110 protein-coding genes, 1 tRNA gene and 4 pseudogenes (1 of these 115 cut by a window edge) are annotated in these 115,343 nt (G+C 35.7%); 44 read left to right on the top strand and 71 right to left on the bottom strand.

Features of this window, described 5'->3' with window-relative positions; translation table 11 throughout:
• The 13 genes from AC3VI6_RS07120 to AC3VI6_RS07180 all read right to left on the bottom strand — a co-directional run.
• A protein-coding gene (locus AC3VI6_RS07120; protein ID WP_497705677.1) for a TlpA family protein disulfide reductase crosses the window boundary here: on the bottom strand, positions 1 to 540 show its 5' portion. Its footprint begins 468 nt before the window's first position; 540 of the gene's 1,008 nt are visible here — the first part of the coding sequence; the start codon lies at positions 538 to 540; its stop codon lies off the left edge, out of view.
• Between the two features lie 174 nt (positions 541 to 714).
• Entirely contained in the window at positions 715 to 2,250 is a 1,536-nt protein-coding gene (locus tag AC3VI6_RS07125) for a YifB family Mg chelatase-like AAA ATPase (protein WP_497705678.1), read from the bottom strand.
• Between the two features lie 59 nt (positions 2,251 to 2,309).
• Positions 2,310 to 2,894 carry a DUF4126 domain-containing protein gene (locus AC3VI6_RS07130; protein ID WP_298996722.1) on the bottom strand — a complete coding sequence of 195 codons (585 nt, stop codon included), beginning with the start codon at positions 2,892 to 2,894 and terminating at the stop codon, positions 2,310 to 2,312.
• A 75-nt stretch (positions 2,895 to 2,969) separates the two neighbouring features.
• Positions 2,970 to 4,937, bottom strand: a complete 1,968-nt coding sequence (locus tag AC3VI6_RS07135) for a protein-disulfide reductase DsbD family protein (RefSeq protein ID WP_497705679.1) — start codon at positions 4,935 to 4,937, stop codon at positions 2,970 to 2,972.
• Positions 4,938 to 4,960: 23 nt separating this feature from the next.
• Positions 4,961 to 6,274, bottom strand: a complete 1,314-nt coding sequence (tilS, locus tag AC3VI6_RS07140; RefSeq protein WP_497705680.1) for a tRNA lysidine(34) synthetase TilS — start codon at positions 6,272 to 6,274, stop codon at positions 4,961 to 4,963.
• Between the two features lie 16 nt (positions 6,275 to 6,290).
• A complete protein-coding gene (locus AC3VI6_RS07145) occupies positions 6,291 to 7,115 on the bottom strand; it encodes an alpha/beta hydrolase (RefSeq protein ID WP_497705681.1) in 825 nt (274 codons plus the stop codon).
• Positions 7,115 to 7,624, bottom strand: coding sequence for a hypothetical protein (locus AC3VI6_RS07150; protein ID WP_497705682.1), 510 nt, complete (start codon positions 7,622 to 7,624; stop codon positions 7,115 to 7,117). Before AC3VI6_RS07150 ends, AC3VI6_RS07145 begins: the two co-directional genes overlap by 1 nt.
• Before the next feature lie 66 nt (positions 7,625 to 7,690).
• Positions 7,691 to 9,016 (bottom strand): aminodeoxychorismate synthase component I, encoded by a 1,326-nt coding sequence (pabB, locus tag AC3VI6_RS07155; protein WP_497705683.1) that lies wholly within the window; start codon positions 9,014 to 9,016, stop codon positions 7,691 to 7,693.
• Positions 9,017 to 9,082: 66 nt separating this feature from the next.
• Positions 9,083 to 11,521: a sodium-translocating pyrophosphatase gene (locus AC3VI6_RS07160; protein ID WP_497705684.1), complete on the bottom strand. Its 2,439-nt coding sequence runs from the start codon at positions 11,519 to 11,521 to the stop codon at positions 9,083 to 9,085.
• Between the two features lie 118 nt (positions 11,522 to 11,639).
• A complete protein-coding gene (locus tag AC3VI6_RS07165) occupies positions 11,640 to 12,167 on the bottom strand; it encodes an inorganic diphosphatase (RefSeq protein WP_274633416.1) in 528 nt (175 codons plus the stop codon).
• 102 nt (positions 12,168 to 12,269) lie between these two features.
• On the bottom strand, positions 12,270 to 13,430 hold the full coding sequence (locus AC3VI6_RS07170; protein ID WP_497705685.1) for a DUF5686 family C-terminal domain-containing protein: 1,161 nt from the start codon (positions 13,428 to 13,430) through the stop codon (positions 12,270 to 12,272).
• On the bottom strand, positions 13,390 to 14,775 hold the full coding sequence (locus AC3VI6_RS07175; protein ID WP_497705686.1) for a carboxypeptidase-like regulatory domain-containing protein: 1,386 nt from the start codon (positions 14,773 to 14,775) through the stop codon (positions 13,390 to 13,392). Before AC3VI6_RS07175 ends, AC3VI6_RS07170 begins: the two co-directional genes overlap by 41 nt.
• Before the next feature lie 75 nt (positions 14,776 to 14,850).
• Positions 14,851 to 15,831 carry a pyruvate dehydrogenase complex E1 component subunit beta gene (locus AC3VI6_RS07180; protein WP_497705687.1) on the bottom strand — a complete coding sequence of 327 codons (981 nt, stop codon included), beginning with the start codon at positions 15,829 to 15,831 and terminating at the stop codon, positions 14,851 to 14,853.
• Between the two features lie 212 nt (positions 15,832 to 16,043).
• Between AC3VI6_RS07180 and AC3VI6_RS07185 the strand changes: the two genes are divergently transcribed.
• The 9 genes and pseudogenes from AC3VI6_RS07185 to gldA all read left to right on the top strand — a co-directional run bounded on the left by AC3VI6_RS07185 (position 16,044) and on the right by gldA (position 23,529).
• Positions 16,044 to 16,784, top strand: coding sequence for an electron transfer flavoprotein subunit beta/FixA family protein (locus tag AC3VI6_RS07185; RefSeq protein WP_497705688.1), 741 nt, complete (start codon positions 16,044 to 16,046; stop codon positions 16,782 to 16,784).
• A gap of 126 nt (positions 16,785 to 16,910) precedes the next feature.
• A pseudogene (locus AC3VI6_RS07190) lies at positions 16,911 to 17,865 on the top strand (electron transfer flavoprotein subunit alpha/FixB family protein).
• Between the two features lie 147 nt (positions 17,866 to 18,012).
• Positions 18,013 to 18,630, top strand: coding sequence for a bifunctional nuclease family protein (locus AC3VI6_RS07195; RefSeq protein ID WP_497705689.1), 618 nt, complete (start codon positions 18,013 to 18,015; stop codon positions 18,628 to 18,630).
• A 15-nt stretch (positions 18,631 to 18,645) separates the two neighbouring features.
• Positions 18,646 to 20,391 carry a NupC/NupG family nucleoside CNT transporter gene (locus AC3VI6_RS07200; protein ID WP_497705690.1) on the top strand — a complete coding sequence of 582 codons (1,746 nt, stop codon included), beginning with the start codon at positions 18,646 to 18,648 and terminating at the stop codon, positions 20,389 to 20,391.
• 35 nt (positions 20,392 to 20,426) lie between these two features.
• Positions 20,427 to 20,786 carry a four helix bundle protein gene (locus tag AC3VI6_RS07205; RefSeq protein WP_435254157.1) on the top strand — a complete coding sequence of 120 codons (360 nt, stop codon included), beginning with the start codon at positions 20,427 to 20,429 and terminating at the stop codon, positions 20,784 to 20,786.
• A 183-nt stretch (positions 20,787 to 20,969) separates the two neighbouring features.
• On the top strand, positions 20,970 to 21,794 hold the full coding sequence (locus AC3VI6_RS07210; RefSeq protein WP_497705691.1) for a thymidylate synthase: 825 nt from the start codon (positions 20,970 to 20,972) through the stop codon (positions 21,792 to 21,794).
• Positions 21,795 to 21,858: 64 nt separating this feature from the next.
• Positions 21,859 to 22,044, top strand: a complete 186-nt coding sequence (locus AC3VI6_RS07215; protein WP_435254159.1) for a hypothetical protein — start codon at positions 21,859 to 21,861, stop codon at positions 22,042 to 22,044.
• Between the two features lie 18 nt (positions 22,045 to 22,062).
• Positions 22,063 to 22,554, top strand: a complete 492-nt coding sequence (locus AC3VI6_RS07220; RefSeq protein WP_497705692.1) for a dihydrofolate reductase — start codon at positions 22,063 to 22,065, stop codon at positions 22,552 to 22,554.
• A gap of 67 nt (positions 22,555 to 22,621) precedes the next feature.
• Positions 22,622 to 23,529 (top strand): annotated as a pseudogene (gene gldA, locus AC3VI6_RS07225) (gliding motility-associated ABC transporter ATP-binding subunit GldA).
• Here the strand turns inward: gldA and AC3VI6_RS07230 are convergent.
• Positions 23,507 to 23,863 (bottom strand): hypothetical protein, encoded by a 357-nt coding sequence (locus tag AC3VI6_RS07230; RefSeq protein WP_497705693.1) that lies wholly within the window; start codon positions 23,861 to 23,863, stop codon positions 23,507 to 23,509. The pseudogene gldA and the gene AC3VI6_RS07230 overlap by 23 nt on opposite strands.
• A 4-nt stretch (positions 23,864 to 23,867) precedes the next feature.
• Positions 23,868 to 28,241 carry a DNA polymerase III subunit alpha gene (dnaE, locus tag AC3VI6_RS07235; RefSeq protein WP_497705694.1) on the bottom strand — a complete coding sequence of 1,458 codons (4,374 nt, stop codon included), beginning with the start codon at positions 28,239 to 28,241 and terminating at the stop codon, positions 23,868 to 23,870.
• Between the two features lie 238 nt (positions 28,242 to 28,479).
• On the opposite strand from dnaE, the gene AC3VI6_RS07240 reads away from it, so the two are divergent.
• From AC3VI6_RS07240 to rimM, 3 genes are all read left to right on the top strand, one after another.
• A complete protein-coding gene (locus AC3VI6_RS07240; protein ID WP_274633403.1) occupies positions 28,480 to 28,671 on the top strand; it encodes a cold-shock protein in 192 nt (63 codons plus the stop codon).
• Between the two features lie 172 nt (positions 28,672 to 28,843).
• A complete protein-coding gene (locus AC3VI6_RS07245; protein ID WP_408034655.1) occupies positions 28,844 to 29,347 on the top strand; it encodes a 30S ribosomal protein S16 in 504 nt (167 codons plus the stop codon).
• A gap of 17 nt (positions 29,348 to 29,364) precedes the next feature.
• Complete coding sequence (gene rimM, locus AC3VI6_RS07250; protein ID WP_497706579.1) at positions 29,365 to 29,892, top strand: ribosome maturation factor RimM; 528 nt, start codon at positions 29,365 to 29,367, stop codon at positions 29,890 to 29,892.
• A gap of 62 nt (positions 29,893 to 29,954) precedes the next feature.
• Here rimM and AC3VI6_RS07255 read toward each other — a convergent pair whose 3' ends face one another.
• From AC3VI6_RS07255 to AC3VI6_RS07265, 3 genes are all read right to left on the bottom strand, one after another.
• Positions 29,955 to 30,335: a hypothetical protein gene (locus AC3VI6_RS07255; protein WP_497705695.1), complete on the bottom strand. Its 381-nt coding sequence runs from the start codon at positions 30,333 to 30,335 to the stop codon at positions 29,955 to 29,957.
• Between the two features lie 25 nt (positions 30,336 to 30,360).
• A complete protein-coding gene (locus tag AC3VI6_RS07260; protein WP_497705696.1) occupies positions 30,361 to 30,594 on the bottom strand; it encodes a hypothetical protein in 234 nt (77 codons plus the stop codon).
• Between the two features lie 297 nt (positions 30,595 to 30,891).
• Positions 30,892 to 31,395, bottom strand: coding sequence for a GNAT family N-acetyltransferase (locus tag AC3VI6_RS07265; protein ID WP_497705697.1), 504 nt, complete (start codon positions 31,393 to 31,395; stop codon positions 30,892 to 30,894).
• A gap of 51 nt (positions 31,396 to 31,446) precedes the next feature.
• On the opposite strand from AC3VI6_RS07265, the gene AC3VI6_RS07270 reads away from it, so the two are divergent.
• Positions 31,447 to 32,037 carry a PhnA domain-containing protein gene (locus AC3VI6_RS07270; RefSeq protein ID WP_497705698.1) on the top strand — a complete coding sequence of 197 codons (591 nt, stop codon included), beginning with the start codon at positions 31,447 to 31,449 and terminating at the stop codon, positions 32,035 to 32,037.
• Between the two features lie 38 nt (positions 32,038 to 32,075).
• Here the strand turns inward: AC3VI6_RS07270 and AC3VI6_RS07275 are convergent, their stop codons facing one another.
• Positions 32,076 to 33,131: a nucleoid-associated protein gene (locus tag AC3VI6_RS07275; protein ID WP_497705699.1), complete on the bottom strand. Its 1,056-nt coding sequence runs from the start codon at positions 33,129 to 33,131 to the stop codon at positions 32,076 to 32,078.
• A 33-nt stretch (positions 33,132 to 33,164) separates the two neighbouring features.
• Positions 33,165 to 33,764 carry a ribonuclease HII gene (gene rnhB, locus AC3VI6_RS07280; RefSeq protein WP_497705700.1) on the bottom strand — a complete coding sequence of 200 codons (600 nt, stop codon included), beginning with the start codon at positions 33,762 to 33,764 and terminating at the stop codon, positions 33,165 to 33,167.
• A 70-nt stretch (positions 33,765 to 33,834) separates the two neighbouring features.
• On the opposite strand from rnhB, the gene AC3VI6_RS07285 reads away from it, so the two are divergent.
• Positions 33,835 to 35,796, top strand: coding sequence for a putative porin (locus AC3VI6_RS07285; protein WP_497705701.1), 1,962 nt, complete (start codon positions 33,835 to 33,837; stop codon positions 35,794 to 35,796).
• 4 nt (positions 35,797 to 35,800) lie between these two features.
• Positions 35,801 to 36,049 (top strand): hypothetical protein, encoded by a 249-nt coding sequence (locus tag AC3VI6_RS07290; protein WP_497705702.1) that lies wholly within the window; start codon positions 35,801 to 35,803, stop codon positions 36,047 to 36,049.
• Here AC3VI6_RS07290 and AC3VI6_RS07295 read toward each other — a convergent pair.
• The 3 genes from AC3VI6_RS07295 to AC3VI6_RS07305 form a co-directional block, all read right to left on the bottom strand.
• Positions 36,006 to 36,458, bottom strand: a complete 453-nt coding sequence (locus tag AC3VI6_RS07295) for a GNAT family N-acetyltransferase (protein ID WP_274633393.1) — start codon at positions 36,456 to 36,458, stop codon at positions 36,006 to 36,008. The genes AC3VI6_RS07290 and AC3VI6_RS07295 overlap by 44 nt on opposite strands.
• 38 nt (positions 36,459 to 36,496) lie before the next feature.
• Positions 36,497 to 37,987 (bottom strand): Na+/H+ antiporter NhaC, encoded by a 1,491-nt coding sequence (gene nhaC, locus AC3VI6_RS07300; protein WP_497705703.1) that lies wholly within the window; start codon positions 37,985 to 37,987, stop codon positions 36,497 to 36,499.
• Positions 37,988 to 38,181: 194 nt separating this feature from the next.
• Entirely contained in the window at positions 38,182 to 39,381 is a 1,200-nt protein-coding gene (locus AC3VI6_RS07305) for an aminotransferase class I/II-fold pyridoxal phosphate-dependent enzyme (protein ID WP_497705704.1), read from the bottom strand.
• 220 nt (positions 39,382 to 39,601) lie between these two features.
• On the opposite strand from AC3VI6_RS07305, the gene AC3VI6_RS07310 reads away from it, so the two are divergent.
• Entirely contained in the window at positions 39,602 to 40,060 is a 459-nt protein-coding gene (locus tag AC3VI6_RS07310) for an Lrp/AsnC family transcriptional regulator (protein ID WP_274633390.1), read from the top strand.
• On the opposite strand, the pseudogene AC3VI6_RS07315 reads toward AC3VI6_RS07310, so the two are convergent.
• Positions 40,055 to 41,157, bottom strand: a pseudogene (locus AC3VI6_RS07315) (DUF4407 domain-containing protein). The gene AC3VI6_RS07310 and the pseudogene AC3VI6_RS07315 sit on opposite strands and share 6 nt — an antisense overlap.
• Before the next feature lie 145 nt (positions 41,158 to 41,302).
• Here AC3VI6_RS07315 and AC3VI6_RS07320 point away from each other — a divergent pair.
• Entirely contained in the window at positions 41,303 to 41,866 is a 564-nt protein-coding gene (locus tag AC3VI6_RS07320; protein WP_497705705.1) for a hypothetical protein, read from the top strand.
• Entirely contained in the window at positions 41,866 to 42,522 is a 657-nt protein-coding gene (locus AC3VI6_RS07325; RefSeq protein WP_497705706.1) for a DUF2490 domain-containing protein, read from the top strand. The genes AC3VI6_RS07320 and AC3VI6_RS07325 overlap by 1 nt, the downstream gene beginning before the upstream one ends.
• A 37-nt stretch (positions 42,523 to 42,559) precedes the next feature.
• On the opposite strand, the gene AC3VI6_RS07330 is transcribed toward AC3VI6_RS07325, so the two are convergent.
• On the bottom strand, positions 42,560 to 43,948 hold the full coding sequence (locus tag AC3VI6_RS07330) for a dipeptidase (RefSeq protein WP_497705707.1): 1,389 nt from the start codon (positions 43,946 to 43,948) through the stop codon (positions 42,560 to 42,562).
• Positions 43,949 to 44,123: 175 nt separating this feature from the next.
• Here AC3VI6_RS07330 and AC3VI6_RS07335 point away from each other — a divergent pair.
• The 15 genes from AC3VI6_RS07335 to AC3VI6_RS07405 all read left to right on the top strand — a co-directional run bounded on the left by AC3VI6_RS07335 (position 44,124) and on the right by AC3VI6_RS07405 (position 61,558).
• Positions 44,124 to 44,205 (top strand) — tRNA-Leu (locus AC3VI6_RS07335).
• Positions 44,206 to 44,587: 382 nt separating this feature from the next.
• On the top strand, positions 44,588 to 46,375 hold the full coding sequence (locus AC3VI6_RS07340) for a ParB/RepB/Spo0J family partition protein (protein WP_121666353.1): 1,788 nt from the start codon (positions 44,588 to 44,590) through the stop codon (positions 46,373 to 46,375).
• 261 nt (positions 46,376 to 46,636) lie between these two features.
• A complete protein-coding gene (locus AC3VI6_RS07345) occupies positions 46,637 to 46,798 on the top strand; it encodes a hypothetical protein (protein ID WP_153267898.1) in 162 nt (53 codons plus the stop codon).
• A 16-nt stretch (positions 46,799 to 46,814) separates the two neighbouring features.
• Positions 46,815 to 47,651: a DUF932 domain-containing protein gene (locus AC3VI6_RS07350; RefSeq protein ID WP_153267899.1), complete on the top strand. Its 837-nt coding sequence runs from the start codon at positions 46,815 to 46,817 to the stop codon at positions 47,649 to 47,651.
• Positions 47,652 to 48,624: 973 nt separating this feature from the next.
• Entirely contained in the window at positions 48,625 to 48,969 is a 345-nt protein-coding gene (locus tag AC3VI6_RS07355; protein WP_092205827.1) for a single-stranded DNA-binding protein, read from the top strand.
• 78 nt (positions 48,970 to 49,047) lie between these two features.
• Positions 49,048 to 49,428 carry a DUF6876 family protein gene (locus tag AC3VI6_RS07360; RefSeq protein WP_117157994.1) on the top strand — a complete coding sequence of 127 codons (381 nt, stop codon included), beginning with the start codon at positions 49,048 to 49,050 and terminating at the stop codon, positions 49,426 to 49,428.
• A gap of 12 nt (positions 49,429 to 49,440) precedes the next feature.
• On the top strand, positions 49,441 to 49,638 hold the full coding sequence (locus AC3VI6_RS07365; protein WP_153267900.1) for a hypothetical protein: 198 nt from the start codon (positions 49,441 to 49,443) through the stop codon (positions 49,636 to 49,638).
• 432 nt (positions 49,639 to 50,070) lie between these two features.
• Positions 50,071 to 50,451, top strand: a complete 381-nt coding sequence (locus AC3VI6_RS07370) for a BfmA/BtgA family mobilization protein (RefSeq protein ID WP_153267901.1) — start codon at positions 50,071 to 50,073, stop codon at positions 50,449 to 50,451.
• An 11-nt stretch (positions 50,452 to 50,462) separates the two neighbouring features.
• Positions 50,463 to 51,494: a MobB family relaxase gene (gene mobB, locus AC3VI6_RS07375; protein WP_153267902.1), complete on the top strand. Its 1,032-nt coding sequence runs from the start codon at positions 50,463 to 50,465 to the stop codon at positions 51,492 to 51,494.
• Between the two features lie 3 nt (positions 51,495 to 51,497).
• Entirely contained in the window at positions 51,498 to 53,078 is a 1,581-nt protein-coding gene (locus AC3VI6_RS07380; RefSeq protein WP_153267903.1) for a type IV secretory system conjugative DNA transfer family protein, read from the top strand.
• Between the two features lie 123 nt (positions 53,079 to 53,201).
• Entirely contained in the window at positions 53,202 to 55,184 is a 1,983-nt protein-coding gene (locus AC3VI6_RS07385; RefSeq protein ID WP_153267904.1) for a DNA methyltransferase, read from the top strand.
• A complete protein-coding gene (locus AC3VI6_RS07390) occupies positions 55,181 to 57,754 on the top strand; it encodes a DEAD/DEAH box helicase (RefSeq protein WP_228122676.1) in 2,574 nt (857 codons plus the stop codon). Before AC3VI6_RS07385 ends, AC3VI6_RS07390 begins: the two co-directional genes overlap by 4 nt.
• Before the next feature lie 44 nt (positions 57,755 to 57,798).
• On the top strand, positions 57,799 to 58,059 hold the full coding sequence (locus tag AC3VI6_RS07395) for a winged helix-turn-helix transcriptional regulator (RefSeq protein ID WP_153267905.1): 261 nt from the start codon (positions 57,799 to 57,801) through the stop codon (positions 58,057 to 58,059).
• Between the two features lie 73 nt (positions 58,060 to 58,132).
• Entirely contained in the window at positions 58,133 to 59,296 is a 1,164-nt protein-coding gene (locus tag AC3VI6_RS07400; RefSeq protein WP_153267906.1) for a hypothetical protein, read from the top strand.
• A gap of 3 nt (positions 59,297 to 59,299) precedes the next feature.
• On the top strand, positions 59,300 to 61,558 hold the full coding sequence (locus tag AC3VI6_RS07405) for a type I phosphoribosyltransferase (protein ID WP_497705708.1): 2,259 nt from the start codon (positions 59,300 to 59,302) through the stop codon (positions 61,556 to 61,558).
• A gap of 39 nt (positions 61,559 to 61,597) precedes the next feature.
• Here the strand turns inward: AC3VI6_RS07405 and AC3VI6_RS07410 are convergent, their stop codons facing one another.
• The 8 genes from AC3VI6_RS07410 to AC3VI6_RS07445 form a co-directional block, all read right to left on the bottom strand.
• On the bottom strand, positions 61,598 to 61,960 hold the full coding sequence (locus tag AC3VI6_RS07410) for a hypothetical protein (protein ID WP_153267908.1): 363 nt from the start codon (positions 61,958 to 61,960) through the stop codon (positions 61,598 to 61,600).
• 7 nt (positions 61,961 to 61,967) lie between these two features.
• Positions 61,968 to 62,828 carry a DUF4138 domain-containing protein gene (locus tag AC3VI6_RS07415; protein ID WP_153267909.1) on the bottom strand — a complete coding sequence of 287 codons (861 nt, stop codon included), beginning with the start codon at positions 62,826 to 62,828 and terminating at the stop codon, positions 61,968 to 61,970.
• The gene (traM, locus tag AC3VI6_RS07420; RefSeq protein WP_153267910.1) at positions 62,825 to 63,754 is read right to left on the bottom strand and encodes a conjugative transposon protein TraM; all 930 of its coding nucleotides are present in this window, start codon (positions 63,752 to 63,754) and stop codon (positions 62,825 to 62,827) included. Before traM ends, AC3VI6_RS07415 begins: the two co-directional genes overlap by 4 nt.
• Before the next feature lie 52 nt (positions 63,755 to 63,806).
• A complete protein-coding gene (locus tag AC3VI6_RS07425) occupies positions 63,807 to 64,421 on the bottom strand; it encodes a conjugal transfer protein TraK (RefSeq protein ID WP_153267911.1) in 615 nt (204 codons plus the stop codon).
• 11 nt (positions 64,422 to 64,432) lie between these two features.
• The gene (locus AC3VI6_RS07430) at positions 64,433 to 65,275 is read right to left on the bottom strand and encodes a hypothetical protein (protein ID WP_153267912.1); all 843 of its coding nucleotides are present in this window, start codon (positions 65,273 to 65,275) and stop codon (positions 64,433 to 64,435) included.
• 2 nt (positions 65,276 to 65,277) lie between these two features.
• Positions 65,278 to 65,859, bottom strand: coding sequence for a conjugal transfer protein (locus AC3VI6_RS07435; RefSeq protein ID WP_153267913.1), 582 nt, complete (start codon positions 65,857 to 65,859; stop codon positions 65,278 to 65,280).
• A 10-nt stretch (positions 65,860 to 65,869) separates the two neighbouring features.
• Entirely contained in the window at positions 65,870 to 68,266 is a 2,397-nt protein-coding gene (locus AC3VI6_RS07440; RefSeq protein WP_497705709.1) for a TraG family conjugative transposon ATPase, read from the bottom strand.
• A 270-nt stretch (positions 68,267 to 68,536) separates the two neighbouring features.
• Positions 68,537 to 68,824, bottom strand: coding sequence for a hypothetical protein (locus AC3VI6_RS07445; protein WP_153267915.1), 288 nt, complete (start codon positions 68,822 to 68,824; stop codon positions 68,537 to 68,539).
• A gap of 189 nt (positions 68,825 to 69,013) precedes the next feature.
• Here AC3VI6_RS07445 and AC3VI6_RS07450 point away from each other — a divergent pair, with 189 nt between their 5' ends.
• Entirely contained in the window at positions 69,014 to 69,661 is a 648-nt protein-coding gene (locus AC3VI6_RS07450; protein ID WP_153267916.1) for an N-acetylmuramoyl-L-alanine amidase family protein, read from the top strand.
• A gap of 97 nt (positions 69,662 to 69,758) precedes the next feature.
• Here AC3VI6_RS07450 and AC3VI6_RS07455 read toward each other — a convergent pair whose 3' ends face one another.
• The 4 genes from AC3VI6_RS07455 to AC3VI6_RS07470 all read right to left on the bottom strand — a co-directional run bounded on the left by AC3VI6_RS07455 (position 69,759) and on the right by AC3VI6_RS07470 (position 72,941).
• Complete coding sequence (locus AC3VI6_RS07455) at positions 69,759 to 70,784, bottom strand: CBASS cGAMP-activated phospholipase (RefSeq protein ID WP_153267917.1); 1,026 nt, start codon at positions 70,782 to 70,784, stop codon at positions 69,759 to 69,761.
• Complete coding sequence (locus tag AC3VI6_RS07460; protein WP_153267918.1) at positions 70,765 to 71,253, bottom strand: type II CBASS E2 protein; 489 nt, start codon at positions 71,251 to 71,253, stop codon at positions 70,765 to 70,767. Before AC3VI6_RS07460 ends, AC3VI6_RS07455 begins: the two co-directional genes overlap by 20 nt.
• On the bottom strand, positions 71,250 to 72,488 hold the full coding sequence (locus tag AC3VI6_RS07465) for a nucleotidyltransferase domain-containing protein (protein ID WP_153267919.1): 1,239 nt from the start codon (positions 72,486 to 72,488) through the stop codon (positions 71,250 to 71,252). The genes AC3VI6_RS07460 and AC3VI6_RS07465 overlap by 4 nt, the downstream gene beginning before the upstream one ends.
• A gap of 327 nt (positions 72,489 to 72,815) precedes the next feature.
• Positions 72,816 to 72,941, bottom strand: coding sequence for a hypothetical protein (locus AC3VI6_RS07470; protein ID WP_255473292.1), 126 nt, complete (start codon positions 72,939 to 72,941; stop codon positions 72,816 to 72,818).
• Between the two features lie 146 nt (positions 72,942 to 73,087).
• Here AC3VI6_RS07470 and AC3VI6_RS07475 point away from each other — a divergent pair, with 146 nt between their 5' ends.
• The 3 genes from AC3VI6_RS07475 to AC3VI6_RS07485 are packed head-to-tail and all read left to right on the top strand — an operon-like array spanning position 73,088 to position 74,883.
• Positions 73,088 to 73,777 (top strand): RNA polymerase sigma factor, encoded by a 690-nt coding sequence (locus AC3VI6_RS07475; RefSeq protein ID WP_153267920.1) that lies wholly within the window; start codon positions 73,088 to 73,090, stop codon positions 73,775 to 73,777.
• Positions 73,764 to 74,108: a hypothetical protein gene (locus AC3VI6_RS07480; protein ID WP_153267921.1), complete on the top strand. Its 345-nt coding sequence runs from the start codon at positions 73,764 to 73,766 to the stop codon at positions 74,106 to 74,108. Before AC3VI6_RS07475 ends, AC3VI6_RS07480 begins: the two co-directional genes overlap by 14 nt.
• Positions 74,095 to 74,883, top strand: a complete 789-nt coding sequence (locus AC3VI6_RS07485) for an ImmA/IrrE family metallo-endopeptidase (protein WP_228122678.1) — start codon at positions 74,095 to 74,097, stop codon at positions 74,881 to 74,883. The genes AC3VI6_RS07480 and AC3VI6_RS07485 overlap by 14 nt, the downstream gene beginning before the upstream one ends.
• Positions 74,884 to 74,926: 43 nt before the next feature.
• On the opposite strand, the gene AC3VI6_RS07490 is transcribed toward AC3VI6_RS07485, so the two are convergent.
• From AC3VI6_RS07490 to AC3VI6_RS07615, 26 genes and pseudogenes are all read right to left on the bottom strand, one after another.
• Positions 74,927 to 75,976, bottom strand: coding sequence for a nucleotidyl transferase AbiEii/AbiGii toxin family protein (locus tag AC3VI6_RS07490; protein WP_153267923.1), 1,050 nt, complete (start codon positions 75,974 to 75,976; stop codon positions 74,927 to 74,929).
• Between the two features lie 24 nt (positions 75,977 to 76,000).
• The gene (locus AC3VI6_RS07495; RefSeq protein ID WP_497705710.1) at positions 76,001 to 76,831 is read right to left on the bottom strand and encodes a DUF6577 family protein; all 831 of its coding nucleotides are present in this window, start codon (positions 76,829 to 76,831) and stop codon (positions 76,001 to 76,003) included.
• Positions 76,800 to 77,462 carry a P-loop NTPase family protein gene (locus AC3VI6_RS07500; protein ID WP_085767712.1) on the bottom strand — a complete coding sequence of 221 codons (663 nt, stop codon included), beginning with the start codon at positions 77,460 to 77,462 and terminating at the stop codon, positions 76,800 to 76,802. The genes AC3VI6_RS07495 and AC3VI6_RS07500 overlap by 32 nt, the downstream gene beginning before the upstream one ends.
• On the bottom strand, positions 77,446 to 78,198 hold the full coding sequence (locus AC3VI6_RS07505) for a hypothetical protein (protein WP_497705711.1): 753 nt from the start codon (positions 78,196 to 78,198) through the stop codon (positions 77,446 to 77,448). Before AC3VI6_RS07505 ends, AC3VI6_RS07500 begins: the two co-directional genes overlap by 17 nt.
• Before the next feature lie 3 nt (positions 78,199 to 78,201).
• A complete protein-coding gene (locus AC3VI6_RS07510; protein WP_121847545.1) occupies positions 78,202 to 78,486 on the bottom strand; it encodes a helix-turn-helix domain-containing protein in 285 nt (94 codons plus the stop codon).
• A 277-nt stretch (positions 78,487 to 78,763) separates the two neighbouring features.
• A complete protein-coding gene (locus AC3VI6_RS07515) occupies positions 78,764 to 79,615 on the bottom strand; it encodes an RteC domain-containing protein (RefSeq protein WP_497705712.1) in 852 nt (283 codons plus the stop codon).
• Between the two features lie 183 nt (positions 79,616 to 79,798).
• Positions 79,799 to 80,986 carry a DUF3570 domain-containing protein gene (locus AC3VI6_RS07520; RefSeq protein WP_497705713.1) on the bottom strand — a complete coding sequence of 396 codons (1,188 nt, stop codon included), beginning with the start codon at positions 80,984 to 80,986 and terminating at the stop codon, positions 79,799 to 79,801.
• A 101-nt stretch (positions 80,987 to 81,087) separates the two neighbouring features.
• Entirely contained in the window at positions 81,088 to 81,294 is a 207-nt protein-coding gene (locus tag AC3VI6_RS07525; protein ID WP_497705714.1) for a DUF4266 domain-containing protein, read from the bottom strand.
• A complete protein-coding gene (locus tag AC3VI6_RS07530; protein WP_497705715.1) occupies positions 81,251 to 82,207 on the bottom strand; it encodes an FAD:protein FMN transferase in 957 nt (318 codons plus the stop codon). The genes AC3VI6_RS07525 and AC3VI6_RS07530 overlap by 44 nt, the downstream gene beginning before the upstream one ends.
• Positions 82,204 to 82,599, bottom strand: a complete 396-nt coding sequence (locus tag AC3VI6_RS07535) for a thioredoxin family protein (RefSeq protein ID WP_497705716.1) — start codon at positions 82,597 to 82,599, stop codon at positions 82,204 to 82,206. The genes AC3VI6_RS07530 and AC3VI6_RS07535 overlap by 4 nt, the downstream gene beginning before the upstream one ends.
• Positions 82,600 to 82,605: 6 nt before the next feature.
• Positions 82,606 to 83,028 carry a DoxX family protein gene (locus AC3VI6_RS07540; RefSeq protein WP_497705717.1) on the bottom strand — a complete coding sequence of 141 codons (423 nt, stop codon included), beginning with the start codon at positions 83,026 to 83,028 and terminating at the stop codon, positions 82,606 to 82,608.
• Positions 83,029 to 83,100: 72 nt separating this feature from the next.
• Entirely contained in the window at positions 83,101 to 83,655 is a 555-nt protein-coding gene (locus AC3VI6_RS07545; protein ID WP_497705718.1) for a Crp/Fnr family transcriptional regulator, read from the bottom strand.
• A gap of 85 nt (positions 83,656 to 83,740) precedes the next feature.
• A pseudogene (locus AC3VI6_RS07550) lies at positions 83,741 to 83,947 on the bottom strand (helix-turn-helix domain-containing protein); the annotation flags it as partial.
• Between the two features lie 209 nt (positions 83,948 to 84,156).
• Positions 84,157 to 84,588, bottom strand: a complete 432-nt coding sequence (locus tag AC3VI6_RS07555) for an SRPBCC domain-containing protein (protein ID WP_497705719.1) — start codon at positions 84,586 to 84,588, stop codon at positions 84,157 to 84,159.
• 133 nt (positions 84,589 to 84,721) lie between these two features.
• A complete protein-coding gene (locus tag AC3VI6_RS07560) occupies positions 84,722 to 85,300 on the bottom strand; it encodes a Crp/Fnr family transcriptional regulator (protein WP_497705720.1) in 579 nt (192 codons plus the stop codon).
• Positions 85,301 to 85,421: 121 nt separating this feature from the next.
• Entirely contained in the window at positions 85,422 to 86,264 is an 843-nt protein-coding gene (locus tag AC3VI6_RS07565) for a DUF7079 family protein (protein ID WP_497705721.1), read from the bottom strand.
• The gene (locus AC3VI6_RS07570; RefSeq protein ID WP_497705722.1) at positions 86,210 to 86,725 is read right to left on the bottom strand and encodes a hypothetical protein; all 516 of its coding nucleotides are present in this window, start codon (positions 86,723 to 86,725) and stop codon (positions 86,210 to 86,212) included. The genes AC3VI6_RS07565 and AC3VI6_RS07570 overlap by 55 nt, the downstream gene beginning before the upstream one ends.
• Before the next feature lie 160 nt (positions 86,726 to 86,885).
• The gene (locus AC3VI6_RS07575) at positions 86,886 to 87,443 is read right to left on the bottom strand and encodes a DUF6985 domain-containing protein (RefSeq protein ID WP_497705723.1); all 558 of its coding nucleotides are present in this window, start codon (positions 87,441 to 87,443) and stop codon (positions 86,886 to 86,888) included.
• 70 nt (positions 87,444 to 87,513) lie between these two features.
• Entirely contained in the window at positions 87,514 to 88,098 is a 585-nt protein-coding gene (locus AC3VI6_RS07580) for an NAD(P)H-dependent oxidoreductase (RefSeq protein WP_497705724.1), read from the bottom strand.
• A 58-nt stretch (positions 88,099 to 88,156) separates the two neighbouring features.
• Complete coding sequence (locus AC3VI6_RS07585) at positions 88,157 to 89,068, bottom strand: PorP/SprF family type IX secretion system membrane protein (RefSeq protein WP_163517001.1); 912 nt, start codon at positions 89,066 to 89,068, stop codon at positions 88,157 to 88,159.
• A gap of 2 nt (positions 89,069 to 89,070) precedes the next feature.
• Entirely contained in the window at positions 89,071 to 94,497 is a 5,427-nt protein-coding gene (locus AC3VI6_RS07590; protein ID WP_497706580.1) for a T9SS type B sorting domain-containing protein, read from the bottom strand.
• Entirely contained in the window at positions 94,491 to 95,045 is a 555-nt protein-coding gene (locus tag AC3VI6_RS07595; RefSeq protein ID WP_497705725.1) for a hypothetical protein, read from the bottom strand. Before AC3VI6_RS07595 ends, AC3VI6_RS07590 begins: the two co-directional genes overlap by 7 nt.
• Positions 95,046 to 95,048: 3 nt before the next feature.
• Positions 95,049 to 95,336 (bottom strand): hypothetical protein, encoded by a 288-nt coding sequence (locus tag AC3VI6_RS07600; RefSeq protein WP_497705726.1) that lies wholly within the window; start codon positions 95,334 to 95,336, stop codon positions 95,049 to 95,051.
• 91 nt (positions 95,337 to 95,427) lie between these two features.
• Positions 95,428 to 96,030 carry a hypothetical protein gene (locus AC3VI6_RS07605; RefSeq protein WP_497705727.1) on the bottom strand — a complete coding sequence of 201 codons (603 nt, stop codon included), beginning with the start codon at positions 96,028 to 96,030 and terminating at the stop codon, positions 95,428 to 95,430.
• Positions 96,031 to 96,187: 157 nt separating this feature from the next.
• Entirely contained in the window at positions 96,188 to 97,336 is a 1,149-nt protein-coding gene (locus AC3VI6_RS07610) for a hypothetical protein (protein WP_497705728.1), read from the bottom strand.
• Between the two features lie 537 nt (positions 97,337 to 97,873).
• Entirely contained in the window at positions 97,874 to 98,098 is a 225-nt protein-coding gene (locus AC3VI6_RS07615; protein ID WP_497705729.1) for a hypothetical protein, read from the bottom strand.
• Positions 98,099 to 98,530: 432 nt separating this feature from the next.
• On the opposite strand from AC3VI6_RS07615, the gene AC3VI6_RS07620 reads away from it, so the two are divergent.
• Positions 98,531 to 100,222, top strand: coding sequence for a helix-turn-helix transcriptional regulator (locus AC3VI6_RS07620; RefSeq protein WP_497705730.1), 1,692 nt, complete (start codon positions 98,531 to 98,533; stop codon positions 100,220 to 100,222).
• A gap of 114 nt (positions 100,223 to 100,336) precedes the next feature.
• On the opposite strand, the gene AC3VI6_RS07625 is transcribed toward AC3VI6_RS07620, so the two are convergent.
• The 8 genes from AC3VI6_RS07625 to AC3VI6_RS07660 all read right to left on the bottom strand — a co-directional run bounded on the left by AC3VI6_RS07625 (position 100,337) and on the right by AC3VI6_RS07660 (position 105,836).
• On the bottom strand, positions 100,337 to 100,780 hold the full coding sequence (locus AC3VI6_RS07625) for a hypothetical protein (protein WP_520436158.1): 444 nt from the start codon (positions 100,778 to 100,780) through the stop codon (positions 100,337 to 100,339).
• Between the two features lie 105 nt (positions 100,781 to 100,885).
• Positions 100,886 to 101,602, bottom strand: coding sequence for a DUF6892 domain-containing protein (locus AC3VI6_RS07630; protein WP_497705731.1), 717 nt, complete (start codon positions 101,600 to 101,602; stop codon positions 100,886 to 100,888).
• Entirely contained in the window at positions 101,593 to 101,790 is a 198-nt protein-coding gene (locus tag AC3VI6_RS07635; RefSeq protein WP_497705732.1) for a DUF7738 domain-containing protein, read from the bottom strand. The genes AC3VI6_RS07630 and AC3VI6_RS07635 overlap by 10 nt, the downstream gene beginning before the upstream one ends.
• A gap of 47 nt (positions 101,791 to 101,837) precedes the next feature.
• Positions 101,838 to 102,227, bottom strand: a complete 390-nt coding sequence (locus AC3VI6_RS07640; protein WP_497705733.1) for a hypothetical protein — start codon at positions 102,225 to 102,227, stop codon at positions 101,838 to 101,840.
• An 8-nt stretch (positions 102,228 to 102,235) separates the two neighbouring features.
• Positions 102,236 to 102,844, bottom strand: coding sequence for an SIMPL domain-containing protein (locus AC3VI6_RS07645; RefSeq protein WP_497705734.1), 609 nt, complete (start codon positions 102,842 to 102,844; stop codon positions 102,236 to 102,238).
• A 10-nt stretch (positions 102,845 to 102,854) separates the two neighbouring features.
• Complete coding sequence (locus AC3VI6_RS07650) at positions 102,855 to 103,181, bottom strand: DUF4870 domain-containing protein (protein WP_497705735.1); 327 nt, start codon at positions 103,179 to 103,181, stop codon at positions 102,855 to 102,857.
• A gap of 319 nt (positions 103,182 to 103,500) precedes the next feature.
• Positions 103,501 to 104,301 (bottom strand): zinc-ribbon domain-containing protein, encoded by an 801-nt coding sequence (locus AC3VI6_RS07655; RefSeq protein ID WP_497705736.1) that lies wholly within the window; start codon positions 104,299 to 104,301, stop codon positions 103,501 to 103,503.
• 320 nt (positions 104,302 to 104,621) lie between these two features.
• Positions 104,622 to 105,836: a phage integrase SAM-like domain-containing protein gene (locus tag AC3VI6_RS07660; RefSeq protein ID WP_497705737.1), complete on the bottom strand. Its 1,215-nt coding sequence runs from the start codon at positions 105,834 to 105,836 to the stop codon at positions 104,622 to 104,624.
• A 451-nt stretch (positions 105,837 to 106,287) separates the two neighbouring features.
• Between AC3VI6_RS07660 and cls the strand changes: the two genes are divergently transcribed.
• The 6 genes from cls to AC3VI6_RS07690 all read left to right on the top strand — a co-directional run bounded on the left by cls (position 106,288) and on the right by AC3VI6_RS07690 (position 115,330).
• Positions 106,288 to 107,730 (top strand): cardiolipin synthase, encoded by a 1,443-nt coding sequence (gene cls / locus AC3VI6_RS07665; protein WP_497705738.1) that lies wholly within the window; start codon positions 106,288 to 106,290, stop codon positions 107,728 to 107,730.
• 255 nt (positions 107,731 to 107,985) lie between these two features.
• Positions 107,986 to 109,026, top strand: a complete 1,041-nt coding sequence (locus tag AC3VI6_RS07670) for an META domain-containing protein (RefSeq protein ID WP_497705739.1) — start codon at positions 107,986 to 107,988, stop codon at positions 109,024 to 109,026.
• Between the two features lie 119 nt (positions 109,027 to 109,145).
• Positions 109,146 to 109,634 carry a GbsR/MarR family transcriptional regulator gene (locus AC3VI6_RS07675; protein WP_497705740.1) on the top strand — a complete coding sequence of 163 codons (489 nt, stop codon included), beginning with the start codon at positions 109,146 to 109,148 and terminating at the stop codon, positions 109,632 to 109,634.
• Between the two features lie 11 nt (positions 109,635 to 109,645).
• Positions 109,646 to 110,773 carry an efflux RND transporter periplasmic adaptor subunit gene (locus AC3VI6_RS07680; RefSeq protein WP_497705741.1) on the top strand — a complete coding sequence of 376 codons (1,128 nt, stop codon included), beginning with the start codon at positions 109,646 to 109,648 and terminating at the stop codon, positions 110,771 to 110,773.
• Between the two features lie 19 nt (positions 110,774 to 110,792).
• Positions 110,793 to 113,930: an efflux RND transporter permease subunit gene (locus AC3VI6_RS07685; protein ID WP_497705742.1), complete on the top strand. Its 3,138-nt coding sequence runs from the start codon at positions 110,793 to 110,795 to the stop codon at positions 113,928 to 113,930.
• Between the two features lie 2 nt (positions 113,931 to 113,932).
• A complete protein-coding gene (locus tag AC3VI6_RS07690; RefSeq protein WP_497705743.1) occupies positions 113,933 to 115,330 on the top strand; it encodes an efflux transporter outer membrane subunit in 1,398 nt (465 codons plus the stop codon).
• The last annotated feature ends 13 nt before the right edge of the window (positions 115,331 to 115,343 follow it).

The following is a 115,343-nucleotide window of genomic DNA, read 5'->3' on the forward strand; positions in this document are numbered from 1 at the left end:
AGTTAAGTATTTTTCTAAACCAGTAATACTTTGTTTTTGGTTTGCAGCAAATGTAGAATCTAAAGCAGCTTCATCAACTCTTTTGTTAAATCCATCAACAAATTCAGAAACTTTAGCTCTAAAGTCTAATTCTGGTAAATCCATTAACTCTTTATCTCCAAATAATTTTTCTTGCTCCATAGAAGATTTAGCGATGAAAGCACTTTCTTTAGAGCCTTCTCCTGTAAAAGTGATAGTTTCATCAAACTCATTCGCATCAAGAGTCATGTTAATATCAGCTCCGTTTTTTAAGTATAAAGTAGCGTATTCTTTCCCATCAAAAAGTCTGTAAAAGCCATCTTTTACATTCATAGTATCTTTAAACATACCATTTTCATCAACTTTTATTACTCTGTTGAATTTAAATTGAGGGTTAGATATTACAACAGAATCTGAATTTTTATTTGTTATTTTTCCAGAAAAAGTAACATAATCTTTTGATTCTTTGCTACATGCAACGATAGATAGCGCTAAAAGCGATGAATAGATAAATTTTTTCATTTATAAAAATTTTTTATAGTAGTCTGTAAATTTATAAATATTATTCAAAGAACAAGTGTTAAAAAACTATTAATCGTTTACACAATGTTCTTTTTTACCAGTATTAACGAGGTTTTTTTGAGTAAAGCATTGCTAATTGCCTGTTGCCTTACAATATATTTCTTTTTTCTTAGGTTAATTTAACCAACCTTCTCTGTCTAAACTACGATACTGAATAGCTTCAGTAATATGTTCTGATTGAATATCTTTTGAATTTGCCAAATCGGCAATGGTACGAGATACTTTTAAAATTCGGTCATAGGCTCGAGCAGAAAGATTTAATTTTTCCATCGCTATTTTTAAAAGATGTTTACTTTCTTCAGAAATTTTACAGAATTTACGTATTTGCTTTACACTCATTTGAGCATTGTAATGAATGTTCTCAAAATCTTTAAATCGTTCTGTTTGTAGCTCTCTAGCTTTGGTAACACGTTTTCTAATATCTACGCTACTTTCTCCTTTGCGTTCTTCAGAGAGTTTTTCAAAAGGAACAGGAGTTACTTCAATATGAATATCGATTCTGTCTAATAGCGGACCCGATATTTTGCTTAAATAACGTTGCATTTCAGCAGGAGAGGAGGTAATAGGAGCGTCTGAGTTATTAAAATATCCTGACGGACTAGGATTCATACTTGCGACTAACATAAAACTACTAGGGTAATTCACAGTAAAACGAGCCCTTGAAATAGTAACTTCTCTATCTTCTAAAGGTTGACGCATGACTTCTAATACTGTTCGTTTAAACTCAGGAAGCTCATCTAAAAATAATACACCGTTGTGGGCTAATGAAATTTCACCCGGTTGCGGATATTGTCCGCCACCAACTAATGCAACGTCCGAAATTGTATGATGAGGGCTACGAAAGGGGCGTTGATACATTAAGCCAGTATTCTTTACTTTTCCAACAACGGAATGTATTTTAGTGGTTTCTAAGGCTTCATGTAAGGTCATTGGAGGTAAAATTGATGGAAGCCGTTTGGCTAACATTGTTTTTCCTGCACCTGGAGGGCCAATTAATATAATGTTATGTCCGCCAGCAGCAGCAATTTCCATACAGCGTTTAATAGATTCTTGACCTTTAACATCTGAAAAATCAAATTCAGGAAAATCCATGTGTTTATAAAACTCAGCGCGGGTGTCAACGGTTGTAGGTTCAATTAGTTTACTACCATCAAAATGATTGATAACTTCCATAATATTATCAGCTCCCAAAACATTTAAGTCATTAACAATGGCTGCTTCTTTTGCATTTTCTTTAGGAAGGATTAAGTGTTTAAATCCTTCTTCACGGGCTTTAATAGCAATGGGCAATGCACCCTTTATGGGGTGTAAACTTCCATCTAAAGAAAGTTCTCCCATAATTATATAATCTTCTATGTTTTGAGATTGTATTTGATTAGAGGCTGCTAAAATCCCAACAGCTAAGGTTAAATCATAAGCAGCACCTTCTTTTCGAATATCGGCAGGAGCCATATTTATTATGATTTTCTTACCAGGAAGTTTATAGTTGTTATTGGCTAAAGCAGCTGAAATTCTGTACGAACTTTCACTTACGGCTTTATCGGGTAATCCTACCAAATGATAACCTATTCCTTTATCAATATTTACTTCAACAGTAATTGTAGTAGCTTCTATACCAAAAACAGCGCTTCCATAAACTTTTACTAGCATATTTTTCCTCTTTCTGTTAAAGATATAAAAAATATGTTAAGCTATTACGTTTGATTTAGTTATGCTTGTTCTTCGTCTTTTTTCAATGAAGGAAAAACAAACCTGTATAACTTTCGCATGCTTAAGAATATAAAAACAACAAAAACGATAGCGAGTATAGGCAAGAAGATAGAAAAAGCAGACATTACCACCGAGGTGCCTGTTTCTACTGTTGAAATTATAGGATTTGCAACGCCAGCTGTTGTAGCTGTTGAAGTTAAACGAGCAGAAGCTGTAGTTCCTTTTATTGCCGTTGCTGTTCCTCCACCAGCAATAATTGCCAGTGCCCAAGTAATTACGGGAGATAAATCGGCAACAGTTGAAACCATTACAGCTGTACCCGCAATGGCAGCTAACGGAATGGCTATAGTATCGAGTACGTTGTCAAACCAAGGAATGTAATAAGCAAATATTTCCAATAAAGTTGCGACTCCTAATGCGATAATAGCAGGAGAACTTGCAACCCACATCCAGTTCTCGTTTAAAGGGATAGCTTGGTAATAACCAGCTAAACTTAAAGCAAACAAAGGCAGGAAAACTCGAAATCCGACCGAAGCGGCAAGCCCGATCCCTAAAAAGATACTGATGATTGTTTCTGGACTCATCTTTTTTTTAATGTAAGATATAAAAAAAGCCCCTTTTAAAAAAGAGGCTTTTAAAATATTATGATAATACTATTATTAGTTGTTGTTGAAACGGTCTAAACCAGTTTTTAACCAATTGTAATATGTTGTGTGGTCTGTATACTGTTGAGGTGAGTTTAATACTTCTAACTCAGGACTCATTAATACATAGAATGGTTGAGAAGCAGTTTTAAAGTTTGCTGCTTGTAAGGTAGCCCACTTATCACCATAGGTTCTAATTCTTTTTACTTTACCGTTAGATTTGATAAAATCGAATTGCTCTTCTTCTGGTAACATTCTTTGGTGATCATCTACGTATAAAGAAATTAATACATAATCATCATTGATTAAAGAATAGATGTTTGGTTGACTCCAAATATTTTCTTCCATTTTACGACAGTTAACACAAGCCCATCCTGTAAAATCTAATAATACTGGTTTATTTACAGATTTAGCGTAAGCAATACCTTCGTCAAAATCTTTAAAACAGTTTAAGTTAAGAGGACAGTGGTTGTCTTTTTCATAAATACTATGGAATTTAGGAGGAGCAAATCCACTTAATAATTCATTTTGATTCCAAGCTGGTTTTTCCATAACTCCAGGAGCTAAGTAGACAGATAAAGCTAATGCACCTATACCTACTAAGACTCTGAAAAGGGTCATTTTTCCATACTTTTTCCCAATAAATCCGAATAAGTAAAGAGCTAATAAGAATGCAATTAAAGCCCAAATTCCGATAAAAATTTCTCTTTTTAATAATCCCCAGTGACCAACTAAGTCTGCATTTGATAAGAATTTGAAAGCGAAAGCTAATTCAATAAACCCTAAAACAACTTTAACTGTATTTAACCATCCACCAGACTTTGGTAAAGTATTTAACCAGTCAGGGAACGTTGCAAATAAAGCAAAAGGTAATGCTAAAGCTAAACCAAATCCTACCATACCTACAGATAATTGTGTAGCACCACCACTTAACGATCCTGCTAATAAAGAACCTAAAATTGGTCCAGTACAAGAGAACGATACAATTGCTAATGTTAACGCCATGAAGAATATTCCAATAAATCCTCCAATGTTAGAAGCACTATCTGCCTTATTACTCCAAGAGCTTGGTAATGTTAATTCGTAGAATCCGAAGAAAGAACCTGCAAAGAATATTAGAACAACAAAGAAGAATAAGTTTAACCAAATATTGGTAGAGATGTTATTTAAAATCTCTGGATCTAAAGTGTCTAAGAAATGGAAAGGAAGACTTATTAATCCGTAGATTAATACGATAAAGAATCCGTATAAAATTGCACTACCAATACCTTTACCTCTTTTCTCTGTACGTTTTGTAAAGAAAGATACGGTTAAAGGAACCATTGGGAATACACATGGAGTTAAAAACGCCAATAATCCACCAACAAAACCTAATAAGAAAATATTTAATAAACTGTTGTCTCCACCTTCTTCACCATCAGCACTAGCTTCTGTAGAACTTTTTAATAAAACAGTATTTTTTAAATCTAAATTTAATGATTGCGATAATTCTTTACTTTTATCATCTACCTCAGCAACGGTTTGTTCTACCTCTTCTCCTGTTAAAGAGAATGTGAAGTCTTCATCAAAAGGTAAACAGTATTCTTTACAAACTTGAGCATCAAGATTTAAAGTTACCTTTGTTAATGTAGGGTCAGAAACAGTAATTCGTTGTACTAATTTACCTTCTTCAACGAAAAAGATCTCGTCTTTTCCCCAGATTTCACTAAACTGTGTTTCAGTTTCACTTTCTTTAGCTTTACCGTTTAGGGTGTATCCAGTTTGTCCTTCTGCAGGAGAAATTGTCATAGGTAAAGAAGCATCTTCTGGGTTATACTGAGAGTATAAGTGCCAGTCTTCAGCTATTAATACGTCAAAAATAAGGTCGTACTCGGTGTCAGAGATTTTCTCTACCTTAGGAGTAACAACTACGGGGTTATCATCAGATTGAGAATAAACCGCTAAACCTATGAATAATAAAAATAGAGTAAAGAATTTTTTCATTCTATGTAGTTTGATGGGGTTAATTAAATACTAATTTGTAATAGTTTGGTCGTTTTTTCTGTTGGTAAAAAGCGTCTGTCTTGTCGTTTTCCTATAATCCAAATAATCTCATTTTTACTAGAACAGAGGAGCCAAATTTTATTTTTATTTATAATTGATATTTTCTCGTCTTTAAAATACTTACTTATTTTTTTCTTTCCTAGCATTCCTGTAGGATAAAAAAAATCGCCGGAATTCCACCGTCTAAGTTTTAGGGGGTAACTAAGGAGTTCATTATCAACATAAATACTTTTTTGATTAGTATCTGTTTTTTCTTGAACCCTTTTCAGTAGCAGCTTAATTGGAGCTGTAATTTCTTTGTTTTCCTCCCTAATAGTGTAAACCTCCTCTTTAACAGAAGATTTTTCACTAGTGCGTAAAAGTAATAAAAAATCTCTGTCTTTCAACAAAGTATAATTTTTTGTTAAAATTTGCTTTCCAGATTGCGCATAAATAAGGTTGTGAACATCGTTCCATTCCCTGAATTCATAAGGCTTTAGTAGCTGATAGAGGTAAGCTTTAGGGTTGGATAACTTTAACAGTTTTTCAATGTTGATTTTTAACAAATCACCCTCTTTTGAAATGATTTCGTAGGTAATGTCCTCTATTTTATCATCAATAATTTGTTGAGATTCTTTTAAATGATCAATTGTTTTGTTGAAGTTTTTTAAAACACTAGCATTCAGTTCTTTTAATATAGGTGTAACTTGATGCCGTATTTTATTTCGAAGATATTTGGTTTCCGAATTACTTTCATCCTCACGCCATTCAATATTATTTTGTTTAGCGTAGTTTAAAATTTTTTCGCGAGAAAAAACAAGCAACGGACGAACAATGTTTCCATTAATAGGAGGGATGCCTGTTAGTCCTTCTAACCCTGTGCCTCTAGTAAGGTTGATTAAAAAAGTTTCTAAATTATCATCAGCATGATGAGCTGTAAGTAAATGTTCGAAAGAATATTCTTTACTTAATTTATCAAACCAATTATAGCGGAGTTCTCTCGCAGCTAATTGTGTTGATAGTTTATTACTGTCAGCATATTCATTCGTGTTAAAACGGGTTACATAGGTGTTAATCCCTAGTTTTTTTCCTAAGTTTTTAACAAATTCTTCATCTTTATCACTTTCTTTTCCTCTTAGTTGAAAGTTGAAATGTGCTAAGGAAATGTCAAAGTTAAGTTGATGTAATAAATGTGTTAGTACTACGCTGTCAACTCCACCAGAAATAGCAATGAGCAGTTTTTTACTTTTTAAAAAAGGAAAATGTTCGTCAATATGTTTAGCTAATTCTTGGAGCATAAAAAACAGTAGGTAACTATTGTAATTGAGTGTTTAACCAGTTTACTACGTCTTGCAGCATTTCTTCTTTACACAAGTCATTTTGTAACTCATGATATCCGCCTTCGTATAATTTTAAGCTAGCTTTCGAGCTATTGTTGGCAAAAGCTTCTGTTCCTTTATAATCAATAATTTTATCACCTGTACCGTGTAGTAATAACATAGGTGTTTTTAAGGAACTAGCATTTCCAATAGCCCATTCACCAGCATCAATAAAAGATAACGAGAAATTAGGACTCACTTTATCATGCACCAATGGGTCATCAATATACTTTTGAACTTCAACAGGATCGCGAGATACATCATTTACATCTAATTCATTGCCTAAAGTTATTGAAGGAGCAATTTTTTGCATAATTTTTCCTAGTGATAGTTTCCAAGCGGGCGGCTCAAAAGCTAATCGTAAAAACGGACTTGTAGCTATAGTTCCTTGTAGATTATGTTCTTTTCTAAGGGTGTAGTTAATTACAGTATTTCCCCCCATAGAATGTCCATATAAAAAGATAGGTTTGTCACCAAAAACCTCTTTAGCTTTTTCAATAAGTTTGGTTACACTTTCTAAGACATACTCAAATCCTGGATTGTGACCTCTTTTTCCAGTTGTTTTTCCATGTCCGAAGTGATCAAAAGCAATTACACCAAAATTGTTATCAGTTAGTTTTTTTGCGACATGTTCATACCTTCCAGAATGTTCTCCCATTCCGTGAACAATAACAACTACAGCTTTAACGGTTTCAGGTTGCCAATACTGACCAAAAAACGTTGCCTTTTGAAAATCGAATGTAAACGTATGATGTGTCATTAGTCTCTGGTAATGTTTCCGTCTTCTAAAATATTAAAAATAATAGTAGAAGGAGAATCAGAAATATATTCAACTAATTCAATATTATTTTTGTTAAGAGTAGAGGTGGTTTTTAACATTCCTTCCGCAATTTCATCATAAGCCAATACTTGACTATTAATTATATTAAATTGTTTATCGTAAGTTACCAACATAGAGATTAACTCAGTATTATTTGGATAGAAATAATATACCACTGATTGAAAATTTTCTGATAATTCTGGAAGATATGAAACACCAATTTTACTTTCTTCAGTTAATTGATCATCAAAAATTGAAGGTAATTTTAAAAGCTCTTGTTGAGATTTGGTTAATAGTTTTCCTTCTGCATGATTGCTAAAGTTTGTACTGTCAACTAAAGGAACCGTTTTAGTAGGATACTCATTTAAAAATGAATATTTGTTTGATTTACAAGAAGCAGCTGTAACAATAACAGCGATAAAAAGAAAAATTTTAAAGGTGTTTTTCATCTCTTTATTTTTTTAATAGATTTTTGATTGCAAAATACAAGTTACGAGTATTTGCTATAAATATAGTTAACTTTTGTTAGTATGCGTTAAAACATACTTCATAGCCTTGGCTTTGAGTAAACATTCTTCATACTCTTTTTCTGGAGTAGACTTTGCAGTAATGGCACCACCTACTGAATAGGAAACGTATTTGTTTTCTGAATTGTATAAAATACTTCGGATAACTACGTTAAAATCGAAGTCGCCATTTGGAGTAAAATAGCCGACGGTTCCAGAGTATAGGCCACGTTTAGTTTCTTCTAATTCTTCAATAATTTTCATGGCTGAAATTTTTGGAGCTCCGGTCATACTGCCCATGGGGAAGGTGTCTTTAATTACATCAACAGGGTGAGTATTATTGTCAATTTCAGAAACTACCGTAGAAATCATTTGATATACTTGTTTAAAAGAATACACTTTGCACAATTCTTCTACTTGAACACTTCCTTTTTTTGCGGTTCTAGATAAGTCGTTGCGAACTAAATCAACAATCATGATGTTTTCAGAGCGCTCTTTCTCGTCTCGTGCTAAATCAAATGCGATTTTTTCATCTTCAATTGGGTTAATCAAACGTTTTGCTGTCCCCTTTATAGGTTGAGAAATAATTTTAGTTCCTTTTTTTCTTACATATCTTTCAGGAGTGGCTGATAGCAAATAATGATTGTCATTTCTAAAAAAAGTAGCAAAAGGCGGTTCTGATATAGCATTTAAATGGGTGTATACCTCATACGGATTGATTTCTGCATTTTCAGCATAAAATTCCTGACAAAAATTAGCTTCGTAAATATCGCCTCGGTGAATATGTTCTAATACTTTTTCTACTTTTTGATGATACTCATCTTTATGGATACGAAGCTTAATTTTAAGTTCGTTTTCATCAGAATGATTATCAACTTCTTTCGAATTAAAGTTTGGATTAGTTTCAATAATGTCTTCAAAATCTTCCTCTAATTCATCATCAATCATTTGTAAGTAATGAAATTCGACAGTGTCGTTTTTAATGAATATTAATTTTTGAGGTTGAAAAAAATAGACATCAGGAAAATGTAGTCCGTCAAAGTTATTAGAAGTCAGTTTTTCTACATCGTTTTTTACGTCGTAGGAAATATATCCGAAGATATAATCTTTAGTATACGATTGATATTCTTTTAGTTGTTCAAAAGCTCCGTGATAATCGGTTTTAATTGAAGTGAATTCTTCTACAGCTAACACGCAATCAAAAGAACTGTAATGCTGCTCGTAATTGTTAGAATCAAGCCAAATAGCAGTTTCAAATTGTTTAGCCCAAACAAACAGCTTTTGTTTAAATTTATTTGGCTCATCTATAGAAAAAATACGGACAGTTCTTGACATCGCCACAAAAATAAGAAACCCGATAGAAATACTGCTATCGGGTTTGGGTTTTATATAGGTTGAAGTTTACTCTTTTTTTGAGTTTTCGTACTCTTTAATTTTCTTTTTAACTTCTTCTAAAGTTCCTTCAAAAATTTTTTCTTCAGTTGTTTCTTCACCATTTTTAATAATTGTAGTAGTGATGGTAGCTTTAGCAGTACCATCATCATTTTTTTCAATATTTACTTTAACGATGTTTTCTAACTTGTTCTCTGTAGTAAAATCAGTATCAGTAGAAAGTTTTATTTTATGTTTTTCACCATTCTCGTCAATCCATACTTTAATTTCTTCTGTCTTTTCATGTGTTTCAGAAGAAGCGTGCCCGCCTAATATTGGAGCAATAACTAAACCAACTAAACATGTAAGTTTAATTAAAATATTCATTGATGGACCTGAAGTATCTTTGAAAGGATCTCCAACCGTATCTCCTGTAACAGCAGCTTTATGTGCATCTGAACCTTTGTAGGTCATCTCTCCGTTAATTTCAACACCAGCTTCAAATGATTTTTTAGCATTGTCCCAAGCACCACCTGCGTTGTTTTGGAAAATAGCCCACATTACACCTGATACACATACACCAGCCATATAACCACCTAAAGGTTCTGCTCCGAAAACTAAGCCTATAATAATAGGGGTGATGATAGTTATTAACCCAGGTAAAATCATTTCTTTTAAGGCTGCTTTTGTTGAAATATCTACACATTTTGCATATTCAGGAGTGCCAGTTCCTTCCATAATTCCTGGAATCTCTCTAAACTGACGACGAACTTCATGTACCATTTCCATAGCTGCTTTTCCCACTGATTGCATTGCTAATGCAGAAAATATTACAGGAATCATTCCTCCAACAAATAACATTGCTAACACATCTGCTTTAAAAATGTTAATTCCGTCAATTCCTGTGAAGGTTACATAAGCAGCAAATAAAGCTAAAGCAGTTAAAGCAGCGGAAGCAATGGCAAATCCTTTACCAACCGCAGCAGTTGTATTTCCAACAGAATCTAATATATCAGTACGTTCACGAACGTGATCTTCTAACTCACTCATTTCAGCAACTCCACCAGCATTGTCAGCAATAGGCCCGAAAGCATCAATAGCTAATTGCATTGCGGTAGTAGCCATCATTGCAGATGCAGCTAGTGCTACACCGTAAAAGCCAGCGAAATAATACGAACCATAAATTGCAGCTGCAAATAATAAAACTGATAGAAAAGTAGATTTCATTCCTACTGCTAAACCAGCAATGATGTTGGTTCCTGCGCCAGTAGCGCTGTTTTGAACGATATCTAATACAGGTTTTTTACCTAAGCTAGTGTAATAAGAAGTTACCATAGAAATTAAGGCTCCAACTGCTAAACCGATACAAGCAGCCCAGAATACATTTATAGAAGAAACTTCTTGAATGCCTTCACCAAAGAAATTCATGTGCATGGTTTCAGGTAACATCCATTTAATTAAAAAGAAACTTGCTGCTAAAGTTAATATAATAGCTGTCCAGTTACCAGTATCTAATGCTTTTTGAACTTGAGCTTCTTTTGCAGAGTTATCTTTAATTCCGACTAAAAAAGTTCCAATAATAGAAGCTACGATACCAACTCCAGCAATAACTAAAGGAAGTAAAATAGGCCCCATTCCGTTAAAGTCATCAGTGAACTGTGAGGTTATTGACATGTCTCTAATTACATAGTTTCCTAAAACCATGGCAGCTAAAACGGTTGCTACATATGAACCGAATAAATCGGCTCCCATACCTGCAACGTCACCTACATTATCACCTACATTGTCGGCAATAGTAGCAGGGTTACGTGGATCGTCTTCAGGAATTCCTGCTTCTACTTTTCCAACCAAATCAGCTCCTACGTCGGCAGCCTTGGTGTAAATACCACCACCTACACGAGCAAACAGAGCAATTGATTCAGCTCCTAGAGAAAATCCAGCTAAGGCTTCTAAAACAACGGTCATTTCATTGTAAAAATTTCCTCCTTCAGTAATAAATTGACCAATAAAAATAAGGAAGAATAAACTTAATCCTAGTACAGCTAAACCAGCAACTCCAAGACCCATTACGGTTCCTCCTCCAAAAGACACTTTTAAAGCTTGTGGTAAACTAGTTTTGGCAGCTTCTGCTGTTCTTGCATTTGCATCAGTTGCAATTCGCATTCCTATGTTACCAGCTAAGGCAGAGAAAATTGCTCCTATGATAAAGGCAGGAACAATCATTATACTTGTGGTTTCTACTAATTGTGAAATACCGAATAGCGCTAGTGAAGCTATAATTACGAAGATTAATAACAATCGATATTCAGCAGTTAAAAAAGCAAGGGCTCCTTCTTTAATACTTTTAGAAATAGCTTTCATTTTATCATTCCCTGCGTCTTGCTTTCTAACCCAGACCATTTTTGTATACATAAAAATGAGTCCTAAAAGTGCCAAAATAATAGGCACGTACATCATGTTTTGTTTCATGTTATTGTTATTTGATTAGTTATAAGTGTTCGTAAATATAACAAAATCAATAACTAAACAAAAAACCTCTCAGTTGTAACTGAGAGGTTTTTTTAATTTTATAGTGAAGTTTTACGTGTTAAATAGTAAAATCTCCATTTGTTTTGTGCTCGCTATTTTCATAACGCTCTAAACATTTATCTAAGATTTCGTAAGCTTCATCTGCGTTACCCCAATCTCCGATATCTACTTTCTTTTTTTCTAAGTCTTTGTAAACTTGGAAGAAGTGAGTAATTTCTTGTTGACGGTGTGGGTTTAAGTCAGATAAATCATTGTATTTGTTCCAGATTGGATCAGATACAGGTACACAAACGATTTTTTCATCTGGACCTTTTTCATCAGCCATATGGAAAACACCAATTGGCTTTACTTCCATAACACACATTGGGAAAGTTGGTTCTGCTCCTAAAACTAATACGTCTAATGGATCTCCATCTAATGCTAAAGTTTGAGGAATGAATCCATAATCACCAGGATACATCATTGATGAGAATAACATTCTATCAAAACGAATTTTTCCTAAATCAAAATCGTATTCGTACTTATTTCTACTTCCTTTTGGAATTTCAATTAAAACATCAACTGTTTTTCTCTCTTTTGCGGTCATATATTCTTAACTTTTCTTCGTTTCTAAAATCGGTTTGCAAAAGTAACGATTTATTACTTTTTTTTAAGAAAAAACTGGTTTATTTTATGGTTAATTGTATGATTATAAGCCAGGTTTAATTCCTATACGAATAGCGAACTTCGGGGTTGGAGCAACTGTAGAACCTACTGGAGGTGTGTAATTACTTCTCCAAATAGCATCAACTCTAAGAAAACGTAAGTTTCCGTATCCTATATTTTCTAGTCCAAAACCATATTCATAGTACACTTTATTTGGAGCATTGTAATTAACATTTCCAGCGTTCATTGCTCTGTTTTCTGCTGAAATTGTTCCGTAAGCGGCTCTAAAAGTTACTAAACTTCGTAGTTTTAGTTTTTTCAATAATGGAATTCTATTTAAAATATAACCATTAAAGTGATGCTCAAAATGTCCTGCTAAATATTCATCAGTAACAAAATCGTAATAATTAAGTAAGGTGAAAGTGTCTTTAACTAGAGAAAATGATTGGTTGGCAGGTACCGGACTTAGTAAAGCGATTGGCACATTTCCAAAAGTTTTTCCAGCTTCAAAAGTAGCGTCTAAAACACCAAACTTACTTAGTAAAATAGGTTGGTTGTATTTGAACTGGATTTTGTCATAGTTATGTGTGCCGTTGAAAACATCTTTGTATCCTCTACGGTAGTTTAAAACCAAGGTAGGGAAAACATTATTACCAAAACGTCTTTCTACTCCTAAACCATACACAAATCTACCAGGAGTATAAGTAAGGTAAACATCAGAAGCTACATCTGTTAATTTTGATTGAATATCTCCGTTTTCGTCAATATAATCCATAGAGAAATATCGTTCGTCAGCAGAAGAAATTTTTGCATGAGAAAGATTAATTCCAAAGTGTAAATTTTGTTGAATTTGATAATCAAAATTTGTAGCAATCTTTTCTACATTGGATAAAAAGTAGTTGTCGCCTCTAGAAAATACAGCAGCCGTACCAAAACTTCTACCTAAAAGTTGGGTAGTGTTTAATAAAGAGCTTCCTAATTGCTCAATATCTTTTTGGTAAGCAGCGCCTACTGCTATTCTAGGCTTGTAGGACAATAAATAACGACCCTCGGCAGCATATTTTACTTTTTTGTCTTTAAAACCGTAGGCAACATGACCTGTTAAACGAAATCGATCATCTTTGGTTACAAAAGTTCTAAAACCTAATTTGGTTCTAAATCCTTCAATTTGGTTGTTGGCAAAAATGGTCCGATAAAGGGCCAACTTGAAAACCTAAATTGGTGTTTACGTATCCACTAGAGACCGTATTAATAAGCCCCGTAATGTTTTTTATTTGCTTTTTCTTTTTAATGTTTTTAATTAATTCATACGTTTTTTTGCTTTCATCACTCTGAACAGATTCCCAGTATGTGTCTTCTTTTTCATACTGATTAGGTCTTATTTTTTCAATTTTTTCTTCGTAGAAGTTTTCAGAAAGAGGTTTGTTTAAAATGTAATTTTCAAACGTAGTGTTTTTCTTAATCGTTAAACCTTTATTACTGTCATTTTTATCAATAAAAGTAAAATCTCCTTCGTAAGCATTTTTAGTAGGAATGTAAATGCTATCATTTCTAACTTCGAATTCTTTTTCAAAAGTTAATCCTCTTACAAAGTTTAGATTGATACTTTTATGAACTTTCATTTTTAGCTTTTTTATAGAAAAGCTCTTGTCTGCAATCCATAAATTTCCTTGAAATGCTAAATCACCATCTCTTCTAGGAAAGAAGTAGATATTGTATAATTTTCGGTTGTTGTCAACAATACTGTCGTATAAAACATAATCGTAAGTAGAAAAACCATCTGTAGATAGTGGGCTTACAAATGACTTGCGTAATAACGTAATGTCATTTTGAAACACATCAATATTTTGAAAAGTGTTAGCCATTCTATCAAAAACAAATCCTTGAGCGTTTAATCCTTCTGATTTTTCAGCTTCAATATCTTCTCTTACAGCTTTAGTTACATTGTTGCCATAAATATTAGAAACCTGTTCATTTATATAAATAGGGATGTAATAATTAATTCCGTCACTATCGTATTGAACTTGGTTAATAGCTTGTTTGTATTCGTCTTTAAATAATTTTTTTAAAAAAAGCGTGTCTAGGTTATTTAGGCCAATTTCTGTAGAAGTGTTCTTTTTGTATTGATAGTGGTCAACTAAATCCAGTCCGTTTTTTCTTTTACGTTTCCAGACTTCTTTTAGGATTTTATAAGCAGGATTTTCTTTCTTTTTTAAGCGTTTTTTGGGTTTTGTAACAATAACAACCTCGTCTAATTGATTACTTTCTTCTCTTAAAACAACATTTAAGAATTTTGTTTTTTGATTTACTTTGATTGCTTGTTTTTGAAAACCTACAAATGAAATTTCTAAGAGTCCTCTATTTTTTGGAGTTTTTAAATAGAATTTCCCTTCATCATCGGTGGTTGTACCAAAAGTGGTGTTTTTTAAAACTACATTAACAAAAGGTAAGGGAGTGTTAAATTCATCAACAATTCTACCTTGCAGTGTTATTTGAGCACTTAAATAGCTGGTTGTTAGAAGTAATAGTAGTGTTAACAGATTTTTCATTTGTGTACTTACTACAAAATCCTTTTGACGAGCGCCAAAAGGATTTTATGTGTTTTCAATTTCTTTTTATTTTAATTACTTACGATACATTACTTCTTTAACAGCGGTAATTACATCATCAGCGTTTGGTAACCATTCTTCTAATAAAACTGGAGAATATGGTGCTGGTGTATCGGCAGTTGTAATTCTTTTAATAGGAGCATCTAAATAATCAAATGCCTCGTCTTGTACTCTAAAAGTAATTTCTGAAGATACACTTCCGAAAGGCCATGCTTCTTCTAAAATTACTAATCGATTAGTTTTCTTAACAGAATCTAAAATAGTTTTATGATCCATTGGACGAACTGTACGTAAGTCGATAATTTCTATTGAAATTCCTTCTTTAGCTAATTCATCAGCAGCTTTATACGCTTCTTTAATGATTTTACCGAAAGAAACTACAGTTACGTCAGTACCTTCTCTTTTAATATCAGCAACTCCAATAGGAATGATATATTCTCCTTCTGGGATTTCCATTTTGTCACCATACATCTGCTCAGACTCCATAAAAATTACTGGATCGTCATCACGAATAGCTGCTTTTAATAATCCTTTAGCATCGTAAGGGTTCGAAGGAACAATTACTTTTAATCCAGGACAGTTAGCATACCAACTTTCAAAAGCTTGTGAGTGTGTTGCTGCTAATTGACCTGCAGAAGCTGTTGGTTCACGGAAAACGATAGGACAGTTAAATTGCCCACCACTCATTTGACGAATCTTAGCTGCGTTGTTAATAATTTGATCAATACCCACTAATGAGAAATTGAAAGTCATATATTCAACAATAGGACGGTTACCATTCATTGCCGATCCTACAGCAATACCACCAAAACCTAATTCGGCAATAGGAGCATCAATTACACGTTTAGCCCCGAATTCGTCTAACATTCCTTTACTGGCTTTATATGCTCCGTTGTACTCAGCAACTTCTTCACCAATCAAATAAATGCTTTCATCTCTACGCATTTCTTCGCTCATTGCTTCGCAAACGGCTTCTCTAAATTGTACTGTTTTCATACGTTTTATAAGTAGTTGTTTATCAAGAGTGCAAAAATAATAAAAATACGAGTAATATTGTAGCTTTAAAACAACAAATGATTAAGTCATATTAATACCTTAAATTTGAGGCAGATTAAGGTTGAGTAAAAAATTTATTATGCACGCATAGTAAATTAAAAAAAATGCTTAACTTCGTCGCACAAAATTAAGTTTCTTTAAAACAACGATATATGAAAATATTAGTTTGTATCAGTCATGTACCTGATACTACTTCAAAAATCAACTTTACTGATAATGACACAAAGTTTGATACTAACGGAGTTCAATACGTAATAAATCCATACGATGAGTTTAGTTTAACTCGTGCTATGTGGTTTAAAGAAAAACAAGGAGCAAGTGTAACAGTTGTAAATGTAGGAGGAGCTTCTACAGAGCCAACATTACGTAAAGCATTGGCGATTGGTGCAGATGATGCTATTCGTGTAAATGCTGAACCTACAGACGGATTTATGGTTGCTAAAGAGTTAGCTGAAGTTGTTAAAAATGGAGGTTTCGATTTAGTATTAGCAGGAAAAGAATCTGCAGATTATAACGGGCAAATGGTACCTGCTATGTTAGCGTCTTTATTAGATTTTAACTTTGTTAATGGTTGTGTTGGAGTTGAAGTAGAGGGAACAAACGTAACGTTAAGTAGAGAAATTGATGGAGGAGAAGAAAAAGTTTCTTCAACGTTACCAATGGTGGTTGCAGGACAAAAAGGAATTGTAGAAGAAAAAGATTTACGTATTCCTAATATGCGTGGAATTATGATGGCTCGTAAAAAACCATTAAGTGTAGTTGAACCAACTGGAGCTACTGCAGCAACAGCAACTCAGAACTTTGAGAAACCAGCACCAAAAGGAGCAGTGAAGTTAGTAGATAATGTTGATGATTTAATCAATTTATTACACAACGAAGCAAAAGTAATTTAATAAGGTTTGAACAGTTAGTTGTTCAACTATTGAATTATTTGACAAAGTTTTAAAAAAGAGATAAAAAATATAGAGACGTGAGAAATCTAAAAATCTAACGTCTAAAAATCCAAAAATTTAAAAAATATGTCTGTATTAGTTTTTGCCGATTCATCGGAAGGAAAATTCAAAAAAACAGCTTTTGAAGTTGTTTCATACGGAAAAAAAGTAGCAGAGCAATTAGGAAGCGATTTAGTAGTGTTAACTATTAATGGAGGAGATGCTTCTGAATTATATACTTACGGAGCAGAGAAAGTTGTTGAAGTAAAGAATGATTTGTCGTCATTTAATGCTAAAGCATATGCTTCAATTATTAAACAAGTTGCTGAGGAGAAGGGAGCAAACACTGTAATTATCGATTCTAGCGTTGACGGATTAACAGTAGCGCCTTTAGTAGCAGTAGCTTTAGAAGCAGGATATGCTTCAAATGCAGTAGCGTTACCAAGTAGCACAAGTCCTTTTGTAGTGAAGAGGAAAGCGTTTTCTAACAAAGGATTCAACAATACTGAAATTTCAACAGAGAAAAAAGTAGTAGGTGTAGCTAAAAATTCTTACGGAGCGCATGAAAATGCAGTAAGTGGGGCAACTGAAAGTTTTGATGCTACATTACCTGAATTAGGAGTAAAATCTGAAAGTATTAGTAGAGCTACAGGAAAAGTAACCATTGCTGATGCTGATATCGTTGTTTCTGCAGGTAGAGGTTTAAAAGTGACCTGAAAACTGGGGAATGGTAGAAGAATTAGCAGAGGTTTTAGGAGCAGCAACAGCATGTTCTAAACCAGTGTCTGATTTAGGATGGCGTCCTCATAGCGAACACGTAGGTCAAACAGGTAAGCCAGTAGCTTCAAACCTATACATTGCCATTGGTATTTCTGGTGCAATTCAGCACTTAGCAGGTATTAACGCATCAAAAGTAAAAGTAGTAATCAATACTGACCCAGAGGCACCTTTCTTTAAAGCTGCAGATTACGGTATTGTTGGTGATGCTTTTGAAGTTGTGCCTCAATTAGTAGAGAAATTAAAAGCTTTTAAACAAGCATAAAATAGGGGGAATTTTTTCTTTTGCTAGAAATTAGAGTACAACTCATAATTTTTAGTAAATTGTGCCCACTTTAGAAGGCTGTCTAAATTTTTAAGAAAAAACCTAAATTTAGACAGTTTTTTTGTATTTTATGATGATTGATTGTACATGAGTTTAATTAAACTAACTATAAAAGGGATTTCGTATAGCCAAACACAAAGTGGGGCATATGCTTTAGTGCTAAGTGAGATGGAAGGAACTAGAACGCTACCTATTATCATAGGAGCTTTCGAAGCACAATCAATTGCCATAGCTTTAGAAAAAGAAATTCGACCACCAAGACCTCTTACCCACGATTTATTTAAAACATTTGCAGACAGATTTTCTATCGTAATTAAACAAGTTATCATTCATAAATTGGTTGATGGCGTGTTTTATTCAAGTTTAATTTGCGAGCGAGAAGGGGTAGAAGAAGTGATAGATACGCGAACATCAGATGCTATTGCATTAGCGGTTCGTTTTGAAGCGCCAATTTATACGTATGAGAATATTTTAGATAAAGCAGGTATTTATCTGAAAATGGATGAAGAGTTAACTATTGAAGAAGATTTGGAGTCGGATGAAGAAGATGAAATAGAGTTTTCTTTTGATGAGGATGAAAAAGAAGAAGATTACTATTCACACTTATCTTTAGAAGAATTGCACAAACAACTTAACGATGCTGTGGCGAACGAAAATTATGAGTTGGCGGCCAGAATCCGTGATGAAATCAGTAAACGTTCTTAATTAAAATCATTTAAAATGAAGAAACTATTTACTTTCATAATGCTTTGCGTTACGATGATAACTTTTGGTCAAAGCATTGAAAAAAAGTGGAATTTCTCATCAATCACAACAACTGAAGGAGATTCAATTGTTACGATAAACTCTGCAGATGTTCTTAATCTGTCAGAAGGAAAATTCAACTACTCATTAGTTGATAAAGATAGTTTACAAGCTTCAGGAAACTATATTCACCAAAACAACTTATTAATTTTTAATTACAACCAACCTAACGATACTGTTCGCTATTACAATGTGGTTGAATTAGCAGAAGACGAATTAATACTTTCTGAGAAAAATATGTTGTATAAGTTTACAACAGAGCCAGTAGCAGCTTCAGTTATTGAAGCTGAAGAAGCTGAACAAAAAGTGAGTGAAATAATTCCGAGTCAAGGTTTTTCTTTCCAAAGTTTATGGAGAGGAGCATTAGGGATGGTTTCCTTATTAATTATTGCTTTTTTATTTAGTGCGAACCGCAGAGGAATAGATTGGAAGACAGTCGGATTAGGATTAGCATTTCAATTGTTAATTGCTATTGGGGTTTTAAAAGTGTCATTTGTTCAAAAAACATTTGAATTAATAGGAAGTTTATTTGTAAGTGTTTTAGACTTTACCCGTGTAGGAAGTGAGTTTTTATTCAGTGGTTTGGTAGCAGATATGGATTCTTTCGGGTTCATTTTCGCATTTCAAGTATTGCCTACGATTATTTTCTTCTCTGCATTAACCTCACTTTTATTTTACTTAGGAGTTATTCAAAAAGTAGTAAAAGGATTGGCATGGTTATTATCTAAAGGATTAAAAATTTCAGGAGCAGAAAGTTTATCTGTGGCAGGAAATATTTTCTTAGGGCAAACCGAAGCGCCTTTATTAATAAAAGCGTACTTAGAAAAAATGAACCGTTCTGAAATCTTATTGGTAATGATAGGAGGAATGGCAACTGTGGCTGGAGCAGTGTTAGCTGCATATATTGGTTTCTTGGGGGGTGATGATGAAGCATTACGTTTATTATATGCGAAACATTTATTGGCAGCATCAGTAATGGCAGCTCCTGGAGCAATTATTATTTCAAAAATATTATATCCACAAACGGAAGAAGTAAATACTGATGTGCAAGTATCATCAGAAAAAATTGGTTCAAATATTTTAGATGCTATTGCTAACGGAACAACAGAAGGGTTACAGTTGGCGATGAATGTTGCAGCGATGTTATTAGTGTTTATTGCTTTTATCGCTATGATTAATGGAATTTTAGGAACAGCAGGAAGCTTTGATGGAATCGAATATTTTAACTGGAAATTCATTTCGTTAAACGAGTTAATTGCAGGAGCAACGCCTTATGAAGCATTGTCGTTAGAGTTTATTTTAGGGTATGTATTTGCGCCATTAATGTGGTTAATTGGTGTTGCAAAAGAAGATATGGCGTTAATGGGGCAGTTATTAGGTGTTAAGTTAGCAGCAAGTGAGTTTGTAGGATATATTCAGTTAGCAGATTTAAAAAATGCAGCGAGCGCTACACATTTAACATATAATAAGTCTATTATTATGGCAACGTATATGTTATGCGGATTCGCAAACTTTGCTTCAATTGGTATTCAAATTGGAGGTATTGGTTCCTTAGCACCAGGTCAACGTAAAAACTTATCTGAATTCGGAATGAAAGCATTAATTGGAGGTACTATTGCTTCGTTAATGTCAGCAACTATTGCGGGAATGATTATAGGTTAAATAGGCGAAGGGTAAAAGGTGTTAGGTAAAAGTATATGAGGAATTTCAGAAAATTAGATGTTTGGAATGATGCCAGACAGTTAGTGAAGGAAATTTACGAACTTACTTCCGGTTTACCATCTACCGAAAAATTTGGATTAATTTCTCAAATTAACAGATGTGTGTTATCAATTCCTGCAAATATTGCAGAAGGGTGTGCTAAAGATTCTCAAAAAGATTTTGTAAGATTTTTGCAAATTAGTTTAGGATCAGCTTTTGAGTTAGAGTCTCATTTAGTTATTTGTACCGATTTAAATTTCGTTTCTGAAAATGAAGTTTTCTTAGTGATAGAAAAAGTACAGGTTTTACAAAAAAGAATAGCATCACTCATCAAATACAACCGAGCAAACTTTTAAACCCAAACCAAAGAACCCTTTACCTTTTCCAACAACCTTTAACCTAAAACCTTTCACCTAGTCACTCAAAAAAGTTAATAACTTATTAATATAATTTTAAAAAGCATTTACATTTTGTGTAGATGCTTTTTTATTTTTACCTTGATTATTTAATACGAAAGTTTAACGATTAAACGGAGAAGGATGAAGCAGTATTTAGATTTAGTACAACACGTTTTAGACAACGGAAACGAAAAAGGAGATAGAACAGGAACGGGAACCAAAAGTGTTTTTGGTTATCAAATGCGATTTGATTTAAGTGAAGGTTTTCCGATGGTAACGACCAAGAAGCTACATTTAAAATCGATTATTTATGAACTATTATGGTTTATAAAAGGTGATACTAATGTTAAGTACCTTCAGGAAAATGGAGTTCGTATTTGGAATGAATGGGCAGATGAAAATGGTGATTTAGGTCCAGTGTATGGTCATCAATGGCGTAATTGGAATAGTGATGAAATAGATCAGTTAAAAGAAGTAATAGAAACACTAAAAACAAATCCGAATAGCCGAAGAATGTTGGTGTCAGCTTGGAATCCATCTGTGTTGCCAGATACTTCTAAGTCATTTTCAGATAATGTGGCGAATGGTAAAGCAGCACTTCCTCCATGTCATGCTTTTTTTCAGTTTTATGTAGCTGATGGTAAACTTTCATGTCAATTATATCAACGTAGCGCGGATATCTTTTTAGGAGTTCCGTTTAACATTGCATCATATGCGTTGTTCACCATGATGGTAGCTCAAGTTTGTGGTTATGAAGCTGGAGAGTTCATTCATACTTTTGGTGATGCACATATCTATAACAATCATTTAGAGCAATTAGAGTTGCAGTTATCACGCGATCCAAGACCACTTCCGAAGATGAAAATCAATCCAGAAATAAAGAATATAGAAGATTTTACTTTTGACGATTTTGAGTTGATTGATTATAACCCACATCCTCATATCAAAGGAATTGTAGCTGTATAATTTAACTTTATTTTTTGTAGTTTGTTTAGTAAATTTGTAGAAAACCAGCTAAAATCTATAAAAAATGACCACTGAAATTGATACATTAAAAGATGCTCTCTACGATAAAATAGCCGATATACAAGATGAAAATGTGTTAAAAGCTATTAATACCTTGGTTGATAATATCAAAAATGAGGCTTTTGAAGAAGCGAGTACCGAAAAGATTGATCTTACAGGATATATAAAAGAATGGGTTAAAAGTATGTAAACCCTTCAACTAAGATTTATGATTACACTTATTGCTGCCATTGCAAAAAACAATGCTTTAGGAAAAGATAACGACTTAATTTGGCATTTACCAGCCGACCTAAAAAGGTTTAAACAAATTACATCAGGTCATCATATTTTAATGGGGCGTAATACTTTTGAAAGTATTGGAAAACCGTTGCCTAATCGTACTTCTATCATTATTACCAGAAATAACGATTATTTTAAAGATGGATGTCTTATAGCCAATAGTATTGAGCAGGCAATTGAGTTAGCTGAAGGAAATGATGCTTTCATTCTTGGAGGAGCTCAAATTTATAAGCAAGCTTTAGAACAAGACTTAGTAGATCGTTTGGATATTACTATTGTGCATCACGAATTTGAAGCAGATGCTTTTTTTCCAGAGATAGACAAAACTGTTTGGAAAGAAGTAGCTAGAGAAGATTTTAAAGCAGATGAGAAAAATAAATATGACTACAGTTTCGTTTCTTACGAAAAGAGAAAAGATTAAGGATATAAGGTTAAAGTAAATATGCCTTGAATCTTTTATCTAAAAATCTATCAATCTAACTAAAAGTATGTCAATACAACTTACAGGAATATCAAAAACTTACGGAACACAAAAAGCAGTAAATACTATTTCTTTTGAAGCAAACAAAGGAGAAATTGTTGGGTTTTTGGTCCAAATGGAGCAGGAAAATCAACTACGATGAAAATCTTAACAGGTTTTATTCAGCCATCAGCTGGAAGTGTTTTAGTGAGTGGGATTGATGTTACTTTAAACCCTATCGAAGCTCAAAAAAAGATAGGGTATTTACCAGAGCACAATCCGTTGTATTTAGATATGTATGTTAAGGAGTACTTACAATTTCAGGCATCTTTACATAAAATTGATAAGACAAAAGTTGCAGAGGTAATTGAACAAGTAGGTTTATCTGTAGAAGCGCATAAAAAAATCAATCAATTATCTAAAGGATACCGTCAACGTGTTGGATTAGCAGCTGCTATATTGCACAATCCTGAAGTGTTAATTTTAGACGAACCTACTACTGGGTTAGACCCGAATCAACTGGTTGAAATCCGTGAATTGATTAAAGAATTAGGTAAAGATAAAACGGTTTTGCTGTCTACTCATATTATGCAAGAGGTAGAAGCCGTTTGCGATCGCGTTATCATTATCAATAAAGGAGAAATAGTAATTGACAAGCCGATATCTGAATTAAAAACAGATACGGAACAAGTGATACGAGTAACGTTTGATTACAAATTAGAAGAACAGTTTATCAAACGATTACCAAATATTAAAGCCTTTAAAAACACCGTAGAAAACAACTGGATTTTAGCCTTTGATACTTCGGAAGATATGCGTCCAGTAATTTTCGACTTCGCACAAGAAAACGGGTTGAAAATTTTAGGACTAAATACTGAAAACAAAAACTTAGAAAGCTTGTTTAGAGAGTTAACTACCCAGAAAACTGATGTTTAAACCACACTTTTTTCCAAACCCTTTTTAAAATTAAAAAAGTAGTATTTTCAGAATACTTATCAATATCACTTGATGCTATATTTTGTATTTCCTTTTCAGAAACATCAATACGATATAAAAGATTTGAGTACGAGTTAAAATCTTGTAGAATTAACTCCTTAATAATTTTTTGAAGAGACTCTTTTAATGCTAAAGGGCTACTGTCTTTAGAAAAATCAATATCAATACCGGTTAGGTTAAGATCTTTGTTAAGTTGAATAATAAGATCTTTATATAACTTGGTGTTAGCCACATTGCTTAGTAAATCAGCGCTATTTTGATAGCTAGGTAGCATTTAGTTAATTCAATTTGTAATTAATAAATTGCTCGTCTAAAGCTTTTAAAAATTCACTAGATACTTTAATTTTAGTGGTTCTACTTGGTAAGCTTAGTTCAATTTTTTCTTCAGTGTCCCAAATAGTAAAATATAAGCTTTGAGAACCTTTATTGGTAGCAAATAAGTGTTGTAACTCCTTAATCGTGTTTTCTTTTACTTCTTGTAACGGAATTTTAATGGTTAGTTTTTTACACATTTTGTCCATGATGTCGTGCAGTAATAAAAACTCATTAAATCCAATTCTAGGTTCACCTTTAACTCCTTCTTTGTTAGTCCACCCAGGTTTAATGGTTGTTTTGATAAACAAGAATGAATTTGGAACCAAAAAGTGCTTGAATTTTAAGTAATCTTCCCCAAAAATTCTGAACTCGTAGCTGTCATTGTAATCTTCCATAATAAAAGAAGCCCAACCTTTTCCGGCTTTAGATACACGGTGTTGCACATCGGTAACAATACCGGCAAAAGACAATCCTAAACCTTCGTATTGAGCAATATTTTTAAAATGTGCTAGGGTAGCGTTGCAAAAGTTCATTTCATTTTTAAAATCATCCAACGGATGTGCAGAAATATACATCCCTACTACTTCTTTTTCGCGAGCTAAAAGTTCCATAGTTCCCCAGGTTTCGCATACTGGAACTTGAGGTTCTGGTAAATCAACTTCAGAGGCTTCTCCAAACAGAGAAACTTGAGAGGAGTTTTGATTTTCTTGATATTTATTTCCAAAACGGATGGCTTTTTCTAAGAAAGTTTGCCCTTTTTCGTCTTTTACATAATATTGAGCACGATGTGTACTTGTAAATGAATCAAATCCTCCAGCTAAGACTAATCCTTCAAAAGCTTTTTTGTTTGCTACACGTAAATCCACACGTTTTGCTACATCAAAAACAGAAGAATAATGTCCATTTTCTTTACGTTCATCAATAATAGCTTTTACAGCAGAACCACCAACACCTTTAATTGCCGCCATACCAAAACGAACAGCGCCATCTTTGTTTACCGAGAACTTAGCATATGATTCGTTTACATCTGGTCCTAATACTTCTAAGCCCATACGCTTACATTCTTCCATAAAAAATGAAACAGATTTAATATCGTTCATATTGTTTGAAAGTACTGCCGCCATGTATTCAGCAGGATAATGTGCTTTTAAATAAGCAGTTTGATAGGCAATCCACGCATAACAAGTTGAGTGCGATTTATTGAAAGCATAGGATGCAAATGCTTCCCAGTCTTTCCAAATCTTTTCTAAGGCTTTTTCATCATGCCCGTTAGCTTTTGCTTGATTTACAAACTTAGGCTTCATTTTAGCCAGTACCGCAGCTTGTTTTTTACCCATGGCTTTACGTAATACATCGGCTTCACCTTTGGTAAAATCAGCTAGTTTTTGTGAAAGTAACATTACTTGCTCCTGATATACCGTAATTCCGTAGGTTTCGGCTAAATATTCTTCCATGGCAGGAAGGTCGTATTGAATCTCTTCATCACCATGTTTTCTTCGAATAAATGAAGGAATATATTCTAAAGGACCTGGACGATATAAGGCGTTCATTGCTATTAAATCGGCAAAAACGGTAGGTTTTAATTCACGCATGTACTTTTGCATTCCAGGAGATTCGTATTGGAAAATCCCTACGGTTTCTCCTCGTTGGAATAAAGCATATGTTTCTTCATCATCAATTGGGAAGTTCTCTGGATCGAGTTCTACTCCGTGACGTGCTTTTACAATTTTTACCGTATCCTTAATCAGGGTTAAGGTTTTTAATCCCAAGAAATCCATTTTTAATAATCCCGCACTTTCTACGACCGAGTTATCAAACTGAGTAACATACATGTCGGAATCTTTTGCAACCGATACAGGTACGAACTTGGTAATATCATCAGGAGTAATAATTACCCCACAGGCATGAATACCTGTGTTACGAACAGAACCTTCTAAAATTCTAGCTTTGTTAATGGTTTCCGCTTCCAGCCCACTACCATCGGCAATCGCTTTTAGTTCGTTGACCATTTCAATTTCTTCGGAACGAAGTTTGGCTTTTAATCCGGCTTCATCCAAAGAGAATATTTTAGCCAATTTCATTCCTGGGATTAACTTGGCAATTCTATCGGCTTCAAAAAGGGGTAAATCAAGCACTCGAGCGGTATCACGAACCGATGATTTTGCTGCCATTGTACCGTAAGTAATAATTTGCGCTACTTGATTGGCTCCGTATTTCTGGATTACATAATCCATTACTCGTCCACGACCTTCATCATCAAAATCAATATCGATATCGGGCATCGATACACGTTCAGGATTTAAGAAACGCTCAAAAAGTAGGTCGTATTTAATAGGGTCGATATTAGTAATCCATAAACAATAGGCAACTACCGAACCAGCAGCAGATCCACGTCCAGGACCTACTGATACATCCATATTACGGGCCTCTCGAATAAAGTCTTCTACAATTAAGAAGTATCCAGGGTATCCTGTTTTGGCAATTACATCCAGCTCAAAATCTAAACGTTCTCGAATGCTATCTGTAATTTCACCATATCGTTTTTTGGCTCCTTCGTAGGTTAAGTGACGTAAAAAATTATTCTCTCCGCGTTTTCCTCCATCTTCTAAATCTTTTTCATCTCTAAATTCCTCAGGAATATCAAAAGCAGGTAATAATACATCGCGAGCTAAACCAAAAGGCTCAACTTTATCTACAATTTCTTGAATATTAATGATGGCTTCTGGTAGATCAGCAAAGAGCTTTTTCATCTCTTCGGTAGATTTAAAGTAGTACTCATCGTTAGGTAAGCCGTAACGATAACCTCTTCCTCTACCTTTCGGAGTTGCTTGTTTTTCTCCATCTTTTACACATAATAAAATATCGTGTGCGTTGGCATCTTCTTTTTCTAAATAAAAGGTGTTGTTGGTAGCAACAATTTTTACGTTATGTTTTTTTGAAAACTCTAAAAGAGTTTCATTCACCACTCTTTCGTCTTCTTGTCCATGACGCATCAATTCGATGTATAAATCGTCTCCGAACTGTTCTTTCCACCAAAGTAAGGCTTCCTCAGCTTGGGCTTCACCAACATTTAATATTTTACTAGGAACTTCTCCGTATAAATTCCCTGTTAAAACAATTACATCTTCTTTGTATTGTTCAATGATTTTTTTATCAATTCTTGGAACGTAGTAAAAACCATCCACAAAAGCGATAGAAGACATTTTTGCTAAGTTGTGGTATCCTTTTTTGTTTTTAGCAAGTAGTACAACTTGGTATCCGTTGTCTTTTTGACTTTTATTCGTGTGATCTTCACAAATATTGAACTCACAACCCACAATAGGTTTTAAAATAGTTTCTGTAGGCGTTTCACCTTTTTCTATAGCTTCTTGATTAGCAGCTTCGGCTGCTTTGTTGTGGCCTATAACGGCTTGTACAAAGTGAAAAGCAGCCATCATGTTCCCAGTATCTGTCATAGCAACTGCCGACATATTGTCTTTTGCAGCGGCATTTACAATATTACCAATTTGGATGGTAGACTGTAGAATTGAGTATTGTGTATGGTTGTGTAAATGGGCAAATTTAACGCCTTCAAGTTCAGCTAAACCTTCTGCAGTAGAAATGGTAGTAGCTTCTTCAGTTTCTGAAGATTTTCTTTTACGGATTTTTTCACTTTCCTTTTTAAGGTTTAAGTGTTTAAGTCCGATAACTTGAATTGGATTAGGATTTGCCTCTGTATAACGTTTAAAATAATCTGAAGGAACATCTAGTTGTTCTTCGGTATACTGACGTAAACGAATTAATTCTAAGAAACAACGAGTTGTAGCTTCAACATCGGCAGTAGCATTGTGAGCTTCGCCAAAACCAGTTCCAAATAAGTGATTGTGTAATTCGGTAAGGGTAGGAAGTTTGAATTTTCCTCCACGACCTCCAGGAATTTGACACATTTCTGCTGTATGCTCAGTACAGGTATCTAAAACTGGCAATTCGGTTAGGTTGTTTTCAACACCCAGACGATGGAATTCACATCCCATAATGTTGACATCAAATCCAACATTTTGCCCAACAATAAACTTTGTTTTTTGTAAAGCATTATTAAATAATTCTAGTCCTTCACTTATTTGAATACCTTGTTCAATAGCTAAATCTGTAGAAATTCCGTGAATACGTTCTGCGTCGTAGGGAATGTTAAATCCGTCAGGTTGAATTAAGAAATCGTTGTGTTCAACCAGATTTCCTAATTCATCATGTAATTGCCATGCAATTTGTATGGCTCTAGGCCAGTTATCGGTATCGGTTATTGGAGCGTTCCAGCTTTTAGGTAATCCAGTAGTTTCGGTATCGAAAATTAAATACATGGGCAAAAATTACTTGAAGTGTTTTTTGAGTAAAACAAAGTGTAAAAATACGAAGAATTTAGATTGCTAAAGAGAGAAGTTATTAACGAGTGTTTTTGAGTAGAGGTAAAGGCTTGATTGGTTGACTGTAACTAAATATTGTGTTAAGTGTAGATTAATTTAAAAATAAATATGATAAAAAGTGATTGACAATCAATTAATAAGATTACATTTGTACTTTAATATAATTTTTTTTACAATGAAAGAAGGAACAGTAAAGTTCTTCAATGAATCTAAAGGTTTTGGATTTATTATCGAATCAAACTCAAACACAGAGCACTTTGTACACGTATCAGGTTTAATCGATGAGATTAAAGAAGGTGATAACGTAGAATTTGAGTTAAAAGAAGGAAGAAAAGGATTAAACGCTGTTAGCGTTAGAGTATTATAATATACCTTAGTAATTTATTTTTCTTAAGAGTCTGTTTTACAGGCTCTTTTTTAGTTTAATAAAACAGGTTTTTTGCTTTTTAATGAAAAAGATTTCATAAATTTGCGCCCACTTATCACGAGATGATAAGATTTATTAATAATCAAGGTCGCGAACCTTAAAAATTAAAATTATGCCTGTAAAAATTAGATTACAAAGACACGGTAAAAAAGGAAAACCATTTTATTGGGTAGTAGCTGCTGATTCTAGAGCTAAAAGAGACGGTCGTTTCTTAGAAAAAATCGGAACTTACAATCCAAACACGAACCCTGCAACTATCGATTTAGATGTTGATGGAGCTGTAAAGTGGTTACAAAACGGTGCTCAACCAACTGATACTGCTAGAGCTATTTTATCTTATAAAGGAGCTTTATTAAAGAATCACTTAGCTGGTGGAGTAAAAAAAGGAGCTTTAACTGAAGAGCAAGCAGAAGCTAAATTTACTGCTTGGTTAGAAGAAAAAGCATCAAAAGTAGCTGGTAAAGCTGATGGTTTAGCGAAAGCTAAAGAAGATGCTAAAGCTAAAGCTTTAGAAGCTGAAAAAGCTGTAAACGAAGCACGTATTGCTGCTGCTGTTCCTGCTACTGATAGCGAAGATGCTGCTGTTGCTGAAACAGGTGCTGATAGCGAAGAATAAAAACGTGTACTACGATGATGCAAAAAGAAGATTGCTTTTATCTTGGCAAAATCGTTAAAAAACATAGTTTTAAGGGCGAGGTAGTTATTAAATTAGACACTGATGAACCCGATCTTTACGAAAATTTGGAATCAGTTTTTGTCGATTTAGGCAATAATCTGGTTCCTTTTTTTATTGAAAAATCTTCATTGAGTAAAGGAACTATGTTTAGAGTAAAATTTGAAGATGTAGATACTGAAGCTGATGCAGAAGCTATTTTGCGTTCAGAAGTGTATTTACCTTTAGATTTACTCCCGAAACTTTCTGGAAATAAGTTTTATTACCATGAAGTTATTGGTTTTACGGTTGTTGATGATACTTTTGGTGAAGTTGGAGCTATTGTGAGTATTAACGATGCTTCTGCACAACCTTTATTTGAAATTGATAGAGAGGGTAAAGAAATTTTTATTCCTATGATAGATGATTTTATTAAAAAGGTAGATAGAGAAAATCAAGTAATTGAAGTAAATACACCAGAAGGATTAATTGAGTTGTATTTAGAATAATATTCTTAGAGATACTTCAATGAGATAGTATAAAAAACGGAAGGAAGTTATCCTTCCGGTTTTTATTTTTTAAAGATCCATTTTCTTGAATCATCGTTTTCTTCTTGAATTTCAATGGTATTGTTAATTAGTTTTAGTACAAAGTTTTCATCTGTTTTAAATGAATAGTTAGTTTCATTTATTTTATTCCATGCTCCTATGTATGGAGTTCCTTCGTCTAAATTGCAATCAGGATTTAAGTGACGAGCCCATTCTAATGAGTTGTTTTCACTGAATTTTATATAATTTTTTTCAATACATTCATATTGAGATTCATTGCCGTTAATTAATAGTTTGGTTTGTTTCCAAGTTCCAATTAATGAGTTGTTAGAAACGTTTTCATCACTGGAAGAGCAGTTTAAAAAAGTTAAAGAGATAGCAAATAATAAAATAATTTTTTTCATAGTATAAAATTTAAAGCTGTTTAAATTAAACAGCTTCTTTTACAACTTTTAATTTAAAATGTGGTTTGTTTATTTCTTTTTCAATCAAATCTTTTGATCTAATAACATCAGTTATTTGCAGACTTCTACCGTTAAAGTTTCTTTTAACAATAACTCTTTCTAGCCAATACAATTCTCCTTTAAAAAGTAAAGGGAAGAATAAAAAGCGGCTTACTTTTCTTTTTATCCTTTTTTGAGAGGGTTTTAGGTTAATTTTCATTTCCTTTTGTTTAATTATGTAAAATTTTTACGTGTAATACAACAAGAAAATTCAGTTCTTTTTTTTGAAAAGAATTAGATATTTAGGGGTAGGGGAATGCTGTCGAAGCGAAAATATTAATAACGCTTTGTTAAAGCAGTGCCAAAATAGGTAAAACTTTACGGATAAGAGTACAGAGTCGTCCAGAATATTATGAAGTGTGTTTTTAAAATATACACATCTGTCTATTAGTTGTTTAATTTGTTTTTTTGAAGTTTGTTTTTGAGGGAAAATAAGAAGTCTGGATGATTTCGGACTCTAAAAAACATATTCAAACACGCAGTCTTCTCCGCTTTCAAAAACTTGCTGCATCCCTATATAGCTAAAACCTAAGTTTTTTAACAATTTTTGAGATTTTTCGTTTTTAGGCATGGTTAAAGCTAATACTTTATCCTGTTTAAACTTTGTTCGAACGTATTCTATAATCAATTTTGTAGCTTCGGTTGCGTATCCTTTTCCTCTTCCGATGGGTAAAAAAGCATAGCCAATATCAATAAAATCAAGAGAATCTCTTTGTAATGCGGTAGATGCACCAATAGGTCTGTTGGTTTCTTTTAAAATAACCGTGAAAAACCCCAACCCGCCTAATTTTGAATTTTTAAATAAAATGTCTTTTAAATAGACCTCGGTTTCTTCAATAGATTTCAAATTTTTATCACCTATAAATTGGATCCAATCAGGGTCGTTGAATAACTCAAAATAAAAAGGAGCATCACTCACCAGAGCATTTCGTATGATTAATCGTTCGCTTTCTAATAACATGGTTTAAATATAAATTAAAAATGTACTTTTGCGAAGCAAAAAAATAACAAAATGAGTTTATTACAAGAATTACAAGATAGAAGCGGAAATCAATGCGAGCTATGTGCATCAAAAGATAACTTATCGATTTACGAAGTGCCACCAATTTCTACAGGTGGAGTAGATGGTAGTTTACTGGCTTGTAGCACTTGTATTGAGCAAATAGAGAATCCTGAGGTTACAGACGCAAACCACTGGCGTTGTTTAAACGATAGTATGTGGAGTGAATTTAGAGCGGTAAAAGTTGTAGCTTGGAGAATGTTACATCGTGTTAAAAAGGATGGTTGGTCGCAAGATTTATTGGATATGCTTTATTTAGAAGATGAAGATGTTCGTTTTGCAGAAGCAACAGGAGAGCATTTAGATGAAAGTGAAAAAATTATTCACAGAGATGTAAACGGAGCAATTTTACAAGCAGGAGATAATGTGGTATTGATTAAAGATTTAAAAGTAAAAGGTTCTAGTATGGTAGCTAAACAAGGTGCTGCAGTGCGTAGAATTTCATTAGATCCTGAAAATGCTAAATATATTGAAGGTAAAGTAGACGGAACACAGATTGTAATTATTACCGATTACGTCAAGAAAATGGCTGAAAAGGAGTAATATTAAAATAAAAAAGCTGAGAATTAACTCAGCTTTTTTTATTTCTCAGTGTTATAAAACACTTTGTAAAATTTCATTTTTTTCTCCTCGTCGTAACCTTGCTCTAAATATTCAGCAGAAGCATCAGGAGCATCTACATCAATCTTAATTTGAATATTAGTGTCTAGCTTTATTTCGGTTTTGAACTTGCTTTTTTCCTTTTTTAAGACAACATCAGATACTTCAAAGTTGTTACGAATTAATACATCGTTCAATTTCTCAAAGTGTTGTTTATAGTCTTCAAACAAATTTTTGTGTTTATCTTCTTCAAAGATTTCATCTTTAAAGTTGTGATAATCTACATTTTCGTGTTCTTTAAAATAATCAACTGTATTGGCTAAAAAGTTGCTTTGTTCTTGTTTTCCAAATTCAGGTTTTATAACCTCTTCAGAAAACTCTTTACACATTTCTAAGTAATTTTGAGTATGTAAATTACGATCATCGGCATACTTTACGCTTAAAAAGTTTTTAATCCAGTATTGCGCATCGTAATTGTTATTGTCTACTGATAAAACTACGGTTCCTTCTGTATCAGAAGAGTTTAAAATCAAACAACCTTTATCTAATCTTTTGGTAGAAATTCCTTTTTGAACTACTACATCAAAACTTTCATCGTCTAAATAGGTTTGGAAGAAGTCTACTTTACTTTCAATTTTAAAAATTCCAACGGCTTCGGTTAAAACATCTTTGTACTCGATACCTTCAAAATAAGCAACAATAACATCACCCGTTTTAATATTGGCAGAATTTGATTGCTCGTATAAGTGATTAACAATGTTTTTAGAATGTTGGATAAAGACCTCATTGCTATCATCTTCAAAAATATCTGAAGTGTATTTGTTTATTTCGTTTAAGCGAACATCTGCATGATGACTAAAACGATAACTCTGCGTAACCGAACCAAATGGTTTTAGTAAAAAAGGAAGTAGCAATTCGTAGCTTTCTTCATCAAAACGCACTAAACTTTCAGAAAAAGCATTTTGTCCGCTATTGTATTTATTAGCGACTTTATGAATGATACATTTGTTAATTTCGGTACGAGTTCTTTTAATCATCTTCTAAAAAATTGGAAGACAAAAATAGAAAAATTACAATTCTAATTTCAATTGTTCAGGTAACAATTTAAATGATTTTCTGTGGTAGGTTGTTGCGCCAAATTGTCGAATAGCTTCGCGATGTTCTTTAGTAGGATATCCTTTGTTTTTTTGCCAATTATACTGCGGAAATTCTTGATGAATTTTTTCCATATACTCATCTCGATAAGTTTTTGCTAAAACGGATGCTGCAGCAATACTCATAAATTTAGCATCACCTTTTACAATAGTTTGATGTGGAATTTCTTCATACGGTTTGAATTTATTCCCATCAACAATAATAAATTCTGGTTGAATATTTAATTGTTGAATAGAACGATGCATGCCAGCGATTGAAGCTTGTAAAACATTCAATTCATCTACTTCTTCTTGATGAATGAAGGATACTCCGTAAGCCAAAGCGTGTTCTTCAATATACGGGCGAAGCTCTTGTCTTCTTTTCTCAGAAAGTTGTTTAGAGTCGTTTAATAATTCATGTTGAAAATAATCAGGTAAAATTACGGCGGCGGCAACTACAGGACCTGATAAGCATCCTCTACCAGCTTCATCAGTGCCAGCTTCTAATTTATGTCCGCTAAAGTTTAATTTCAACATGCTACAAATTAACAGTTTTCAAAGAAATTAAACTTAAAATTAATCGTTAAATTATTTTACTTTTGCTGTTATGAAGAAAAATTTTTTAGTATTCTTTTGTTTGATTAGTGTTCAGGTGTTTTTTGCTCAGTTAAGAACAATTGATGGAGGCTTTGCAAGAGGTAGAGGAGGACTTAATCAAGGTAGAGACTCATTGCCTGAAAATGAAATCAATGTAAAATTAAGTGGGATAACAAAGTATACCGATTATAAAATTATATCGCACAAGAACGATACTACAATTATAGACACGACACTTACCCTTCAAAAAGAATATAAGTTTAACTTTTTACGAAAAGATAATTTTGAGTTGTTGGCTTTTCATAACCAAGGGCAAACATTTAATAATTTAGCATACGATTTCACGAATATTTCACAATTTCCAGATATTGGTTTTAGAGCTAAAATGTTTGGTTATATGGATGTAGAAGATGTGAATTATTACCATGTGCCTACACCAACATCCGAAATTATGTACCGAACAGGTTTGGAGCAAGGGCAAGTTGTAGATGCATTGTTTACCACAAACTTTTCTAAACGATTTAATTTAGCAATCGCCTATAAAGGGCTTCGTTCGTTAGGAAAATACCGACGTTCTTTAGCAAGTACAGGTAATTTTAGAGTGAGTTTTAGTTATGAAACTCCGAAAGGACAATATGCTATAAGAGGACATGCTGTAAATCAAGATTTTTTTAATCAGGAAAGTGGAGGGTTAACAGAAACATCTTTGGAGGCTTTTATAAACGATGATCCTAATTTTAGTGCCAACAGAGGTAGGATGGATGTGGTTTTAAATAATGCTGAAAACAATTTAGATGCAAAACGCTTGTATTTTGAACACACGTTCAAACTGCTTTCATCAAAAGATAGCGTGACTCAAAGAGATTTTTCAAATCTAAAATTAGGACACTCATTTACGAGAGATTCTAAATTTTATCGTTTTAATCAAGGAACTGCGACATCAGATGTATTTGGGGATACTAATATTTCTAGCGGAATAAATAACAAGACGAAATATTTGTTGTATGATAATCAGTTGTTTTTAGATTTTAATTCTAAGTATGTTTTAGGGAAGTTTCGCGTTAAAACAGGAGTAACTTCATATAACTACGGATACGAAAACTTGCAAAACAACACGGTTGGAATTACTAAAAACAAATTAAAAGGTGATGCTGTTTCGTTTGGAGCCGATTGGAACGGACGTATAGGAAACTTTCATGTAAATGCTTCAGGAAGTCTTACTCCGGGAAGTGGACGTTTATCAGGAAATCAATTTTCAGGAGAAGCTTTTTATAAAAAAGATAGTGTACTAACTGTAAAAGGTAGGTTAGGAATCAGTAATAAATCACCTAACTTTAACTTCTTACTGCACCAAAGTAGCTATGATGATTATAACTGGGAAAACAATTTTTCTCAAATAGGAACCCATAGTTTAGGTGGTGTAATTGATTCTAAATGGGGAAATGCATCTGTTGATATTACCAATATTAGCAATTACACTTATTTTGACGAAAATGGACAACCGAAACAGTTTTCAGGAGATGTTAATTATTTAAAAGCGAAAGTATCTAAAGAGGTTACCTTCGGGAAATTTGCTTTAGATAACACGTTGATGTATCAAAAAGTAGCCAGCGGAGAAAGTGTTTTTAGAGTACCTGAATTTGTTACTCGTAATACACTGTATTATACTGATGAGTGGTTTAAAGGAAAACCTCTCTTGGTGCAAATAGGAGCTACGTTTAAGTATTTTACAGAGTACAAGGCAAATGCCTACAATCCGTTATTGGCAGAATTTACGCTACAAAACGATACTGAAATTGGCTATCCAACAGTCGATTTATTTTTTAATGCACGCGTAAGAAGAACTCGAATTTATTTTAAAGCAGACAATGTTAGTTCTTTTGCTTTTAAAAAGAATTATTATTCAGCACCAAATTACCCGTATAGAGATTTTGTAATTCGTTTTGGGGTAGTATGGAATTGGTTTATTTAATAGTATGAAAGAAAAATTACAACAAAACTGGAAGCTGTTTTTACTAGCAAGCTTAACTTTAGGTTTAGCTCCTTTTAAACCGCCACATATTGTAGGAAAGTTACAATGGATTGCTGGAGGGAATGCTTTTTCTGGAGAGCATGCCATGAAGTTTATGGATTGGTTTGATGTGTTTTTACACGGAACCCCATGGATACTCTTATTAATTTCTATAGTGTTAAATCTTTTTTCATTAAAGGGCAAAAACGATTAGGAATACTGCTTTCTTTTTCTCCGAAATAAAGAAATCCTTGACTTTCGTAAAACGATTTAGCATTTGGGTCGGCTAATAATGTCATGGTAGTAGCATTGAGCTGTTTCGCTTTTATATAAGAATCTTCCAATAATTTTTTACCGATTCCCTTTCCTATAAATTCAGGTAAAATAAATAGAAATTCTAGCTCAATAGCATCGTTTTTAGGCTGATTTAAAATATAAAATCCAGCTATAGTGTCTTCTAAAATATATTTATACACAAACATATTTTCCATGATGTTTTCCGTAATGGTTAAATCATGGCGCCAACTTTCTATTTGTTCTTCAGTGTAGCCCCAATAAGCTTTGGATTTTAAGGCAATGTTAGTTAGCGAATCTGCATCTAGCGCGTTAGCTTTTGTAATCATACAAATAATAAAATCTGCAAAAATAGAGGTTTTATTATTTACTTAGATGAAGTTGTTAATTGTTTTATTTTAATTCTGAAAGCAGCATATACTAGAGTTGTAAACGGACTTAACCAGTTAAACATAGCATAAATAGCATAGTCTATAACAGGAACTCCTAATACGCCCGAATGGTAAGCTCCACAGGTATTCCATGGGATTAAAACAGAAGTTACTGTACCAGAATCTTCTAGTGTTCTACTTAAATTTTCAGGAGCTAAACCTTTATCTCTATAGGCTTGCGCATACATTTTTCCAGGAACAACAATTGCTAAGTACTGATCAGAAGCTGTAAAGTTTAATCCGATACAAGTAGCAACTGTACTAGCAAATAAACCAAATACAGAGTCAAATAAACTTAACATAAAACTACTAATTTTAGCTAAAGCTCCGATAGCATCCATTACTCCACCAAAAACCATCGCTAATAAAATCAACCATACAGTTCCTAGCATTTTTTTCATTCCTCCTGCGGTAAATAAATCTTTTAAAACCTCGTTTTCTGTAGCAACAGAGGTTTCAACAGTAATGGCTTGCATTACTCCTTTGTAAGCAGCTTCAAAATTTAATTTTTCAACGCCTGCAACTTGTGCTACTACATGTGGTTGAAAGATTAAAGCGAAAATACCCCCTAAAATTGTACCCGCTAAAAGAGCAATTAATGGAGGTGTTTTTTTAATAATTAGAATGATAACTAATATAGGTACTATAAATAACCATGGGGTAATATTGAACGCTTTGTTAATATCGGTTAGCATTTGTAATGTGTTAGCTTCACCAGTTGTTGTTTGTGTAAATCCAAGTATGATAAAGAAGATAATGGTAATTATAAATGTAGGAACTGTGGTGAACGCCATGTATCTTATGTGCGTAAATAAGTCGGTTCCTGCCATGGCAGGAGCTAGGTTTGTAGTATCAGACATTGGTGACATTTTATCTCCAAAATAAGCTCCTGATAAAACAGCACCAGCAGTCATTCCTAAAGAAATTCCTAAGGCTTCTCCAATTCCTATTAAAGCAATACCTACAGTTGCTGAGGTTGTCCAAGAACTTCCTGTAGCAACAGAAATTACAGCACAAATTATTAGACAAGCGACTAAAAATATAGTAGGGTTTAAGATTTGAAGTCCGTAATAAATCATTGAAGGAATAATACCGCTTATAAGCCATGTTCCAGCTAAAGATCCTACCATTAAAAGTATTAAAATGGCTCCTGCGGTAGATTTAATATTTTCGGCAACTTCTTCGATCATTCTTTCATAAGAAACCTTGTTTTTAAAACCTATAATTGCCGCTACAGCACCACCCATTAATAAGATAAATTGGTTACTACCGCTTAAAGCATCATCACCAAAAACATATACATTGTACGCTAACATTGCAATTAGAGCAAAAACAGGAATCAGTGCTTCCCAAATAGTCAATTCTTTATTTTGGATTATTTTTTGGTCTTCAATTTTGATTTCTGAAAGGTTTTTATCGTCTTGCATGTGTAGTGTTTTTCGGATTGTAATGTTACGATTTTGAATAGAATTACACAAATCGAATCAGTTAATGACTTTCTTTAAGAAAAATTGAAAAGAAATGACAGATAAACAAAAATGTCACTTTAAATAACGTAAAAGAAGTTGATAATTTTCACATTATTTAAAATGACATGTCTAAAAATATAAAATTGAGGTTTTTACAGTACGCCAACCTCTTTCATACACTCTTTCATCATTTGATAAGTGCGTTCAATATCATTGTCTAATCCGATAGAAAAACGGATTAATCCATCGGTTAATCCCATTTCTTTTTGTTCATCTAAAGGAATTTCTGATGAAGTTGAAGTACCTGGAGCCGAGAATAAGGTTTTATAAAAACCTAGACTTACTGCTAAATATCCTAAGTTTCTATCTTGCATTAGCTCCATTAAAGCATTGGCTTTTTCTAAAGAACCAGCATCAATAGTTAACATGCCTCCAAATCCGTATTCTTCATTCATCATGGATTTAAAAACTTCATGTGAAGGGTGTGATCTCAATCCCGGATATACAGTTTTTAATCCGTCGGCTTCAAATTTCTCAGCTAAATAACTAGCGTTTTTACTGTGTTGCTTTACTCGTATGTGCAAGGTTCTCATGTTTTTTAAGATCGAAGCGGCTCGCATAGAGTCCATAGAAGCTCCTAGTAGCATACTTGCGCCATCAATAACGCTTTTTTGTGAATTGATGAAGTCTGTAGTTCCACAAACAACACCTCCCATAGTATCAGATGAACCGTTGATGAATTTTGTTAAACTATGAACTACGATATCAGCACCTAATTGAGCTGGCGAGATTGATAATGGAGAAAAGGTATTATCAACAACCAACTGTAAATTATGTTTTTTTGCAATCGTTGCTAATGCTTTAATATCTGCTACCTCTAAAAGTGGGTTACTTACAGTTTCACAGTAAATCATTTTAGTGTTTTTGTTAATAGCAGCTTCAACTATGTCTAGTTTAGTAATATCTACGAAAGAGGTTTCAATTCCCATTTTAGGAGTGAAATTTTTCAAAAAGGCATAGGTTCCGCCATAAATAGTTCTACTAGAAACTATATGATCGCCCGCACCGCAAATTTGTAAAATAGTTGGCGTAATCGCTCCCATACCAGTAGCTGCAACATTGGCTGTTTCTGTTCCTTCCATAGCAGCTAAAGCTTCAGCTAAATATAGGTTTGAAGGAGAAGAGTGACGAGAATATAAGTAACATCCGTCTGTGTTTCCTTCAAAAGTATCAAACATTGTTTTTGCTGATAAGAATGTATACGTTGAAGAATCAGAAATTGAAGGGTTTACACCACCGAATTCTCCAAAATATTGTAGGTCTTGTATGTTGTTTGCAGGTTTAAATTTCATGTTGAATTGAATTAGTTATTTAATGACTACTAAAATCAGTATTATGGGTTAAAAAATCAATAGAAGATGCTTTTTATGGTTTTTTAAACTAAATTTGTGGTAGTTTTTGGATTTTATTTCGATGTTTATTATAGTGAAGCTGAATTAAATAGATTTTTTTTCAGATGAACCCTCGTAGAGGGATTAAGTAAATCAGAATAATTAATTAAAACCGATTCAAATGAAATTAGATAAAATAGATAGGAAATTGTTGGAGCTACTTCAAGTTGATAGTAAACAAACAACTAAGCAGTTGTCTTTGCACTTGGGGTTATCGGTTACTGCAGTTTATGAGCGAATAAAAAAACTTGAAAAAGAAGATGTTATTAAACAATATGTTGCCTTAGTAAATAAGAACAAAATTGGAAAATCGTTTTTGGTGTTTTGCCATATTCGATTAGAAAAGCATACCAAAGAATATATTGATGTTTTTGAAAGAGAAATTAATAAGTTAGAAGAGGTAACCGAATGTTTTCATGTAAGTGGCGACTACGATTATATTTTAAAAATCTATGTAGAAGATATGGATGAATATCGTGAGTTTATGGTAAATAAACTTACAGTTTTAAAACATATAGGAAGTACCCACAGTATTTTTACTATTGGAGAAGTTAAAAACTCTATAGCAATAGCTTTATAAAGTTTCTTGTTGATTTTTATAAAAAGAATCAGCCTGTAGCTTCATAAGGTTACGAGCCATTTTTTGTTTATAATTGTACAACTCTTCTTCTGTTTTTAAATCGGAATATACTTTGTTGTTGAGTTCTATATCGGTTTGTAGAATGGCTTCTCTTTGATGAACTTGTTGTTGAATCCAAGTTTTTACTTGAGATTCATGGTTTTCTAGCTTATAATCGTATTCACTTTTTGAGCTGATAAGTTTCGCAAAAATAGGGGCGGTCTCGATTGCTAAAAACAACAAGAATATAAAGAAGGAAGGTAGCCACGGTAATTTGTTTAAAGCATTAACGCGAGCCATTAATCCATCAAAATTAGAAATGATAGGTTGGGTTTGTGTTTCTTTCAATTTCTGATTTTCCAGTAAACTGGTTATGGTAGCTTCTTTCTGCTGAATCTTGTTAGTGTTTTCAGTTTTTAACAGATTCAATTCGGCAAGAGCAGCATCGTGTTTGTCTCTTTTTTCTTTATAAACAGGGCAGCTTTGCCAATAAGTTTCGAGCCTTTTCTTCCTTCTGCTTCGGCAATATAGGTTTCGTATAGTGTATTTACTTCATTTTCTTTAGTGGTAATTTCCTCTTTTAAAGAAGTGATTTCAGCATTGATTTTCTCGATTTCAGGAGTAAATTGTTGTGCAATTTGAGTTTTGTTATCTAATGTCATCTGATTTTTTTCAGTCAGCAACACTTGGTTGATTTCTTTTTCGAAAATTTTTAATTCCAAAGGTTTAGAAATTACTACAGCAATAATCATTGCTAACAATAATCTTGGAAGTACCTGTATAAGTTCTTTTCGTTTAGATTCACTTTTTTTAATGGTAGAAACGATGAATCTATCTAAATTAAAAATGAGTAGTCCCCAAATAAGTCCGAAGAAAATAGCGGTGTAAATGTTATCAAAAACAGTATATAATGCATAAGCAGCAGCTATGGTTGCCATTAAAGCAGTAAAGAAAACGGTAGCACCAATACCCGCATATTTATTTTGTTCACCATTAGCACATTTTTGAAGCAAGACTAAATCTGCCCCCGAACAAAGAAGGAAAAATCGTTTTAACATAAAATAAGCTTATGTTTTAATAACGAGTTATTTAGGGTTCTGTTACACAAATTATTGTTTTTGTGTTTTTTTTAATAAAGAATTAATAAATTACTTATCTAGTTAACAATCAAATATTTGTTATTTTGAAGAAAAAAATAAAAGGATGAAATTTATAATAGCACTTCTATTATTCTGTGTGTTTTCGGGGTTTTCTCAAGAAAAGTTTGAGCGTGAATTTAGAATTTCGACAGAAGAAGCTCCACAAAAAGCACAAAATTTTATTAAACAATGTGAATTTGATAAAAAAGTAAAATGGTACATGGAAGAAAGTCAAGATGGTAAAGCTATTGAAGCTAAATCTTATAAAAATACTTATAAGTATAGTGTAGAATTTGATATGAAAGGCAACGTGCTTGATGTTGAAAAGAAGATTAAATGGAAGGAGATTGAATCATCTGTTAGAAAAAATATTGAAAATTCATTGAAAAAGGAGTTTGAAAAATTTACAATTAGAAAAATTCAGGTTCAATGGAAATCTGATGAGGAAACATTATTGGGTTTAATCCGTGGTGGTAAAGAAAACAAAACGGATGTGCTTTATGAGATAGTACTTAAAGGAAGAAAAACAGAATCTACTAGTTTATATGAAGTGTTAATCAAAGCTGACGGAACAATTATAAAACAATTAAAGTTTGCTCCATCTAACTCATTAAATTTAGAATTCTAATGAAAAAGGAACTTGTATTTTTAGTGCTTGTATTGTTTGTGGTGTCGGTTAAAGGACAAACAAGTTTTACATCAGGGTGGTTGCCAAAAGTAGTGGTGTCAGCAAAAACATCATCCACTACAAAATGGGTGAATAGTATAGAGGCTAGGGAGATTTTTTATGAAGATGAATTTGCATTTTATCATAGTTTGGTAGATATTTCTAGTATTTTTTCTATAAAATCAGATGTGAATAAATCTTTTAATATAGGATATATTCTCCGATTTAAAGATGATGATATTATTCATCGTACAGTTCAGCATTTTAATTTAGTACAAAGTTTTGATGCTCTTAAATTAGGGCATCGCTTCGGTTTTGAACAGTTTTTTGAATCGGGTGAAAAACCTCAATACAGAACTCGTTATCGAGCCTCGTTAGAAAAAGCATTGTCAGGAGATAAAGTAGATGTTAAAGAATGGTATGTAAAATTGTCAAATGAATATTTGTGGCAGTTTAATGAAGAGGATTTAGAAGTGAGATTATCGCCATATTTAGGCTATCAACTTTCAAAAAAAGACAAGCTAGAGTTTGGTCTTGATTATCGTTTAGGAAAATTACTAGATACACCGAAGAAAAACTCTTTATGGTTTAGAACCACTTGGTATATATCTTTATAAAAAAAGTCATTACAATTGTAATGACTTTTTTGTGTTGTTATTTAGATAACTCAGTAAAATACTGATAGAAATATGGAATGGTTTCAATTCCTTTTAAGTAATTCCACACCCCGAAATGTTCGTTAGGTGAGTGAATTGCGTCAGAATTCAATCCGAATCCCATTAAAATAGTTTTACTCTTTAATTCTTGCTCAAATAAAGCCACGATAGGAATACTTCCTCCACTACGTTGTGGAATAGGAGTAACTCCGAAGGTTTCTTGATATGCTTTACTAGCAGCTTGGTAACCAATATTGTCAATAGGTGTTACATATCCTTGTCCTCCATGATGAGGTTTTACTTCTACTTTTACCGATTTAGGAGCGATACTTTCAAAATGCTTTTTGAACAATTCAGTAATTTCTTCCCATTCTTGTCCTGGTACTAAACGCATTGAAATTTTTGCGTACGCTTTTGAAGCAATTACAGTTTTTGCACCTTCTCCAGTATATCCTCCCCAAATTCCGTTTACGTCTAAGGTAGGGCGGATAGAGTTACGTTCGTTGGTAGTATAACCAGCTTCTCCATGCACATCATCAATATCTAAAGCAGCTTTGTATTCTTCTAAAGAGAAAGGCGCTTTTGCCATTTCATCACGTTCTTCACGAGATAATTCTTCTACTTTATCGTAAAAACCAGGAATGGTAATATGATTGTTTTCATCGTGTAATGAAGCAATCATTTTTGTTAAAATATTGATTGGATTTGCAACTGCACCACCATATAATCCAGAGTGTAAGTCTCTATTAGGTCCAGTAACTTCAACTTCTACATAACTTAATCCACGTAAACCAGTGGTAATAGAAGGAATGTCGTTAGCAATCATTCCTGTATCAGAAATTAAAATTACATCATTGGCTAATTTTTCTTTGTTTCTTGGAACGAACCATGCTAAACTTTCTGAACCTACTTCTTCTTCACCTTCAATCATAAACTTAACGTTACAAGGTAAGTTTCCTGTATGGGTCATGTATTCTAACGCTTTAACATGCATGTACATTTGTCCTTTGTCATCACAAGCACCACGAGCAAAAATGGCTCCTTCAGGATGAATGTCTGTTTTCTTAATCACAGGCTCGAAAGGAGGAGAAGTCCATAGATCGATTGGATCAGCAGGTTGCACATCGTAATGACCATATACTAAAACCGTTGGTAAGTTAGGGTCAATTATTTTTTCTCCGTAAACAATAGGGTATCCAGGAGTTTCGCAAATTTCTACTTTATCACATCCTGCTTTTTCTAAGCTTTCTTTTACAGCATCAGCGGTATTTAAAACATCTTGATTGTAAGCTGGATCTGCACTTACTGATGGAATTTTTAATAAATCGATAAGCTCATTAATAAATCGATCTTTATGTTGAGCTATGTAATCTTTTACGTTTTGCATGGGTTGAATATTAATGAACTTCAAAAATAAGAAAAATAGTATACTTGTTCTTGGTAGTTTGCAACTAATGTTTATATTTGCATCCACAATTTCAAAAGTACGCGGGCGTGGTGGAATTGGTAGACACGCTAGACTTAGGATTTAACCTAATAAAAGTTCTTAAAATATTGAAAAAGCGGATGTGGTGGAACTGGTAGACACGTCAGACTTAGGATCTGATGCCGCGAGGTGTGCAGGTTCGATTCCTGTCATCCGCACTTTTTCAACTGCAAAATTGCAGTCATAAAACCTCTCATTTCTGAGAGGTTTTTTTGTTTGGGTACAACATAGGTACAACATTTCCACTTTTATTAGGTGGAACTATAGATTGATACTATATGCTTTCATTTGAAATCAAACCCTATTTCTAACTTTAGAGATTAATAAATTTTGCGTTTTATCAACTTTAGTTCTTTGGTTGAGAGTTTATAATCATACAATATACCCGCAAGATAAACTCGTAAAATACTTCCATCAAAAGACTACGGCATAAAGCCAACGCTTCTTCCACTACTCATTTATTCCGTTTCCTTTTGAGCCAAGATTTTATCTTCCGTTTGGTTTCTGCTCAAATATTGTTTAATCAAAAATTTGAGTATTATGACAACAAAAGCGAGTACCACAAAGAAGCGCAGTCGAACAAAAGTAGCTGCCAAAAAAGAAGTGAACGGAAAAAAAGTCCAGGCACTTAAAATTGAGAATCTGCCTATTGCAAAAGTCAAACCCGACCCGATGCAACCCAGAAAAACGTTTGATGAAAAGTTGCTAGAACAGCTTTCAGAAAGTATTGAGAAGCACGGCGTACTACAACCTATTACGGTAAGGAAATCCAAAAAAGATTATATCATCGTAATGGGCGAGCGTAGGTATCGTGCCAGTAAGTTAGCTGGCAAGAAAACGATACCCTGTATTGTAAGAACGTATAAGGACGATGATGTTCTGGAAATTCAAATCATTGAAAATCTACAAAGACAGGATGTTGAACCTACCGAAGAGGCCGAAGCAATTGCCTTTCTGAGTGAAAAGTATGCACCTGCTGAAATTGCAAAGCGATTGGGCAGAACAGACAACTTTATAAGACAACGCCTAAAGTTAGCAGGATTGATAGAGGGCTTTAAGCACTTTGTACGAAATGGCGAAATGACCATATCCTTGGGCGTAGGTGTAGCGCTCTTTGAACCAGAAGAACAGCAGATGATGTTGGAAACTATGGGCGAGGATTTTAATGCACATCAGATAAACAGGATGATTAAAGACCAGACCTACGATTTGGAAAAAGCATCCTTTGATGTAGCCGATAAAAAATTGGTCCCAAAAGCAGGGTCTTGTGTAGAATGTCCTTTCAATGCTGCAAATCAAGGTAATCTGTTCGGCGAAGGAAAAATGGTCTGTACAAAATCAGCCTGTTTTGAAACTAAGAAAAGTAAATCGTTCTTAAACCTGATTAAGAAATCAAAAAAAGAGAACATCCTGCTAATTCCTGAGATACGACAGTATTGGGCAGATGACGAAAACAATCAGCTCATAATATCACAATTGGAAAAGAATGGATTGAAAGTCTATTTACTGGACGATGTTGAAATCTTAGAAAATCCGATTGAGCCAACAATCGAGGGTATCAAGATAGAATATCAGCATTACGATTATTCTGAAGATGAATTAAAGACAGAATTGGATGAAGCAATGCATAATTATAAAGAAGCATTGGAAAAATTCAATTCAGCAAAAGAAGATGGATTTGTAGATGGTGTTATTTTCCATCCTGAAACGTACAGGAACAAAGAGGTCTTTGTAACGATTATTGAAAAATCAAAGAACGATTCTACGGAATATTCGGCACCATTGGCCAACAGGAAAATGGCAGATTGTACGCCTGAAGAACAAATCGTTAAAATCAACGAAAGAGAAATCCGTAAGAAGCAAATAGAGAACAACAAGCAGTTTGAAGAAGTTGTGCAGATGATTCGTGAAACGAAATATATCGATACGAAGAAGACACTTTCAACGGATGAAATGTCGGCATTCTCGATATCGCTCTTTGAAAATAATGTGGACTATATGAGCCAACAAAAGTATTTCTCAAAGTTCTTGGGCGACACTTCAAAGATGACCAAAGTTGAAATGGTCGATAATTTCAAGAAGAAGTTCAAAAAGGAAATCTTTCACAAGTTGATACGCTATATGCTAACAAAGCAAGTGCATTTTGGCGAAAGCAATCACGTCAATAATCTGACAAACATTTCATTTTACAACGCAATGCAAGGATATTACAAATCCAAGATTGCCAGCATAGAAAAAGAATATGCCGAAAAGAGAGACAAGCGTGAAGCACGTTTGAAAGAGCGTATCACAGTTCTTGAAAAGCAAATTAAGGAACTCAACGATTAGCTTTTGTTGTTTGAAGAAGGGTCGGCATTCGTGCTGGCCCTTTTTCTTTTTTATGATAGTGTTTTAAAAGATGGGTTGATAAGGAAGGGGTTATCAATCAATAGTTAGCGCAAAGATAAACTCGTAAAATACACCCATCAAAAGACTACGGCATAAAGCCAACGCAACATCCTACGCTTATTTATTCCGTTTCCTTTTGAGCTGAGATTTTAGCTTCCGTTTGAGTACTGCTCAAATATTGTTTAATCAAAATATATCATTATGAAACGAGTATCTGAAAAACCTAAAATTTCGCTACAAGAAGCTGAAAAGCATTATCAATCGAGTAGTGAAAATTATGACATTGATAGTGGGGAAAGCCATTTCGCTTACTACAGGGATAAGCATCCCAACTATTACCGAGTATTATCACAAAATGTTTAATCTAAATTCAAAAGCTATGTATTTACAAAATTTGCAACAGGATGAAATCTTTGTTCCATCAGAAATGAAATCCTTAAAAAGTCTGACACAGATGGAATCCCGAAGAGGACTTGAAAATGCCATTATCTCAAATGGCAAAATCGTCAACGTGGTATCGAACAGCTATGGCCACATTCCGAACCAACTGTTCTTCAAGAAAGCTGAAGAAATGCTGACCGATGCACAGCTGAACTTTCACAAACGCACCATCAACAATAATGACAGGTCGTTCATTACCGACTTTATCATCGACGACAAAAGCCAGTTTACCGTCAAGAACGATAAGGACTTGATATTACCGATGCTTCGGTTCAAAAACTCGTATGACGGAAGTGAAAAAACTTCTGGACACTTCGGGTTTTATAGAGAAGTATGTTCAAACGGACTACACGTTTCTCAGGCAGAAATCGAGTTTTCCATCAAACATAGTAAGAACAATACGCACCTTATTATGCCAAGGTTGAACAATCTATTCGATAAATTTCTGGACAATGAATTCTACACCATTACAAAGAAATTCGACAAGATGAAAGAATTTAAAATCATCGATACACAGGAATTTGTGAAAGCGATTCTTGACAGGACGAAACTGTTCCGGTATGAATGTAGCGACAAGAACAGCGACCCGTCGAAAAAATCTCGTGAGGTCATCGAAATCTTAAACTATGAAGCTTTGTTGCTCAATGAAGAACCAAATCTTTGGTTAGGTTACAATGCGTTTAATTCAGTACTTCATAATGTCTTAAAGAAAAGCTTTGGCCAACAAGAACGATTGGATAAAAAGCTGTTTAATGAAGTCTATGCTATGGCATAAAGCCAAAAGGTTCATCCAGTACCTTAAACTGGATTTTTTTGTGCTTGCTATTTATAGGTTTAAAAGCAATACCGTTCAGCACATTCCCCTACATTTCGCGAAAAGCTTCATTCCGGGAAAAGCGCTTTCCTATAATAATCTTGGACACAACTTCAAAGCTTCCGTTTTCCATTCCACTTGCCCGTTCATTCCCGAGAAAAGTCGGGAAGCGGTCAAACTGCATTCCAACCTACACCTTCAAAGTCAAGTCCGCTTTAAATCCTGCATAATGAGAATAAATAATTTTCTTAATCCGTTCAGCACATTCCCCTGCATTTCGCGAAAAGCTACATTTCGTGAAAAGAGCTTCATTACAAAGGTCTTGGACACAATCCCCAATTTTAGCTTTCCATTCCGCTAACCCTTCCCGCTATGCTGGGAAGGAACACTTCATTCCTTTGCCAAAATTGAGAATTAAGTCCGTTTTTCATCGGAAAGTCATCCCTTCGGTTTTCTTAACAGGATTTTCGGCGCGGTCTTCTTGAGCCCTCAATCGAAAATCCTTAAAAACCGAACCGCTGCCTTACACATTTTAAGGGGTTTATAATGGATAAAGCCTTTGTTGTTTTTCGGGGCGTCGAAAAACAGGCACGACATAACCAATTCTAATATAAACACAGCTGCTTATCTCGCTTAACTGTCGGTACGCTCAAACGCAACTGCGTTTAAAAGAATTGCTAATGCCCTTATGGAACTTGTCAAGACTATACAAGTTTTAGTGAAAAATAAGGTTTCTACTTCCTTGAAAATCTAAGGATTTTACTACGTCGCAAACACACCTGATTTTGCCCGAAAAGTCTTGACAAAACCCACTCTATCCATTGTGCGGTGCACAGAAGAAAAGAACAAACACCCCTTAAAATTTAATTCAGTTTAAAACAAATAGGGGAAATATAAACCAGTCTGTAACAAAGCAGACACAAATCTTTTTATTATGAGTACTATTAGAAATCACGTACAATTGATTGGAAACGTTGGACAAGAGCCAACCATTACGAACCTTGAAAGCGGTAAGAAAGTAGCCCGCTTCTCACTCGCTACAAACGAATACTACAAAGACAGCAAAGGCGAAAAGCAAACGGACACCAACTGGCATACCGTAGTAGCTTGGGGTAAGACCGCTGAAATCGTCGAAAAATTTGTCGAAAAAGGCAAGGAAGTAGGAATTACAGGGAAACTAAAGACCCGAACCTACACCACCGATGATGGCAACCAACGCTACGTTACAGAAGTTGTAGCCGATGAAATCCTATTACTTGGAAGCAAAAACGACAAGTAAACTTCAAAAACAAAGAGGGCGTTCCTCTCGAAAGTTGCGCCCTCTTTTTCATTATTCACACATTTAAATATATGCACAATGAAAGCACAAGTTAACGAAATAAAAGAGCGATTGCAATATTTTACGGGAACAGAAATGTTCTATCAAATCCCATTATTGCGAACCCGTTTTACGGACGGATTGAAATATTTATCGGAAGTAGCAGAATGTTTTTGGCTCATTACGGACACGTCAGTAATCGCAAAAAGTCTAATGAACCGAAGCGAATTTGTAACCATAGACTTCAAAAGATTATCCGAAGAAAAGCAGGATTTTACAGGTTACGAAGCCGAGATAGTTTACAGCGATGGCAACGATAATATTTTAGAAAAACACGGTTACAGAGCAACCGATTTTCCACTCGATGAACTGCGGTTATTTTTTGTAAATGATACGCTGATGTTACCAAGCGAATACTAAAATTTTGAAGTTATGATTTACATTAAATTTCAAGATTTGAGCGAGGAAAAACAAGAGGAACTCTTACAGGTTTCGAGAGAACACGTTACACATCTTTTTGGGGAATCTATTCAAAAATATGTTGACGAAACTGGTGCAGATTATGAAAAGTTAATAGATGAAGAAATGATTAAAAATCTATACACCTACGATTATGTTTTCAATATCTGACACATTAAGATTATATGTGGAACACCTCTGAAATTTCAGGGGTGTTTTTATTTTGAAACAAATCCAAGTCAATAAAAAAGCGTATATTTATTTCGCTGAAATTCAGCATTCAAAATTACGTAGGGTTATCCACTTTTCGACTTTCGCCGATAACCCTGCACATCGAAAAATAACATATCGGAAAATAATTTTCCCTGAAAATGGCAATCGGCTTTTTAGCCGGATTGTATGGATTTTTGTCACGCTTGCGCGTGACGAAAAGGAATAGCAAGAGGGTAACACGCTGCGCGATGTTTCGGATTCCTTTTCGTTTTTAAATAGCTGATAACCAGTAATTTGGATATATCTTAAATTCTTGACAATCAACGATTTGCGACAAATGGGCTGGAAACGCGCATTTTTAGGGAAGATTTTGCGACAAATCGGCGAAATATGGACTCATTTACTGGAATTAGATTTAAAAAGGAAACCGCAAAACGTTTCCAAACTTTCTCACGCACGTACTTCAAATCACACACCGAGGCGATGTCCACGATGCTCGATTTTTTCTTCTACAATGAAATTTCGCCAAAGGAAAAATTAGGACCAACTGGACGTACCATTGAAGCTAAATTACTCAAAAGAATAAATGCGGTTATTGCCATAATGCGAGACGTGGAAAAGACACAAACCAAACCTACGGTGGCGATGATTCAATCCCTTTTTGAGACAGAAGAGCCAACCAAAAAACCGCTGATTGTAGAAAAGAAATATGCCGAAGAAAAGAAGGAAGTCCGTTTTCAAGAAAAGCAAAACACAAGTAATCAACTCTAATTTTTTGAACTATGTACATCACAATCACACCTCAAAAATTGGGTACTAATTATTCACAAAGTTCAGCTGATTTTGTAGGCTATTTGGAAAAGGAAAATCAAGGTTTGGAACAGCACGAAATGGAACATTTTTTCAACCAATATGGCGATGAAATTTCCGCGGAAGAAGTGGTCAAAGAAATCGATGGAAACACCGCAAAATTGAAAAAGAAAGAACCCAAGTTTTATTCGATTACGGTCAGCCCATCAAAATATGAATTGCGAAAACTTCAAAACAATAGTCAAGATTTAAAAACCTACACCCGTGAGCTGATGAAAGATTATGTTGCCAGCTTCAATAGGGAAATAAACGGGCGACCTATAACCATCGATGATATAAAATACTATGCGAAAATTGAACACCAAAGAACATTCAAGGGAACAGATTTTCAGATAAAAGAGAACCAACCGTTCGCAACAAAAATACTTCAGCTGAAAGCCGAAATCAGAAACATTCAAGAAGGACGAGCTGAAGGGAGTATTAAAAGGATGGAAAAGGAAATTGCCAAATTGGAACGCCAAGCACCACATCAGCAAAATGGCAAACGGATTGTCCAGGGAATGCAAAAAGATGGAAACCAAAGTCACATCCATATCATCGTGAGCAGAAAGGATGCTTCCAATTCGGTTAGCCTTTCCCCAGGAAGTAAGCACAAAGCATCAGAAGTTGAAATGCACGGTAAGAATGTGAAACGCGGTTTCGACAGGGATGCCTTTTTCGAGAAAGCAGAAAAGACGTTTGACAAAACTTTTGGCTACAAGCGAAACTTTGCCGAGACCTACAAAGCAAGAAAGGATTTTGTAAAGAACCCGAATCTCTATTTCGCTGCCTTGATGAAATTACCAGCCAACGAAAAAGCTTTGGCTTTCAAAATGATTACCAAAAGTGGCTTGCCAATTGTTCCAAGTATTCCAGTAAGTCAAGCACAAATTGCACTTCGGGTTTTCAAACGATTAAGACGTGGTGCAGAGGTTGCCATCAAATCAAGTTCAATAGGAATTTAGGGTATGGAAATAGACAATCTCATAACAATACTTTCAATTATTGCTGTGGCCAGTACCGTTTTCTATGCGATGTTTCGAGTGAGCAAGTATGCGCTTTTCTTGAATTTCATAATGCTTTCGTGCTTGGTTTTCTATTTAACCGAGCAGAACGAATTAGTATCGATACTGCTTTATCTGGTGTGTCCTTTAATGTTAATTAATATAGGACTATATGTTTTTTTGCATAAGACTGAAAATGCACAAAATAGCGACAGAAAATATCAAGTCAATTTTGCTACGACAAAAGGGAATTTCAAATTAGATAATATTAAACGTGGTGCATCTATCATCGGTTCTGCGGGAAGTGGTAAGACCGAAAGTGTGGTGTATGGCTTTTTAAAACATTTCCGAAAAGAGCGCTTCTGTGGAATCATTCACGACTACAAGGATTTTGAGTTGACCGAAATGGCGTATCCGCTTTTTAAGGATAGTGATATCCCGTTTAAGGTCATTTCCTTCGACAAAATCATACATAGGGTAAATCCTATTGCACCTCGCTATTTAGAGAACGAAGAAAGCGTAAACGAGGTGTCAAGAGTCTTAATTGAAAACCTTTTAGAGCAAAGAGAAAGTGGAACAACTGGAACAACAAAATTCTTTAACGACGCAGCTGAAGGTTTGATTGGTGGATTGATTTGGAAACTGAAATGCGATTATCCCAAATACTGTACGTTACCACATTTAATAGCCATTTATCAAATGCTCGATACCGATAGCCTAATCCAGTTTTTGGAAACCAACACCACATCGAGAGCGATGGCAGATGCATTTATTAGTGGTAAGGATTCAGATAGACAGACAGCTGGTGTAAAAAGTACCCTGGCGAATGCGCTGAAACGAATCAGTACTCAACGGATTTTTATGGCATTGTCCGCAGACGAAGTGCCATTGAATATCAATAGCGAGGAAAACCCAACAATCATTTCGGTAGTAAACAATCCAAAATATGAAACCTCGTATTCGCCTGTAATTGCCACCATCATTCACACCATTACCAAACAAATGAGCGTGCGGAATTCCAAACCGTCTTTCTTGCTGATGGAAGAAGCACCAACAATACGACTGTTAAATATGCACCGTATTCCGGCAACACTTAGAAGTTATGATATTGCCACCATTTACGTAATGCAGGATAAGATACAGAACGATATTATGTATGGCGACAAGGCAAGCAAAGCAATATTGAGCAACTTGTCTTACCAGTTTTTCGGTAAGGTAAATGACCCTGATACCGCCAAATACTATGAGCGCTTTTTTGAAATCATCAAAGACCCGACGAAAAGCATCAGTCGTGGCCATAATCTCGATTTTGATACACGCATTACTACAGGCGAAAAGGAAATCCCGAAAATTAGAGCAGATGTGTTCTTTCGATTAAAACAGGGCGAATTTATAACCTATGCTGATGGTAAGGATAAGAAAGTGCAGTTTAAATTGTCAAGAATACAGCGGCAGCTTCCTGAAGAATCCAAGCAATTTTCTCAGGTAGATTTAGCGGCTAATTTTGAAAAAGTTTACAATGAAGCACAGTCAATTTTTAGATAGCTTTAAACACCCGAAATCGTTGGGCAAGACAGCTAATAATAGACAATCTTAAAATTATCTTAACCCATCTTTTGAATCGTGAAATTATACCAATATCTTTAACACTTATTTTTTTACCAACCAATGACAGAATTAAGCCAAAGAGAAAAAGACTTTTTAATAGAAAAACTGCAACAAGGCGAGCAATTGCCAGATGACTTTAAGTATAAGCTATTTCCCACAACCCAAAAAGAATATGAGCTGGTATATGCCGGTAAAATGCGTAAGGAAGACATTCTCGCAGATGAAGATGGTGTAACCGCCGCACCCTTACAAATTGAAAGAACCTACAATGGCGACCGAGAATCTTATCCAGACGGTTGGAAGAATATGATTGTCTTTGGGGACAACCTTCAATTTCTCAAAACAATTTATAAAAACGAAGACCCTCTTATAAAAGATAAGGTCAAGGGAAAGGTAAAATTAATCTACATTGACCCGCCGTTTGCTACTGCATCTGATTTTAAGTCTAAAGAAGGACAATTGGCATATTCAGATAAAATTGTCGATTCTGATTTTGCAGAATACCTTAGGCGAAGGTTAATACTCTGCAAAGAATTATTAGATAAAGAAGGGAGTATTTATGTTCATTTAGATTCAAAAAAAGGACATTTAATAAAAATTATACTTGATGAAATTTTCAGAGATTTTGATTTTTATGAGATAGTTTGGGTTTGTGGTTTAATGGGTTCAAGTAATACCTATCCAAAATCTCACGAGACAATTTATTGCTACAAAAAGAGTAGTTCTACTTTTAATCCGCCTACTCGCATTGGATATTCTAAAAGAATCGTCAAAGCGTTGCAAAAGGATGATGAGGGCTGGTTTTATACCCGAGGTCGAGAAAGTAGTGGAGGTACGAATGCATTGAAAACTTATATTAGTAGAGACAGTTCTCTAACTAAAAAACAGGCTGTAGAAGAAGCTTCGGTCAAAAGACCTCAATATGTTTGGGATGTATGGATGGGTAAAAAAGAACTTGCTGAAGAATTTAATGATTATCCCGTTGGTACTTATGCATACACAAAACACGAGAAAACAGGATACCCAACCCAAAAACCTGAACTTTTATTAAAAAGAATTATAGAAGCGTCATCCAATGAAAATGACATTGTTTTGGATTTCTTTGGTGGAAGTGGTACAACCGCTGCAGTTGCTGAAAAGTTAAATAGAAAATGGATTACTTGCGATATTGGTAAGTATTCATACTATACTATTCAAAAAAGACTGCTAAGTATTCAACAATCTCGTGATTTAAATATTCGGTCTAAGAAATACCAAAATAAATCGAAAAGTTTCATTACTGTAAACAATGGGTTTTACGATATAGAAAAATTATTTTCTTTACAACATCAAGAATATCAAGAATTTGTATTAAATCTTTTCGAAGTAAGGCCTAAACCAAAGAAGATTGCTGGGATTGAATTTCAAGGCGAGCGCAAGGACGGCTATGACGTAATGATTTGGAAATATTGGGAACATAAGGATGCCGCAGTCGATGAGGATTACTTGGAAATTCTACATAAAAACATTGGCAAAAAAGTAGGCGACCGTATTTACATTATCGCACCTGCCAACTCTGTTCAGTTCATTGATGATTATTATGAGATAGGTAACGTTCGTTACTATTTCCTGAAAGTGCCGTACCAAATTATTCAAGAATTGCACAAAGAGAAATTTAAAAAATTCAGACAGCCCACAAGTTCCAGCAATGTCAATTCCCTTGAAAATGCAGTTGGCTTTCACTTTATCCGGCAACCCGAAGTTAAATCATCCTTTAAAAAAGGAACTATTACCATTGAGGCATTTAAGGCCTACTATCCCGATGAAGATACCTTAGAAGATATTCCTGGTCTTGAAGCTTTGGCTATGGTTGTTGTAGACAAAGATTACAATGGCAAGGAATTTTTGATGTCAGATGTATTTTTCGCAGCAGACATTGTTGATGAGAACGGCAGGGCTCAGATTACAATAGAAGATTTTGGTGCTAAAATAAGTGCCGTGTATATCGATATTTATGGCAATGAATTCCGTGAAGTATTTACCACTAAAAATGCCAACGGATGATTCAAGAAAAAAAGAGATATGACACAAAGGATTTAATTCTAAAAGTAAATCAGTTTTACAATCAAAATGAATTACCACTTCAGTATTGGGACAGATTTTTGGATGTACTTTGCGGGACGAGAGAATATCAAAAAGAGGCAATCAAAAATTCCGTTATTTATTTGGCATCCAAAGAGTATGCTAATATTCAAGATTTAGTTTCAAAAAATCATTATAAGAATCCGCAGTTACGGGAACGTTACCCAGAGCTTACAGATTATCATCGTAAAATTCAGCTACCCTCTAAGCTGTCCGCAACAATAGACCTTGCAACGGGAACAGGAAAAAGTTATGTGATGTATGGGATTGCACAGATTATGCTGGGCTTAGGTTTGGTAAAAAGAGTTTTGGTTTTATGCCCATCAACTACGATTGAAAAAGAACTGCACAAAAAGTTTTTGGCTTTGGTTGCAGACCCAATCTTAAAAGAAACAATTCCCGAATCTGCAATAATAAAAAACCCAAGTATTGTTGATGGAAGTGTTACGGTAAACGAGGGCGATATGTGCATTGAAAATGTTCACGCCGTTTATGAAAGAACAGGTTCTTCAATTGAAGATAGTTTTGGTTTCAAAAGAGGTTTTGACACCTTGGTACTGAACGATGAAACACATCATATTTATAATAAAATATCAGGTAATACAACAGAAGCAAGAGGACTTAAAGTTTGGAAGAAGTTTCTACTTGATGATGGCTACAACTTTAAATATATGCTTGGTTTTACGGGCACAGCATATATAGGAAATGATTATTTCAATGATGTCATTTACCGCTATTCACTAAGACAAGCAGTTGACGAGAAGTTTGTAAAGAAGATAAATTATGTTTCTGAAGACGATAGTATAAATGAAGACCAAAGATTCCAGAAAATTTATCAGAACCACGCCAAAAATAAACTTACTTATAAGAATGTAAAGCCGCTTACTATTCTCGTAACCAACAACATTACCAATGCCAAACGACTTGAAACACGTTTGGTCGAGTTTTTAATGTTAGAAGAAGGCTTGGAAGAGCAGGAAATTAGGGATAAGTTAGTTATGACCGTTACTTCGGATAAGGCACACAAGCATAACGTAATTCGTCTTGAAGAAGTTGACGAGCAGGATTCTACTGTAGAGTGGATTGTTTCGGTCTCAATGCTTACAGAAGGCTGGGATGTGAAAAATGTGTTTCAAATAGTCCCAATGGAAGAAAGAGCTTTCAATTCTAAACTATTAATTTCTCAGGTGTTGGGTAGAGGACTAAGAGTACCACCAGAATATGTAGGAAATGCAGAGGTAACTATCTTTAATCATTCCTCTTGGGGTTCAAAAATCAAAGGTCTCGTAGATGAAGTGCTTGAGTTAGAAATGCGATTGGAAAGCTCTAACATTACTGAGGGCGATAGGAATAAATTTCATTTTGACCTTTACAATATAGATTACAATAAGACTGAAAGAGCCGTTGAAAACAATAAAAAGGAAAAGGAATTTAACTACAAGGATTACATAAATTTAGAATCTTCAGTTGACCAAGTAAGCCAAGAAACAACCTATACAAATCTTGCGAGCGACTATAAGAGTGTTGAATACAAGATTAAAAACCGAATGACGCCGATAAAGGAAATCGTTGATAAAATCTATCACGAGTTCCAAACCAGAGAATGGGAAGGTGTTACACTCAACCTTCAAGAAGAACAGTACACTAAAAACAACCTTCCACCTAAAGAGGAAATTACTAAATTAATACGTCGCTCTATGGACAAGGTTGGTCTTGAAGGGGATGAATTAAACGAAAAGAATAAAAGAAACATTTTTTCATCCTTTAATACACTTCTAAGACGAAAAAACAAATCACTTGAATTGGTAAGGAAAGCTCAAAAACCTTACCCTATCTCAACAAAGGAAAGAATTAAGGAAACCTTGTCTGTTGGTAATTTACGTCATAATTCCACAGTAATGTATTCAAATAACTACAATGACGAAGTAAAGGATGCTGATGTTCTAAACTTTCTTCAAGATGTCATTGATGATGAAAGCTTACCACGAACTGCAATTAGACAGGCAAATAGTTACGATTTTAAAACGCCAGTTGACTTAGTTTTTCTCAACGCAACACCTGAAAGAAAATTTGCAGAAAAACTGGTAAAAAATGAAAATGCAAGTGTTTTAGATGCTTGGTTAAAGTCAACCAATCAGAGCTTTTACACTATTGAGTATTCATTATCAAGTAAATCTGGTAACCATACAAAACAAGGTAAATTCAATCCAGACTTTTTCTTAAAAACCTCTGATGAAGAAATGGAATACATTACTGTTGTTGAAATAAAAGACGACCAAGACTATTCAGACCTGAATAAAGCAAAGTTTAAATGGGCAACCATACATTTTCAAGAATTAAATAAACAACTTGAAGAAAACAATGTAAATCAGCGTTATAATTTTCATTTCCTTAGTCCAGAAAACTATGACGATTTCTTTGAGTATTTGAGAAATCGCAAGTTAGTACAGGGGTTATTTACGAGTAATCTGGATAATGAATTGAGTATGTAAAATAACAATGACCGAAATAAACTGCTGTTGAAGAAGGTGGTCTAATGGGTGGTCAAAAAGGTGGTGTAATAGGTGGTGCAATAGGTGGTGTAATTGATGCGACTGAAGCTCTAACTAACAGACAAAAAGAAGTTCTTAAACTTATTGCAGCTAATCCTTCCATAACCTATAATGAAATAGCTGAAACTTTAAGTATTAATGAATCTGCTGTTGGCAAACATATTACTGCTATCAAGAATAAAGGTTTTTTAGTCCGTCAAGGCGATACACGAGGCTATTGGGAAATCAATCTCGATAAAAAATAAAAATCTGAAAATTTTTTTTTCAGAATGAAAATTGAATGAAAATTATATATTTTGTGAGCAATTAAAAAGTTAAATGACCGAAATAAAAATCATTAAACATACCACCCCTAAGCATCTTGCAGAGACTTATTGCAAAATAAGTGACTTTATAGATGAACCTATAGTGTTATTAATTCCGAGTGATTTAGCGCAATACCGTTTTGGTCTATTGGCTGATATTTTAAAACTGATTATAACTATAAACAGTAATTGTGATATTAAAATCGTAAAACTTGATTTCGCTTTAAGTGAATTGGATAAATTCTATGAGCAGGAATATAGCTACCCAATAGTTTCTTTGTTCTGGAATACTGCTGAATTTGTAGACAAAGACGGAAAAAACATTAAAAGCTTGCTAAGAGAAAAACAAAATGAATTTTTCGTAAAGATGAACTCATTTGAAAAATTCAAAGGTAATAAACACATCTGGGTTAATACAGACCATCTATCTAAAAGTAAAGGTTTAATTAAGCTTTTGGAAAACTCAAATGGCTTTAATGATGATGAAGAGAAGATTGCTAACACAGTTAAGAAGATACTCACAAAAAATATTCTGACTTTCAAAAAGCAAAATTTAATTGAAGTAGAAGATATCCTTGAAGATATAGGAGCAATCGTTTATGAGTTAACAAAGAATACTTTCGAATGGGGAAGAACAGATTCAAACTCAGTAGTAATACCTTCAAGTGTTAGAGGTGCATATCTGCGTTTTCATATAAACAAAAAGGAAAAAATTATTGAAGAATATAAAAAAACACCAATAGCTACGTTTTTCAATCATCAGAGAATAGAAAAGGAATATCTTAATCATCTAAAGCGGGTGTATTATTTGGAAATTGTAGTTTTTGATTCTGGAGTTGGTTTCATTGATAAGTTTCACCAACAAGATGAAATTGATGATTTGACTATCATAAAAAAGTGTCTTATTAAAAATCAAACTTCATCTACATCAAATTTGAAATCAAAAAAAGGAATTGGTTTGGATAGAATTCTGAGAATTTTAGATAAAAAAGGATTTCTAAAAATCTCTACTGACAAGTATAATGTATATCGTGATTTGATTAAGGATAATTATGTTCCAGTCAAAAATAATAATCTTAAGGATTTAGTGATTGAAGATTGGAACCAAGATGGTTCCGAAAATCGAATTAAGGCTCAGGGTTCATTCATAAGTATTTTATACCCATTTAAAAATTAAATTATGGGTAAATACTATATATACAATGCCAAACTCGAAAACAAAAAGCATAAAAATGCTACGATAGTGTTCAACCCGGATGTCGATTTTGATTTTAACACCTTGAAAAATGAGCTTACAGAATACTTCAGATATTTCCATCAAACAAGCACATTAATTTTTTTGCATTGTAAAGGGAATAATGATGTAAAAAAAAGTGTTGAAGCAAATTTAGAAGCCATCTTTAAAAGTATTCCAAAGGTTGAAGAATCTTCACTTTCAGACAATATCTCTTATATACCTTATGATAAAGACTCTTTCAGTTTTCCAAAGAGAGGATTCTTGGCAAAAAATAAAAAAGAAATATTGAACCAAGGTTTGGTTAAAATTTTTGAAGATAATGGTGGCTTGGTTGAAAGTAATGGAATTTCCCACCATTTTGTATTTCCTTCTGGAAAGCATTCATCGAAATTTCTTAGAACTGCCAATGTTTTGGTCTTTAAAAGTCAAATTGATTTTATAGCACTCAATACACTACATCTATTTAGTAAAGTAGATTTCGATAATATATATTGTGATACTCTGTCTATTAATGTCATTGCATATTCAATGACCAAATATTTGAGAAGATATAATCAAGATAAGGAAATTAATATTGAATCTTTTAAGTCCTATGACGGATTGTACAATAGCAAATCCGTTTTCTATGACAAATCCATATTTCTTATTTCAGCATCTACATCTGGTGGGCTTATAAATTATATTCAGAAGAATCATCCTGAAATAGGTTCTAACGAAATATGCACTTTATATTATATGCCAATTGATAAGGACTCACCTATAATTCAAGAAAGAGTTTTATGTAATTTAAAGAGAAACGAAAAATTAAACTATGGCATTCCGCTATATGACCAATCAAAAAAGAATGAAAAATGCACCTATTGTGAAAACCATTCTACACCTATCAGTATTATAGGCGATTCTTTTAATTTAGATGAACCGGTAATTTATGCCAGAAATATAAGTGCATCTAAGTATATTTCAAAATCCTTGAAAAACTTTGTAGAAGTTTTTAAACTAAATAGCGAGTCCGGAACATCTCTTAAGGTTTCATATAGTGAGGATTCGACATCAAGAAAAAATTACAATCTTTATATAGATTACGAGAATATCATTAGAAATATTGCTAATGAAAGTTTTAAAAGTCACAAAAGTAAATTAGATGCTTATATAAATCAATACGTTCCAGCATCTATAACCCACATAGTCCATCTTAATGACAAAGGTTCCGGGCTTTTGTCACAGTACATTAGTGATAGAATTCAGGATTTTGCAAAAAATGAAGTCACTATAATTAATCAATCAGAATTGAAGGAAGATAATATAGATACCAAATCTTCAGGGTCTATACTAATTGTTGGTTCTTGTATCTCAAATGGTAAAAACCTACTCTATTTAAGTAGGTTTTTTCGAAATTATGAGAACATTAGGTTAATCTATTTTATTGGAATAAACCGAGTTAGCGATCCAAAGAAATTTGCTGAGCTCAGGACTAATATCAAGTATGGTCTTTATGGTTCAGATAATAGTTCTTTGGTAGAGATTGAGACCATAAACTGCGATAACTCAAGTTCGAATACACCTTGGGAACAAGAACTCGATTATTTACAATCAGTTCAAGAAGAATTGGATGTGCCTTCAAAATTTATTAATGATAGGATAGATATTTTGAGAGCATTTTCAGATTCTACAAATCGAGGTGGAAGCGAAAAAATTTTTTATTCAAGTGTAGGAGGTAGTGAACTTGAAATAAGAAAAAACTCAGCTTTTTTTAATGATAACGAGTACTATCAAAATGTAACTCAATCTGACGTATATTTTACTATATCCTGTGTTCTGAATAATATGCGTAATAATAAAAATGATGGCTTGTTTCAAACCAGTTTTGTGAAAAATGTTTTAGACCCCTTCGTTTTCAATCGCTTTAATGATGGAATAATTCAAGCATCTCTTTTGAGGGCTGCAAAAAATGAGGAATTAAATTATTCCTGCAGCAAAAAGATTTCTGCTGATATGCTTATGTTATTAAAGACTTTTCTAAAATCAGTCGATGAGTATCAAGGCGAGGCTATATTAGAGTTTTTATACGCTTTAGCAATAGGGAAATTGAGATTGTCCAAAGAACATTATAATGAGCTTATTATCGAACTAAATAATCATCCTAACCCAAAGTTTCAGATATTTAAAAATTCAATCGAACTAATCTTCAAAGATAGTTTTTAATGAGAATTAAATTTTTGATGTTTTCAGTAGAATCTTTTTTTAAAAAGGCCCTTTTTCCCTTGGTCCTTTACTGGTCACTTTCCATTGACCGTTTTCCTTAGTCAGTTTAAAAATGCCTGTTTTTCCATCGTAGGTAGTGCTGTATTTTACCCAGGCAAGTTCGCCATCAATAGCTTCGTCTAAAATTTCTACCTCAATGTCTTGGTCAGTATCTGGCATCATTTTCTGTACAGTAATCAAACTGGCATAGCCTTCAGAAGTGGTATGCTTTTTTAAGGCTGATTCATCTTTTGAAAAAAAGCTTGACGCAACAACTTTGGCAATTTCAGAAGGGGATTTTGTTGTGCTTTCTGAACAGGAAAGGAACAACAATACAAGCGAGCAAATGACTAATCTTTTCATAATAGTATTAATTTGGGTTATTGATATATCTATGCGATAATTTCATTTCTATATTACGTTCGCCATCTTTTTCATTCAATTCCAAAATTGCCCTGCGGTCATCGGATAATGAAAATTTGGGCAACACATAAACGAATCGAGCCATTTCATTTTCCTTAATCTTGGACGGCAGATTATGTTTATATATCGGTTCTTGATACAGTCGTTGCAATGATTTTCTTTTCCCTTTTTGTCTCGTTTCAATAGACAGGTTCAAGAAATTCAAATCGTAATCCAACGTAGAATTATTTTCAATCTCGATAACAAAATAGAGCTCATCTTTATCAAAAACAATATTCTCTACATTCAAGATAATACCTTCGCTTCGTTTCTTGATGCGCCCTATGCGCTGTTTTCTATTGAGAAGATATGAGCAGAATTTTTGGTAATAATAAGTGCTGTTATCTACAAGTTCTTCAGAAGATTCAACAAGAACCGAATCCTTTACAATCGGTTTTTCATTACCGATACTATTTGTTAGTGGAATGAAATAATTGAGTTTAGAAAGCTGTTTTTTATACCTTACAATATACGAAAAAATCGAACCATTTTTGTTGACTACCAAAAGATTACTTTCTGTTCCAGGCTGTGCCTGAAGCAGCCCGAAATACTGTTCTTTTTCCCGATTGTAAGTAAATACAAAATGATCTGAACCAGTTATGCCTTGCCTAATGGGTTCAGGAAAGAACAAAGCGACGTTTTTTGTGTCATTTGCATAAATGGTGTCGAGTATATGTGGTTGTTGAGAGTTCGTTTTAGCCTGTGCCGAGCAAGGTCGAGGTGCTAGAGCAAAAATCAACACAATTGTCAATAAAGCTGTTGTTTTCATAGTCGTGGTTTTAGGATTAATCTGTAATTATTGAGTATCGTAACTTTTACATTACGATTTCTTCGTTTGAGTACTTTAGTGATTCCACCAACTTGTGGAACTGTGGGAATATTAATGTCGCCGATAATATCATCGAGAACCTCGTTGGTTGCTTCTGCCCTAAAGTTGTTTTCTACATAGATACCTTCGCTTCCGTCCTGTAAATCGAACGCTTTAAGTTTAGTGGGATGATGTTTGATGTTCTCAATCTCAATTAAAGCGCGATTGGGTTGAAAACTGATAAATCCGAATATGAGCGTATTCTTGGCCATTAACTTGCCATTTATAGTCGCAGCTTTTATCAACCGCAATCGCAGTCTCGAATTAACCTTAACAATTTGGTCGCCATCCACGACGACGTAAATGGTTTCGTCAGTATTACCGAGAATTGAAACTTCGTTGGGTTTGGGTGCAGCAGCAAAGAAGAGTTGATGTTCCAGACCCAATTCTTTGGCTTCGATTTTTTGTTCTCTTTTTATTTCAGCGGAATCAATTGTTGAAGTTTTCGTTTGAGCTACTCTTTTCCTTCCAAAATTCCGATAGCGTTTTTCGGAATATTGAATCTTTCCGGCATCATAAATACTATCGACGATACGTTCTTTTTCACGTTCCGTCAAGTCTGGGTCGTAAAAACCCAATGAGTCAATCAGTTTTTCATCGTAAATGCTGGGTGCATTGTTTTCACGTACTTCCTTCAAATCATTAATCGCATCTAACTTAGATTCATATTCTTTTTGGTTTTCATCCAAATCGGGCATTAAGGTTTGTTGCAGGTTTTCCGTTTCACTTTCATCATCGCCCATAACCATTACAGAATAGGAAATGAGAAATATGAAAATCACGGCCAAGACCGTTGCAAATACTATTTTGTTCTTTTCTACTTTCATAAGAGTATATTTTTTAAATGCCGATTACCAATCTACCGTCAGGCAGGTCGGCTCAACTTTTATCATTTAGCTTTTTAAGGGTGTTCTCAAAATAATTGGTAATTAAAAGTCCGTGTGGATTGTTGGGAAAATTTCGGTCAACCATAATAAGGTTTCCAGTGGAAACCAATTCGTAAGTGTCAATTATAGAACCTCTATTGATTTCAAAAACAGTAACCGTCCTAAAAACATACGTCCCGTTTTGTTCTTCTATTTGCGAATCGATGCTCAACACTTTCTGCATCAGCGAATATTGTAAGAGACGGTTGTAAACACCATCTGCTTTTTTCTGACGATACAGGTTGTCCACAGAACTGTTTCCCAACCAGAGTGCCTTTTTTAAATTACTTTCATAATTACTCGCATCAATATTGTAAAAATAATTGTGGAACAAGTCTAAATGTGCCAAGGCTTCAACCCTAAAATTTTCTTTTTGGGTTACGAGCTTCAGCGGAATAATGCTGCCATCGGTATTTATGGCAAAAGCGCTATTTAGTGCTTTTTGATTTGTGGAATATGCCATCCATAAAGCGAAGGTGCTGGATAGTAATGCTAGGACCAAAACTGCCAAAACGATAAACCGGTTTAATTTTAAGACGTTGTAGATATTCTTGTATGGTGTTTTCATTCTGAATTGAATTAGTTGGTAAATAATCTGAGCGTAAAAGATGTGGCACGTTTATACAATTTGAATTTTAGGAATACGATAAAAGCCACAGAACCTAATTGAACGACCGGTGCAAAAAAGCCTTGGCCTGTATCGGTTCCGAAAAGGTTTGTCCAAAAGTTGGTATTGATTTCCGTATAAATAGCATTGATAAATACATTGACCAGAAAGAAGGCAGGCACCAACATATATACAGCCGCATATAATTTGAAAAATGTATAAGCAAGGGAACGGAATTTTTCAAAAACCGCTAAACTTATAACCAATGGGAAAAATGCCTGCATTATTCCCAACAGGAAAAAGCGTTCGGCTAAAAATAAAGGGTATATAAATAGGTCGAGAATCCAAAGAATGGTGCTTAAGATAAATGCTAATATTTTAAAGCCATACAACGGTGTTACCAATGCTTCGTACAAAAGCGTCATCGCTGAACTTGCAGCATCAAAAAGACTTACATCTTCCTCTAAAGGAATATCCTGCATCTGCAATGGAAGTAACGCAGGTGCTGTTCCCCTGTACTGTCCCTCGATGGCTACCAATATCCCATCAAAGAATCCTAACACCTGCGTTGAAAATATTACTAAAAGGACGATGGCAAAATTCTTTGCCAATTCGCCGGGACTCAAGCCCCAAGTATAACCGTCCTTATTGGCAATGCCTTCATTATACTTTTTTAAGATGTTGACCAAAAAGAACAGGACAGCAAGTGTTTTCATTCCTGCAATGGTATATTGTGAAAAGTTGCTTGCCTGTATGGTCTGGAACACCGTATCGATGTATTCCAACCCAATCCCTAAAAGTATGGTTGCGGTCATTATTAATAGTCTGTTTCTCGATTATTGACTTTATCCTGCATCTTTCGGAAAGAAATAATATCACGATAGCGTTTGGTTTTGGTTGTGATGCTGGACACCATTTGCTTTGATTCCATCTCTTTTTCCTTGAGTACTTTTGCACGTTCGGCATCGCTCATTTTTAGGTAGTCGCTAGACAGAACTTCGTCAATAAAATCAACCGTTTCCAATGAGTTTTGTACAATGGCATCAAAGGATTCCACCACTCTACTGATTTCATCGGGTTTGATGTAAGGCGAATTCAAAATATCCTGCAAATCGGTTTGCATTACATTGATGAGTCGTTGATTGTTGTCTGCAATTTCTTGGACAGCATTAAGCTGTTGTACCACACTCGATACTTTTTCGATGGCTTCTTTTGCATCTTTCAGAAATTTCACAGACTTGATAAGTTGGCTCGTCTGTTTGGCAGATTCTACCAAGGATTTTACCAAGCTGATAAAGTTGGTATTGTCATACACTGGCATTCCTTGGGCAGTAGCTTTGCTTGTCATAAATAAAGTCAGGACTACGGTCAGTACTAAAATTTTGATTTTTGTCTTCATAATATTTGTTCTAAGATGTAAATTGAATTATTGCTTTTTCCATATCGTGATGCTCGTCGTAGAGCTTCATAATTTCCTCATTTTCCTGCCCATCGGTTAAGTAAGCCGCATAAACTTCTTTTGGCACTTCCAACCGGAAAATGTTGCTTTCCCTACCGATTTTGATGAACATTTCGGTGTATTTCCGTGAACCGGAAAGATTGTTTTTAATAGACTTTAGTTGGTTTAAATCGTGACTGGATAGATTGAGCCTTTTTACTAATTCATCATATCCCTTTTCATTATTCAAACTGTAAATAACCTGTGTGTTTTCCAAAATACTCGCTGAAGTGGAATTGTTTGGAAGCTGATTGATGGATTGTAGAATAATCCCAATCGCACCGTTTTGTTTACGGATGGCTTGATAGTAGAACTCCACGCTTTCCAGTACATTTTCAAACTTCAGTTGCTTTGCAAACTCATCAAATAAGATAATGCCTTTTTCAGCACGGTTTTTCCAAATGGTTCTTTGGATGGCAGATTTAATCAGCTTCAACATTACGGACAGGATTTCCTTATTGTCCTTGACTTCATCGAGCTCAAAAACAATCAATCGTTTATCTTCGATTTTATAGGTTTGGTCTTCGCTTACTTCAAAAAGGAAGCTGTATAGACCATCACCGACATATTCGGACATTACGTGCAAAAAGCTCGTTATGTTGAAGTAGTCGGGATGGATTTTTAGGGTATCTAAAAGGTCTTTTTGTTTCCTTTCTATAAAGCTGTAAAAACCATCTAACGAATGATTTTCTGAAGTGTTATTATAATAGTGACGCAATATCTTTTTAACCGAGACTGATTGTGCTTTTGTAACTTTTAAATCTGAAGCGAACAGTTCAAAAAGGAAAACAGATAGGTCTTCCAAACGTTCAGGTGTCAAGTCTTTAACATCGCTGATGTAAAATGGATTGATGCCTAAGTTTTTACCGCTTTCATATCTGAGAACCGTATATTTTTCAGGATAGAGCTTGGCGAATTTGGTGTAAGAACCACCTAAATCAATAATGACCAACCGTACACCACTTTCAAAATATTGGCGCAGAATATTGTTTGCCAAAAAGGATTTGCCTTCGCCTGTTGGTGCAAAAATGGCAAAATTCCGTGCCTTGATCCGTTTCTTTTTTTCATCCCAAACATCTTTTAGCACTGGAATGTTATGTTCTCTATCATTGAAGATGATTCCGGTGTTATCGGATTTGTAATTGGTATTGTTAATGAACAGACACAGAGCGTGCTTTAAATCTGTCACATATAAATCGTGATTTGAAAAGTTGGAAGAAAAGCAGCAGTAACTATTAAGAATATAGTTTTTACGCTCTTCGCCACGTGGATAATATGGGATGATATCCAGTTCCTTAAATTCGGTCTTGATTTTGGACGTGATTTTGTCCAGTTTTTTGGCTTCCTTTGCCCAATAGACAATATTGAGGTGACCACGAATAATCCGTGCATTATCATCGGCATTGATTTGGTCAAGAATATGTTGGATTTTACCCAGAACCACTTTGTTCTGCGAACCGAAGTTGGAACTTTTATTCAATTCTTCAACTTTTTTATCGAGCAGCTTGCGCCACTTTTGTTTGTCATCGAGATATAGAATTTGATTGACAATATGATTTTCGTTAAGCGTAAGCCCTAAGCCATCAATAAACCCTTGATGAAACACAAAATCGTCTGAAGTGAATTTCTCATTGGTTTTGCTACTCTGTACACTTTCGCCAAAGCACAGTTCGCTATTGATGGCAAGGGCATCAAAATGGTTTTCGCCAATATTGACGCTTTTTTTATCTAAGATGATATCGGTATCAAATCCCTCATTGAAACCATTGAAATAACCGTTGGTTAGTTTCTGAATTTTCTCGGCATTGAGTGGTAGAAATTCCATTTTTCGGCTATTATTGATAAAAGAAACGGAATCGCTTACCGAGTTGGCAAAGCTTTTAATGTTGTCATCCAGTTCCTGTACAATTCCCTTTGAAACCTTTCGGAACGGATTGACATATTTTGGATTGTTGAGCGCTTTGTTTTTGGTCAAGATGAAAAACAAATAACATTTGTGTTCAATATGTCCACGACCTTTAAAATGCTCGTGTGTCGCCTTCTCTAAAAAAGTTTTATTCGGAAGCTGTTCAGAAGAATAGGATTTCTTCAGGTAGATATCTTGTTTGTGAACTACAGTACCAATCGGTAAAGATTTCAAAGCCTGAAACCAAGCACCGTGCATATCTTCAAAGTCTTTTTCGGACGACGAATAGATTTCTGGTAAGTTACCTTTATAGCACAAAACGACATTACCATTATTGGCAAATACGATATTGTCCTGAATATCTGCAATGGGTTGATATGCTGAAAGATTAATCTTGTTCATAATCGAAGCCTGAATTTCTTTTGTTACTGATAATTTTCGGGAAGGCTTTCGCCATCTGAAATAATTGTGGATTGTTTGTGATTCGGATTAATGCAATGTAAAGCGCAGCATTAAAAATTAAGACGCCTATAATTATTCCGAAACTGAATGAAAAAATGATAATCATTAAGGATCCAAGTATGGACATCATCATTAAGGCAAACAGGGAAATGGGCAGCCCAAAAATGACTGCTTTTTTCCTAATATTTCTATAGACCTCGAACCGCTTCATTATACTACGATTCCAATTAGATAGGTAAATATCCCAACAACAGCACCCGCAATTAACACGAATACCAAAACTCTGGTAATACCTTTTTTTAAATCTGCGTTCTCGCCAAAGAAGTGTCCTGCATTAAAAAGGAAACCAACTAAAAAAATAACACCGAGTAAAATTGGAAAGATTGTTCTTATGGTATCACCTACGTCATTTACAGAATCCTCAATGCCACCAATTTGTGCAAAAAGAGATGTTGAGATAAGTGAAATAAATACTGCGAAATAATTTGATTTTTTCATAACTGAAAAGTTTAAAAATTTGTGTTGTTTTTGTTATTGGAAAAATACATATATTTGTTTACAAATAACTGATAATCAAATATTTGTGAATAAAATATTATTTGATTTTGTTTGATTTCCGATGATATTATTTGGCATCAAATTCTATGATTTTTGGAAGTTGAATTGTTAATAACCCAAAATTTGAAAATGAAAAAAGTGCTCAAAAACGTCACTTTTGTGATTTTGCTCTTAAAAATGTGTATCATTTTTGGGCAGGAAAATGCAACTCAAAAACGAATAATAATTGATGTTGGACACGGTGGAAAAGATTCTGGTGCGATAGGTGTAAATGGAATTCAAGAAAAGGATGTTGTATTGGAAATCGCAAATGCGATTTTGAAGCTAAATAACAATTTGGCTAAACCATTAGATATTTACTTAACAAGGTATAATGACACTTTGATTTCGTTATCCGATAGACCGAAGCTCTCCAATGCTCTTAAAGCAGATTTGTTTGTTTCATTACATTGTAATCATTCGGATAATCCGAATGCAAGAGGTGTGGAAGTGTATGTGAGCAATAAGCAATCAAAATATCAAGATGATTCCGTCTGGTTTGCTTTTCGAATGCAAGATGCGCTTAATAAGAAATTGGGTTTTGAGAGTAGGGGTGTGAAGTCTGCTGATTTTCAGGTGGTGCGGGAAACAATTAGCGATTGTCCTTCTGTGCTTTTGGAATTAGGTTTTTTGAGTAATTGGGATGAGAGCTTTTATCTAGGAAAACCTGAAACGCTCAGAACTATGGCATTGATTATTTTAATGGAATTGAATAACTATTTAAATGCTGGATTATGAAAGAATTTTTAGAAAAAATAATTACTACTATAAAACAAATTATCATCATACTATTTAAAGAACTTAGACCTAAAGCAAAGAAAAAGTAATATAGTATTTAATAAAAGTGATTTTTCAGAATAGTAGTCCTGTTGTGTTGAAATTCAATAGATGCTAATTCTGCAAAATTCTTAATTTTAATTCTGTCAGATTCGTCCATTTCGATATTATTATCCTCGTTCAACAAAACATCTATCCGGTCATAGACAAAATTTGGATTATCTCTTTCACTTCTGTCTATCCCTTGGTAAAGCAGGCTTATGTAATTTGCAACTAATTGTGATTGGCTTTGCATAAATAAGTCAACAAGCCTTTTTCTACTATTCTTTACCATCCAATAATGCAAACCCCATTTTTTACGGGAATTACCATCGGTAAACTTTTTATATCCAGTTCCAAGTGAAAGGATTTCGAGCTGAGACATTTCAACTTTAAAAGCCTTTAAGGCTTCTAGAACCGCTACTAATGTAGGGTTGTTTGCCATTATACCACCATCAACTTTGTTTACAAAGTCTTTTTGTGTGCCATTAAGGTCAATATATTCTGAGGTATATGGGTCGAAATATGTAGGTGCAGCAGAAGTGGCCATAGCAGCTTGATAAGCCGGAATGTGATAATCTCGCTCAAAAGCTGGATGATATTTGGTTTTTAACACACTTGGGTTGCCTTGTATCAAATCATAGATAGGAATACAAACATCTGTTTTGCAATCGCTAAGCCTTGGTTCAATTCCATTGTTTGCATCTCTGAACTTTTCACGAATAAGGTTTTCCAAAAATTCTCTTTCGTGTGCTGAATTAAGGATTTGACCAATGAAAAAAGGTTTTTTGCTGCCAAAAATTTTCTTGGCATTATCCAAATAAAGTTGATATATTTCTTTTGCAGGTATTCCCAAGGCTAATGCAATAGCAATAATGCCACCAGTTGATGTTCCTGTAATCAAGTCGAAATACTGATAAATTTTAGTTTTGCCATCAGAGCGATTTTTCAATTCGTCTTCTAAAAGTGTTAAGAACAATGCAGGGAAAACACCTTTAATGCCACCGCCATCAATCGACAATATTTTAAATTTTGTATTCTTCATTTATCAAGATATTTGTTTTGTTCTCATTAGGGTATTCATTATGACCACCGCCAAACCATTTGCCTTCGGGCAACCATAATTCATAGTAGTATAGCCACTCACTTATCCAAGGAATGATTGTATCAATAATGTAATTGTGCGCATTCCACTCTTTTTTAGATGGCGAATAAAGACATAGCTGCTGCTTTTGACTGTCATAAACGTGAGGCAGTTTTGTTCTGCTTTTTGCGATTTCCAATGTTTTATTGACAACAAAAATTTTTACCCATTTGTTTTCCATATAAACAACTTTTACATCATATAACTCGCTTATAGCAGTGGGTTGAATTTGAACAATGATTTCAAAATTATCCCATCCGCTTTTTAAGACCTTGATTTCTGGAAATACTTTTTTTATCCTCTTCAATTGTTCAGTAGAGAGAATACCTTTTACTTTTCTTTTCCTGTTTGTCTTAAAAAATTTGCTCATAAATTACCTTCAAAATTATGGTTTGGTATTGAAGTACCAACCGACCCTAAAAGACCTGTTCTTCCTGCCATTTTTCTCAAACCAGATTCCCTTAGAACTCGATTATTTTCGCCATAGTCGGCAAAAGCTTTATTTACGACCTTGTCGCCGTATTGTGCTGAAAAGGATTCATTCAACCGTTGTAGGCCGACTCCTTGGCTGTACTTGATTGTTTCGAGGTCTTCCTCCAATTTATCCAACCATTTATAGAAATATTCTTCTTTTTGGGGAACATCGCTCCACTTGTCCGCAAAATTTTCCTCATCATTGACAGGGTTACTTACCCATCTTTCGTAACGGCCTGTCTTCCGGTTCAGTTTCGTTTCTATAAAGCCACGCATTGTGCTCACAATATTAACATAAGCATCAACGATGTTCTCGCTTCTGTCATAAGCTCTGGCAGCTAAAGTGGTAATTATAATAGAAATGGGCCTGTTTTCACTATCAAGTTCATCTGAACAAAACATAATATCCCTATGGCGTTTTAATAACTGAATTACACGTTGCAAGGGCATCTTTTCTTTTTGGTATGGCTTCACAGGATCAACAGATTCGCTCAGAGCGAACATTTTTGTTGAACTGTATATGGCTCTTTGATAAAACCATTTGGCATAGCCGAAAGGATTACTTTTCATCCACCATTCTGTGTCCGTTTCGGTCGAATAGTGGTACTCTTCCTTATCGGTTATACGAATCGCCAGTTTATTAGCATCTATATGTTGGCTATTGTTAAAGGATTCGCTCAAAAGAACCGTAAAATTTTTATCTGAAATAGATGGCAAAATATCCATATGGTAGTTAGCATTGTCTGAATATTCAAGTGTCCAACATCTTCGACCACCATCTTTATCCTCAATCATTTCCTTATAGGTAGAATGGTCTTTGAGCCTATTTCCAACAGCATCTTTTAAATGTTTTTGTGTCCAATAAATTGGTTTGCCATTCAGTTTACAAACGAGGTCTATATCAATATCATCTTCATCGTTAATAGGCTTTATAATTGTGCCCAGCATAAAGGAACCTTGAGGAAGTATCCTTGGGTTATATGGATAAAGTGGCGAGCCTTCTTTAGACAGCCAATCACCAACTGCTTCGTAACTTTTTACAGCTTCATTATATTGAGTTTCAGAAATATCGAGTTGCTTTCCCAGATTTTCCAAAATTTCAATCACTTCTTTTTTGTATTCTTCAGTCATAATAATTTTTATTTTAAAATTTCAATTATTAAGCCATTCATATCTTGTGACAGATTGACCGTTTAATAAATTTTGATTGTGGTAATTCTGCATACAAAATCACCACAATCAATCTTCTAATTAGATTGCTCTAATATTGAAGCTATGCCACTTATAACAACGAGTGTTGCAATACCAAAGACTACGGCTTTTGCCATATCTCCACTTACATTAACACAATTGCCCTTCCGACATACACTCAGTTTTCCTTTAGAGAAATTAATACTATTCATAAAAATGAATTTTTAGGTTAAACAATATCCATTCAGAGCTGTGGATTTCCGCTCATTACTTTCCTTTACTGTCTTTCCGGTTACTTCTAATATGTTCCTTGATAGTAATAGTTTTTCCGCCTACTTTTCTTTTGTACTCAGGAATTCTATTGAACTTTTTACCAGATGAATCTTTAGCCATAGTTTTAATTTTTAGTTGAACTTACTTTTTTTATATTTGATTTGCATTATTAATTATTTACTTATAGCATTTTGCTGTTTAACCAAAGGTTTTATGGGTGCTGTCCACTCATATACCATTATAGATATATCCGTTTTGGTATATAGATGAATACAAGTACTAATCAGGACATAGATTTTGAAAAACTACCTAGCGTTGACCTGCTGGATTACATTTCTTTTAAGGATGAATTTCCAAAAGAGGCAGAAGCCTCTTTTGTACAATTCTGTTATAGATTTGAGAAAGATTTGAAACGTAAGTCCGAGATTTACTGCAATAAGTATGGATATAACGAGGTGGTGGCTTTGGAAATAGCGCATTGTACTTTTGCCAGAGTTTGGAAATACCCAACTTTTGACAAAGACAAGTCCAAAGCGAAAGATTTGGATAAGGGCATACTTATTTGGATGTATCGAATTTTATACACCCAAATAATTAAATATGGCGAAAAGAACACTTGTGCAGAGCCTACTGAAGAAGAAGATTTAAGCCTAGTTACAAATGCAGAAGAGTTGTTGGCAAAGTTTGACGTACCAGACGATGCTGAGGCAAAAAGGGTAGTTGTGGCGAAACTTAAAACCATTGAAAGAGCTCTTACACGATTATCTGAAAAGCATCGAATCATTTATTTTACTTATAGAGCTTATCGAAAGGAAGGTAAAAAAGTACCAAGAACAATTACAAAACTGCTTAGGGATAAACTCTCTTTAACCCAAAAATCCGTGAACACCTATTACGGCGATGCGGATAGACACGTTACTAACTATTTAGACATTATGAATAATGGCGAAGCCTAAGAAAATAGAACTAATTGAAACAGCTCAATTGGACAGTTGGTTAGGTTCAACAGGGTTTTTATTCCCTAGTAATGAACTTGAACTAGATAGGTTCAATAAACTATATGAAGATTATGAGTATAAGTTGGATGATAAATCTATTGACCCAATTGCCGTAATCAATAATACGTTTTATAGAGAGCCAAAAGTCATAACAATGTTTGAAGAAGATGTTGTTGAAGAAATTGAAACCTTAAGAATGGTCGCTAGAAAAGGAAAAAAAGAATTGTCTCAACACATTATAGATAAAATGCGGAAAAAACATAACCAAGATTCTAGTGATTCGGAATAAAACAAGCATAAAGGAATTAGCCGAAAGCATTGCATTAGAATATGAAGAAAAGATTACGCCTCTTGACAAAATATTAGATGATGAAGGCCTATCGGTATTTTATGACAGCTACGGCAAGAACACCTTTGATGGAATGACTTACTATGATAATGGAAAGTTTTATATTCACATAAATACCGATTTGGGTAATAGGCCAGATTCTGCAAGAGGAAGGTTTACGTTGGCACACGAGCTGGGACACTACTATATAGATTCCCATAGGATTGGATTGAAAAGAGGATTGTTAGAACCACATCCGTCAAGAACTAATCAGAAGCAGTTTAACCAAATAGAAAGAGAAGCAGATTTTTTTGCATCCTGTTTGCTGATGCCAGAGGAAAGATTCTCAAAAGATTTTTATCGTAAAACCTTTAGTATTGAATTGGTAGATTATTTGAAGGACGAGTATAAAGTCAGCAGGACTGCCTGTGCATTCAGGTTTGCAGATATAGGAAATCACGATATTATGATTGTCTATGGCGAAAACGGAGAAATACGTTGGAAATATTGTAGTGAACATTTTCCCTATAAATACCTGTTATATGAAAACAAGGTGGCGCCAAATACAGTAATGGGCGAATACTTTAAGAACATTACTGATAACCTGTTCAAAAAAGAAGAGATTTGGGCAGTTGATATTTTCAACTACGTTAAGGAAGACAATATTCAAAGAAAGTTTTTTGAGCATTGCATTACTTTTAAGGGTAAAGCTCTTAGCATTATTTGGGAAGAATAGTATTTTTCTTTTTCCAAGTAAAGCCTCATTAAATTGTGAAATTTTAACTTAAAGTTATTGCCTTATACCAATAAAAGAAAGCTTCCGGATTGCTCTTTTTCAATTTATTTAGCTTGGTGAATTGAGGGTTCTTAATCAACCAATCTTTAACCTCAAGCGGATTTTTAAACCTTTCGATTTCGCTATCAATACCAGCCTTAATCAGTTCAGATAGGTATGCAACTTTTGAAGCAGCTGTAATGGCTTCTTCAATATTGAATCTTACCAATGTAAAATTGGTAAAATTGCTTATTCCAGTTTGTAGATGTTTAAACTCATCAGATTTAGTGTTACGGGTAGAAAGAACATAACACGCTTCTCGGGTGTCTTCGAAAACCTGTTTTGAGGTTATGTCTAATTTTCTAAACGCTATTTCCTCTGCAACTACTTTTGTGTAACTGTTACGGACTGTTGCCAAATCCGAAATATTATCCATTAAAAACGCTACGTCGAATAACTGTTTGATAATTTCAACTGGTCTTTCTTTGCTGTATAAAATCCCTGTGGTTTTTGGTGCAAACGCAGTCAGTTTATCGCCTAAAATGGCATCAAAAGTTGGCATTTTTACTGTTGTGATTTTCCCTTGTGTTTGAAGCCAGTTGTGAGCAATCGGAATTTCTGTAAGTTCGGGATAAGGATTTGGCGTGTATAGCACATCCAGTAAAATTGGCTCAACCCGAGCATCTACATTGCTTTTGTAGAACATCTTGAAATGACCAACTGGTGCATCAGGCGTGTGCTTTCTGTCATTGTCATCTTCCCAATGTGTAAACGCTTCAGTTTCCTTACTTATAGCTTCAAGAACAGATTCTATGTCGCTTTGTCTTTGCTCGGTAATAATATCGATGTCGATTGAAAACCTTTTAGGTTCTTTGGTGGCTAACAATAGGGCAGTTCCGCCTTTAAAAATAAAATCGAGCTCGTTGATTTTAAGTTGTTCCAAAAACAATAAGGCATAGATAACCTTTTCAATAAGTTTTGGGTCATACTTTTTACCTAGTCTTTTTTTGACTTCGTAAATCCACTCTGGTTGATATGTTGTTTCTTTAATCATTAAAATTAATGTTTGGCAATAAAATCAATTGTTTGCCAAAGTTAAATTGCTTAAGTGTTCAACTTCCGTCTCTCTATTGCGCCTGTGAGCATAGCGTTTCATTTTACTTTTGCTTATCTCAAACTTTTCGAATGCCGATCGGTAAATAAATTCCAATTCACTTTGTTGTGCACCAAATAAATTAGTGTCTATAAGCATATCGACCAACAATTTTTCAAGGGATGGGATAACGATATTTTCGATTTCGGTTAAAGGTGCTTCGGATACCAATTGTTTAAGGATTATTACGTCATCACTATTATGAATGTACAGTTCAAATGTTTCAGCATCTGGTTCTATAAAAACGTTTTTACCCTGGTCTTTCAACTTGTAAAACACGGACTGTGCCACATCTTTTTCCAATTCAATTATGGTGTAAAACTTAAATGGTTGGTGGCGCATAAATTCGTTTAACCATAAAGTGTTCCATACACAGAATTCAATGAATGGATAGTCTTTTTTTATTTTATTGTACAGTCGTTTTAATTTGGTGTCAATAACTGGAATAAATCTATCCTTACCATTTAAAGCGTACATACCTCTGGATGGGTTTTTTAACACACCTTCTTTTTTAAGTTTAGACAAATACACAGTGATAGAACTTTCCTTTAAGGTTGGAAAATCTTTCTGAATAAGCTCTACCAGACTGGTTTTTGAAATAGCTTGCTGGTCAACAAAGTATGTTGATATTTTATCTTTAATAGTTTGTTCCAGAACAATGATATTTTGAGTTAAACTTTGGCAAAATACACATTTTTTGCCAAAGTTTAATAGTGAATAGCAATTACTTCCGTTTATCCGTAGCCTTTGTATCAAAAGCAATCAAATTAAAAAGTTCCCGCATTCTGCTACGAACACGGTTTCCGTAGCGTTCTTCCAATTCTTCGGCATTGAGGTTGGTGGTTGCGTGGGTTTTTATTTTACGCTTTGTCTGTAGGTAAAGCTCGTATCGAGATAAGAGCACTTCGCCCATTACGTTTAAATCCTTTCCATAAAACCGACCAGCTGGCTCTACGCCCAAATCATCAAAACAGAAAAATTTGGAGTTACCATATTCTTCAATGGTTTTAAAACCGAGATGGTTAAAACTAAACGCTACATTCCGGCAAGGAATCATTTCATAAGGTCGTTGCATTGGAACGATATGGCGCAGCAATTTCATCAAGGTGGTTTTTCCACATCCTACAGGTCCAGAAAGTAAAATACCTTTGTCGATATCAATTCCGTTCTTTTCACAGTTCTCTTTGTCCTTGATGAAATAATGGCAGAGGTTACGTATGATAGCCGTGTCCTCATCGTAGATTCGGAAATTTTTTCCAAAGAGCATTTTTCCCTTGGCATTCAGGTAAATCAGGATTTTGTCAAAATCGTAGAGAACACTCTTGCCGTCAAACTTGCCAAGCGAATATTCCACGCCACCTTCGGTGATTTTAGAGGGGTTGTCCATAATCTTTGTTTTTAGTGGTTCGCAAGTTGTCCTTGATTTGGGACGCTTGTTTTTTGTTTGGTTTGTTTTCTTTGGCATATAACTCTGTCCTGCCCATCCAGTTAGTGGCCAAGGCTCGCCAGTCTCGAATTTCTTTTCCATCGCTCGTTTGCCAATTCCGAGTTTCATAATGCTCGAAGAATTTTTTTCCTTCATCAGCATTAAAACCTTTTTCAATAAAAAAATCAATAACGGCCTGACAGTCCTTTGGCTGTTTTATAAAGTTTTCCTGTTTGGTATTGTTTGTATTAGATACCAATGCTTGTCCACTGGTGGGACGGTGCTGGTTCACTGCCTGTCCGTTTTTGGGATAGTGGTGTCCCTCAAGCGGTACACCTCTGGGATAGTACTGTTCCGCAAGCTGTTCCAATTTGGGATTGTACTGTCCCGCATCCGGTTCATCACTTGCCCCGATAATGGCCATCTTGACTTTACTGCCCTTGTACGGATTGTTGGAAGGAAAATAGGAAAGGTATTGCCAGCCGTCCAAATCGACAATGCATCTGTGGTAGGTAGATTTTGAGCCGATCTTCGCCACGCGCATCAGCTCTCGACGGTTCACGTAGAATTCATCGGCAAAACGGTTGCTGTTCCATTCCTGGAACAAGGCCATATACAGGCTGATATGGGTCGGGTTTAGGCGGTCATCAAAATAGAATTTTTCAAAAGCCGCATTGAGTAGCTTTATATAGTTCATCGATTACGGATTTAGACCGTGGTGCACACGGTTGGCATCCATAACTTTTTGAATTTCCTCGGCATCGTAGTAAATGATACCGCCCACTTTGGTATAGGGCAATGTACCGTTGATGCGAAGGTTTTGGAGTGTGCCGGGGCTTACTTGCAATAAATCCATAACCTCGGAAGACTTGAGGTATTTTTTTAGCCTGCCCTTGGATTGTTTGGCAAGCAGGTTTTTGATGTCATCGAGCAATTCCATTTTGAATTCCCGAAGGTCGTCTGTGGTGATGATACTTGTTGGCATAATAGAACAGTTTAAAAGAAAGGGACTGCCGCATTGCTTTCAACTAATTTGACAGCCCCTGACCTGATTTGACTTTCGTTCTACAAAATTGATGGGGATTAATGGATTTTATTCCATAGTTGCACCCAATATTGGGAATGTTTTTTGAAAATAAATTTTAGAATAAAAAGCGTCTATTTATTTGTTCTTTATATAGTTATGTTTATTAAAATCCATCAAATAAAATGTAATATGTCCCGATATTTAAAACACCCAACCTATACCCTAGGTTGGGTAATTATTCATCGGACTCGTCCATACGTTTAATGAGCGATTCCTTTAGGGAATCAAGGAATTTGGTGCGATTGCTTTTTCTTGCCTTCAGCTCAACAAATGCATGGTAGTAGTTGCCCAAGTCGATATTGAAAATCTGCTCAAAGGCTGCTGCCATTTCTTTTATATCGGCCGTTCCCTTATTGATGGAACCATTGTTTTGAAGTGCATAAATTAATTCAATGGCATCAATTTTATTGCCTGTCCAGTCCAAATTTGGAAGTTTAAAAAGTTTTCGGATGGATTTGGACGAGCTTTTTTTATCGGTTTCCAAAGCATTCAGTTCCTCTATGTAAAATGCCAACAGTAAATCATAAGCTATGATTTTTGCAACGGCATTGTCGTGACTGGTGGAAAACTCAGAATCCGTATAAAAATGGGAAGTATCGGAAATCAGGTGCAATGTATCATTGCCCCTTACAAAGTAGAATTCATCCAACACAGTGGAATTTTCACGATAATACTTTACAAAATCGATGTTTTTCTGATAGTATGCCTGTAGTTTGTTAATTTCCGAATCGATATAAAAATGTTGTGATTTTACACTGCCCAGCGGTCTATGGGTGAAAAAATTGTACAGTTTGACATAGAATTTCAACCTCCCGTGAATATAGGGTTTCTGTTCTTTAAAAAACCTGACTTCATTTAATTTATCCTTAAAATCGCCACTGCGAAGTACCACCCTAAGCTCTTGCAGGTACTTACGCGAAATATGGATTCCCTTGCCAATATTGGATAGGTTGTCCAAATTCATTTTGGCTATTTCAGAATTTTCAATTCTATAGTTTGATAGGATGTTGTTTATTTTCTTTTCCATTTTGGGACGTAAACTTTAAAGTCTCCTAAATAAGTAGGCTTTGGAAGTCGATTGCCGTAAGTACAATATTCATTTTGTTTTTTACTTTTCTTTAGCTTTCTTTTTGTTGATTCGTCACATTTTCGGGTTGTCCTGTTTCATATTGTAATGGTATCATATTTAATTTTAAGGATTATCTAAAATTTATTCCGTTCCAATCAAAATTGACAAACTGAATAAATGGGCGTTTAACCCGTCGTTTCTGCGATAATAACTGTAATTGAACAGTAACGTATTGAATACCCATTTTTTGTTTAAGTCTGAAAATGGGGTAAATTTTAGTCCTATTCCAAGATTGTAAGAATTCAACTTGCTAAAATCAAAATCTGAAGTGTAATAGTCCGCTTCGGGGTTGTGTTCTCCATACTTTTTAAAATAGGGCGTTCCGCTTTGGGCGTACCAGCGTACGTTGGGCATCAGGCTAAATTCACGGTCGAGTTTAATGACGGTTTCGTTATCTATTGAAATACTTTCAATGTTCCAACTGTCTTTATATAGATTGATACCGTTGCGAAGGATAAAACGCCCTGCCAAAAAGGTATTCCAATTTACCCCAAAGCTACCTTTCCATCTTTCGTCCGGAAGTTGTTCCACCGCCAAGGAACCATCGTTAAAATATACCCTGTGAAAAGGTGTTGCCAACAATCCGTTTTGATAGGCTATTTCTCCAGATAAGCCTATTCTGTTGCGAGTATTCAATACAAAACCAAAATCCCCTTTCAGGTTATACGATTTTCGTCGGTAATCATCGTACCAATCTTGATAACGAAGCTCAACGGGATACACCAAAGTTGTAGGTTTAAAGTCTGTTTGTGCATTAAGCCGCCCCCAACGTAAATCGTCGTTATAGTATTGAAAAACCAATGAATAGTTTTTTAGATTTTCATTGTCTTCTTTGGCAACTCCAATTTTTGCTCCCAATGATAAATAATCGCTTTCAACGGATATACTGCCGCCCAAAAGAAAGCTCCAGTCGTTGATGTTCCGTTGATAATTTCCGTTGATATATGTTCTTGCATCCACTCTTGAAACCGAACTCACAAAGTCGATGTTATCTACAGAAGCGGAAGAAACAATATCGGAACCCAATGTAAAACCAATGGCATTTTTGCCAAAAGTTCTGTTATAGGTTAAAGAAGGGCCATAAACGTTCATTTTTTCGGTTCCTGTTCCACCGGTAATGGCAGAATTATTACCGTCTTGTACGTATTGGTTGTAAACAAATTCTATTTCAGTCTTGTTTAATTTTTCGGGTATGGTATCTTTTTGTTGGGCAAATGCCAAAAACTGCGAAAAAGCAATGCTGCCAACCACTAAAAATTTTCTTTTCATATTTTACTCGATAATCGAGGTTGAAATGCTCAAAGGTTCACTTCGAAATCAAACTTTTGTTCTCTAAAACGCCTCGTGCGCTTACCCCGATGTATTTTACTTTAATTGCAACCGCATCCTCCGCTCGACTTTTGGTTGGTAACGGGCATAGCTCCTTCCCGAATGGAAAAAACATAATTTTTGAATGCACTTCCCATATGTGATGCTGTTTGCATTTCCGGGTCGTTGATATACTGTCTTTCGTAGGGTTTTACAGCAGAACAGCTACACAGCAAGCAGATGGCGAGGATTGATATTATGTACTTCATAGTTTATTTTTTTTGAAAAATGGACTTTGTTTTTTTTATCGATGATGATAGCGTGCGTTTGGGGCAGCTGGTCGATAAAACCGATGCCGTTTTTAACCCCTTTTACATAAACGGCCGTAGCCAAGGCATCGGATAGTTCGGCACTTGGTGAAACTACGGTCACGCTTTTTATGCCCTGCAACGGCTTTCCGGTAAAGGGGTTTATGTTGTGCGAGTATTTTTTTCCTTTATAAAGAAAATGCTGTTCGCTGTTTCCGGATGTTGCAATGGCATTGTTTGAAAGTGGCAGTTGAAAAATACTTGAGGTTATGGATTCGGGGTTGGCAACACCCACTTTCCAAAATTCGTTTTTTTCATTTTTTCCGATTGCCCTAATATCACCGCTGGCGTTTACATAGCCCGATTCCAAACCGTTGTTCTTCCACAAGTCGATTACTTTATCCGCAGCAAATCCTTTACCGATGGCACTAAAACTAATTGCCATTTGGTTTGCCAAGAATTTAACCGAACAAGTGGTTTCGTCAAAGGCTATTTTTTTATAACCTGTTTTTTTTAAAGCCTTTTCGATGTGTTTTTGCTCCGGCATTTCAAATGTGGCCTTGTCAAAACGGTACAGCTTCTTCAAAGGACTTACGGTAATATCAAAAGCCCCTTTGCTTAATTGTGAAATGGCAATGCTACGTTTTATCAGTTGAAATGTTTCGATATCGGTGGTTACCCATTTTTCTGATGCGTTTTGGTTGATTTTTGAAGTCATCGAATCCGCTTTGAATTCTGACAACAAGGCTTCCAGTCTTTTTATTTCGTTGATGCCTTCGCTCAAAAATTGTTGGGCAATAGACGTTTTTTCGGCAACCACTCCCATTGAGAAAATAGTGCCCATCATTTTTTCGGTATGGGTGTAGGTTTTCATTGGGCAAACTCATCTATTTGTTCAATAAAGCTTTTTAAATCTATATCCGAGTTGTAGCTTAGTTCTCTGTGGATATTGCCGTTGGATATGATAATGGTCGGGAAAATTCCTTTAAAATTGAACTTTTCGGCAATTTCGTTATTGAATTTGATTTGTTCCTTCGTTAGTTTTTTCCGCTGCGGAAAATCGACCCTGAGAAGTTCGATATTTTTTTCGTTCAGATAATCCTGAAATAAAGGGTCCTTCAGTATTTTTTTATCGAACTTATGGCAGTAGGCACACCAATCGGAACCCTCGAATACCACCAACGTTTTTTTGGCATCGATTTCGGAAGGATTAAAAGAGGACTGCAGCAATAGTAAGGAAATTGCTATTGAAATTATTTTACCCATAGCCGTTTAGTTTTCATTCTTGTTTTTAATGGAATAAGAGAAGTTTCCATAGAAATTCAAGTGGAATAATAATGTGGTCAATAATAGGACAAACACGATTGCCGCCCTTATCATTCCGGCTTGGGAATGGATTTGGAATTCGGAAATAAAGGCAAAAGCAACATCCAATAGAAAAGCCACTAAAGCCCACTCTGCGAATCGGACAAGTTTATTGTTTTTTGTAAATAATGGTATGAGAAGTGCCAAGCAACCAAGTATTTTAAAATAGCCCAGACTTACAATGAAGTAGGGCGGATACCCCATATCGGTTACGTTCTTTGGAAATGTTGCAGGGTTCTTTGTAATCTCAAAATAACCACTACCGGCAAAAAACAAGGCTATTATTAACAATAGGGCGTAGTAAACCCTTAAAGTGATTTTATTTTTCATTCTAACTTAATCTTTTATTGTGGGCGAAGTTAGAATGTGGGAAGAACGGTTAAAAGGACATTTGTCCAAAAATCAAAAACTGCGAATACGGCTTAAATGGCGCTGTGTAATTCCCATATAGGAAGCAATATATTGCAATGGGATGTTTTTAAAGTACTCAGGAAATTTTTCTTCAATAGTTTGATAACGTTCTGCGGAAGTTTTTTCCAAAACTTCCCGCCTTTGTATTTCAAGAGAACGGTATTCGTTGTCAATAATCATTTTCATAAACCGGCTCCAATTGGGATATTCCTTTTCCAATCTATCGGCATTGGTTTTTGAAATAGTCCAAAGTTGGACATCGGTAATGGCTTGGATTGCTTTTTCGCTCCTACTGCCGTTGAGGTATGAGGAATAGGATGCCAGTGGTTGGTTTTCTGAACGAAAACAATAGGTATGTTCTTTACCATCTCCTAAAAAATAGCCTCTTAGGATTCCTTTTTGGACAATGGCCAAAGTATTTGAATATTCTCCAACATTTACAAAGTATCCTCCCTTTTGGAACCGCCTAAACTCAAAAAGAGGAACGATTTTCTGTAATTCCTCCAAACTGAAGATGTTATATTTTAAGAGAATATCCTTTAACATAGTTGCAAATGTACAAAAAGTGGTGTGAAGTTAATAATTCTTACAAGCTATTTGTAGGACAAGAAATAGGGTTTATGGTACTTATTCAAAGTTTTTTCGGAAAGCTTCGGGCGAATAATTTAGTGTGCTTTTTGAAATATCCAACTAAGTGGGAAACATCTTCATGACCCAACAAATCGGCTATTTGTTGCACTTGGTTACGGGTTTCCAACAAAAGTCTTTTTGCTTCCAATACAACATATTCGTTGATAAGTGTTGACGGTGTTTTGCCGAGAAGTGCCTTTGTTATGGTGTTTAATTGATAGGTTTTTCAGAGTAGAATGTAACGGTTTTCTGTTCCTTAAAATAGATTTCTATCAACTCCAAAAGTTTTTCCAAACGCTGTTGGTTATAATGCTTTTTGTAGAAATGGAATTAAAGCTGTATCGGGAAAGTTCTATTAGTGGTATTTCCAAACAAGATAAAATTATGGCTCTGTAATCCCTTCGTTTATTGTTGTATTTATTTTTCGCATTCTTGCTTCAATTGTTCCAACCAATAGAGCATATCTTCTGCTAATCTTTCGTTCATTTTCTTCTTCATCAAGTTGATAATCCAGCCTTCCATACTTTCTTCAACTTTCACTTTTGTGCCGTTTTCAGTTGGTTCTAAATACCAGTTATGAATTGCACTTGCACCAAACGTTTTTCCTCGCCAACCAAGAATTTTATTGGTTGAAAAGGAATGAATCTTTGACCTGATTTTACTTCCATTGGTTTTCCAAGTAAAACTACTTCCATCTTGTAAATTACTTAGCAGTTTTGGTTTTTTTATTCTTTCATTCCATTTATCCCAGTTTTGAATGTTGGTCAAAATTTGCCATACTTTTTCGGATGTAGCATTGATTACTATCTCGTTTGTTTGTACTACTGGTGCATCTTGATTGATTGTCATTTGTGACTGATTTTGTGCTTTGACATTAATGGCCATTGCCGTTAAAAAAATTAGAATTAAACCTTGCTTCATTTTTATTCAATTTTGTTGAGGCAAAGTTGAGGACTAAATTTTTCTATCGGCTTGACATAAATCAAGAAGTGCGTTTCGTTTGCTTTTTTCGTATTCGGCTTAATGTCTCGGCTGTCATTCCAAGCATTGAAGCTATTTGATTAAGTGGTACTTCATTGAAAAGAGTTGGGTTAAAGGCAAAGAATTGATTATATCTTTCTTCTGCATTAAGTGCCAAATGGGAAATTACTCTATTTTCCAACACAGTAAAACACTTGGACAAAAACATCTTTTCTAATTTGTCCCATCTGGGTACTCTTGTTGAAATTTTGTTGTAGTTCTCTTTTGAAATCGTCCAAAGCTCTACATCCGTCACTGCTCGGTAGTTTACTTTTGATTTTTGGTCAAATAGAAACCCAGATAAATCAACAGCAAAATATCCGCTTGAAGAAAACCATTTAGTTACTTCTTTTTCATTCACGTATAAGAACTCTCGAAGTATGCCCTTCTCCACGAACCCCATTTTTTTTACATATTGACCTTCTTTCAAGAAATAATCTCCTTCTAAAATTACTTTTGGTTTAAAGAGGCTCTTTATCTGTTGAAATTCATTTTCAGTAAATCCAAAGGTTTGAATTATATGTTTTCTTAGTTCAGGCATCTATATTATTGATAAATACATTGGCTTTTTGTAAGTGCAGTAGCGGGGTTTTGTAGGCTCACTTTTCGGTTTGGTACTGCCGTAAATTTATGGAATCTATTTTATGATAGGCACTTAACCGCTATTGTTTATATACATTTTTGTTGTGCGTTCGTGTTTTTTTCCGTTTATCAATCTCTATAGCTATTTTATAAAAGTCTCTAAATTTACTTTTATCGTATTTTGCTCTCATTGCAGAGAGAACATCGGTCAATCCCAGACTGCACCAATCCCATAACATTGTATCAAAATTATATTTATACATCTGTTCCCCAACTTCTGCCCTTATTTGGTCAACTTCTTGTTTTTCAATTCCATTTTCTTCAAGTCTTTTTAAAACTCGTTGCTCATTTTCTTGGGTAAATTCCGTATCTAGGTAAGGTTCCAAAATCCAATCCCAATTCCAGCTATGTTCGGTCAATTTTATGTTATTTCTTTCCGCAAATTTTTTTAATTCTTCTTTTTTCTCTGCTGAAACGAAAATTATATCATTAGTGACATATACTTTGCAAACTCCAAAATCCACACTCATAGCGTCTATTTCGTTTGCTTTGATAGTTTTGTTGGGATAGGCAATTGAAGGCTCGAATGGATAGTCTGAAATCTCTATTTCATTTTCAGCAATTTTCGATTTTCCAATTCCACACAATAGATTTTTAATTTCATATTCAGTCAAGTTAAAAAAAGCTCCTTTAGAAGTTTCTTTTTTTATTGATTTGAGTATGTTTTTTAGAAAATTCATTGCGTTTTGTTCAATAGGCACAAAGGTCAAGTGTATGATGTAGTAGATTTTATGTGCTAACTTTTTGGTTTGGTGCAAAGATGGCAAATTGGCGGAAACGTATATGCCCCTGCCCATAGCTCCCCATCTTAATACAGGATATAGGGAACGTCGTACACAGTAATGTCCTTTATCGCCTGCCATGGTGCTTGCATGAACCGCTTTTTGCCCTTTGGATCCCCGGTAATATCGTTCCACACATATTCTACCTTATACTCCTTGTCCTCAAAGTGCAGTGAGCCCAGTAGGCAGTAGGCCCCGCTGCCTCCCCAGCCGTAATGTCGTATCTCTGCCTTGTCCCACCGAAGGGCAGCACCTTGGGGAACGGTGTCCAATAGCTCTCTTTCGAACCCGTCGGACCCGGGATATCGCCTCCCGATTCCCAGTTCGTATAGGTCGTAAGGGTAATCCTTGTTCTTTATTTTCTTTTTCCTATATACCTGCACCGGTCTCAACGTGGTCACCGTTTTCCCAATCAGGGGCCGGAACGGTTCGGTATCGTTCAGGCCCTTGGTGCGCGTCTTGGTCAGATAGTGCATGGTCAACAGGGCGATGATGGCCAAGCCCACGAAAATTAGGATTACCGTTTTTAGTGCGCTACCCATAAGCCTATTGGTGTTTTGTTGATGGATTTTACTATGTCCATGACGTAAAAAGAGTTTTGTTCGCCCCGAACTTTACTTACTAAGACAGCAAAATGGCAGAAACTTGGGGCTTGTTACGTTCTCCGCAATTGCTTATAGCATCCGTATTGGATGCCGTTGTTTACTCTACTGATTTAATTTTATTATTCTTTAATAGAATTTTAAGTCCGTGTTCTTCATCCCAACTACAATCAAAAACCAATTCTAATTCATCTTCCTGCCCCATGCAAATTGTGTTGATACATAAATTTCGTTTGATAAATTCTTCATTGGTGAAATTAACCTTATGTAGAATTTCCATAGTTCTTTTTGCATATTCATAACGTTTCGCAGCCGCATATGCCCCGCCACTTCCAAATGTAGAATGAACTATATAGGCTAGGATTTTTTTCTCTACTTCGGTAGATTTATTTATCAGTTCTTCAACACTTTTAAAGCTTTTAACTTTTTCCGAAGAATAAAAAATCACTTTTTTGGGATTGGAATATGGTTCTTCATAATAATCATATACATCCGAATCGTCATACCATTCATGGCTATTTTCAGGATCTTCAAAATTTTCCGGATTGTACAGATTGTAATAAACGTTCCAGTCTTTAAAAATGAAATTGTTTACTTCCAAATCTATTTCGCCAAAATTTTCATTTTGTTCTTTCAGTTGTTCTAATATTAAAGTCATTTGATTTTTTTCTGTTCTTAATGCATCTGACAGGAATTTTTTTCATTTTGTTTTTTCACTTTTTCAAAGGTCAAATATTTTTCTCGCCAAGATTCTCGATTTTCTTCAACCATTTGTAGCGGAAATCTTCAGTCGATAGTCGAATTGGGCCAATCGAAGTAATTTTTACTGACTTTACGCCAATAAAATTCATTGTCAATTTTTTCATTGCCTTGTTAGTAGGGCTTCCGTAAAACCATTTGTAATACCAAGCAGGTTGGTCCAAAGTGCAAATCAATCTTGAGGTTTTTCCTGTAAAATATTTGTCCCACCACAAAGAGCCTTCCTTTTTCTTGAAAGCAAATCCGGGAAGTAAAACTCTGTCTAAAAATCCTTTCATAATGGCAGGCACAGAACCCCACCAAACGGGATACACCCAAACAATATGGTCTGCCCATTTTAGTTTTTCTTGTGCTTGTAATAAGTCAGGTTCAAGTTCGGTTCGTTTTCTATAACCAAATTGAAGATTGGGATTGAAATCCAACTCTCTAATGTTAATTTCCTTTATTTCGGCACCTGTTTTTTCCGCTCCTTTTCGGTAACCCTCGGAAAGCCCAAAGTTGAAACTTTCTTTATCTGGGTGTCCGTTTATGATTAGTATTTTCTTTTTTGTCATTCTTGTTTTTTTAAATTGGCTACATAGGTTTTGTCTATGGCTTATGGCGGAAAACCCACTAGGATTTTCCGTTAAAACGATACGACAGTACAATACCGTGGCTATTGCCCAACATACTATTTTTAAGTGCTACGTTATAGAAATACACAAACTTTAGGTTTTTTAAGGCATATATTCCACCCAAAAAGTTTATGGAAGCACTACTCCGGTAGCCGGTACCAATCTCAAACTTATTTTTATAATTCACGGCAAGGTTCACGTCCACCTGCATAGGGGCACCCCTTTCGTGCTTCAGCAAAACGCTGGGCTTGAGCATAATTTCTTCAAACCTGTTGGTAAAAAAACGATAGCCGAAATAACCGTAAAACGGATTCCTAAGGTTCAGGTCGTCGCGGGAGGCCAGTTGGTCGCCCAGAATATTGGGGGCCGAAACGCCCATATAAAAATGTTTCCGGTTATACAGAAATCCGACTCCGATGGTGGGGATGGTAGCGTTGATGTTCTCGTCGAATTCCGGGTCGCCCACGATGCCCAAATCCAACAAATTTTCACTGTACTGCCGTACTCCCGCAGTAATCCCGAATGACAGTACGTTTTGGTCGTAAATCTGCCAGTAGGGGCGGTTGCTCCTTTCGTCAAAGAATATTTTATAGGAATAGGCCGCAACCACATGGGTGCTGGTGGTCACACCTATTTTGTCGTGTAAAATGGCTCCGCCAAGGCCCATTTTTCCATCGGAAATCGGGGTATGGAAACTGAACGAAATCGTTGTGGGATTCCCTTCGATACCGTTTAAATAGCCGTAATGGCTCAAGGTCGCCTCGGCACCGTTCGCCATACCGGCATAAGCGGAATTGACGATAAACGGATTGTAATTGTACTCCGGAAATAAAGCAGTCTGTTGTGCATGGCCGACAAAACCGAAGACAAGCACCATAAGTGCGGGGATGTATATTTTGAATAATCTCATGGTTAACGTTTTAGGACTAAAAAGCCGGTTGTCTTTTTTAGGTGATGCTGCTCCGGAAGGTTCTCGATTTGAAAGAAATAGGTCCCCGAGGGCAATTGGTCGGCACCCAGGCTTCTCAAGCGGTTTGCGGTTCCCCGAAACACATTCGTGCCGTTGTTATAGCCCCGGATTTGGAACACCATATCGCCCCAACGGTTGTAAATGGAAACGATGTTTTCGGGATAATTTTCAATGCCGTGAATGACCCAAACATCGTTGATGCCGTCGCCATTGGGGGAAAAACCGTATTTGGTTTCATCGACCAAATCAGTGGTTCGGGTTTCCGTAGTAAAACTGATTCCCGAACAGCCCGTAGCATTGCCTGCCGAATTATACGGAATCACCGAAACAAAAATCTCGGTGTCCTCGGGAAAATCCGTTGTGGGATTGTAGCTCGTTCCCGTTGTAACATCGGCATTATCCACGAGTTCCGTACCGCCCGAAGTCGTCCCGATGCTCACGTAATAGCCGTCCGCCCCGGAAACGGCGTTCCAAACAATATTGGCATTTACTGCCACGTCCGTTGCCCCATCAGTCGGACCGGTAATCACGGTACAGTTAGGAACGGTCGGTGCCGGAGTAGTGTCCTCCGTGGTAAAACTGATTTCCGAACAACCCGTGGCATTGCCTGCTGAATTATATGGAATCACCGAAACAAAAATCTCGGTGTCCTCGGGGAAGTCCGATGTGGGATTATAGCTTGTTCCCGATGTTACATCGGCATTGTCCACCAATTCCGTACCGCCCGAGGTCGTACCGATGTTGACGTAATAACCGTCCGCATCCGTAACGGCGTTCCAAACAATATTGGCATTTACTGCCACGTCCGTTGCCCCATCAGTCGGACCGGTAATCACGGTACAGTTAGGAACGGTCGGTGCCGGAGTAGTGTCCTCCGTGGTAAAACTGATTTCCGAACAACCCGTGGCATTGCCTGCTGAATTATATGGAATCACCGAAACAAAAATCTCGGTGTCCTCGGGGAAGTCCGATGTGGGATTATAGCTTGTTCCCGATGTTACATCGGCATTGTCCACCAATTCCGTACCGCCCGAGGTCGTACCGATACTGACGTAATACCCGTCCGCACCGGAAACGGCGTTCCAGGTGATATTTGTACTGATATTAACATCGGTTGCTCCATTGGTCGGACTGATAATAGTGGTACAGGTCGGTGCAGTGGCCAAGGTTTCCGTAGTAAAACTGATTCCCGAACAACCCGTAGCAGGGCCGACCGAATTGTACGGAATTACCGAAATAAAAATATTCGTATTCTCCGGAAAGTCCGTTGTGGGATTATAGCTTGTTCCCGTTGTAACATCGGCATTGTTTACGAGTTCCGTTCCGCCCGAAGTCGTCCCGATGTTGACGTAATAACCGTCCGCACCCGTAACGGCATTCCAAACAATATTGGCATCCACCGCAACGTCCGTAGCACCATCGGTCGGACCGGTAATAGTTGTACAACCCGGAACGGTCGCCAAGGTTTCCGTAGTAAAACTGATTCCCGAACAACCCGTGGTAGGGCCGACCGAATTGTACGGAATTACCGAAACAAAAATATCCGTATCCTCGGGAAAGTCCGATGTGGGATTGTAGCTTGTTCCCGTTGTAACATCGGCATTGTTTACGAGTTCCGTTCCACCTGAGATCGTGCCGATACTGACGTAATAGCCGTCCGCCCCGGAAACGGCGTTCCAAACAATATTGGCATTTACTGCCACGTCCGTTGCCCCATCAGTCGGACCGGTAATCACGGTACAGTTAGGAACGGTCGGTGCCGGAGTAGTGTCCTCCGTGGTAAAACTGATTTCCGAACAACCCGTGGCATTGCCTGCTGAATTATATGGAATCACCGAAACAAAAATCTCGGTGTCCTCGGGGAAGTCCGATGTGGGATTATAGCTTGTTCCCGATGTTACATCGGCATTGTCCACCAATTCCGTACCGCCCGAGGTCGTACCGATGTTGACGTAATAACCGTCCGCATCCGTAACGGCGTTCCAAACAATATTGGCATTTACTGCCACGTCCGTTGCCCCATCAGTCGGACCGGTAATCACGGTACAGTTAGGAACGGTCGGTGCCGGAGTAGTGTCCTCCGTGGTAAAACTGATTTCCGAACAACCCGTGGCATTGCCTGCTGAATTATATGGAATCACCGAAACAAAAATCTCGGTGTCCTCGGGGAAGTCCGATGTGGGATTATAGCTTGTTCCCGATGTTACATCGGCATTGTCCACCAATTCCGTACCGCCCGAGGTCGTACCGATGTTGACGTAATAACCGTCCGCATCCGTAACGGCGTTCCAAACAATATTGGCATTTACTGCCACGTCCGTGGCTCCATTGGTCGGGGCGGCAATCGTGGCACAATCCGGAACGGTCGGTACAATGATTTCCTCCGTAGTAAAACTGATTCCCGAACAGCCCGTTGCTTCGCCCACTGAATTATACGGGATTACGGAAACAAAAATTTCCGTGTCCTCGGGGAAATCCGTTGTGGGGTTATAGCTCGTTCCCGTTGTAACATCGGCATTGTTTACGAGTTCCGTACCGCCGGAAGTGGTGCCGATATTGACGTAATAACCGTCCGCACCCGTAACGGCATTCCAAACAATATTGGCATCCACCGCAACGTCCGTAGCACCATCGGTCGGACCGGTAATCGTTGTACAACCCGGAACGGTCGCCAAGGTTTCCGTAGTAAAACTGATTCCCGAACAACCCGTGGCAGGGCCGACCGAATTGTACGGAATTACCGAAACAAAAATATCCGTATCCTCGGGAAAGTCCGATGTGGGATTGTAGCTTGTTCCCGTTGTAACATCGGCATTGTTTACGAGTTCCGTACCGCCGGAAGTGGTGCCGATATTGACATAATAACCGTCCGCACCCGTAACGGCATTCCAAGTGATATTTGTACTGATATTAACATCGGTTGCTCCATTGGTCGGACTGGTAATTGTCGCACAGTTTGGAACAGTGACCAAGGTTTCCGTGGTAAAACTGATTCCCGAACAGCCCGTAGCGTTGCCTGCAGCGTTGTACGGAATCACCGAAACAAAAATCTCGGTGTCCTCGGGGAAATCCGATGTGGGATTGTAGCTTGTTCCCGTTGTAACATCGGCATTATCCACCAATTCCGTACCGCCAGAGGTCGTTCCGATACTGATGTAATAGCCGTCAGCACCGGAAACGGCATTCCAAGTGATATTTGTACTGATATTAACATCGGTTGCTCCATTGGTCGGACTGGTAATCACGGTACAGTTAGGAACGGTGGCCAAGGTTTCCGTGGTAAAACTGATTCCCGAACAGCCCGTAGCGTTGCCTGCAGTGTTGTACGGAATCACCGAAACAAAAATCTCGGTGTCCTCGGGGAAGTCCGTTGTGGGATTATAGCTTGTTCCTGTTGTTACATCGGCATTATCGACCAATTCCGTACCGCCCAAAGTCGTCCCGATGCTGACGTAATACCCGTCCGCTCCCGTAACGGCATCCCAAACAATATTGGCATTTACTGCCACGTCCGTAGCACCATCGGTCGGACTGGTAATCACGGTACAGTTAGGAACGGTGGCCAAGGTTTCCGTGGTAAAACTGATTCCCGAACAGCCCGTAGCGTTGCCTGCCGAATTGTAGGGAACTACCGTAACAAAAATATCCGTATCTTCCGGAAAGTCCGTTGTGGGATTATAGCTTGTCCCCGTTGTAACATCGGCATTGTTTACGAGTTCCGTTCCGCCCGAAGTCGTTCCGATGTTGACGTAATAACCGTCCGCTCCGGAAACGGCGTCCCAAGTGATGTTTGTATCTACGGCAACATCCGTGGCATTATTCGCAGGCGTTATGTTCGTGGCACAGCCGGGAACGGTGGGCAAGGTTGGCTCATCTTGCAATTCGTAGGCACCCATGTCGATATTTGCCCCGAAACGTCGAGATTGACCATTCAAATCCAAATCTGCACCAAGATTTCCTCCATTGCTATTATACAGAGAGTTACTGCCCGCATTCACGCCGGGACTACTTGACAACAAACTAAAATCATTGGTGGCAGGGTTTTGAAATACATGGTTCAGTTGTACTCCCGAAGCACTCAAATTTCCATTTGCTGTGCCATTAAAACCTTGTACTAAACTATATCTTCTTATAAGCTCATCGGTTGGGTCTTCTAGATGAACACCATCTTCAAAATTGGCATTCCGGGAAGTATTTCCCAAGACAATGGAATTGAAAAGCCTAATTCTATTATTCGTTCCATGTCGTGTAGACATTCCTCCTCCTACAGTAGCTATATTGTTTACAATGGTAGAATTGATGATTGTCAACATATTGCCTCCACGTACAAAAAGTCCACCACCATAGCCACCTGAATTATCAAAAACCAAGCTATTTCTCACGAGAAGATCCGCATTTGTATATATTGCTCCGCCAGTACCTCCCCAATTTCTTGAGAATGTACAATTTGATACCTCAGGTAATTCAGTACCTCCATAACTCCCTGTTACACGGAGCCCACCACCTTCATTTGCTGCATAGTTACCAATAAACCGTGAATTTCTGACAGTGGATCCTTCACTATAAAAAACGGTTAGCCCTCCTCCGCCTGATTCCCCATAATTGTGTCTAAAATCACAATCTTCAATAACTATACCTTCACCTGGACTTGAACGATTAACAAATACCGCCCCTGCGGAACCTGTTGCCATATTTCCCCTAAACAATACATTCTGAATTGAAAGTCCCTCAATATTATTGACCCTCAAACCACTGCCAATATAATATGTTGAAGAATTTGCGTATCCTCCCGTAACCTGAAAACCATCCAACACGGCAACACCTAAATCGCCTTGCCCTTGTACAACGCCCAATACATTTTCATTGTTCCCGGAAATCACCAGGTCTTCCCCAAATCCGGTTATGTTATCATCTCCATTATAATCGCCGCTCAAAATTGTTTGGAAATTTCGATTTGCTGGTAAAACCCTATCGGATAATGTGGTTTCAGTACCTTGAAACCCGCCGTACAATTGCACGTTGCTGACGAGGGTAAACGTATTTTGTCGGGATGTGGCACCTACATCATCACCGGAATTATTATATCTCGGGTAATGAACACCGTTACTGGCCCAGATTTGAAGAGGTGCTGTTTCCGACCACAAATTATTATTGCGGTTTTGGTACGCCCATCGTAATGCATCGGCCAAATTTGTCGCCTGTGCCCACGAGCTTCCATCGCCTGTGCCGGTGGGGGACACATAAATTTGGGCACTTAAAACCGTACTGAACAGTAGTAGGAAAAGTAAAGGGATTCGGGTTGTGTTCATATTCAATAATATTGGTTCAATAATAAACGTATTTTTATCTTTTGCTTTGCCCTCTACCACCAATTTGCTCGGGGTAGGGCATAATAGGCCGTGTCCTGTTCGGTCTGCCACGGTGCTTGGTGGAATTTCCAGCTTTCCGGAATTTGATCGAGGGCCTTGCCGATATCTTGTTTGCCCCACGGATACCCCACTTTATACACTTTTCCGTCATGGTTTACGGTGCCGAACAGTATGGGGTCGGAACTTCCAGAAACGCCATTGGTGTATTGGATGGCCTTTTCCAGAGCCAATCGGGTCCCGGCGGGAAAGGTGGTTATTTTGTCCACCTTGCCCAACGCCTCCAAATCGTGTAGGTATTGCCAATTCGGGTGCAGGCTGTCCAACAGGGTATAGGGATATTTGGAGTTCAGAATCATATAGTCCTTTTCCTCGAACATCACGGTTTCCTTGTCCAACGTAACGGTTTTTCCCACCCATTCCTTATAGGGTTCGTAGTTTTTGAGGCTGGTGGATTTTGTCTTTATGGTGGCATAGAGCATAAAAACAAACAGCCCGATGCCGCCGATAACGACCCCTGCGATAATGCCCATAATTTTCTTTGTTGTCATAATTTATAGTATTATAAAAACGGTCAAAGCCCCCAAGGCCGAAATGGCCGTTAAAAAGAGGTTGATGACCAGTTTGGTTTTCCGCTTTTTTCGGTACAGCACCACACTTTCTATTCCGAAGTATAAAAGGCACGACCAAGAGGTGGCGATAAAGGCATACACAAGCCCGTAGCCCATGGGGTCTTTCCTGCCGTTCAGGATAATCAGGTACACCAGCAGGAACAACAGGGGAACGGCCACCAAACGGATGATGAGGTACAGTACCCAAGCGGTATGTTCTTTTTGTGCCATGCCCCTTTTTATTTCTTGTCCGTGATATAGATTTCCGTCAGTCCGTCGTCCGATTTAAGGCGGATGTTATAGCCGGTCTGCTCTTTGAGTTTTACCGGGGAAGGCTTTCCGTTTCAAAATCGGTACTGTTGAGCTGTTCCTTGGGTTTGTGGGTTTTGTTCATCTCGGTGGATTTCGCAAGGTGATATACATCGCCTTCAACTTTTACTATTTTAAACCAACCGAAACGAATTTCGCCTCCCAAAACACTGTTTTTTTCTTTCCGGAGTTCATAATGCCCGAAATAGATGTCGCCCGCTACCGGGGCTTGTTCCATGGCCACCGCTTTTTCGGATTTGGGCAGGGGCGGTTTTACGGAATCGTAAGCCAAATAGCCGAAAAATCCTATAACCAACAGCACGAACAGCCACCCGACAAGGGTCATTTTAAAGGTGAAAGGAGGTTTGGGGGCTTCCGCAACTTTTTGTTTTTCAAAGGCTTTCATTTCGGGCGTCCAGTGGCGACGGGCAATTTTTTTGCCTTCCACATCGTCCCAAAATTCACCGGCGGCCTTTTTGGCATTTACGGTATAGATGATGGTCCGCACCTCATTTCTGTATATGCCCAATACCATGGGGTTGTTGGGGTTTTTCGGGTTTCGCAGCCCTTCGGCGGCATGTGCCGCCAGTTCCAGTTTAGTTATTCTAAAAAACATACGCTTTTATCAGTTTTACTGTGTTTTATATACTGTGTTCGGTTTTTTCTTTTTTTTTAAACTATATAAGAGATTAAGGGGCATTAAGGCTTAATACTCTTCCCTTCTTCATGCTTTTTTCAACTATTTTCTTCTATTTTTCGTTTCATTTTCATCATTAATAAATGGATGTGGTTTTAATGTGTTTCAACATATCGTGTATCCGGATTTTTGCTTCGTGGTCCGTTTCTGGATAGTGATAATGCACTTCCAAATACCGTTTATCCTTAAAATAAATTTTTGCCGTACCATTTATATGGTTTCCCGAAAGTTCCTCGGTATAGAAAATGTACCGGTTACGGTATCGGTAGCCTTTTATTATTTCCTGATGGGTCTTGTTGAAAGTCGCCTCGTCCATATTTGTGTCCTTCAACACCGTATAGAGTTCCACTAATCCGTTGGGCGATGGGTACGAAAAATAATAATCGCCTTTGGGAGCGGGTCTGTTTTGTGTAAACGGGGTGTTCTTTATCTTTAAATGTACCTGGTTGGATAGATATTTCCCGGGGTAGATTCCGATAAAAGGGTCTTTCCAGAAACTTTTGGGCCTCGCTATACGCAATTGTTGCACCGAGGCATTTTCCCATTGGGGAACGTTGAGGTTTATTTTTTTGTTGATTTCCTTTAACTTGTTGAGCGTGGCCAAAGTATCGGATTTTACCAAAGGCACTACCGTTTCAAAGACCAATTGCCCTTGTTGGTAAAAGCCCAGTAAATAACGGTTAAGGCCTGTATTGGCCCAGTAGATTCCCGTTTTGTAGCGGTCGTTTTTATTAAAAACCGAAGTTTCGTACAGTGATGCCGTGTGCGTGTCCATAGCGGCATCCATTCCCCCGAAAATAACGTTGCCCGTTTGTGAGTAACTGTTATTGAGAAAGACTTCCCGACCATCGTACAACAGGGTGGCATGGAGGAACAAATCGCCCCATTCCGGGTCTTTGTACAGCACTTCTTCCTGCCGGAAGATAACCGTATCGTTTTCTGTGTAGCCTTCACGGAGTTCTTCGGTATCACTGTAATAACGCCCCATAAAAGGGAATACCTGCCGGGCGTTGGTAAACACCACCTTATCGTCTTCATGTTGTTTCAGTTCGTTGCCGAACGGGGCTTGGCGGAGCCAATTCCCGAGATTTTTTCCGGTGAACGCCGCAACATCCTCATCCCACACAAAATCCTTTTTGTTGTTTGAAGAGCAGCTTGTCAATACCATAAACACCAACAAAAAGACGTTGGGCAAGAGATATGTTTTTCGGTTTATTTTCATCATAAATCAATCCATATAAATATTGTGCTGCCGCACATAAGGTTCCAAATATTTCCGCAGTTCGCTATGGGTGGCGTTGGTCGCTGCGAAGGAAATTTCAACAGTGCCTTTCAGGGATTTTAAGAACGTATCCCGCACAAAAAAGTTCGTTATCCTCGCCGCATATTTTTCGGGTCTGGACACTTTGACCATCAAGGTCCTGGTATAGAGCCGTATATATTCCACGTCCCTCCATTCCAACAGTCCTACAGCTTTGACCACCGGCGAGGTGGTGGCCCTGATGCCCGTGTCGGAAATGATAAGGCCGGTTCGTTTTCCTTTTTGGGATGGATTATTAATTTCAGAAAGAAGAAAAGTCCCAAAAACGTCAAAAAAACACCGCCTACCAGTACCGATAGGTTGACGGGGTCGGCCCAAAGCCACATATAAAGGGCGAGCAATGCTCCCAGAATGCTTAGCCCCAGAAAAAATAAGGCTCCCTTTTTTTGGTCGTTCTTGCTGTATGTAAAGGTTTTTGTCTGCATGGTCTTTAGGTGTTTTTTAATCCTCAAACTGTTTGTTGAACCGCTCTATGGCGGCTTCAAGGGCTTTGTCGGCAACTTCCAAACGAGCCGCATCCACCTCTTCCGGTCGGGTGTATGCTTTAAGAACGCCCTGGGCAATTAAAAAAGCTTCAAAATTGGCATCGGGTACGGGTGTGGTTTGGGCACTTAATAGTGTACTAAATAATAATAGTAGGAAAAGGGGGCTTAAAATATTTTTCATTTATACAAAAACTTCAAAAAGTTATTAACTTAAATTGTTATTATTGGTCTTTAAAAAAGTTCATTAACCTAATCCTTCATTTAGCGGTTATATAATTGTTGTAAAAATCAGCATTAAAAGGAAAACCACACCTATTAAACGCACTACATAGTATCTACTTCATATTTTTTGCATATACAAGTTATCTACATGTGTTTTTATCTATTGTTAATCAGGTGTTTATTTTGGTATTTATTAGGTGGTTAAAGCACATTTTAAACCCAATCAACCTGTTTTCTTTTTATTACTTTCTATTTTTGTAGATACAATCGAACATATCATTAAATGAGGATTTTTACGTTTATAACCCTATTTTTACTTTGTACAGTTGCCAAATCCCAGAACATTTTAGAATCCACGAAGCAGGTACTTGATTCTGTAGAACAGCTTCAAATGCAAAATAAAACGCAGGATGCGATTGAAACTTTAAAGAGGGCTATCCGCAGAACCAGTTCATCTGATGACCTTGCCTATTTGTATGCTTATCAAAGTGGACTTTATATTTCCATAGATAGCCTTTTAACAGGAAAAAACCTATTGAACCGTAGTCTGGAAGCTGCTGAAAAGGCAAAAAACAACACCTCTAAAGCTGTTGCCTATAGGGCGAAAGCTTATTTGAACTACCATCTTAACCTGCCGGATGCCGTTGTAAAAGATGCACATACGGGGCTAAAGTATTTAGAGGGAAACAATACCGATTTAACAACAAAATACTATCTAAACTATCTTTTGTACAGCACCTACAGTAGGTGGGTAGATGAAGAAAAGATGGAAAAATACATCCTAAAGTGTAAGCAATACGCTATTGAGGCCAACGATATCAATTTGCAGGTAAACGTAAACAATGGCCTGTCCAGTATGTACCTGGCACGCTATAGGAAAACCATGCAAACAAGCATGTTGGACAGCACTTTCCTGTATCTCAACAAGTCTTTTGAACTTCACCAATCGAACCCTAAAAAAGTAAGCAACGATACTTTTGTGATTACCTGTATAAATATGGCGAATTACTATCTTGAATTTTCTTCTGAGCCTATGGAAATACGCAAGGAAAAGGCTTTTCATTACCTCCAACTGGCCGAAGGGAAACTTCAAAAAAAGGAGGCATCCTCAGAAAAGTGGATTAACGTATTTGGCATTAAAAGCGGCTTTGCCAGGGAGGAGGGGGATATCTCGCTTGCAGAACAGTATCTTTTACAGGGGTTAAGCCTGTTGATGAGCGACAAAGGAAATTATTTTAAACTGGAATACAAAGTAAACAAAGAACTTGCGGGCATTGCAGTGAAAAGAAATGACCTAAAATCGGCTCTGGACTACCAAGAAAGGGCAGAAGGGTTATTGAAAAAGTCTTTTGACGAACAGCAGTTGCTAAATGCCCAAAAATTGGAAATTCAATACGAAACCGAAAAGAAAGACCAGCAATTAAAATTGTTGAAGGAACGCGAGACATTTCGAAAAAAACAAAATTATCTCTATGGAGGTATTGCACTCGCATTGCTTTTTGGACTTGCTTTTATGTTTATATCATATCATTTTAAGCTGAAGTTTTCCATTGAACGGGAAGAAAAGCTCAAACAGGAAAAGGAAGAAGGCGAACATAGAGCCAATCTGAAACTGAAATTTGAAAGAGAAGAGCGGTCCCGATTGAAAGCGGAGCAGGTGCTCTTAAGTATTAAACAGCAACAGTTGGAAAAGGAATCTCTGGCCAACTCTTTACTTATTGAGTACAAGAACGATATGTTGCAACAAATAAAATCCAAGATTAAAGAAGGCGACACCGGAAAAATACAAAAGCTACTAAAAGAAGAAATGCTTTTGGCCGCGAATTTTGAAGATGTTAAGACGCAAATACAAAAAGTACGTCCTGATTTTTTTAACCAGTTGAATGCGCTCGCTAAACGTAAATTGACATCGTTGGACCTAAAGTATTGTACCTACCTGTATTTAAAAATGACTACAAAACAAATTTCCCAGGCATTACACGTAGAGCCGCAAAGCGTTAGGATGTTTAAATACCGTTTAAAGCAAAAATTTGATTTAAGCAAGGATGAGCACCTTGATGACTTTTTGGGCAATTTAAGTTAATGGATGATTTAAATAAAATTCAATTCTTGGCTCTTATTTGGATTTTTTTCAACGAGCTTATCTTTATCATTGTTGTTTTTTACTGTTCACAACCGTTTCACCGGTATTCCTTTTTTATACAACATCAGGAGACCAATGGGGGTCTAAGGATTTACTGTGCCCCTTGGGACATTTTCCATATCCGGAAGATGTAGTATACCAGTGTTTACTGCAATAAAATTTATTGCAAGTTGCACAATAACCAGCCATATCATAGAATTGTTCTCTAATAAGAATAGCGTTATAAGGTTTGGTAAATGCATCAATTAGTGCCGCCTTTCGCTTCAAATCAATAGGGTTCCCAATAAATCCATTACTTCCACCGGGCCCCGAATATATCAAATAATTGGATTTGAAATCCCGAAATTTATTGTAATGGACATAATCCTTTGCATTCCACTTTATGGCATCATTAGGGTAGGCATTTGGTTCGACAATTTCAATTTTGGCAGCCAGATTGCCGCATTTTGAACACACAGGGTCCAAACAGATTGATTTAATGTCATCATTTTTGTTCATTGTAGCTTTTAAACTGACATAAAGTGTTTTAAACGTACTCCAGAATCCAAGAACCTTAATCTGCCTGCCAAGGAACCGCATTGGACAAAGTTATTTGGTCTGTTTTTATAACCATTTTGCTTCAATTCCCAATTGAATCAATTCGTTAAGCACATTTTCTTTTGCATAGCACAATGTGGCCTTTTTTAAGTTGGGGAAGTGTTTTGCATCTTCGGTGCGTTCAATATCCCAATAGTCTTCGTAGCCTTCGCACCCTAAACAGGTGTTCATGTAAATGTCATTGCCGCCATCCTGATAAATCTCGCTAATTTCATGGGCATATTTTACCGGAACGGGCAGTTGTTTTAAGTAGTCCATTACTTCGGGGATGGGCTCAAACCGCTCTTCTTCGGTATCAATTGTTCGCTTTTTGTACCATTTAATAAATTCGTAAATATCAAATTTGGGATGAAGAAGTTCTTTTTCGTACATCAAAATTTGAAGGATACAAAGCTTAAAATTAAAGTCGGTAAAATGGATTTCAGGTTCGTTAAGGGGCTTGATTTCATATTTGTTTTCCGGAATTTCAAAATACTTATCATACCAAATGCTCACGCCAAAAGGGTGGTCGTCATCAGGCCGTTGTAATTTGCTAACATTCCAAAAGCCTTGCAAATAGCCTTCTTTATTGTCTTCCTGTTCAAAAAAAGCAACCGCTTTATCATTTATAAACAATTTGCCCCCAAACGGTCGCTTTGGTTTTACCTTTAACTTTTCATTGCTGGCAAATAGGCATTGTATACCGTGAATGGAACCAATGGATTCTGTTACCTTTATCCCCAATGAATCCCAAACATGGGTTTTTGAAAAGTGTATTTTTCATCGGTTATCAATCGGGTTGGTTTGCCAAAAAGTTCTTTCAGTTGGTTCATTTGAATGGGGTGTCCAATGGAAACACCGTTTATTTGCAGGTCTTGCTTTGTACATTGAATGGTTATGTTTTTTGCTTTTTTATTGAACAGGTTTATCATTTTAGTACCGTGTTTTTGGAACGCAGGTGATATTTTACAAATATTCCTTATACTTTGGGGCCTTTGTAAGTTGCACTGACCAAGGTATTGAATTCTTTTTTTACTTCCTTAAACGGATAGTTTTGAACACTCGCCATTGCTTCAAGCTTACTTTTTACAAACTTTTTTTGCTTGATTATTTTATAGGCAATGGCAACCAACCAAGCAAATAATGCCAATAGTATAATTATGGCAATAATAACAAAAACGAATTGGTTTGAATACATATTATGTTTCATAGAACGCATAATGCCCCCAACTACCAGCACAATAACAATGGGTATCCTTACAGAATTGCTAAGTTTTATATACCGCTCGTATTCGATTAAGAGCCCTTCCACTTCTTCTTGTTTGAAATTGGCCAGGTAGCTGAATTCTAATTTTTTATCTGTTTCCATTACTGGTTTTATTTTATGGCAAAGTGCACTACAATACGGTAGGTGCGTTCTTCTTTAGAGTAGTATGCCGAGCCTGGTCTATCTTCATAATTATAATCGGAAATCACCAATACTTCACCAATTTTTTTTCCTATAACATCGGCTATTACTTCGGCATTTTTCTTTGCATCCTTCAAGGCTTTGCCAATTATGTCTGACTTGTTGGCAAACGGTCTGTAAACCACCTTTTCTTGTAGTTTATAACTCCACGAATCTATCTTCCCTAATGAAATGATTTTTTCTATGTCGTGTTCATCGGTCGTTTCAACCACATAATCAACGTGTTGTTCTGTAGTTTTTGGAGTGGCGTTTTCATCGGTATCGGCAATACGAACCTGATTTTTATTTAAGCCCAGTTTGTTTGCTTTTTCAAAAAAGAGTGCCTTCCGCTCTTCAAGCGTAAGTTGCGTTTCGTTTCTATAGGTGTTTGTGTTGTTTATTCTTATGGTTGCTTCATAGTGCTTCACGTCCCTTTTATATGTTGTCTGTCCAACGGCTTGTATATAGCGGTTGTTTGTTTGGGCCGTAGCGATAAAGGCTGTAAACAATAGAATGGCTGTTAACTGTATGTACTTCATGTTGAATGGATTAAAAATTAAATTTTCCTTCAAAAAACACCCCGATAATCGGTACGGGTTTTAAGGCTTCGTTATTGGCAGTGATGATTCCCAAAATGGCAAAGACAAGCGGAATTAATCCCAACAATGACAATACACTCCCTAAAGACGGAATAATGTTTGCTACAACGGTAAGTACTATGTTCAGGAAAACGGCAAAAATAAAGACGCCCAAACTTTGTCCAAGATGATACGAAGCGAGTTCACTTTTCGGGGCGTTGTTTTTGTTTGAAAAATAAGCAATGGCCCAACCAATAATGGTAAGGTAAGATACAATTGAAATGGTTTTTGCGTTCATAATTGTTTGATTTTAAATGTTATACTTTTTTAGGGCAAAATTAAATGCTTAATAGGGTTTTGGCCATTTTTGTTACCTACACAGCATCTACAAAAGCGTGCACCTTGTTTACAAAGTATCTACATGGCATTCTTTTAATAGATTGATATTTGCTTTGGCCACTTCGGAAACTTTGTGTCTGTACTGGATTCGGCCACGTACATTGAATGGAAAAATAAAGTTGGTTTCCAATATTTGTTTCCTAGAAATTTATGGATACTGCATCCTGCAAAACGCAAAAGCACCAATCCGATAAAAAGGGCTGTTTTAAGTACTCTTCTCATTCTTCTACCGGTTTGTCTCCATAAAATGGGAATAGTAGCTTGTTATCGGCAAATGTCCCATCCATATCTTCACTATCGGGTGTTTTTATCAAAACAAAACTAAATTTGTCCTTTACGCCGATATAGATTTCCTTTGTGCCTACCACGGGTACTTCGGGCAGCACATAATATTTTAGGCAATCTTCAACAGCAAAAACGATTTGTTTTCTTGAAGTGACTTCGGTGATAGACAGCCCCTTTTTTATGTTTAGCAATACCAATAGTTTCCCGTCGTTTATTTTAGAATAATACTCAATTGTATTGGTGTCAATCCCGTCTATTTCATCAATAATGCAGTTTTTTAAATGGTAGGATATTGCGTCTGTGTCTTGATTTGGATTATTGGACAATTGTTCTATATCAGCAAGAAGCAAGGTTTCTCTTTTATCTTTATCGGTTTTGTAAAAAAGAAGACCTACTACGAACAAAATGGTGGACAAGCCAAAAAAAGCGACAACGACCAAACACCCTAAACTGTGCCAAATAGGCCGTTTGACAGGGTTTTGCTCATCGGTTTTATAAAGGGCCCGTTGAATGTTTTCGGGAAGCTCGTTTGTATGGTACGTTTTTTTGCAATGACTACATTCTACTACGGTAGTTTTTGAAAATGGCAGTATCGGTATCCAAAAAATATGAAAATATTTACCGAACGTTGTGGCAAAAAAGCTGTTTTGACTTTGGCAATACGGACACTCTGTTTGCCCCTGTAGTTTTCTGGTTTTTATTTTTGATGAGCGTGTTCCAAAAAATATAAACATAATTTTATTGCGTTTTCTGTTGCTTCAAAATTATGAAAGACCATGGTTTGCCCTGTATTTTTGGTATTACTTAATGTCTACAAAAAACGAAAAGTATATATACAAAGTGACTACAAATTGGTTTTTAAAAGCATTATTATGAAAGGTGAAGCGTTGCGTTTTATATTGAAATACTTATTTTTGAGCACGAGAAGAAAATAAGTATTAAACCATGGGTGGGATGATGCTATCTTTGCACATTCTTCATAATTTGTGGTTTTTACTCTTTGATGTTTCCATGGAAGTTCCTTTTTCCTTTTAACAACTGGAACTTCATAATTTCAAAAGTTAATTACTTTATCCAAAGCTTCATCAGCTTCTTTGTGGATGAAATTTGCCTGATAGTTTATGGTGGTTTTTAGGTCTGAATGGCGATATAATTTTTGAAGCATTAATGGGTGAATGGAATCCCCAGCGATGTTGCCAAAAGAATGACGGGCGATATGCATCGTAACTTTTTTGTTTATGCCTGCTTTTTTGGTCAAGCTTTTTAAATGCTTGTTGAACTTGCTCGTAGCAGTCTTGATTTTTCTGTAAATATCCTTGGGGTCTGTGAAATCTGCTTTTTTCATTTCTGGAAAAACAAAGTCATCTTCATCAATCTTTTCGTTTTGATAAGACTTTAGAATAGCTAGAGCTTTAATTGGTATTTTTAGCGAAATCACCTTGCCGTTTTTTCCCATTCGATAGTGCAATCGGTTATCGTAAATCATCGACCAACGTGTAAGCAGTACATCCGAAACACGCATTCCAGCAAAATAGAAACTGTATAGCCAAACATTAAGAGAATGCCTTTCAATTGGTGAAATATTTTGTACGGATTCGAGCGTTAGTATTTCGTTTTTGTTCAATCCTACTTTGTGCGTATCTGGAAACTTAATTTTAAAACCACCTTTACCGAAAGGATACAGGTCTTTACTTATAACCTTGTCGGAAATTGCCCTGTTGAATATTAGCCTTATAAGCACCATTATATTCAATGCAGAAGTCTCAGTTAATTTTCGTTGTCCCATTAGATATGTTTTGAAGCGGTTTAAAAACCTTAAATCAATTTCTTGAAATCGAAGTTCTTTTGATTTATGAAAATCACGGATATATGTGGTTAGTGCTTTATCTGTTGTTAGTCGATTCAGTTTTTTGTCAGCTTCAAGGGCTTCAAGATGTTCTTTGGTATAGTCAAAAAAAGTTAGACTTGAGATAGGCTTGTAGATGTTTCTTTTTATCTGCTTTGCTGAAACATCGCGATTCTCGCTCTGCAAGTTCATCAGGCCTTTATCAACTTCCGAAAGCTTTGACGACAACAAATTATTAAGGCTATCAGCGTTGGGATGAGATTTCTTTACTCTAAGACTGTTTTCGTCCCAATCCTCAAGGTCGATGTAATGACCGATGTGTTTAAATGTAGAACGACGATTTTTTGTAATCCTAATCGCAAGAGGAAAAAGACCCTTAGAGTTAGGTTTTTTGCGTAGAACTATTTTTGCACTTGCTGACATACTTAACCTGATTTTAATTGCGAAAGTCAAATCAGGTACAACATTCTGCCAAAAATGTACCTTAAAGATACATAATTCCTAGTAAATTTGGGTACAACATAGGTACAACAAATGTTGATTTTAACTGATATTAAATGACTTTAAATAAAATTGATAAAAACATAAATCATTGGTATTGAGGTGATTTTTGTTTTGTTGGTGCAATATAAGCTAGACTTAGGATCTAGTGCCGTGAGGTGTGAGAGTTCGAGTCTCTCCGCCCGTACTAATTTAAAGATAAAACCTTAATTCGTTTAGAATTAAGGTTTTTTGTTTTTAATACTGTAAAAGCTAACTATTTCGGTTTTATTAATAACCTTTAGTTATGCAGTTGTGTTAGTTGAATTTTTTTATAACTGAGTCTCTTAGGTGTTAATATTTTAAATATCTTTAACGAAAAGGTATTTATACTGTGCTCACAACATTATTCTTAATTCTATACATAGCTATTATTCTTACTGTTGCGGTTATTATTATCAATACCGCAACACCACCCAAAGCAATAGCGTACTTATTTTTACTCATTTTTTTCCCTATCGGAGGAATAATTATTTATCTAACCGTTGGAATAAATCATAGAACTTATAAGCTCTATAATAAAAAGCTCGAAGTAGATAAGGGAATTTTTATTGAACTTAAAGAACAACTAAAAAACTACACTAAAAAGACGCTATCAACTTCAAAAGTTCAATTAAAGCATTTTTACAATCTTTCTAAATTTATACATCAAGAAAATGTTTTGACAAGTAACAATAAAGTTAGTTTGTTACTAAACGGAGAACGCAAATTTCCAGAAGTTATTAAAGCATTAAAAGGAGCCAAGAATCATATACATATTGAGTATTATATCTATCAAAACGATGCTATAGGAAAACAAATTGGAGCTGTTTTAAAAGAAAAAGCTGCGCAAGGAGTGAAAGTACGTTTTATATACGATGATTTTGGAAGTAAAGATATTCGTAAATCATTTGTAGACTCTTTAATTGAAAGTGGTGTTGAAGCGTATCCTTTTTATAAAATAAAGTGGTTGTTGTTGGCAAACAGAATCAACTATCGAAACCATAGAAAAATTATTGTTGTTGATGGTCAAGTTGGTTTTATTGGGGGGATTAATGTTTCTGATAGGTATATAAATCCTAACAAGTTTAATCGTTATTGGCGTGATACACATATAAAGATTGAAGGGTTAGCAGTGTTAAACTTACAGCGTGTTTTTTTAGCAGATTGGAACTTTTGTGCTGATCAAAATGTTATTGTTAAAGAAGAACTTTTTCCTATAGATAAACAAGAAATTACAAGTGATCATACTCAGTTAGTACAAGTAATTTCTAGCGGACCAGATTCTGATCACCCTGATATAATGTACGCACTTATTCAGGCAATTTTATTATCAAAAAAAGAAATACTGATAACTACTCCTTATTTTGTTCCAAGAGCTTCTTTTTTAGATGCACTTAAAATAGCTAGCTTAAGTGGAGTGAATATAAAACTATTAGTGCCCAGTGTTTCAGATTCAAAATTGGTAAACGGTGTGTCTAATTCTTTTTATAAAGAAGTGTTAGAAATAGGAGTTGAGGTGTACAGGTATAAAAAAGGATTTGTACATGCAAAAACGATGATTTTTGACGAGTTAATTAGCTCTGTGGGAACTGCAAATTTAGATGAACGTAGTTTTGAGCTTAATTTTGAAATTAATGCTTTGGTTTATGATAAGAAATTGGCTCTTCAGTTAAAAGAAGCCTTTTTAGAAGATTTGAAGCACAGCGAAAAAATAGATATAAAACAGTGGAATAGCAGGTCTGTTTTCATACGGTTTGCAGAAAGAGTAGCTCGTTTATTAGCTCCTGTTTTATAAAAAAAGCTTCTCAATTTAGAGAAGCTTTTTTATGCAAGATTATTCTTTGATGATAAACATCGATCTACGATTGAGTTGATGTTCTTTTTCTCTACATTCAGTGGAGTTTGTGCACTTATTAATAATAGTTGTTTTACAGACTGGCTTACTTTTTGAACGTTTGAGGGTAATTGATAATCCTTAAGGAGTAGTTGTGTATTTTTTCGAGGATTAATTTTGTAAAGATTATGAATACCGTAAATAAAAATAAGTAAGATGAAAAAAGTGAGTTTGTTTTTGGCAATAATTGTTTCATTAGTGTTGCAATCATGTGGTAGTTTAAAAAATACAGGAAGTATAGAAGAAGTGTTTTGGGTAAGTGGTATAAAAACAGAATGTAGTGCTGGTGCTGGTAAAATGAACTGTTTAAATATTTATAAAGGAAATAATATTGCAGAGGCGGATTGGAAGCTTTTTTATGCGCCTATCGAAGGATTTACTTTTGAAGAAGGAACCCTTCAAAAAATAAAAGTAAAAGTAGAGCGATTAACCCCTAAAGATGTGCCTGCCGATGCTTCTAGTTTAAAATATACGCTTATTGAAACAATAGAAAATCAAGTAGATATCAGAACTCATTTAGCAGGAGAATGGAATGTAACTAGCTTGTATGGAAAAGAATTGAATGAAGAAACAAGCATACCGAGTTTAATAATAGACTTAAATAAAAACAGAATTTCTGGAAACAATAGCTGTAATAATTATACGGCTCAAATAACGAATGCTACGTCGCAAAGTTTAACGTTAGGAGCTGTGGCAACGACAAGAAAAATGTGTTTCAAAATGGATGTTGCTAATAGTTATAACAAAGCTTTAGGAGAAATTAATACCTATTTGATAAAAGGTAACAACTTGATTTTCTTTACTAAAGAAGGAGAAAAAATCGTATCTTTCACAAAATTAGCTAAAAAGGAATCAAAAGCTTTGATAGATGGAGATTGGGTTACTGTTAGAATCGAAGGCGCTCCAATTAATCGAATGGTAAAAACTCCTCGTATAAAAATTTCATTAGAAGAAATGAGATTGTCTGGAAATAATGGATGTAACGATTATACAGCTCTGATTAATAAAATATCAGAAGACAAAATTGAAATTGGACACATTGCAGCTACACAAAAAATGTGTAGAGATATGCAAATCGGTGCTGATTATCTTAAAATGTTACAGAGTTCAGTTAGTTTCGAAGTAAAAGAAGATTTACTTAAATTTTATAACAAAGAGGGGGGAGAAACAATCTCATTTTTAAAAGTAGTGAAGTAAAACACTAAAAATTAATACATATCATTTTTGTTAAAAAAGGAATTAACAATTTTTTAACTTCGTTTAGTTCGGTTTGTTCCGAACTAAACTTATTTTTGCAGAGTAAATTTTTAATGAAGATGAATCAAGTAGAAAAGAAAAAATGTGAATTAGTTGAAAAGTTGGGGATCTTTTTAGAAAAAAAAGAACAGATGGCTCCTGTGGCTGCAAGAATTTTTTCGCATATCATTTTAACAGGAAAACAAGGAACAACTTTCGAAGATTTGGTGTCGGGTCTTTGCGCGAGTAAAAGTACCATTTCAACACACCTTAATCACCTGCAAGATTTAAAGAAGTTAACTTATTTTACTAAAACAGGAGATAGAAAGAAGTACTTTGTTTTAAATAAAGACACTATGCTTCAGGGGATTATCAACTTAGTTGAAGAGTGGAAGGGAGAGAAGCAACTACACATAGAAATAAAGGCTTATAAAGAAGAAGCTAATGAAAATTTAGAAGAAGAGAACCAATTTGAATTAGGTTTTCACGATAATTTCATAGAGTTTTTAGATGGAGCAATTTCATCTATTACCAAATTAAAAGAAACAATTGTAAACCACAAACACTAATTATAAAAAAAATGAGAAAAACAAGAATATACGGTATTACCATACTTGGTATTGTTGCTATGACTTTTACAGGTTGTAAAAAAGAGCAACAACAAGTTCCTAATCAGCAAAGAGCATTGCCTTTAGCTGTAGTAGCTGTTCCTCAAAAAAATGTTACAGCATACACAAGTTATCCAACAACTATTGAAGGTACTGTTAATAGTGAAGTACGAGCAAAAGTTTCTGGTTATATCCAAAAAGTGTTGGTAGATGAAGGTCAAAAAGTAAGAAAAGGTCAAGCTTTATTCAAACTAGAAACGCAATCGTTAAGTCAAGATGCAGGAGCAGCAAAAGCAAATGTTAACGCAGCTCAGGTTGAGGTAGAAAAACTAAAGCCTTTAGTAGAAAAAAACATTATAAGTTCAGTTCAGTTAGAAACAGCAAAAGCAAAATTAGCGCAAGCTAAAAGTGCGTATAATAGTGTTGTGGCAAATATTGGTTATGCTACAGTAAGAAGTTCTGTTGATGGTTATGTAGGAGCAATTCCTTACAGAGAAGGCTCACTTGTAAGTGCTACTAGTGCAAAACCGTTAACTACCGTGGCAAGTATTCAAAAAGTGTTTGCATACTTTTCTATGAATGAAACAGAATATTTAAACTTTCTTCAACAAACAGAAGGTAAAACACTTCAAGAAAAAATTAAGAATTTTCCTAAGGTTGAGTTGGTTTTAGCGAACGGACAAGCCTATGAAGAAAAAGGAACGATTGAAACTGTTACAGGTCAAATTGATGCGAAAACAGGTACTGTAAGCTTTAGAGCAGTTTTTGATAACCCTAACCGATTATTAACTAACGGAAATAGTGGTACAATTAAAATACCTAAGTTATATGAAAAAGCTTTAGTAGTTCCACAATCAGCTACTTATGAGCAACAAGGACAAACGTACGTGTATAGCGTTGGAGAAAACAATACAGTAACTTCAACTTTAATTAGAATTAAAGATAAAAATGACATGTTATATGTTGTTGGGTCAGGTATAAAAAAGGATGATTTAATTGTAGTTAAAGGTATTGGTAAATTAAGAAACGGAATGCCTGTTGAACCACAAAAGGTAGCTTTCGATAGTATTGTAAAGCCTATTAAACCCCTATTTCAATAATATTTTAGATCAGTAAATTATGTTAAAAACATTTATAGAAAGACCGGTACTATCTACCGTTATTTCAATTATCATAGTTATTCTGGGTGTTTTAGGGTACACAACTTTACCTGTTGAACAATATCCTGATATTGCACCTCCGACCATTCAGGTAAACGCAGTTTATCCTGGTGCGAGTGCTGAAACCATTTTAGAAAGTGTTATCATTCCCATAGAAGAACAAATTAATGGGGTAGAAGGAATGACTTATATGACTTCTTCTGCATCCAATAATGGTACAGCAAACATTACCGTATTTTTTGATCAAAAAACAGATCCGGATATTGCGGCGGTAAACGTACAAAACCGTGTTGCTAGAGCAAATCCTTTATTACCACAAGAGGTAATTCAAACAGGGGTAACAACGCAAAAGCAACAAACATCGGCGTTAATGTTCTTATCAGTATATTCTGAAAACGAAAATTACAACGCAACTTTTGTTCAAAACTATTTAAAAATTAACGTTATACCAGCACTTCAAAGGGTAAATGGTGTAGGTAATGTAAACGTATTCTCTAACCAAGATTACGCAATGCGTATATGGTTAAAACCAGAGAAGTTGGCGGCGTATAATTTAGTTCCAACAGAAGTAACAGCAGCTTTAAGAGAGCAAAGTTTAGAGGCTTCTGCAGGTTCATTAGGACAAAACGACGGACAAGCGTTTTCGTATAACATTAAGTATAGCGGACGTTTTAAAACGGAAGATCAGTACGAAAATATTATAATAAAGGCATTAGTTAACGGAGAGTATTTACGATTAAAAGATGTTGCTAAGATTGAGTTAGATTCTCAAGGATATGATTCGTATGGTTTTACTGAAGGATATCCTAGTGTTAACATGGGAGTTTATCAAACTGCAGGATCTAATGCGCAAGAAATTATTGAAAATATTAAATCAGAGTTAAGTCGTTTATCTCAAGATTTTCCAGAGGGAATCAAATACGAGATTAACTACGATACGAATAACTTCTTAACAGCTTCGATGAACAAGGTAAGAAATACGTTAATAGAAGCTTTCTTATTAGTATTCTTAGTAGTATTTATTTTCTTACAAGATTTTCGTTCAACGTTAATTCCAGCAATTGCAGTACCAGTAGCAATTGTAGGTACGTTCTTTTTCTTAAACTTATTCGGGTATTCGATTAACCTGTTAACATTATTCGCATTAGTATTAGCAATTGGTATTGTGGTAGATGATGCAATTGTAGTTGTTGAAGCGGTGCATGCTAAGATAGATGAAGGAGCTACAGATGCAAAAGCAGCAACATTAGATGCGATGCATGAAATTTCAGGAGCAATTATTTCGATTACTTTAGTAATGGCGGCGGTATTTATTCCTGTAACGTTTATTCAAGGACCAACAGGAGTATTCTACGAGCAGTTTGGTATTACACTTATTGTGGCGATTTTAATTTCAGCAGTAAACGCATTAACATTAAGTCCAGCACTTTGTGCTTTATTCTTAAAAAGACACGATGATCATGAAGATGAAAACAAAAGCTTTTTACAAAAGTTTTATGATAGATTCAACGCAGGATTCAATGCTACTACCGAACGTTACGGAAAATCATTAGCCTTTTTATATAAAAATAAATGGATAACAGGATTAATGTTAGTTCTTTCAGGAGTAGGAATTTGGTGGGCAGCTAATACAACCCCAACAGGATTTGTTCCTAGTGAAGACCGTGGTATTATTTTTATGAACGTAGAGTTACCAGCAGGTTCTTCTATGGATAGAACAAACGTGGTTACACAAGAGTTATATAAGAAAGCAAAACAAATTCCTGGTGTTAGAGGAGTAACTGTAATTAATGGTAGAAGTTTAATTAGTGGAGCAGGAACCAACTACGGTTTAGGGTTTGTGAAGTTAGAAGATTGGGATAAACGTGAGGCAGACGATCAATCAGCAAATGCTATTATTGGTAAATTGTTTGGTGTCGCAGCTACAATTCCTGATGCCAATATCATTTTCTTCGCGCCACCAAGTATTCCAGGATTTGGTCTTTCAGGAGGTTTTGAAGTAAACTTGTTAGATAAATCAGGAGGAAGCTTTGAAGATTTAGATAAAACAACGCAACAGTTTATTGGTAGTTTGATGAAGCATCCAGAAATTCAGTACGGTCAATCATCATTCAATACTAAATATCCTCAATACGAATTAGATATTGATGTGCCGTTGGCTAAAAAATACGGAGTTTCGATAAGTAGTATTTTCTCAACCTTACAAGGATATATTGGAGGAGTTTATGCAGCAGATTTTGCAAGGTTTGGTAAACAATACCGTGTATATGTTCAGGCATTGCCAGAAGATCGTAGCGATGCAAATTCATTAAATGAATTATATATAAAAACAGGCAGCGGAGAAATGGCTCCAATTACACAGTTTGTGAACTTAAAAAGAGTGTACGGTCCACAATCAGTTACACGTTTTAACTTATATAATTCAACAAAAATTAACGGAGCAGCAAACCCAGGATATAGTACAGGTGATGCGATTGCTGTTGTAAATGAAGAAATTAAAAACTTACCAAGTAATTATGAGGTTGCTTACTCTGGTTTATCTCGTGAAGAGGTGAGTGCAGGTAACCAAACAGTAGTAATTTTCTTATTAGTTATCGTTTTCGTTTACTTTTTATTAGCGGCGCAATACGAAAGTTACATTTTACCATTAGCAGTAATTTTCTCGTTACCTTTAGGTGTCTTCGGAGCATTTTTCTCAACAAAAGTAATGGGCTTAGAAAACAATATCTATTTCCAAATTGCACTGATCATGCTGGTAGGACTCTTGGCAAAAAATGCAATTCTGATTGTAGAATTCGCAGTACAGCGAAGAAGACATGGAGAAAGTATAGTAGATGCAGCTATACATGGAGCAAAAGCACGTTTACGTCCGATTTTAATGACCTCATTTGCGTTTATCTTAGGGTTAATGCCGTTAGTATTAGCAAAAGGAGTAGGAGCAGAAGGAAACAACTCAATCGGAACGGGTGCAGCAGGAGGAATGTTAATTGGAACAATTTTAGGAGTATTTGTAATTCCTATTTTATTCATCCTTTTCCAATGGTTGCAAGAAAAAGTATCAAGTAAACCAGCTGTTATTGAAACTAAAGAAGATTAATTATGAAGTTTATAAATAAAACCTTGGTTGTAGTCGTAATGGCTACAACCTTACAAAGTTGTTTTGTTGCAAAAGATTATGCACGTCCTGAGCTAAAAGAAACAGAACACTTGTATCGTACCGATAATTTACCACAAGATAGTCTTTCAATGGCAGATGTGTCTTGGAGAGATATGTTTGTAGATGCTCATTTAAAGCAATACATTGATGAAGGTTTACAAAATAACCTTGATATTCGTGTAGCCATACAACAAATGGCTGCTGCAGAAGCTTATATGAAGCAAGGTAAAGCAGGGTATTTACCAAGTATAGGAGTTGGAGCAAAAGCAACACATCAAGAGTTAGCTAAAAATAGCCAGTTCGGATCTTTTTTCAACGGTAGTATTGATCAATACGAAATTACAGGAAACCTTTCTTGGGAAGCTGATATCTGGGGAAAAATACGCAGTAACAAAAGAGCAGGAAAAGCTGGTTATTTACAAAGTGTAGCAGCTCATCAAGCAGTTAAAACCAAGTTGGTTTCAGCTATAGCATCAACCTATTATCAGTTAGTAGCATTAGATGCTCAGTTAGAAATTACTGAACAAACTATTGAAACTAGAGAGAGCAGTGTAAGTACCATTAAAGAACTGAAAAATGCTGGACAAGTAACACAGGTTGCTGTAGATCAGAATATAGCTCAGTACAATAAAGCAAAAGCTTTAAAAGTTGATTTAGAAGCTGCAATTTTCAAAACAGAAAATACGTTAAATTTATTATTAGGTAGAACCTCTGTAGTTATTGAAAGAAGTAAGTTAGATCAGCAAGAGCTTAATGCGGCTATTAACCTTGGAGTACCGGCTACATTATTAAGCAACCGACCAGATGTGATGGCTGCTGAATATGGCTTAATCAATGCTTTTGAAATGACGAATGTGGCAAAAAGTAACTTTTATCCGTCGTTAACCGTAACTGCAAATGGTGGTTTTCAAAGTTTAGAATTAGATGAGTTGATAAGTGCAAATTCGTTGTTTGCTAATATTGTAGGCGGATTAACTCAGCCAATTTTCAATCAAAGAAAAATTAGAACGCAACACGAAGTAGCAAAAGCACAACAAGAACAAGCGTTGTTAAACTTTAAGAAAACATTGTTAACAGCAGGTAACGAGGTTTCTAATGCACTTTTCGATTATAATGCAGAAACAGAAAAGTTCGAGTATAGAAAAAATGAAGTTGAAGCGTTGCGTAGAGCAGAAGTAAATTCTGAAGAATTATTGAAAAACGGATATGCAAACTATTTAGATTTATTAACAGCGAGAGAAAGTGCATTGAATGCTGAGTTAAATGTTATCAATAACAAATTAAATCAGTTGTTAAGCGTTGTAAATTTATACGAAGCGTTAGGAGGCGGTTGGAAGTAAGATCGTTTTTATT

The sequence above is a fragment of the Tenacibaculum sp. TB-56 genome, assembly GCF_059716275.2.

Excerpts from the sequence above, each read along its gene's own strand:
- AC3VI6_RS07125 (WP_497705678.1), bottom strand. The coding sequence starts at position 2,250 with ATGCTAGTAAAAGTTTATGGAAGCGCTGTTTTTGGTATAGAAGCTACT.
- AC3VI6_RS07130 (WP_298996722.1), bottom strand. The coding sequence starts at position 2,894 with ATGAGTCCAGAAACAATCATCAGTATCTTTTTAGGGATCGGGCTTGCC.
- AC3VI6_RS07135 (WP_497705679.1), bottom strand. The coding sequence starts at position 4,937 with ATGAAAAAATTCTTTACTCTATTTTTATTATTCATAGGTTTAGCGGTT.
- tilS (WP_497705680.1), bottom strand. The coding sequence starts at position 6,274 with ATGCTCCAAGAATTAGCTAAACATATTGACGAACATTTTCCTTTTTTA.
- AC3VI6_RS07145 (WP_497705681.1), bottom strand. The coding sequence starts at position 7,115 with ATGACACATCATACGTTTACATTCGATTTTCAAAAGGCAACGTTTTTT.
- AC3VI6_RS07150 (WP_497705682.1), bottom strand. The coding sequence starts at position 7,624 with ATGAAAAACACCTTTAAAATTTTTCTTTTTATCGCTGTTATTGTTACA.
- pabB (WP_497705683.1), bottom strand. The coding sequence starts at position 9,016 with ATGTCAAGAACTGTCCGTATTTTTTCTATAGATGAGCCAAATAAATTT.
- AC3VI6_RS07160 (WP_497705684.1), bottom strand. The coding sequence starts at position 11,521 with ATGAAACAAAACATGATGTACGTGCCTATTATTTTGGCACTTTTAGGA.
- AC3VI6_RS07165 (WP_274633416.1), bottom strand. The coding sequence starts at position 12,167 with ATGACCGCAAAAGAGAGAAAAACAGTTGATGTTTTAATTGAAATTCCA.
- AC3VI6_RS07175 (WP_497705686.1), bottom strand. The coding sequence starts at position 14,775 with ATGAAAAATCTGTTAACACTACTATTACTTCTAACAACCAGCTATTTA.
- AC3VI6_RS07180 (WP_497705687.1), bottom strand. The coding sequence starts at position 15,831 with ATGAAAACAGTACAATTTAGAGAAGCCGTTTGCGAAGCAATGAGCGAA.
- AC3VI6_RS07185 (WP_497705688.1), top strand. The coding sequence starts at position 16,044 with ATGAAAATATTAGTTTGTATCAGTCATGTACCTGATACTACTTCAAAA.
- AC3VI6_RS07195 (WP_497705689.1), top strand. The coding sequence starts at position 18,013 with ATGAGTTTAATTAAACTAACTATAAAAGGGATTTCGTATAGCCAAACA.
- AC3VI6_RS07200 (WP_497705690.1), top strand. The coding sequence starts at position 18,646 with ATGAAGAAACTATTTACTTTCATAATGCTTTGCGTTACGATGATAACT.
- AC3VI6_RS07205 (WP_435254157.1), top strand. The coding sequence starts at position 20,427 with ATGAGGAATTTCAGAAAATTAGATGTTTGGAATGATGCCAGACAGTTA.
- AC3VI6_RS07210 (WP_497705691.1), top strand. The coding sequence starts at position 20,970 with ATGAAGCAGTATTTAGATTTAGTACAACACGTTTTAGACAACGGAAAC.
- AC3VI6_RS07215 (WP_435254159.1), top strand. The coding sequence starts at position 21,859 with ATGACCACTGAAATTGATACATTAAAAGATGCTCTCTACGATAAAATA.
- AC3VI6_RS07220 (WP_497705692.1), top strand. The coding sequence starts at position 22,063 with ATGATTACACTTATTGCTGCCATTGCAAAAAACAATGCTTTAGGAAAA.
- AC3VI6_RS07230 (WP_497705693.1), bottom strand. The coding sequence starts at position 23,863 with ATGCTACCTAGCTATCAAAATAGCGCTGATTTACTAAGCAATGTGGCT.
- dnaE (WP_497705694.1), bottom strand. The coding sequence starts at position 28,241 with ATGTATTTAATTTTCGATACCGAAACTACTGGATTACCTAAAAGCTGG.
- AC3VI6_RS07240 (WP_274633403.1), top strand. The coding sequence starts at position 28,480 with ATGAAAGAAGGAACAGTAAAGTTCTTCAATGAATCTAAAGGTTTTGGA.
- AC3VI6_RS07245 (WP_408034655.1), top strand. The coding sequence starts at position 28,844 with ATGCCTGTAAAAATTAGATTACAAAGACACGGTAAAAAAGGAAAACCA.
- rimM (WP_497706579.1), top strand. The coding sequence starts at position 29,365 with ATGCAAAAAGAAGATTGCTTTTATCTTGGCAAAATCGTTAAAAAACAT.
- AC3VI6_RS07255 (WP_497705695.1), bottom strand. The coding sequence starts at position 30,335 with ATGAAAAAAATTATTTTATTATTTGCTATCTCTTTAACTTTTTTAAAC.
- AC3VI6_RS07260 (WP_497705696.1), bottom strand. The coding sequence starts at position 30,594 with ATGAAAATTAACCTAAAACCCTCTCAAAAAAGGATAAAAAGAAAAGTA.
- AC3VI6_RS07265 (WP_497705697.1), bottom strand. The coding sequence starts at position 31,395 with ATGTTATTAGAAAGCGAACGATTAATCATACGAAATGCTCTGGTGAGT.
- AC3VI6_RS07270 (WP_497705698.1), top strand. The coding sequence starts at position 31,447 with ATGAGTTTATTACAAGAATTACAAGATAGAAGCGGAAATCAATGCGAG.
- AC3VI6_RS07275 (WP_497705699.1), bottom strand. The coding sequence starts at position 33,131 with ATGATTAAAAGAACTCGTACCGAAATTAACAAATGTATCATTCATAAA.
- rnhB (WP_497705700.1), bottom strand. The coding sequence starts at position 33,764 with ATGTTGAAATTAAACTTTAGCGGACATAAATTAGAAGCTGGCACTGAT.
- AC3VI6_RS07285 (WP_497705701.1), top strand. The coding sequence starts at position 33,835 with ATGAAGAAAAATTTTTTAGTATTCTTTTGTTTGATTAGTGTTCAGGTG.
- AC3VI6_RS07290 (WP_497705702.1), top strand. The coding sequence starts at position 35,801 with ATGAAAGAAAAATTACAACAAAACTGGAAGCTGTTTTTACTAGCAAGC.
- AC3VI6_RS07295 (WP_274633393.1), bottom strand. The coding sequence starts at position 36,458 with ATGATTACAAAAGCTAACGCGCTAGATGCAGATTCGCTAACTAACATT.
- nhaC (WP_497705703.1), bottom strand. The coding sequence starts at position 37,987 with ATGCAAGACGATAAAAACCTTTCAGAAATCAAAATTGAAGACCAAAAA.
- AC3VI6_RS07305 (WP_497705704.1), bottom strand. The coding sequence starts at position 39,381 with ATGAAATTTAAACCTGCAAACAACATACAAGACCTACAATATTTTGGA.
- AC3VI6_RS07310 (WP_274633390.1), top strand. The coding sequence starts at position 39,602 with ATGAAATTAGATAAAATAGATAGGAAATTGTTGGAGCTACTTCAAGTT.
- AC3VI6_RS07320 (WP_497705705.1), top strand. The coding sequence starts at position 41,303 with ATGAAATTTATAATAGCACTTCTATTATTCTGTGTGTTTTCGGGGTTT.
- AC3VI6_RS07325 (WP_497705706.1), top strand. The coding sequence starts at position 41,866 with ATGAAAAAGGAACTTGTATTTTTAGTGCTTGTATTGTTTGTGGTGTCG.
- AC3VI6_RS07330 (WP_497705707.1), bottom strand. The coding sequence starts at position 43,948 with ATGCAAAACGTAAAAGATTACATAGCTCAACATAAAGATCGATTTATT.
- AC3VI6_RS07340 (WP_121666353.1), top strand. The coding sequence starts at position 44,588 with ATGACAACAAAAGCGAGTACCACAAAGAAGCGCAGTCGAACAAAAGTA.
- AC3VI6_RS07345 (WP_153267898.1), top strand. The coding sequence starts at position 46,637 with ATGAAACGAGTATCTGAAAAACCTAAAATTTCGCTACAAGAAGCTGAA.
- AC3VI6_RS07350 (WP_153267899.1), top strand. The coding sequence starts at position 46,815 with ATGTATTTACAAAATTTGCAACAGGATGAAATCTTTGTTCCATCAGAA.
- AC3VI6_RS07355 (WP_092205827.1), top strand. The coding sequence starts at position 48,625 with ATGAGTACTATTAGAAATCACGTACAATTGATTGGAAACGTTGGACAA.
- AC3VI6_RS07360 (WP_117157994.1), top strand. The coding sequence starts at position 49,048 with ATGAAAGCACAAGTTAACGAAATAAAAGAGCGATTGCAATATTTTACG.
- AC3VI6_RS07365 (WP_153267900.1), top strand. The coding sequence starts at position 49,441 with ATGATTTACATTAAATTTCAAGATTTGAGCGAGGAAAAACAAGAGGAA.
- AC3VI6_RS07370 (WP_153267901.1), top strand. The coding sequence starts at position 50,071 with ATGGACTCATTTACTGGAATTAGATTTAAAAAGGAAACCGCAAAACGT.
- mobB (WP_153267902.1), top strand. The coding sequence starts at position 50,463 with ATGTACATCACAATCACACCTCAAAAATTGGGTACTAATTATTCACAA.
- AC3VI6_RS07380 (WP_153267903.1), top strand. The coding sequence starts at position 51,498 with ATGGAAATAGACAATCTCATAACAATACTTTCAATTATTGCTGTGGCC.
- AC3VI6_RS07385 (WP_153267904.1), top strand. The coding sequence starts at position 53,202 with ATGACAGAATTAAGCCAAAGAGAAAAAGACTTTTTAATAGAAAAACTG.
- AC3VI6_RS07390 (WP_228122676.1), top strand. The coding sequence starts at position 55,181 with ATGATTCAAGAAAAAAAGAGATATGACACAAAGGATTTAATTCTAAAA.
- AC3VI6_RS07395 (WP_153267905.1), top strand. The coding sequence starts at position 57,799 with ATGGGTGGTCAAAAAGGTGGTGTAATAGGTGGTGCAATAGGTGGTGTA.
- AC3VI6_RS07400 (WP_153267906.1), top strand. The coding sequence starts at position 58,133 with ATGACCGAAATAAAAATCATTAAACATACCACCCCTAAGCATCTTGCA.
- AC3VI6_RS07405 (WP_497705708.1), top strand. The coding sequence starts at position 59,300 with ATGGGTAAATACTATATATACAATGCCAAACTCGAAAACAAAAAGCAT.
- AC3VI6_RS07410 (WP_153267908.1), bottom strand. The coding sequence starts at position 61,960 with ATGAAAAGATTAGTCATTTGCTCGCTTGTATTGTTGTTCCTTTCCTGT.
- AC3VI6_RS07415 (WP_153267909.1), bottom strand. The coding sequence starts at position 62,828 with ATGAAAACAACAGCTTTATTGACAATTGTGTTGATTTTTGCTCTAGCA.
- traM (WP_153267910.1), bottom strand. The coding sequence starts at position 63,754 with ATGAAAGTAGAAAAGAACAAAATAGTATTTGCAACGGTCTTGGCCGTG.
- AC3VI6_RS07425 (WP_153267911.1), bottom strand. The coding sequence starts at position 64,421 with ATGAAAACACCATACAAGAATATCTACAACGTCTTAAAATTAAACCGG.
- AC3VI6_RS07430 (WP_153267912.1), bottom strand. The coding sequence starts at position 65,275 with ATGACCGCAACCATACTTTTAGGGATTGGGTTGGAATACATCGATACG.
- AC3VI6_RS07435 (WP_153267913.1), bottom strand. The coding sequence starts at position 65,859 with ATGAAGACAAAAATCAAAATTTTAGTACTGACCGTAGTCCTGACTTTA.
- AC3VI6_RS07440 (WP_497705709.1), bottom strand. The coding sequence starts at position 68,266 with ATGAACAAGATTAATCTTTCAGCATATCAACCCATTGCAGATATTCAG.
- AC3VI6_RS07445 (WP_153267915.1), bottom strand. The coding sequence starts at position 68,824 with ATGAAAAAATCAAATTATTTCGCAGTATTTATTTCACTTATCTCAACA.
- AC3VI6_RS07450 (WP_153267916.1), top strand. The coding sequence starts at position 69,014 with ATGAAAAAAGTGCTCAAAAACGTCACTTTTGTGATTTTGCTCTTAAAA.
- AC3VI6_RS07455 (WP_153267917.1), bottom strand. The coding sequence starts at position 70,784 with ATGAAGAATACAAAATTTAAAATATTGTCGATTGATGGCGGTGGCATT.
- AC3VI6_RS07460 (WP_153267918.1), bottom strand. The coding sequence starts at position 71,253 with ATGAGCAAATTTTTTAAGACAAACAGGAAAAGAAAAGTAAAAGGTATT.
- AC3VI6_RS07465 (WP_153267919.1), bottom strand. The coding sequence starts at position 72,488 with ATGACTGAAGAATACAAAAAAGAAGTGATTGAAATTTTGGAAAATCTG.
- AC3VI6_RS07470 (WP_255473292.1), bottom strand. The coding sequence starts at position 72,941 with ATGGCTAAAGATTCATCTGGTAAAAAGTTCAATAGAATTCCTGAGTAC.
- AC3VI6_RS07475 (WP_153267920.1), top strand. The coding sequence starts at position 73,088 with ATGAATACAAGTACTAATCAGGACATAGATTTTGAAAAACTACCTAGC.
- AC3VI6_RS07480 (WP_153267921.1), top strand. The coding sequence starts at position 73,764 with ATGGCGAAGCCTAAGAAAATAGAACTAATTGAAACAGCTCAATTGGAC.
- AC3VI6_RS07490 (WP_153267923.1), bottom strand. The coding sequence starts at position 75,976 with ATGATTAAAGAAACAACATATCAACCAGAGTGGATTTACGAAGTCAAA.
- AC3VI6_RS07500 (WP_085767712.1), bottom strand. The coding sequence starts at position 77,462 with ATGGACAACCCCTCTAAAATCACCGAAGGTGGCGTGGAATATTCGCTT.
- AC3VI6_RS07505 (WP_497705711.1), bottom strand. The coding sequence starts at position 78,198 with ATGAACTATATAAAGCTACTCAATGCGGCTTTTGAAAAATTCTATTTT.
- AC3VI6_RS07510 (WP_121847545.1), bottom strand. The coding sequence starts at position 78,486 with ATGCCAACAAGTATCATCACCACAGACGACCTTCGGGAATTCAAAATG.
- AC3VI6_RS07515 (WP_497705712.1), bottom strand. The coding sequence starts at position 79,615 with ATGGAAAAGAAAATAAACAACATCCTATCAAACTATAGAATTGAAAAT.
- AC3VI6_RS07520 (WP_497705713.1), bottom strand. The coding sequence starts at position 80,986 with ATGAAAAGAAAATTTTTAGTGGTTGGCAGCATTGCTTTTTCGCAGTTT.
- AC3VI6_RS07525 (WP_497705714.1), bottom strand. The coding sequence starts at position 81,294 with ATGAAGTACATAATATCAATCCTCGCCATCTGCTTGCTGTGTAGCTGT.
- AC3VI6_RS07530 (WP_497705715.1), bottom strand. The coding sequence starts at position 82,207 with ATGAAAACCTACACCCATACCGAAAAAATGATGGGCACTATTTTCTCA.
- AC3VI6_RS07535 (WP_497705716.1), bottom strand. The coding sequence starts at position 82,599 with ATGGGTAAAATAATTTCAATAGCAATTTCCTTACTATTGCTGCAGTCC.
- AC3VI6_RS07540 (WP_497705717.1), bottom strand. The coding sequence starts at position 83,028 with ATGAAAAATAAAATCACTTTAAGGGTTTACTACGCCCTATTGTTAATA.
- AC3VI6_RS07545 (WP_497705718.1), bottom strand. The coding sequence starts at position 83,655 with ATGTTAAAGGATATTCTCTTAAAATATAACATCTTCAGTTTGGAGGAA.
- AC3VI6_RS07555 (WP_497705719.1), bottom strand. The coding sequence starts at position 84,588 with ATGACAATCAATCAAGATGCACCAGTAGTACAAACAAACGAGATAGTA.
- AC3VI6_RS07560 (WP_497705720.1), bottom strand. The coding sequence starts at position 85,300 with ATGCCTGAACTAAGAAAACATATAATTCAAACCTTTGGATTTACTGAA.
- AC3VI6_RS07565 (WP_497705721.1), bottom strand. The coding sequence starts at position 86,264 with ATGGCAGGCGATAAAGGACATTACTGTGTACGACGTTCCCTATATCCT.
- AC3VI6_RS07570 (WP_497705722.1), bottom strand. The coding sequence starts at position 86,725 with ATGGGTAGCGCACTAAAAACGGTAATCCTAATTTTCGTGGGCTTGGCC.
- AC3VI6_RS07575 (WP_497705723.1), bottom strand. The coding sequence starts at position 87,443 with ATGACTTTAATATTAGAACAACTGAAAGAACAAAATGAAAATTTTGGC.
- AC3VI6_RS07580 (WP_497705724.1), bottom strand. The coding sequence starts at position 88,098 with ATGACAAAAAAGAAAATACTAATCATAAACGGACACCCAGATAAAGAA.
- AC3VI6_RS07585 (WP_163517001.1), bottom strand. The coding sequence starts at position 89,068 with ATGAGATTATTCAAAATATACATCCCCGCACTTATGGTGCTTGTCTTC.
- AC3VI6_RS07595 (WP_497705725.1), bottom strand. The coding sequence starts at position 95,045 with ATGACAACAAAGAAAATTATGGGCATTATCGCAGGGGTCGTTATCGGC.
- AC3VI6_RS07600 (WP_497705726.1), bottom strand. The coding sequence starts at position 95,336 with ATGGCACAAAAAGAACATACCGCTTGGGTACTGTACCTCATCATCCGT.
- AC3VI6_RS07605 (WP_497705727.1), bottom strand. The coding sequence starts at position 96,030 with ATGTTTTTTAGAATAACTAAACTGGAACTGGCGGCACATGCCGCCGAA.
- AC3VI6_RS07610 (WP_497705728.1), bottom strand. The coding sequence starts at position 97,336 with ATGATGAAAATAAACCGAAAAACATATCTCTTGCCCAACGTCTTTTTG.
- AC3VI6_RS07615 (WP_497705729.1), bottom strand. The coding sequence starts at position 98,098 with ATGAAAAATATTTTAAGCCCCCTTTTCCTACTATTATTATTTAGTACA.
- AC3VI6_RS07620 (WP_497705730.1), top strand. The coding sequence starts at position 98,531 with ATGCAAAATAAAACGCAGGATGCGATTGAAACTTTAAAGAGGGCTATC.
- AC3VI6_RS07625 (WP_520436158.1), bottom strand. The coding sequence starts at position 100,780 with ATGAACAAAAATGATGACATTAAATCAATCTGTTTGGACCCTGTGTGT.
- AC3VI6_RS07635 (WP_497705732.1), bottom strand. The coding sequence starts at position 101,790 with ATGATAAACCTGTTCAATAAAAAAGCAAAAAACATAACCATTCAATGT.
- AC3VI6_RS07640 (WP_497705733.1), bottom strand. The coding sequence starts at position 102,227 with ATGGAAACAGATAAAAAATTAGAATTCAGCTACCTGGCCAATTTCAAA.
- AC3VI6_RS07645 (WP_497705734.1), bottom strand. The coding sequence starts at position 102,844 with ATGAAGTACATACAGTTAACAGCCATTCTATTGTTTACAGCCTTTATC.
- AC3VI6_RS07650 (WP_497705735.1), bottom strand. The coding sequence starts at position 103,181 with ATGAACGCAAAAACCATTTCAATTGTATCTTACCTTACCATTATTGGT.
- AC3VI6_RS07655 (WP_497705736.1), bottom strand. The coding sequence starts at position 104,301 with ATGTTTATATTTTTTGGAACACGCTCATCAAAAATAAAAACCAGAAAA.
- AC3VI6_RS07660 (WP_497705737.1), bottom strand. The coding sequence starts at position 105,836 with ATGTCAGCAAGTGCAAAAATAGTTCTACGCAAAAAACCTAACTCTAAG.
- AC3VI6_RS07670 (WP_497705739.1), top strand. The coding sequence starts at position 107,986 with ATGAAAAAAGTGAGTTTGTTTTTGGCAATAATTGTTTCATTAGTGTTG.
- AC3VI6_RS07675 (WP_497705740.1), top strand. The coding sequence starts at position 109,146 with ATGAATCAAGTAGAAAAGAAAAAATGTGAATTAGTTGAAAAGTTGGGG.
- AC3VI6_RS07680 (WP_497705741.1), top strand. The coding sequence starts at position 109,646 with ATGAGAAAAACAAGAATATACGGTATTACCATACTTGGTATTGTTGCT.
- AC3VI6_RS07685 (WP_497705742.1), top strand. The coding sequence starts at position 110,793 with ATGTTAAAAACATTTATAGAAAGACCGGTACTATCTACCGTTATTTCA.
- AC3VI6_RS07690 (WP_497705743.1), top strand. The coding sequence starts at position 113,933 with ATGAAGTTTATAAATAAAACCTTGGTTGTAGTCGTAATGGCTACAACC.